107 protein-coding genes, 1 other RNA gene and 5 other annotated features (2 of these 113 running past the window's edge) are annotated in these 115,343 nt (G+C 41.2%); of the genes, 11 read left to right on the top strand and 97 right to left on the bottom strand.

The annotated features are described in order from the left end of the window. The 15 genes from AMD01_RS08905 to cymR form a co-directional block, all read right to left on the bottom strand. On the bottom strand, positions 1-274 hold the 5' portion of the coding sequence (locus AMD01_RS08905; protein WP_053401034.1) for a peptidase U32 family protein. It extends 656 nt beyond the left edge of the window; only the first 274 of its 930 coding nucleotides appear in the window; the start codon lies at positions 272-274; the stop codon falls past the left edge of the window. Next, positions 271-927: an O-methyltransferase gene (locus AMD01_RS08900; RefSeq protein ID WP_053401033.1), complete on the bottom strand. Its 657-nt coding sequence runs from the start codon at positions 925-927 to the stop codon at positions 271-273. The genes AMD01_RS08905 and AMD01_RS08900 overlap by 4 nt, the downstream gene beginning before the upstream one ends. A 282-nt stretch (positions 928-1,209) precedes the next feature. Beyond that, entirely contained in the window at positions 1,210-2,295 is a 1,086-nt protein-coding gene (gene mltG, locus AMD01_RS08895) for an endolytic transglycosylase MltG (RefSeq protein ID WP_053401060.1), read from the bottom strand. Positions 2,296-2,455: 160 nt separating this feature from the next. After that, positions 2,456-2,749, bottom strand: a complete 294-nt coding sequence (locus tag AMD01_RS08890) for a DUF1292 domain-containing protein (RefSeq protein ID WP_053401032.1) — start codon at positions 2,747-2,749, stop codon at positions 2,456-2,458. Between the two features lie 18 nt (positions 2,750-2,767). Next, the gene (gene ruvX, locus AMD01_RS08885) at positions 2,768-3,184 is read right to left on the bottom strand and encodes a Holliday junction resolvase RuvX (RefSeq protein ID WP_053401031.1); all 417 of its coding nucleotides are present in this window, start codon (positions 3,182-3,184) and stop codon (positions 2,768-2,770) included. Positions 3,185-3,187: 3 nt separating this feature from the next. Then, the gene (locus AMD01_RS08880) at positions 3,188-3,454 is read right to left on the bottom strand and encodes an IreB family regulatory phosphoprotein (protein WP_053401030.1); all 267 of its coding nucleotides are present in this window, start codon (positions 3,452-3,454) and stop codon (positions 3,188-3,190) included. 83 nt (positions 3,455-3,537) lie between these two features. Beyond that, a complete protein-coding gene (gene alaS, locus AMD01_RS08875) occupies positions 3,538-6,171 on the bottom strand; it encodes an alanine--tRNA ligase (protein WP_053401029.1) in 2,634 nt (877 codons plus the stop codon). A 57-nt stretch (positions 6,172-6,228) separates the two neighbouring features. Further along, positions 6,229-6,449: a binding site (T-box leader), on the bottom strand. A gap of 53 nt (positions 6,450-6,502) precedes the next feature. Further along, positions 6,503-7,564 (bottom strand): AI-2E family transporter, encoded by a 1,062-nt coding sequence (locus AMD01_RS08870; protein WP_053401028.1) that lies wholly within the window; start codon positions 7,562-7,564, stop codon positions 6,503-6,505. Between the two features lie 111 nt (positions 7,565-7,675). Further along, positions 7,676-7,810, bottom strand: coding sequence for a YrzQ family protein (locus tag AMD01_RS23480; RefSeq protein ID WP_083446484.1), 135 nt, complete (start codon positions 7,808-7,810; stop codon positions 7,676-7,678). A gap of 26 nt (positions 7,811-7,836) precedes the next feature. Next, a complete protein-coding gene (locus tag AMD01_RS08865; protein WP_053401027.1) occupies positions 7,837-8,028 on the bottom strand; it encodes a hypothetical protein in 192 nt (63 codons plus the stop codon). Between the two features lie 147 nt (positions 8,029-8,175). Then, positions 8,176-10,524, bottom strand: a complete 2,349-nt coding sequence (gene recD2, locus AMD01_RS08860) for an SF1B family DNA helicase RecD2 (RefSeq protein WP_053401026.1) — start codon at positions 10,522-10,524, stop codon at positions 8,176-8,178. A 35-nt stretch (positions 10,525-10,559) separates the two neighbouring features. Beyond that, positions 10,560-11,210 carry a tetratricopeptide repeat protein gene (locus AMD01_RS08855; RefSeq protein ID WP_053401025.1) on the bottom strand — a complete coding sequence of 217 codons (651 nt, stop codon included), beginning with the start codon at positions 11,208-11,210 and terminating at the stop codon, positions 10,560-10,562. A gap of 115 nt (positions 11,211-11,325) precedes the next feature. Then, on the bottom strand, positions 11,326-12,438 hold the full coding sequence (gene mnmA / locus AMD01_RS08850; RefSeq protein ID WP_053401024.1) for a tRNA 2-thiouridine(34) synthase MnmA: 1,113 nt from the start codon (positions 12,436-12,438) through the stop codon (positions 11,326-11,328). A 24-nt stretch (positions 12,439-12,462) separates the two neighbouring features. Next, positions 12,463-13,605 (bottom strand): cysteine desulfurase family protein, encoded by a 1,143-nt coding sequence (locus AMD01_RS08845; protein ID WP_053401023.1) that lies wholly within the window; start codon positions 13,603-13,605, stop codon positions 12,463-12,465. A 21-nt stretch (positions 13,606-13,626) separates the two neighbouring features. Further along, entirely contained in the window at positions 13,627-14,043 is a 417-nt protein-coding gene (gene cymR, locus AMD01_RS08840; protein ID WP_053401022.1) for a cysteine metabolism transcriptional regulator CymR, read from the bottom strand. Between the two features lie 258 nt (positions 14,044-14,301). On the opposite strand from cymR, the gene AMD01_RS08835 reads away from it, so the two are divergent. Continuing rightward, positions 14,302-15,567, top strand: a complete 1,266-nt coding sequence (locus AMD01_RS08835) for a replication-associated recombination protein A (protein ID WP_053401021.1) — start codon at positions 14,302-14,304, stop codon at positions 15,565-15,567. 34 nt (positions 15,568-15,601) lie between these two features. On the opposite strand, the gene AMD01_RS08830 is transcribed toward AMD01_RS08835, so the two are convergent. The 5 genes from AMD01_RS08830 to AMD01_RS23990 all read right to left on the bottom strand — a co-directional run bounded on the left by AMD01_RS08830 (position 15,602) and on the right by AMD01_RS23990 (position 20,508). Continuing rightward, positions 15,602-16,363, bottom strand: a complete 762-nt coding sequence (locus AMD01_RS08830; protein ID WP_053401020.1) for a tRNA threonylcarbamoyladenosine dehydratase — start codon at positions 16,361-16,363, stop codon at positions 15,602-15,604. A 232-nt stretch (positions 16,364-16,595) separates the two neighbouring features. Continuing rightward, positions 16,596-16,780, bottom strand: a non-coding RNA gene (gene ssrS / locus AMD01_RS23475) — 6S RNA. 50 nt (positions 16,781-16,830) lie between these two features. Further along, the gene (gene aspS / locus AMD01_RS08825) at positions 16,831-18,615 is read right to left on the bottom strand and encodes an aspartate--tRNA ligase (protein WP_053401019.1); all 1,785 of its coding nucleotides are present in this window, start codon (positions 18,613-18,615) and stop codon (positions 16,831-16,833) included. Between the two features lie 24 nt (positions 18,616-18,639). Further along, on the bottom strand, positions 18,640-19,905 hold the full coding sequence (gene hisS, locus AMD01_RS08820; RefSeq protein ID WP_053401059.1) for a histidine--tRNA ligase: 1,266 nt from the start codon (positions 19,903-19,905) through the stop codon (positions 18,640-18,642). Positions 19,906-19,979: 74 nt separating this feature from the next. Beyond that, positions 19,980-20,220, bottom strand: a binding site (T-box leader). Between the two features lie 117 nt (positions 20,221-20,337). Next, positions 20,338-20,508, bottom strand: a complete 171-nt coding sequence (locus AMD01_RS23990; RefSeq protein WP_157052668.1) for a hypothetical protein — start codon at positions 20,506-20,508, stop codon at positions 20,338-20,340. 185 nt (positions 20,509-20,693) lie between these two features. On the opposite strand from AMD01_RS23990, the gene AMD01_RS08815 reads away from it, so the two are divergent. Next, positions 20,694-21,572 (top strand): N-acetylmuramoyl-L-alanine amidase family protein, encoded by an 879-nt coding sequence (locus AMD01_RS08815; RefSeq protein WP_053401018.1) that lies wholly within the window; start codon positions 20,694-20,696, stop codon positions 21,570-21,572. A 41-nt stretch (positions 21,573-21,613) separates the two neighbouring features. Here the strand turns inward: AMD01_RS08815 and dtd are convergent, their stop codons facing one another. From dtd to AMD01_RS08785, 6 genes are all read right to left on the bottom strand, one after another. Beyond that, the gene (gene dtd, locus AMD01_RS08810) at positions 21,614-22,060 is read right to left on the bottom strand and encodes a D-aminoacyl-tRNA deacylase (protein ID WP_053401017.1); all 447 of its coding nucleotides are present in this window, start codon (positions 22,058-22,060) and stop codon (positions 21,614-21,616) included. A 15-nt stretch (positions 22,061-22,075) separates the two neighbouring features. Beyond that, positions 22,076-24,271, bottom strand: a complete 2,196-nt coding sequence (locus AMD01_RS08805) for a RelA/SpoT family protein (protein ID WP_053401016.1) — start codon at positions 24,269-24,271, stop codon at positions 22,076-22,078. Between the two features lie 145 nt (positions 24,272-24,416). After that, a complete protein-coding gene (locus AMD01_RS08800) occupies positions 24,417-24,929 on the bottom strand; it encodes an adenine phosphoribosyltransferase (RefSeq protein ID WP_053401015.1) in 513 nt (170 codons plus the stop codon). Then, complete coding sequence (gene recJ / locus AMD01_RS08795; RefSeq protein ID WP_053401014.1) at positions 24,929-27,289, bottom strand: single-stranded-DNA-specific exonuclease RecJ; 2,361 nt, start codon at positions 27,287-27,289, stop codon at positions 24,929-24,931. Before recJ ends, AMD01_RS08800 begins: the two co-directional genes overlap by 1 nt. Positions 27,290-27,547: 258 nt before the next feature. After that, positions 27,548-29,797 (bottom strand): protein translocase subunit SecDF, encoded by a 2,250-nt coding sequence (secDF, locus tag AMD01_RS08790; RefSeq protein ID WP_053401013.1) that lies wholly within the window; start codon positions 29,795-29,797, stop codon positions 27,548-27,550. Between the two features lie 130 nt (positions 29,798-29,927). Continuing rightward, positions 29,928-30,218, bottom strand: a complete 291-nt coding sequence (locus AMD01_RS08785) for a post-transcriptional regulator (RefSeq protein ID WP_053401012.1) — start codon at positions 30,216-30,218, stop codon at positions 29,928-29,930. A gap of 131 nt (positions 30,219-30,349) precedes the next feature. Between AMD01_RS08785 and spoVB the strand changes: the two genes are divergently transcribed. After that, the gene (spoVB, locus tag AMD01_RS08780; RefSeq protein ID WP_053401011.1) at positions 30,350-31,900 is read left to right on the top strand and encodes a stage V sporulation protein B; all 1,551 of its coding nucleotides are present in this window, start codon (positions 30,350-30,352) and stop codon (positions 31,898-31,900) included. A gap of 17 nt (positions 31,901-31,917) precedes the next feature. Here the strand turns inward: spoVB and AMD01_RS08775 are convergent, their stop codons facing one another. Then, positions 31,918-32,574: a DUF421 domain-containing protein gene (locus AMD01_RS08775; protein WP_053401010.1), complete on the bottom strand. Its 657-nt coding sequence runs from the start codon at positions 32,572-32,574 to the stop codon at positions 31,918-31,920. Positions 32,575-32,778: 204 nt separating this feature from the next. Here AMD01_RS08775 and AMD01_RS08770 point away from each other — a divergent pair, with 204 nt between their 5' ends. Beyond that, on the top strand, positions 32,779-33,165 hold the full coding sequence (locus AMD01_RS08770; protein WP_053401009.1) for a TIGR04086 family membrane protein: 387 nt from the start codon (positions 32,779-32,781) through the stop codon (positions 33,163-33,165). 36 nt (positions 33,166-33,201) lie between these two features. Here AMD01_RS08770 and yajC read toward each other — a convergent pair whose 3' ends face one another. The 13 genes from yajC to nadB all read right to left on the bottom strand — a co-directional run bounded on the left by yajC (position 33,202) and on the right by nadB (position 45,162). Then, entirely contained in the window at positions 33,202-33,462 is a 261-nt protein-coding gene (gene yajC / locus AMD01_RS08765) for a preprotein translocase subunit YajC (RefSeq protein WP_053401008.1), read from the bottom strand. Positions 33,463-33,568: 106 nt separating this feature from the next. Continuing rightward, entirely contained in the window at positions 33,569-34,708 is a 1,140-nt protein-coding gene (tgt, locus tag AMD01_RS08760) for a tRNA guanosine(34) transglycosylase Tgt (protein ID WP_053401058.1), read from the bottom strand. 64 nt (positions 34,709-34,772) lie between these two features. Then, on the bottom strand, positions 34,773-35,801 hold the full coding sequence (gene queA / locus AMD01_RS08755) for a tRNA preQ1(34) S-adenosylmethionine ribosyltransferase-isomerase QueA (RefSeq protein ID WP_053401007.1): 1,029 nt from the start codon (positions 35,799-35,801) through the stop codon (positions 34,773-34,775). Positions 35,802-35,830: 29 nt separating this feature from the next. Beyond that, complete coding sequence (locus AMD01_RS08750) at positions 35,831-36,031, bottom strand: DUF2905 domain-containing protein (RefSeq protein ID WP_053401006.1); 201 nt, start codon at positions 36,029-36,031, stop codon at positions 35,831-35,833. Beyond that, positions 36,028-37,029 carry a Holliday junction branch migration DNA helicase RuvB gene (gene ruvB, locus AMD01_RS08745; protein ID WP_053401005.1) on the bottom strand — a complete coding sequence of 334 codons (1,002 nt, stop codon included), beginning with the start codon at positions 37,027-37,029 and terminating at the stop codon, positions 36,028-36,030. The genes AMD01_RS08750 and ruvB overlap by 4 nt, the downstream gene beginning before the upstream one ends. 18 nt (positions 37,030-37,047) lie before the next feature. Then, a complete protein-coding gene (gene ruvA, locus AMD01_RS08740) occupies positions 37,048-37,659 on the bottom strand; it encodes a Holliday junction branch migration protein RuvA (RefSeq protein WP_053401004.1) in 612 nt (203 codons plus the stop codon). Positions 37,660-37,838: 179 nt separating this feature from the next. Further along, a complete protein-coding gene (locus tag AMD01_RS08735) occupies positions 37,839-38,336 on the bottom strand; it encodes a BofC C-terminal domain-containing protein (protein ID WP_083446483.1) in 498 nt (165 codons plus the stop codon). 120 nt (positions 38,337-38,456) lie between these two features. Beyond that, entirely contained in the window at positions 38,457-39,149 is a 693-nt protein-coding gene (locus AMD01_RS08730) for a YhcN/YlaJ family sporulation lipoprotein (RefSeq protein WP_053401003.1), read from the bottom strand. A 111-nt stretch (positions 39,150-39,260) separates the two neighbouring features. After that, positions 39,261-40,232, bottom strand: coding sequence for a phosphotransferase (locus tag AMD01_RS08725; RefSeq protein ID WP_053401002.1), 972 nt, complete (start codon positions 40,230-40,232; stop codon positions 39,261-39,263). Next, entirely contained in the window at positions 40,219-41,457 is a 1,239-nt protein-coding gene (gene safA / locus AMD01_RS08720) for a SafA/ExsA family spore coat assembly protein (protein WP_053401001.1), read from the bottom strand. The genes AMD01_RS08725 and safA overlap by 14 nt, the downstream gene beginning before the upstream one ends. 208 nt (positions 41,458-41,665) lie before the next feature. Then, positions 41,666-42,769: a quinolinate synthase NadA gene (nadA, locus tag AMD01_RS08715; RefSeq protein WP_053401000.1), complete on the bottom strand. Its 1,104-nt coding sequence runs from the start codon at positions 42,767-42,769 to the stop codon at positions 41,666-41,668. Positions 42,770-42,781: 12 nt separating this feature from the next. After that, positions 42,782-43,618 (bottom strand): carboxylating nicotinate-nucleotide diphosphorylase, encoded by an 837-nt coding sequence (gene nadC / locus AMD01_RS08710; protein WP_053401056.1) that lies wholly within the window; start codon positions 43,616-43,618, stop codon positions 42,782-42,784. Then, positions 43,618-45,162 carry an L-aspartate oxidase gene (gene nadB / locus AMD01_RS08705; protein WP_053400999.1) on the bottom strand — a complete coding sequence of 515 codons (1,545 nt, stop codon included), beginning with the start codon at positions 45,160-45,162 and terminating at the stop codon, positions 43,618-43,620. Before nadB ends, nadC begins: the two co-directional genes overlap by 1 nt. 93 nt (positions 45,163-45,255) lie before the next feature. Here nadB and AMD01_RS08700 point away from each other — a divergent pair, with 93 nt between their 5' ends. After that, a complete protein-coding gene (locus AMD01_RS08700; RefSeq protein ID WP_053400998.1) occupies positions 45,256-46,383 on the top strand; it encodes an IscS subfamily cysteine desulfurase in 1,128 nt (375 codons plus the stop codon). 42 nt (positions 46,384-46,425) lie between these two features. Beyond that, positions 46,426-46,968, top strand: a complete 543-nt coding sequence (locus tag AMD01_RS08695) for a transcription repressor NadR (RefSeq protein ID WP_053400997.1) — start codon at positions 46,426-46,428, stop codon at positions 46,966-46,968. A 387-nt stretch (positions 46,969-47,355) separates the two neighbouring features. Here AMD01_RS08695 and pheA read toward each other — a convergent pair whose 3' ends face one another. The 30 genes from pheA to AMD01_RS08545 all read right to left on the bottom strand — a co-directional run bounded on the left by pheA (position 47,356) and on the right by AMD01_RS08545 (position 74,775). Continuing rightward, positions 47,356-48,210, bottom strand: coding sequence for a prephenate dehydratase (pheA, locus tag AMD01_RS08690; RefSeq protein WP_053400996.1), 855 nt, complete (start codon positions 48,208-48,210; stop codon positions 47,356-47,358). A gap of 25 nt (positions 48,211-48,235) precedes the next feature. Further along, positions 48,236-48,685: an ACT domain-containing protein gene (locus AMD01_RS08685; protein WP_053400995.1), complete on the bottom strand. Its 450-nt coding sequence runs from the start codon at positions 48,683-48,685 to the stop codon at positions 48,236-48,238. 29 nt (positions 48,686-48,714) lie between these two features. Beyond that, positions 48,715-50,001, bottom strand: coding sequence for a GTPase ObgE (obgE, locus tag AMD01_RS08680; protein WP_053400994.1), 1,287 nt, complete (start codon positions 49,999-50,001; stop codon positions 48,715-48,717). 5 nt (positions 50,002-50,006) lie between these two features. Further along, positions 50,007-50,561 carry a Spo0B C-terminal domain-containing protein gene (locus AMD01_RS08675; RefSeq protein WP_053400993.1) on the bottom strand — a complete coding sequence of 185 codons (555 nt, stop codon included), beginning with the start codon at positions 50,559-50,561 and terminating at the stop codon, positions 50,007-50,009. Positions 50,562-50,873: 312 nt separating this feature from the next. After that, the gene (gene rpmA / locus AMD01_RS08670; protein WP_053400992.1) at positions 50,874-51,164 is read right to left on the bottom strand and encodes a 50S ribosomal protein L27; all 291 of its coding nucleotides are present in this window, start codon (positions 51,162-51,164) and stop codon (positions 50,874-50,876) included. A gap of 21 nt (positions 51,165-51,185) precedes the next feature. After that, the gene (locus AMD01_RS08665) at positions 51,186-51,512 is read right to left on the bottom strand and encodes a ribosomal-processing cysteine protease Prp (protein ID WP_053400991.1); all 327 of its coding nucleotides are present in this window, start codon (positions 51,510-51,512) and stop codon (positions 51,186-51,188) included. An 11-nt stretch (positions 51,513-51,523) separates the two neighbouring features. Next, the gene (gene rplU, locus AMD01_RS08660; RefSeq protein ID WP_053400990.1) at positions 51,524-51,832 is read right to left on the bottom strand and encodes a 50S ribosomal protein L21; all 309 of its coding nucleotides are present in this window, start codon (positions 51,830-51,832) and stop codon (positions 51,524-51,526) included. Positions 51,833-51,845: 13 nt separating this feature from the next. Further along, positions 51,846-51,918, bottom strand: a sequence feature (ribosomal protein L21 leader region). A 65-nt stretch (positions 51,919-51,983) separates the two neighbouring features. Beyond that, positions 51,984-53,420 (bottom strand): Rne/Rng family ribonuclease, encoded by a 1,437-nt coding sequence (locus AMD01_RS08655; protein WP_053400989.1) that lies wholly within the window; start codon positions 53,418-53,420, stop codon positions 51,984-51,986. 158 nt (positions 53,421-53,578) lie between these two features. Then, positions 53,579-54,445, bottom strand: coding sequence for a M50 family metallopeptidase (locus AMD01_RS08650; protein WP_053400988.1), 867 nt, complete (start codon positions 54,443-54,445; stop codon positions 53,579-53,581). Continuing rightward, a complete protein-coding gene (locus AMD01_RS08645; protein ID WP_053400987.1) occupies positions 54,438-55,205 on the bottom strand; it encodes a M23 family metallopeptidase in 768 nt (255 codons plus the stop codon). Before AMD01_RS08645 ends, AMD01_RS08650 begins: the two co-directional genes overlap by 8 nt. A gap of 160 nt (positions 55,206-55,365) precedes the next feature. After that, on the bottom strand, positions 55,366-56,166 hold the full coding sequence (gene minD / locus AMD01_RS08640) for a septum site-determining protein MinD (protein WP_053400986.1): 801 nt from the start codon (positions 56,164-56,166) through the stop codon (positions 55,366-55,368). Between the two features lie 2 nt (positions 56,167-56,168). After that, the gene (gene minC / locus AMD01_RS08635; protein WP_053400985.1) at positions 56,169-56,852 is read right to left on the bottom strand and encodes a septum site-determining protein MinC; all 684 of its coding nucleotides are present in this window, start codon (positions 56,850-56,852) and stop codon (positions 56,169-56,171) included. Positions 56,853-56,923: 71 nt separating this feature from the next. Continuing rightward, positions 56,924-57,445 (bottom strand): rod shape-determining protein MreD, encoded by a 522-nt coding sequence (gene mreD / locus AMD01_RS08630; protein ID WP_053400984.1) that lies wholly within the window; start codon positions 57,443-57,445, stop codon positions 56,924-56,926. Then, complete coding sequence (gene mreC / locus AMD01_RS08625) at positions 57,442-58,326, bottom strand: rod shape-determining protein MreC (RefSeq protein WP_053400983.1); 885 nt, start codon at positions 58,324-58,326, stop codon at positions 57,442-57,444. The genes mreD and mreC overlap by 4 nt, the downstream gene beginning before the upstream one ends. A 19-nt stretch (positions 58,327-58,345) precedes the next feature. Further along, on the bottom strand, positions 58,346-59,371 hold the full coding sequence (locus AMD01_RS08620; RefSeq protein ID WP_053400982.1) for a rod shape-determining protein: 1,026 nt from the start codon (positions 59,369-59,371) through the stop codon (positions 58,346-58,348). Positions 59,372-59,761: 390 nt separating this feature from the next. Beyond that, the gene (radC, locus tag AMD01_RS08615; RefSeq protein ID WP_053400981.1) at positions 59,762-60,451 is read right to left on the bottom strand and encodes a RadC family protein; all 690 of its coding nucleotides are present in this window, start codon (positions 60,449-60,451) and stop codon (positions 59,762-59,764) included. Between the two features lie 15 nt (positions 60,452-60,466). Then, positions 60,467-61,036 (bottom strand): Maf family protein, encoded by a 570-nt coding sequence (locus AMD01_RS08610; RefSeq protein WP_053400980.1) that lies wholly within the window; start codon positions 61,034-61,036, stop codon positions 60,467-60,469. 120 nt (positions 61,037-61,156) lie between these two features. Continuing rightward, positions 61,157-62,065: an SPOR domain-containing protein gene (locus AMD01_RS08605; protein ID WP_053400979.1), complete on the bottom strand. Its 909-nt coding sequence runs from the start codon at positions 62,063-62,065 to the stop codon at positions 61,157-61,159. Positions 62,066-62,242: 177 nt separating this feature from the next. Beyond that, complete coding sequence (locus tag AMD01_RS08600) at positions 62,243-62,704, bottom strand: type II secretion system protein (RefSeq protein WP_053400978.1); 462 nt, start codon at positions 62,702-62,704, stop codon at positions 62,243-62,245. 14 nt (positions 62,705-62,718) lie between these two features. Then, positions 62,719-63,576 carry a hypothetical protein gene (locus AMD01_RS08595; RefSeq protein ID WP_053400977.1) on the bottom strand — a complete coding sequence of 286 codons (858 nt, stop codon included), beginning with the start codon at positions 63,574-63,576 and terminating at the stop codon, positions 62,719-62,721. Further along, positions 63,573-64,214, bottom strand: a complete 642-nt coding sequence (locus AMD01_RS08590; RefSeq protein ID WP_053400976.1) for a PilN domain-containing protein — start codon at positions 64,212-64,214, stop codon at positions 63,573-63,575. The genes AMD01_RS08595 and AMD01_RS08590 overlap by 4 nt, the downstream gene beginning before the upstream one ends. Continuing rightward, on the bottom strand, positions 64,214-65,206 hold the full coding sequence (pilM, locus tag AMD01_RS08585) for a type IV pilus biogenesis protein PilM (RefSeq protein WP_053400975.1): 993 nt from the start codon (positions 65,204-65,206) through the stop codon (positions 64,214-64,216). Before pilM ends, AMD01_RS08590 begins: the two co-directional genes overlap by 1 nt. A gap of 23 nt (positions 65,207-65,229) precedes the next feature. Next, the gene (locus AMD01_RS08580) at positions 65,230-65,982 is read right to left on the bottom strand and encodes a prepilin peptidase (protein WP_053400974.1); all 753 of its coding nucleotides are present in this window, start codon (positions 65,980-65,982) and stop codon (positions 65,230-65,232) included. Positions 65,983-66,027: 45 nt separating this feature from the next. Next, positions 66,028-66,492, bottom strand: a complete 465-nt coding sequence (locus AMD01_RS08575) for a type IV pilin protein (RefSeq protein ID WP_053400973.1) — start codon at positions 66,490-66,492, stop codon at positions 66,028-66,030. A gap of 83 nt (positions 66,493-66,575) precedes the next feature. Then, positions 66,576-67,784 (bottom strand): type II secretion system F family protein, encoded by a 1,209-nt coding sequence (locus tag AMD01_RS08570; protein ID WP_053400972.1) that lies wholly within the window; start codon positions 67,782-67,784, stop codon positions 66,576-66,578. Continuing rightward, entirely contained in the window at positions 67,784-68,827 is a 1,044-nt protein-coding gene (locus AMD01_RS08565; RefSeq protein WP_053400971.1) for a type IV pilus twitching motility protein PilT, read from the bottom strand. The genes AMD01_RS08570 and AMD01_RS08565 overlap by 1 nt, the downstream gene beginning before the upstream one ends. An 11-nt stretch (positions 68,828-68,838) precedes the next feature. Next, a complete protein-coding gene (locus AMD01_RS08560; protein ID WP_053400970.1) occupies positions 68,839-70,503 on the bottom strand; it encodes a GspE/PulE family protein in 1,665 nt (554 codons plus the stop codon). Positions 70,504-70,561: 58 nt separating this feature from the next. Then, the gene (locus AMD01_RS08555) at positions 70,562-72,022 is read right to left on the bottom strand and encodes a hypothetical protein (protein WP_157052665.1); all 1,461 of its coding nucleotides are present in this window, start codon (positions 72,020-72,022) and stop codon (positions 70,562-70,564) included. Positions 72,023-72,040: 18 nt separating this feature from the next. Next, a complete protein-coding gene (locus tag AMD01_RS08550) occupies positions 72,041-72,853 on the bottom strand; it encodes a PRC-barrel domain-containing protein (protein WP_053400968.1) in 813 nt (270 codons plus the stop codon). A gap of 23 nt (positions 72,854-72,876) precedes the next feature. Further along, the gene (locus tag AMD01_RS08545; protein ID WP_053400967.1) at positions 72,877-74,775 is read right to left on the bottom strand and encodes a hypothetical protein; all 1,899 of its coding nucleotides are present in this window, start codon (positions 74,773-74,775) and stop codon (positions 72,877-72,879) included. A 102-nt stretch (positions 74,776-74,877) separates the two neighbouring features. On the opposite strand from AMD01_RS08545, the gene AMD01_RS08540 reads away from it, so the two are divergent. Genes AMD01_RS08540 through AMD01_RS08530 form a run of 3 tightly spaced genes read left to right on the top strand, consistent with a single transcriptional unit; the run spans position 74,878 to position 78,271 of the window. Beyond that, complete coding sequence (locus AMD01_RS08540) at positions 74,878-75,405, top strand: type IV pilus modification PilV family protein (protein ID WP_053400966.1); 528 nt, start codon at positions 74,878-74,880, stop codon at positions 75,403-75,405. Continuing rightward, a complete protein-coding gene (locus AMD01_RS08535) occupies positions 75,380-76,105 on the top strand; it encodes a PilW family protein (protein ID WP_053400965.1) in 726 nt (241 codons plus the stop codon). Before AMD01_RS08540 ends, AMD01_RS08535 begins: the two co-directional genes overlap by 26 nt. A gap of 9 nt (positions 76,106-76,114) precedes the next feature. Beyond that, complete coding sequence (locus tag AMD01_RS08530) at positions 76,115-78,271, top strand: PulJ/GspJ family protein (RefSeq protein WP_053400964.1); 2,157 nt, start codon at positions 76,115-76,117, stop codon at positions 78,269-78,271. A gap of 36 nt (positions 78,272-78,307) precedes the next feature. Here the strand turns inward: AMD01_RS08530 and AMD01_RS08525 are convergent, their stop codons facing one another. The 3 genes from AMD01_RS08525 to AMD01_RS08515 all read right to left on the bottom strand — a co-directional run bounded on the left by AMD01_RS08525 (position 78,308) and on the right by AMD01_RS08515 (position 85,303). After that, positions 78,308-81,163, bottom strand: a complete 2,856-nt coding sequence (locus AMD01_RS08525; RefSeq protein ID WP_053400963.1) for an Ig-like domain-containing protein — start codon at positions 81,161-81,163, stop codon at positions 78,308-78,310. 131 nt (positions 81,164-81,294) lie between these two features. After that, the gene (locus AMD01_RS08520) at positions 81,295-82,593 is read right to left on the bottom strand and encodes a bifunctional folylpolyglutamate synthase/dihydrofolate synthase (protein WP_053401055.1); all 1,299 of its coding nucleotides are present in this window, start codon (positions 82,591-82,593) and stop codon (positions 81,295-81,297) included. A gap of 64 nt (positions 82,594-82,657) precedes the next feature. Continuing rightward, the gene (locus AMD01_RS08515; RefSeq protein WP_053400962.1) at positions 82,658-85,303 is read right to left on the bottom strand and encodes a valine--tRNA ligase; all 2,646 of its coding nucleotides are present in this window, start codon (positions 85,301-85,303) and stop codon (positions 82,658-82,660) included. Positions 85,304-85,350: 47 nt separating this feature from the next. Continuing rightward, positions 85,351-85,591 (bottom strand) — a binding site (T-box leader). 182 nt (positions 85,592-85,773) lie between these two features. On the opposite strand from AMD01_RS08515, the gene AMD01_RS08510 reads away from it, so the two are divergent. Beyond that, entirely contained in the window at positions 85,774-85,971 is a 198-nt protein-coding gene (locus AMD01_RS08510; protein WP_053400961.1) for a hypothetical protein, read from the top strand. Here AMD01_RS08510 and ysxE read toward each other — a convergent pair. From ysxE to hemA, 8 genes are all read right to left on the bottom strand, one after another. After that, complete coding sequence (gene ysxE, locus AMD01_RS08505) at positions 85,968-87,017, bottom strand: spore coat protein YsxE (RefSeq protein WP_053400960.1); 1,050 nt, start codon at positions 87,015-87,017, stop codon at positions 85,968-85,970. The genes AMD01_RS08510 and ysxE overlap by 4 nt on opposite strands. A 68-nt stretch (positions 87,018-87,085) precedes the next feature. Continuing rightward, entirely contained in the window at positions 87,086-88,324 is a 1,239-nt protein-coding gene (spoVID, locus tag AMD01_RS08500) for a stage VI sporulation protein D (protein WP_053400959.1), read from the bottom strand. 142 nt (positions 88,325-88,466) lie between these two features. Continuing rightward, positions 88,467-89,756 carry a glutamate-1-semialdehyde 2,1-aminomutase gene (gene hemL, locus AMD01_RS08495; RefSeq protein WP_053400958.1) on the bottom strand — a complete coding sequence of 430 codons (1,290 nt, stop codon included), beginning with the start codon at positions 89,754-89,756 and terminating at the stop codon, positions 88,467-88,469. 186 nt (positions 89,757-89,942) lie between these two features. Continuing rightward, on the bottom strand, positions 89,943-90,920 hold the full coding sequence (gene hemB, locus AMD01_RS08490) for a porphobilinogen synthase (protein WP_053400957.1): 978 nt from the start codon (positions 90,918-90,920) through the stop codon (positions 89,943-89,945). A 14-nt stretch (positions 90,921-90,934) separates the two neighbouring features. Continuing rightward, the gene (locus AMD01_RS08485) at positions 90,935-91,729 is read right to left on the bottom strand and encodes a uroporphyrinogen-III synthase (protein WP_053400956.1); all 795 of its coding nucleotides are present in this window, start codon (positions 91,727-91,729) and stop codon (positions 90,935-90,937) included. After that, positions 91,729-92,661: a hydroxymethylbilane synthase gene (gene hemC / locus AMD01_RS08480; RefSeq protein ID WP_053400955.1), complete on the bottom strand. Its 933-nt coding sequence runs from the start codon at positions 92,659-92,661 to the stop codon at positions 91,729-91,731. Before hemC ends, AMD01_RS08485 begins: the two co-directional genes overlap by 1 nt. A 13-nt stretch (positions 92,662-92,674) precedes the next feature. Continuing rightward, a complete protein-coding gene (locus tag AMD01_RS08475) occupies positions 92,675-93,508 on the bottom strand; it encodes a cytochrome C assembly family protein (RefSeq protein WP_053400954.1) in 834 nt (277 codons plus the stop codon). 14 nt (positions 93,509-93,522) lie between these two features. Next, on the bottom strand, positions 93,523-94,866 hold the full coding sequence (hemA, locus tag AMD01_RS08470) for a glutamyl-tRNA reductase (protein ID WP_053400953.1): 1,344 nt from the start codon (positions 94,864-94,866) through the stop codon (positions 93,523-93,525). A 197-nt stretch (positions 94,867-95,063) separates the two neighbouring features. Here hemA and AMD01_RS08465 point away from each other — a divergent pair, with 197 nt between their 5' ends. Further along, positions 95,064-95,549 carry a LiaF transmembrane domain-containing protein gene (locus AMD01_RS08465; RefSeq protein ID WP_053400952.1) on the top strand — a complete coding sequence of 162 codons (486 nt, stop codon included), beginning with the start codon at positions 95,064-95,066 and terminating at the stop codon, positions 95,547-95,549. Between the two features lie 60 nt (positions 95,550-95,609). Here AMD01_RS08465 and yihA read toward each other — a convergent pair whose 3' ends face one another. The 16 genes from yihA to AMD01_RS08390 all read right to left on the bottom strand — a co-directional run. Continuing rightward, positions 95,610-96,191, bottom strand: a complete 582-nt coding sequence (yihA, locus tag AMD01_RS08460) for a ribosome biogenesis GTP-binding protein YihA/YsxC (protein ID WP_053400951.1) — start codon at positions 96,189-96,191, stop codon at positions 95,610-95,612. After that, entirely contained in the window at positions 96,191-98,512 is a 2,322-nt protein-coding gene (gene lon / locus AMD01_RS08455) for an endopeptidase La (protein WP_053400950.1), read from the bottom strand. Before lon ends, yihA begins: the two co-directional genes overlap by 1 nt. A 381-nt stretch (positions 98,513-98,893) precedes the next feature. Continuing rightward, the gene (lonB, locus tag AMD01_RS08450) at positions 98,894-100,561 is read right to left on the bottom strand and encodes an ATP-dependent protease LonB (protein ID WP_053400949.1); all 1,668 of its coding nucleotides are present in this window, start codon (positions 100,559-100,561) and stop codon (positions 98,894-98,896) included. A gap of 157 nt (positions 100,562-100,718) precedes the next feature. Further along, the gene (gene clpX, locus AMD01_RS08445; protein WP_053400948.1) at positions 100,719-101,984 is read right to left on the bottom strand and encodes an ATP-dependent protease ATP-binding subunit ClpX; all 1,266 of its coding nucleotides are present in this window, start codon (positions 101,982-101,984) and stop codon (positions 100,719-100,721) included. Between the two features lie 355 nt (positions 101,985-102,339). After that, entirely contained in the window at positions 102,340-103,629 is a 1,290-nt protein-coding gene (gene tig, locus AMD01_RS08440) for a trigger factor (RefSeq protein ID WP_053400947.1), read from the bottom strand. A gap of 210 nt (positions 103,630-103,839) precedes the next feature. Further along, the gene (locus tag AMD01_RS08435; protein ID WP_053400946.1) at positions 103,840-104,856 is read right to left on the bottom strand and encodes a DUF3196 family protein; all 1,017 of its coding nucleotides are present in this window, start codon (positions 104,854-104,856) and stop codon (positions 103,840-103,842) included. Between the two features lie 127 nt (positions 104,857-104,983). Further along, the gene (leuD, locus tag AMD01_RS08430; RefSeq protein WP_053400945.1) at positions 104,984-105,562 is read right to left on the bottom strand and encodes a 3-isopropylmalate dehydratase small subunit; all 579 of its coding nucleotides are present in this window, start codon (positions 105,560-105,562) and stop codon (positions 104,984-104,986) included. Positions 105,563-105,575: 13 nt separating this feature from the next. Continuing rightward, complete coding sequence (gene leuC, locus AMD01_RS08425) at positions 105,576-106,991, bottom strand: 3-isopropylmalate dehydratase large subunit (RefSeq protein ID WP_053400944.1); 1,416 nt, start codon at positions 106,989-106,991, stop codon at positions 105,576-105,578. A 109-nt stretch (positions 106,992-107,100) separates the two neighbouring features. Further along, positions 107,101-108,213 carry a 3-isopropylmalate dehydrogenase gene (gene leuB / locus AMD01_RS08420; RefSeq protein ID WP_053400943.1) on the bottom strand — a complete coding sequence of 371 codons (1,113 nt, stop codon included), beginning with the start codon at positions 108,211-108,213 and terminating at the stop codon, positions 107,101-107,103. 53 nt (positions 108,214-108,266) lie between these two features. After that, positions 108,267-109,799, bottom strand: a complete 1,533-nt coding sequence (locus AMD01_RS08415) for a 2-isopropylmalate synthase (protein ID WP_053400942.1) — start codon at positions 109,797-109,799, stop codon at positions 108,267-108,269. Continuing rightward, entirely contained in the window at positions 109,786-110,811 is a 1,026-nt protein-coding gene (ilvC, locus tag AMD01_RS08410; protein WP_053400941.1) for a ketol-acid reductoisomerase, read from the bottom strand. Before ilvC ends, AMD01_RS08415 begins: the two co-directional genes overlap by 14 nt. 58 nt (positions 110,812-110,869) lie before the next feature. Further along, entirely contained in the window at positions 110,870-111,388 is a 519-nt protein-coding gene (gene ilvN, locus AMD01_RS08405) for an acetolactate synthase small subunit (RefSeq protein ID WP_053400940.1), read from the bottom strand. Next, positions 111,385-113,091 carry an acetolactate synthase large subunit gene (gene ilvB, locus AMD01_RS08400; RefSeq protein WP_425415124.1) on the bottom strand — a complete coding sequence of 569 codons (1,707 nt, stop codon included), beginning with the start codon at positions 113,089-113,091 and terminating at the stop codon, positions 111,385-111,387. Before ilvB ends, ilvN begins: the two co-directional genes overlap by 4 nt. A 95-nt stretch (positions 113,092-113,186) precedes the next feature. Continuing rightward, positions 113,187-113,445: a binding site (T-box leader), on the bottom strand. Between the two features lie 323 nt (positions 113,446-113,768). Then, a complete protein-coding gene (locus AMD01_RS08395; protein WP_053400939.1) occupies positions 113,769-114,752 on the bottom strand; it encodes a nuclease-related domain-containing protein in 984 nt (327 codons plus the stop codon). Between the two features lie 370 nt (positions 114,753-115,122). Further along, a complete protein-coding gene (locus AMD01_RS23985; protein WP_157052663.1) occupies positions 115,123-115,263 on the bottom strand; it encodes a hypothetical protein in 141 nt (46 codons plus the stop codon). A gap of 60 nt (positions 115,264-115,323) precedes the next feature. Then, positions 115,324-115,343, bottom strand: partial view of a hypothetical protein gene (locus tag AMD01_RS08390; RefSeq protein ID WP_053400938.1) — the 3' portion only. It continues 202 nt past the right edge of the window; only the last 20 of its 222 coding nucleotides appear in the window; its start codon lies off the right edge, out of view — the gene reads right to left on this strand; the stop codon is at positions 115,324-115,326.

Below are 115,343 nucleotides of genomic sequence, written 5' to 3'. Positions count from 1 at the left end.
CCGCGTCTACCCCTGCGTCTTTTAAAAACAAAAGATAATTGCCTAGCTCGTCTACTTTGTCATTGTGGAAAATCCCGTTCATTGCCACATGCACTTTCGTATCTTTGCTATGAGCGATGTTCACTGCCTCTACGATATCTTCGCGTTTGAATTCACCTGCTAAACGAAGACCGTAGCGCTGTTCACCAATTAAAAATGCGGTTGCTCCTGCATCTGCGAGAAGCGCAATATCATTAACGCTAGTAGGCGTTACTAACAATTCCGGCTTTTTCATTTTTCTTCACCTCTTTTAAGACTAATAGCAATGCCATCGCCGATCGGGAGAATGACCGTTTCATATCCCTCATGAGCCATTAACCATTGATTATAAGCTTGAATCTTTTTCGTCAAACTGCGAATACGCTTCTTCTCAATCAATTCATGATCTTCCGCAACATAGCCCTTAAAAAGAACATTGTCTGAAATAATCATCCCTCGATCACTTAAAAACGGCTCATACGCCTCAAAGAAACGTTGATATTGACCTTTCGCAGCATCAATAAAAATCATGTCGTATGGTCCATGCTCTTCCATTTCCTTTTCAAACCCAAAAGCATCTCCAAATAACAGGTGAATACGTGACTGACAGCCCGCTTTTTCAATGTATTCGACGGCTTTTTCATAACGTTCCTCATCACGTTCAACCGTTACGATATGCGCGTTTGGTAGGGCAAAAGCCATTCGAAGAGCAGAGTAGCCAATGGCCGTTCCAATTTCAAGAATTCTCTTTGGTTGATGAAGACGAAGCAACTGAAGCAGCGCCTCAATGCCAATCAGCTCCATAATTGGAACACCATGTTCTTGTGCATACTCTTCCATTTCACTTAACAATTCGTTTCGCTTGGGAACTAATGACTCCACATAATCGGTTACCTCTTTTGAAAGCAACTCTTTTTCCTCCGATCTAACGTAGGCTTTTTATTACACTTGTTTCTTCATCCTACTTTTCATTCTCTCTATTAAAAATGAGCTTATTTCGGCTCATTTTTTACGTACATTAGGTTCTCTATTTTTGATCAAAACGCTATTTTTACGCAAAAAAAAGCCTGTACAAAAATAGAGCACAACTCGTTTATTATATAGGTTTTCTCTTAATGCGTAAACCCGATATATTTTAACATAAATAAAGAGGGATTGCGAAACTTTCGCATCCCCCTTTTGAATTGTTTGTTATTTTTTATTCGTAATGTGAATCGCTTTTTGTTTATTATGCTCTTGAAGCGTTGTTGAAAAGATTACATCGCCACTTGGTGTTGCCAAAAAGTATAAATACTTTGTTGTAGCCGGATGAAGAGCTGCTTTAATCGACATTTCTCCTGCATTTGAGATTGGCCCAGGAGGCAATCCTTTTACCTTATAGGTATTGTAAGGAGAATCTACTTCTAAATGCTTGTACAACACACGTTTTTTATGCTCTCCTAGTGCATACAACACGGTCGGATCTGTTTGAAGCGGCATTTTATCGTGAAGACGATTGTAAAAGACGCTAGCGATTTTCTCACGCTCTGTTTTATTCGTTGCTTCCTCTTCAACCAAAGAAGACATTGTTAACACTTTGTGAGCAGAATAATTCTTCTTCTTCATATCATCTTGATATTTTTGAAGCGTGTTGTCTGTTCTGTTGATCATTTTATCCAAAATGTCGTGAAGCGAAACCTTTTCATCATAAAATTGATACGTAGCTGGATAAAAATATCCTTCAAGTGGATATTTTACATCTTTGTTCAGCACTTCTTTTGTAACTAACTTTGGATATTTTTTCATTAATCCGTTAATGAACGACGAACTATTTGCGAGCGCAAGCACATCTGTTTCTTTATACTGCGTATGCTTAGCGATAATAGCAGCAATTTGTGTAAGCTGTGTTCCTTCTGGAATGGCAAGTTTAATTTTCGCATTTTTCGATACGTCACCTTTTGTCATCATGTTGATCATTTGATCAATGTCCATTGCTTTTGAAAAAGAATATGTACCTGCCTGAAAATTGCCTTTGTCGTTAAATTTTACGTAATAACGAAAAATGGTTCCGTTTTTAATGACCCCTTGCTTTTCTAATTCCTGACTAATAGCAGAAACGCTAGAACCAGGTGGAATCGTTACTTCAACGGACTTTTTACTTTGCTCATTTACGGGTTGCAAAGCGGAATGTATATAGAGAAAAAGACCTGCTAGTACAAGGACAATGACCCCTACTATACTGGATAAAATGATCCACATGCGCCTTTTGCGCTTGTTTGGCGGCTGTCCGTTCCACATTGCAGGCATTGAATTGGGCTTTTGCTCATCTGACACGATACATCCTCCTTTCCTGCGGTACTTATTATACTACATTATGGATAAACTTAGTATTATCACACATAGAAAAAAGTGCCGCTGAAGCATGAATCGCTTCAACGGCACTTTTGGAATGAAGATTTTACTGTTCGTTTTCTTCTTCTTCGTCTAAGAAAGCTCCTAGCATTTCTTCAATTAGATCCCATTCTTCTTCAGATTCGATTGGCTGTAATTCGCCTTCTTGACCTTCTGGGCCTTCATTGAAAGCTGAAGCATGAATTTCGATTTCTTCTTCGTCATCTTCACTTGCACTTACTGGGTAATAAAGTACATATGATTTTTTGAATTCGTCAGATGCAAATGTGAAAAGAACCTCACATAATTGCTCGTTGCCATTTTCGTCTACTACTGTAATTTGTTTTTCACCATGTTCCATTATTGTATACACCTCAATTTATTGTTTGCTATCTAAATAGCCTTGTAATATCATGACTGCTGCCATTTTATCAATTACTTTTTTTCGTTTTTTTCTGCTGACATCTGCAGACAATAGGACTCGCTCCGCTGCTACTGTTGATAAACGCTCGTCCCACATAGTAACCTCCATCTGCAACTCTTCTTTTAGAAGGTCTGCAAATTCAATACAGGCTTCCCCACGTGGACCGATCGTTCCGTTCATGTTTTTCGGCAACCCGACTACTAACGCTTCAACACTATACTCTTGAATTAGCTCCTGGAGTCTTGGAATACTTACGTGAACCTTTTCATTAGGGACTTTAATCGTTTCAATTCCTTGAGCCGTCCATCCCATTTCATCGCTCACTGCCACTCCGATTGTCTTCGTGCCTACATCTAATCCAAGTACGCGCATTTACTAACCCTCTCGATGCTGTTTTAAGTACGATTTCACTAATTCTTCAATTAGCTCGTCTCGCTCTAACTTACGAATGATGTTACGTGCATCCTTATGGCGGGGAATATAAGCTGGATCACCAGACAATAAGTATCCCACAATCTGGTTTATGGAATTATAGCCTTTCTCTTCTAGCGCATCATGAACCGTAAACAATACTTCATGAACATTCGTTTCTGAAGAGTCATCATGAAAATTGAATTTCATGGTTTGATCAAAAGAGCTCATACTGACACCTCACTCTCATTCCTTGTGGATGTACTCACAAAATGTTAGTTCTTGTTTCTATTGTACACTAATGTTTGTCGTAATCAAACGGATTTTACCCATTCTTCTACAAAGCTTAATGCACTCTCGATTTTCGAAGCGTCTTTACCACCCGCTTGTGCCATATCAGGACGACCACCGCCGCCTCCGCCACAACGTGTTGCCACTTCTTTTACAATCTTCCCAGCATGATAACCGGAGTCAATTAAATCTTTCGTTACACCCGCAACGATGTTCACTTTCTCACCTTGTGCCGATGCAAGTACGATTACAGCAGATCCTAACTTTTGTTTAAGGTCATCTACCATACCGCGTAAGCCGTTCATGTCTGATGCATTCACTTTCTTCGCTAATACTTTTACACCGTTAATTTCTTGTACTTGATCCACAAGACTACCTGCTTCAATATTACCCAGTTTTGTAGATAAAGATTCGTTTTCACGCTGAATTTCTTTCATTTCGTCTAATAAACCGTCGATACGCGTTAAAATATCACGTGGATTTGCTTTTAGTTTACTAGCCGCTTCTTTTAGCGTGTTTACTTGGTTATTCATTAGTTGATAAGCATGTTGACCTGTTACAGCTTCAATACGACGTGTTCCTGCTCCAATTCCAGATTCAGAAACAATTTTAAATAAGCCAATAACAGATGTGTTCGGTACGTGACACCCACCGCAAAGTTCAAGGCTATAGTCGCCTACTTGCACGACACGTACAACGTTGCCATACTTCTCGCCGAATAATGCCATTGCACCTTTTTCTTTTGCTTCGTTAATGCCCATGCTTTCGATGACAACCGGAATACTCTTCCAGATTTTTTCATTTACGATTTGCTCGATTTTCTCTAATTCTTCTGCCGTTACTTGACCGAAGTGTGAGAAGTCAAAGCGTAGGCGCTCACTTGTTACTAATGATCCAGCTTGGTTTACATGACCGCCAAGCGTGTCTTTTAGTGCTTGGTGCAGTAAGTGAGTTGCCGTATGGTTTTTAATGACGTGACCACGGTTTTCTTCATCCACTGTTGCTGTGTATGTTTCACCGTTTGCTAACGTTCCTTCTACGACATGTACCGTATGAAGGTTTTGACCGTTCGGTGCTTTTTGAACATCTTTTACGATGATTTTAGACGTTGCGTTTGTTAATGTTCCTGTATCGGCAATTTGTCCACCGCTCTCTGCGTAGAAAGGCGTCTCTTTTAGAATAAGCTGTGCATCTTGTCCTGCCTCAGCTACTTCAGCAAGCTGACCGTTCACAAGAATAACTTGTGGAGATGTTTCAATCGTTAAGTTGCTGTACCCAACAAATGTGCTTTCTGCTTTAATTTCTCCAAGAATACCGTCTTGAACTTGCATCGAATCAACATCTTGACGGGCTGCACGAGCACGTTCACGCTGTGCTTCCATTTCACGTTCAAATCCTTCGTGATCGACTTTCATGTTCTCATCTTCAGCGTACTCTTCCGTTAGTTCAACAGGGAAACCGTACGTATCATAAAGGCGGAACACATCTGTACCAGCAATTATGTCGCTACCTTTTTCTTTTTCCTGCTTCATAACTGTTGCTAAAATAGCAAGGCCGTCATTTAACGTCTCATGGAAACGTTCTTCTTCGTTTTTCACGACGCGTTGAATGAACTCTACTTTTTCCTTCACGCCTGGATAGAAGTCCACCATAATTTCAGCAACTACCGGCACAAGCTCGTACATGAACGGACGATTAATATTGATTGACTTCGCATAACGAACCGCACGACGAAGCAAACGACGTAATACGTAGCCGCGACCTTCATTTGATGGAAGCGCTCCGTCTCCAACTGCAAATGTTACTGTACGAATATGGTCAGCAATGACTTTAAATGCCACATCGTCTTCTTTGTTTTGACGGTATTTACGACCAGAAATAGCTTCTGTTGCTTCAATAATTGGCATAAATAGATCTGTATCAAAGTTTGTTGGTACGTCTTGAATAACTGATACCATACGCTCTAGACCCATTCCTGTATCAATGTTTTTCTTTGGAAGCGGCGTATACGTTCCGTCTGGATTGTGGTTAAATTGTGAAAACACAAGGTTCCATACTTCTAAATAACGTTCGTTCTCGCCACCTGGGTATAGTTCAGGATCACTTTCATCATTCCCGTACGCTTCACCACGGTCATAGAAAATCTCCGTATTTGGACCACTTGGGCCTTCACCGATATCCCAGAAGTTTCCTTCTAAACGAATAATACGTTCTTCTGGAACGCCAATTTTGTTTTTCCAGTGATCATACGCTTCCGTGTCTTCTGGGTGAATTGTAACGGAAAGCTTGTCAGCATCAAAGCCAACCCACTTGTCGCTTGTTAAGAACTCCCATGCCCACTCGATTGCTTCTTCTTTGAAATAATCGCCGATGGAGAAGTTTCCAAGCATTTCAAAAAACGTATGATGGCGTGCCGTTTTCCCTACGTTTTCAATATCGTTTGTACGAATTGATTTTTGCGCGTTACAAATACGTGGATTTGCTGGAATTACGCGACCATCAAAATATTTTTTAAGTGTTGCTACACCGCTGTTAATCCAAAGTAAAGATGGGTCCTCATGAGGAACAAGAGGAGCACTTGGTTCTACGCTATGACCTTTTTCTTTGAAAAAATCTAAATACATTTGACGTACTTGTGCAGATGTTAACTTTTTCATCTTCATATCCTCCTTAAAATGGTTGTTTGATGACATAAAAAAACTCCCATCCCTAAAAGCAGGGACGAGAGTTATACTCGCGGTACCACCCTGATTATGAGCTACAATTAGCTCATCACCTCAGAAGCACTAACGTAGCTTTCACGGCAGAGTTTATCTACACTCCAGATTAGCTTTCTGCTACCCTTCATTTAAAGCTCCTCTCAGCCTTGAGAGCTTCTCTCTGATCCTAACGGAATAAATGGGCTGTAGCATACTTGATCCTTCATTGCTTTTGTCGTTATGTATGACAATGTTTATGGCGATATTATGACAAATTGCACTTTATTTGTCAATGCTTGAAGCTATACGTACGCAAATGAATGAGTGAAATTTTCACTACGGCAAGAATAGGTACGGCAAGAATCAATCCAATAATTCCTCCAAGTTCTCCTCCGAGCAGGAGAGCAAACATAATGAAAAGAGGATGAATGTGCAAGCTTTTTCCAACAATGAGTGGAGACAAAATATTTCCTTCCAAAAACTGAAGAAAGAAAATGAGAACGAGCACGATAATTACAAGCTTCACAGAAATAGTCGCGGCAATGACCGCAGCTGGTATAGCTCCAATAATTGGGCCGAAATAAGGAATCACGTTGGTGAGACCAATAATGATGCCCAGCAGCAAAGGATACGGAATATGAAAAATCCATAAACCAATCGTGGCAACAGCACCAATAATCACACAAACAAAAAATTGCCCACGGATGTAATCTCCTAGCGACTCATTCACATCGTGCAAAAAACGTTTCCCAGGTTCATGCCACTTTTTAGGAGTCAAAAAGGCCACTGCTTTTCGAATAAGACCGAAGTCTTTTAACATATAGAAGACAATGAACGGAATAATGATGATCACTAAAAAAGCACCGATCAATCCTTTTACTCCGTTCATGATTCGCTCCATCCAACTCCCAAGAGAAGCTTCCATGTCATCAAGAGCTTGTTCAATTCGTTCATGTACACCGTTTGGTAAGGATTCAGTATGATGATGAACGGATGAGATCCAATCACGGTACGTATTGGTCACCTGTGGAAGCTGCTCATTCAAATCACGTAGCTGAATGATAAAAACCGGAATTCCTTTATAAATCGCATATCCTACCCCACCAAAAAACAACAAATAAATAATTAAAATGGCGAGCGGTCTTGGAAGTGATTGTTGATGAAGCTTTTCAATAAGCGGGTGAAGAAGATATGTAATAAACCCTGCAATTAAAAACGGAACAAGGGCCTTAAAAATCATAAACAAAATCGGTAGCCATAAAAACTTAATTTTAAAGAAGACAAATATACAAAGGAGTAGTAATAAAATCACTCCTATTCTGTAAAACCACTTTACGGGTACTTCTCTCACGTTGCATCCCTCCTGCTATTGTTAGTCTGAATGATTTACGAGAGAATATACGCTCCGTTCAAAAAAGAACCAACAAAAAAGAGAACCTCGATGGGTTCTCTTTGATCTGTTTTACGAAAATGATTTCATTACGCGTTTGCGCATTTTTTTCATGTTTCGTCTTGAAAACATTTGACGGTCATCTGCAGCTTTATATGCATAAGCTCCAAGACCAAATACGACGGCTGACGTTAAAAAACGGTTCATGATGCATCCCCCTCTAAAGAGTAACGTTACAAATTAATCGTTCTCTCATCGTCTGAAAATAAATCATCAAGTGAGCTCAACGATCCGTCTTCCTCAACTTGATGTAAATTTGCTTTTCCTTTTGAAATGGTTAGTTCAATGAAACATCCCCAGCAGTAATATTGATTTACACCAATTTTCCCAACATCAATGCTATTACAGTTTGGACATCTTAACACAATGGACACCTCAATTTTCTCGACTATTAGTAGTAGAGCAGTGTGCCCATTTTTTGTTAAAAATATACGCCAAAGATGATCATACCGAACCAAAAAAGAAAAACGATAGCCACACCTTTTGATGGGCTATCGTTATGTTTTGATATTTTACATAAAATCATACGGCGTAACGTTTTCCATGCCAATATTTGCATCCGCCATAAATGGGACCTCATTCGGATCATGAGGAACATCCTCACTTTGCAGTAAAGAAAGCAGGGTTGTTTGCCTCATACCATCATCGTTCCGCTTAATTCCGAGGTTCAGCGCGTCTTCTTCACCGCACAAAATTAAAAAGTTTTTACTTCGTGTCACGGCCGTATAAATTAAATTACGACGCAGCATACGATAATAACTTTTTACAACCGGCAAAATCACGATAGAAAATTCGCTTCCCTGCGATTTATGAATGGAGCAGCAGTACGCGTGAGTAATTTGATTAAAATCCTGCTTTGTATAAGTGACCTCATTGCCATCAAATGAAATGACCAGCATATCCTGCTTCTCCGTGTTCTCCTTCGCATAAAAAACGGAGACGATCTCTCCCATATCGCCGTTAAATACATGACTCTCAGGCTGATTGACAAGCTGCAGAACTTTGTCACCGACTCGGTACACGACGTCTCCATGCTTCACTTCTCTGCGCTGCTGAGAAGGCGGATTAAACAGCTCTTGCAGAATAACGTTCATTTGATCAATGCCCGCAGGTCCTCGATACATCGGTGCAAGCACTTGAATATCCTTCACCTGATAGCCCTTTTTAAACGCATTGGCAGAAACCTTTTGCACGACCTCGCTAATTTGCGCCGTCGTGCATTTAATAAACGAACGGTCTGGCTGTGGCTGTCTAATATCAGGAGGAAGCTCGCCTTTTTTGATGGCGTGGGCCAAATCAATAATGGAAGATCCGTGTTCTTGGCGATAAATATCCGTTAGCCTAACCGTTGGAATGACATTCGCTTGCAATAGGTCGCGAAGAACTTGTCCTGGTCCAACAGATGGAAGCTGATCTTCATCTCCTACGAAGATGACTTGAATATGTACAGGTAGAGACTTCATCAGCTGGTGAGCAAGCCACGTGTCCACCATCGACATTTCATCGACGATCAACAGCTTTCCTTCAATCGGCTGATCCTCGTTGTGCTCAAATCCCTCTTGTCCGTTCCATTTTAAAAGACGATGAATGGTGACCGCCGGTAAACCAGTGGACTCGCTCATTCGTTTTGCGGCTCGTCCTGTTGGAGCGACGAGGAGAACTGGGAACGTTTCATCCTTTTTGTATTCACCCGGATCTAGCGAGCAGCCGTGCAGTTCTGCATAGAGCTCAACGATTCCTTTAATAACGGTCGTTTTCCCCGTACCAGGACCTCCTGTTAACAGCATCATCGGAGACATAAGGGCGGTTTGAATGGCCTCACGCTGTGAAGGCGCATATTGAACGCTCAAACGCTCTTCCAACTCCCCGAGAGCCAGCAAAAATTCCGATTCGGGAAATTGATCGGTATATTCGGTTTGCTCAAGAACTCGCTTAATGGCCGTCGCAACGCCTTTTTCAGCGTAGTAAAGAGGTGGAATATATGCCTTGTCATCCGCTAGCACGAGCTTTTTGTCATCTTTCAACCGCTCCATCTCGTCCATCACATCATCAAAGGTAATCCCATCTTGATGATTTTTTTGTAGAAGTTCGATGGTTTGCTGCTGTAGCTGCTGGAATGTTAAGTACACGTGACCAATTTGATTGCACTCCTGTTCGAGCACGTATAAAATCCCCGCTCGAATTCGATCTGGATGATTTCCTTCCATTCCGAGCTTACGGCCAAGCTCATCCGCACGATTAAAACCAATTCCCTGAACGTCTTCTACAAGCTGATACGGATTGCGTCTAATAACGTCTAGTGCCTCGTTTTTGTACGCTTGGAAAATCTTCATCGACAGCTGAGGGCCAAAACCATAGTCCGTCAGCTTAATCATGACTTCTTCTAATCCTTGATGCTCACGAAGCTGTTCGACTAGCGTAATTGCCTTTTCACCGGATAGCTTCGGTACTTTCTTTAAAACGTTTGGGTCTTTTATGATTTTATAAATCGCTCGTTCACCAAGCGTATCAACAATGCTCTCAGCGGTCTTTTTACCGATTCCATGAAACAAATCGCTCGATAAATACTGAATGACGCCTTGCTTTGACTGCGGAAGCTCTTTCTTAAACCGCTCTACGTTAAACTGCAGGCCGAATTTTGGATGTTCTTTGAAATGCCCATAAAACGTATAATATTCGTCCTCATGAAGGCGAGGGAAATACCCTGTCACGACCGCTTCCTTATCCTCTAACGTTAAATTCGTTTCTTTTACTCGAATGCGAGCAACGTTGTACAAGTTTTCTTCATTATGAAAAATCGTGACAATGGCCGTTCCCTTAATGAAGCGTTCCTCGACCGCAGTCGTTTGTTCATCAGACATGTTCTCCCTCCTTTCTGACTCAGAAAACGAAATGGTTATTGATTAATGAGCTGTTTGGCTTCAAATGCCATCGCATGATCAGGTTGAATAGCTAATGCTTTGTCCATCATTTCTAACGCTTTTTCACGATTTTCTTCATACACGTAGGCTATGCCTAAATTGTAGTACCCATCCGCATGCTCTGGGTCCTGCTCAACCACTTTCTCAAACTGTGCTTTCGCTTCCTCAATCACACCCTGCTGTGCAAGACAAAGTCCATATTGAAAGCGCGCTTCTACATCTTCACCGTTTAGCTCCACTGCACGCTGCAGGTAAGGAAGCGCTAAACGATCCTGCTCCGTATACAGCAAGCTTAAGCCAAGCATAAAGTACACATCTGATGTATTTAATCCTTTTTGAATCGCTGTCTCAAATTGTTTTTGTGCTTTTTCGAACTGCTCAGCGTTAAAATAAATCGTTCCAATGCCATAATAAGCTGTTGCCATTGTGTCATCAATTTCTAATGCACGTTCAAAAAACTTCATAGCACGATCAGAGTCTCCAACCGCCCCTAATAAGTTGCCAAAGTTCACGTACGTAATTCCATCCTCTGGATTTTGTTCAATTGCTTCTGTAAATGCTTTAGCCGCTTCTTCGTATTTTCCTTCTTGCATATATTGAATGCCTAATTGATTATGATCTGTCATTTTCTTTCCTCCAACTATTTATCGTTATCTTAAAGTATAGCATACAAAAGAAGGTGATTCGTCAAGCAATATCTGCTCACAAATCACCCTTAAAGAGAGTCACATTCGAACGTACTTACACGTACCAGATTTGCTCTCCGTTTTTATATACGTCATCAATGGTGCCTCCACCTAGACACTCGTCACCATTATAAAAAACAACGGCTTGTCCAGGAGTAATCGCACGAATTGGCTCGTCAAAAACGACGCGGACATTTCCGTCTGGTAACTTCTCAACGGTTACCTTATTATCTGGCTGACGGTAGCGGAATTTCGCTGTGCAACGCATTGGCTCATCCCACTCTTTATCACTTACCCAGCTAACATTCGTCGCAATAAGAGACTCTGAATAAAGAAGCTCATTATCAAAACCTTGCGCAACATATAAAATATTCTTCTCAAGGTCTTTTCCAACCGCAAACCAAGGATCTCCGCTTCCACCAATTCCAAGACCGTGGCGTTGACCAATTGTGTGATACATTAATCCTTCGTGATGACCTTTTACTTCACCATCAAGTGTTTGCATCACACCAGGTTGTGCAGGTAAGTATTGACTTAAGAACTCTTTGAAGTTGCGTTCACCGATAAAACAAATGCCCGTGCTATCTTTTTTCGTTGCCGTCGCAAGACCTGCTTCTTTGGCGATTTCACGTACTTTCGGCTTGTCAATATTCCCAATCGGGAACATTACTTTTGATAGTTGATCTTGACCAAGCTGATTTAAGAAATACGTTTGGTCTTTGTTTTCATCAAGGCCACGAAGCATTTTGTATTCGCCGTCACGGTATTCAACCTGTGCGTAATGACCTGTTGCTAGGTAGTCTGCACCAAGCGTCATCGCATGCTCTAGGAATGCTTTGAACTTGATTTCTTTGTTACACATAACGTCCGGATTTGGCGTACGTCCTGCTTTATATTCATCTAGGAAATAAGTAAACACTTTATCCCAGTATTGTTTTTCAAAGTTGACTGCATAATAAGGAATGCCAATTTGGTTACATACGCGAATTACGTCTTCATAATCTTCTGTCGCTGTACATACGCCATTTTCATCGGTATCATCCCAGTTTTTCATAAAAATTCCGATTACGTCATAGCCTTGTTGTTTTAGTAAAAGAGCAGCTACAGAAGAGTCTACTCCTCCACTCATCCCAACAACTACGCGCGTATCTTTTGGTGCTTTTGTCAACTCATGTCACCTCCACTAAATCTATCATGTTGTTAATCGTTTTACGATTTTAGCCGTTTCAAAAGCAGCACGTTCAATCTGCTCTTTCTGATTTCCTAATCCGAAGCTAAAACGCACGGATGAGGCCAAGCGATCTGATTCCTTGCCGAACATTGATACAAGAACATGTGATGGATCAATAGAACCTGCTGTACAAGCAGAACCGCTTGAAACGGAGATCCCTGCGATATCAAGATTCACAAGCAGTGACTCCACGTTTGTTCCAGGGAAATATAAGTTCAGTACGTGAGGCAATGAATGCTCAAGGCTTCCATTGATCTCAAAGCGCACGTCCTCATTTATTAGAACGTCAATCATGACTTGCTTTAACTCTTGATAAGCGTTTCTTTTCTCCGCCATCGTTTCTTTTGCAAGCTTAACCGCTTCTGCAAATCCAACAATGTTCACTACGTTCTCTGTTCCTGCTCTGCGCTTACGCTCCTGCTCGCCTCCGAATAAAAGAGGTGAGATGGTTACGTTTGGCGCCATGTATAAGAAACCAATGCCCTTTGGACCATTGATTTTATGTGACGAAACCGAAAGAAGATCAACGCCTAATTCTTGCACATTTAGCTCTGCAAGTCCATAAGCTTGCACTGCATCCGTATGGAAATAAGCACCATGATCACGGAGCACATCACCAATCTCCTTAATAGGCTGAATCGTTCCTACTTCATTATTACCGTACATAATTGAGACGATAAGCGTTTCCTCACGAAGCGCATCTTCTACGTCCTTGACCGCTACTCGACCCGTTTCATCAACAGGTAAATACGTAATCTCAAATCCCTGTTTTTCAAGCATTTCGCACGTATGAAGCACGGCATGATGCTCAATTTCAGTCGTAATAATATGGTTGCCACGGTGACGGTTTGCAAGGGCGACACCAGTTAGCGCCATGTTATCCGCTTCTGTCCCGCCACTCGTGAACACGATATCCGTTACGTTCGCACCGATGCTTGCTGCGATTACTTCACGCGCTTCATCTAAATAACGGCGGCTTTCTCTCCCATAGTAATGAATACTTGACGGGTTGCCAAACGTTTCGCTCATAACCGTTGTCATTTTATCAATGACGGCTGGATGAACGGGCGACGTAGCTGCGTGATCCATGTAAATCCGTTCCAAATCAAACACTCCTTCAACACATTAAATATAAAACATATATGAATCTTCGTTACCATCTGTATGGTTCGCTAAGTCTTCTAATGTTGTGCTATCTAATACTTCTTTTACAGCATCGCGAATTCGAATCCATAGTTCACGTTTTGCTGGTTCTTCATCTTCTAATACTTCTACAGGGCTAATAGGTCCCTCTAAAACTGAAATGACATCGCCTGCTGTAATTCGAACAGGCTCGTCCGCTAAAATATAGCCTCCGTATGCACCGCGAATACTTTTCACAAGACGTGCATTTCGCAGCGGAGAAATTAACTGCTCTAAATAATGTTCAGACAGATTATGCGTTTGTGCAATCGTTTTAAGGGAGATCGGACCTTCCCCGTATTTCTTCGCTAACTCGATCATAATTGTTAATCCGTAACGTCCTTTTGTTGAAATTTTCATTTCTACTAGCACCCCTTCTATATAAATTCAGTTCATCTATATCAAATTTTATCTACTTTATTTTATTACATGAAGATCGCATCAATTTTTCGTTTTATTCTTTATTGTGGTCATTTCTAAAAAAACTAGACCTAAGATATTATAGCATATTATGAAGCACTATAAGGCGAATTTGCTATGATAGAGGGTAAAGCGTTTTGGAATCTAGCATTGTCATAGTACAATTAAAGATACGATAACAAAAGGAGATGGTACGTTATGAAACAGCCCCTGGCGTTTCGGATGCGTCCTACACATTTAGACGATGTGATTGGCCAACAGCACCTAGTGGGGGAAGGGAAAATCATTCGACGCATGGTCAAAGCAAACCATATTAGCTCCATGATTTTATACGGCCCTCCCGGAACAGGTAAAACAACGATGGCAACCGCTATTGCCAAAAGCACAAACACAGCCTTTCGGCAATTGAATGCCGTTGTAAACAATAAAAAAGACATGGAAATTGTCGCAGAAGAAGCAAAAATGTCTGGAAAAGTGATTCTACTTCTAGATGAGGTACACCGTCTAGATAAAGCAAAACAAGACTTTTTACTTCCATACCTCGAAAATGGAAAAATCATCTTGATTGGTGCGACAACGAGTAATCCGTATCACGCCATCAATCCTGCGATTCGAAGTCGGTGCCAAATCTTCGAACTCAAATCCTTGTTACCAGAAGAGGTTAAGGTAGCGATTGTACGTGCCATTGAAGACGAAGAGACGGGATACGGCAAACAGCACGTCACAGTTGACGATGATGCACTCGAACATTTTGCGACTGCTTGTAACGGTGACGTTCGGGCGGCGCTCGGAGCGCTCGAGCTTGCTATTTTATCGACAGACCCAAGTAAGGACGGAAGCATTCGTATTACTTTACCGATCGCGGAAGAATGTCTGCAGAAAAAATACTTCTCGCACGACAAAAACGGTGATGCGCATTATGACGTTCTTTCGGCTTTTCAAAAGTCCATCCGTGGCAGTGACGTCAACGCGGCTCTTCACTACCTGGCACGGCTAATTGAAGCAGGAGACCTAGTGAGCATTAGCAGAAGGTTACTTGTGATTGCGTACGAAGATATTGGACTTGCAAGCCCTCAGGCACCTCAGCGTGTACTTGCGGCGGTGGAAACAGCGGAGCGATTAGGTTTTCCTGAAGCTCGAATTCCTCTTGCAAATGCGGTCATTGAACTATGCTTGTCACCAAAATCGAATTCGGCTTACAAAGCGCTTGATGAGGCTCTTGCAGACATTCGAAGCGGAAAAAGTGGTGAAGTGCCGACTCACTTAAAGGATTCTCACTACAAAGGCGCGAGCTCATTAGGTAGAGGCGTTGAATACCTCTATCCTCATGACTATGAAAGCGGCTGGGTAAAACAGCAGTACCTGCCAGATCGAATTAAAAATAAGCGCTACTACGATCCAAAGCAAACGGGTAAATTTGAGCAGGCCCTCTCGCAAATTTATCGCAACCTGCAGAAAAAGTGAGAAAAGGAGAAGACGTTGCGTCTTCTCCTTTTTCTTATTGACCTACTCGTTTGATTTCAACGTCTTTTAGTAAATCATTGATCACGTGCCCAGCAGCAATAAGTCCTGCTACAGACGGAACAAACGCATTGGATGATGGTGGCATTTTCGCTTTACGAATTTCTGCTTCGTCATTTCCAACCGTTTTACGGATATCTTCACGAATAACAATTGGACTCTCATCTGAGAATACGACGTTAATTCCTTTATGAATGCCTTCTTTACGAAGACGAACACGAATTACTTTTGCCATTGGATCCGTGTGTGTTTTGGAAATATCAGCTACACGGAAGCGCGTTGGGTCCATCTTATTTGCTGCTCCCATACTTGAGATCATTGGGATTTTACGCTTTAAGCATTCTTTCATTAAGTGAATTTTATACGAGATCGTATCAGACGCATCGATGACATAATCAAGTCCATAGCTGAAGAACTCTTCGTACGTTTCTTCTGTATAAAACATTTTTAGTGAAATGACTTCACAGTCCGGGTTAATATCGGCAATGCGCTGTTTCATTAGATCGGCTTTCGGCTGACCTACTGTTGAAAGCAACGCGTGGATTTGACGATTAACGTTTGTGATATCGACATCGTCTTTGTCGACTAATACAAGACGACCTACGCCAGAACGTGCAAGAGCTTCAGCCGCAAACGATCCGACACCGCCGATTCCAAGAACCGCTACTGTACTATTTTTTAATGTATTAATTCCTTCTTTTCCGACCGCTAACTCATTGCGAGAAAATTGATGTAACATTTGGTTCACACTCCATCTTTGTTTGGTTCTCTATTGTAAATTTCATTAGATGAACGATTCTACTTTTTCGTAACATTAGTAATTCTAGTGGATTTAAGGGATTTTTGCAATTTCGTTTTGTATTTTCACAGGAAAAGTACCATTGTCTATTTGCATGCATACTCAAAACTTCCCTTTGCAAACAAAATAAAACCTCCACGTCGTTAGACGCAGAGGTTATATGTGTATTAGTGATGGTCCCAATTATGCCGTCCGAACCGCCCCATGTTTTGAACCCGCTCTCAGCAGGTGGGTGCTCTGTACGACCTATTGCAAGTCCTTAAAAAAGGCATGTGCGCAAGGTTGCAACTCCGAGCTCCCGTTTATGGAAATGTTCGGTCAAAACAACAGGTAATAAGACGAACACATCAGGACCTTTTATTAGTCATTATCCTATCATAAGATATCTGAATTTTCAAGCGATATACTTATGAATTTTGTTCTACTTTTTGCTTCGTAACAGCAAGGCTTAATTCTTCTAGCTGAGCCTCACTTACTTCACCTGGTGCATTCGTTAGCAGACAGCTTGCGCTAGCTGTTTTCGGGAATGCAATTGTATCACGTAGGTTTGTACGTCCTGATAATAGCATAACCAAACGGTCAAGACCCAATGCAATACCTCCATGTGGTGGCGTACCGTATTCGAATGCCTCAAGCAAGAAACCAAACTGCTCCTGTGCTTGCTCTGGTGTAAAGCCAAGCGTTTTGAACATTTTTTCTTGAACGTCGCGCTCGTAAATACGAAGAGATCCTCCGCCAAGCTCATATCCATTCAATACTAAGTCGTATGCCTCTGCACGAACGCTTCCTGGATCTGTTTCTAGACGTTCTAGATCTTCACGAACAGGCATTGTGAACGGATGATGCGCTGCGTAATAGCGACCTTCTTCTTCTGCGTATTCAAGAAGTGGCCAATCTGTTACCCATAGGAAGTTGAATTTTGATTCGTCGATTAAACCAAGATCCTTCCCAAGTTTGTTGCGAAGTGCACCAAGTGCATCAGCAACTACTGATTTTTTATCTGCTACAAATAATAACAAATCTCCAGCTGTTGCTTCAAGCGTTGTGATGAAGGCTTGCTGTTCTTCTTCACCAAAGAATTTAGCGATCGGTCCTTTTAAACCATCTTCTTCTACTTTTAACCATGCAAGACCTTTTGCACCGTAGCGTGAAACGAACTCTGTTAAAGCATCAATGTCTTTGCGAGAATAGTTAGCAGCGGCACCTTTTACGTTGATCGCTTTCACCTGTCCACCGTTTTCAACTGCTGCGCTAAATACTTTGAATCCACAGTTTCCAACAAGCCCTGAAAGATCAACAAGCTCCATCGCAAAGCGTGTATCTGGTTTATCCGATCCGTAGCGTCCCATTGCATCATCGTATGTCATACGAGGGAATGGAGTCGTTACATCAACGCCTTTTACTTCCTTCATTACTTTCGACATCATCGCTTCTGTTAATTCCACAATTTCCTCTTGCGTTAGGAATGACATCTCAATGTCAATTTGCGTGAATTCTGGCTGACGGTCTGCACGCAAGTCCTCATCGCGGAAACAGCGAGCAATTTGATAGTAACGCTCGAATCCGCCTACCATTAACAGCTGTTTGAAAATTTGCGGTGATTGTGGAAGAGCATAAAATTCACCTGGATGTACGCGGCTTGGTACAAGATAGTCACGTGCGCCCTCTGGTGTGCTTTTCGTTAAGATTGGCGTTTCAACGTCTAAGAACCCATTGTCATCTAAGAATGAACGCATCGTCTTTGTAATGTTATGACGCATTTTAAACGTATCAAACATCACTTGACGACGAAGATCTAAATAGCGGTATTTTAAACGAACATCTTCTGATACTTCAGCTTGATCTGTAATAGCAAAAGGTGGTGTTTTAGCTTTGTTTAAAACGACTACGCTTGATGCGTGAACTTCGATTGTTCCTGTAGAAAGATTTTTGTTAATCGTTCCTTCTTGACGTGATACGACTGTACCTTCTACTTGAAGAACATATTCTGAACGAACGCCTTCAGCTACTGCTAGTGCTTCAGGTGAAACCTCTGGATTTACTACGACTTGAACAAGCCCTGTTCGGTCACGAAGGTCAATAAAGATTAACCCTCCTAAATCACGACGTTTTTGAACCCACCCTTTTAAAGTAATCGTTTCGCTAATTGAGCTTTCTGGTACTTCACCGCAATAATAAGTTCGCACTGACATCTTGTTTCCTCCTCTGAAAGTTGTTTATAAGTTCGTTAAATAGTGAACAAGTTCGGTAATAGCAACTTCATTTTGATCACCTTTTTGCATATCTTTCACGTTGACCACGCCTTTTTCAAGCTCGTCTTCCCCTAATACAACAACGTACTTCGCTTCTAGGCGGTCAGCCGCTTTAAACTGTGCTTTCATTTTTTTATCTAGGTAGTCTTTTTCCGTTACAAACCCTGCTTGACGGAGGTCGTTGACGATCGAGACAACTTTATCTTTTGCTGCATCTCCTAATGACACAACGTAGCAATCAACGCCTGTATCAACAGGAAGTTCAACACCTTCTGCTTCTAATGCCGAAAGCAGACGCTCAATGCTAAGACCAAAGCCAATACCTGGTGTTTCAGGTCCACCTAAGTCCTGAACAAGACCGTTGTAGCGTCCACCACCGCAAAGCGTTGTAATCGCTCCGAATCCTTCCGCTTCACTCATAATTTCAAAAGCCGTGTGGTTATAGTAATCTAACCCACGAACAAGGTTTGGATCGACAACAAACTCAATGTTTAAATCCGTTAAGTATTGCTGAACTTTTTCGAAATACTCTCTTGAATAGTCATTTAAGTAATCCGTAATCGCTGGTGCAGTTTTCATTAGTTCGTGATCACGATCTTTTTTACAATCAAGAATACGAAGTGGATTTTTCTCTAGACGGTTTTGACAGTCTGAGCAAAACTCTCCGATTCTTGGTTTAAAATGATCGATCAGCGCTTGACGATGTGCTTGACGGCTTTCTGCATCTCCAAGACTGTTCACTACGAGGCGAAGACTCTTTAGCCCCAGTGACTGATAAAATTGCATCGCTAGTGCTAATACTTCTGCATCAATGGACGGATCGTTGCTTCCTAAAGCTTCTACACCGAACTGTACGAATTGACGGAAACGCCCTGCCTGTGGACGCTCATAGCGAAACATCGGTCCAATGTAGTAAAGCTTCGTTGGTTGATTCGGACTTCCGAACATTTTATGTGTTACAAATGAACGAACAACACCAGCCGTTCCTTCTGGACGAAGTGTTAAGCTACGGTCGCCTCTGTCCGTAAAAGTGTACATCTCTTTTTGAACGATGTCCGTTGTCTCTCCAACTCCGCGTTGGAAAAGCTCGGTGTGTTCAAACATTGGGGTACGAACTTCTTTGTAGTTAAATGCTCGACAAATCTCTCTTGCCTTTTGTTCAATATACTGCCAGTACTCAACGGTACCAGGTAAAATGTCTTGGGTTCCTCTTGGAATTTGAATAGACATGATTCGCATTCATCCTCCTGCTCTTATCGTTTGAAAATACAAAAAGCTCTCATCCCTACTGTTACCATCGTAACAGTAGGGACGAGAGCTTGAAATCTCGTGGTGCCACCCTAATTGAAGCTACTATTGTCTAGCTTCCACTCAAATCGTTAACGTACGATCACGTTCAGCTCCTACTGCGATGATTCATCGGTTCAGAGAGAAACCTCCAGAGTGTTCTTTCAGTAAGTCATCATGTAGAAATGCTTTCAGCCACGGCATCTCTTCTCTTTTTCATGTGTACTCCTACCTACTCTGCTCTTTCACTGGTTATACCTATATGGATTATCTTTTATAAGATAATAGTTCTTCTGTTAAAAGAACTCGTATGTATTTAGTGATTGTCTATTATATTACGAATGAAATGAGTGATTGTCAAGAACCTTTCCCAATTTATGAGCGATTTAAATATCTTCTTAGCTTTTGCATTTCTTGTTGCTGATAGCCGTTGCTCATCGTTGCCTTTTCTGCTTCTGCTTCATCTTGAACGTTTTCTCGAAAGGAAACGCCTAAAAGACTAGCTGATTGTAAAAAAGATTGTTCACCTTTTGAACTAAATTTCATCTGTCATTCCTCTTTTCGTTTACTACGCCTATTTACTGTCAATACTGTATGAACATAAAAGTTTCTTTATCTATTTTTTCACTACATAAAGGAAATTATTCTTTCGTAGAGAATATATTTTTGTTCACACTTTAGACGAGGAGCAGATCGCTCAATTTAAACTAGTAGGAGGCATAAAAAGATACATGAACAAGAGAAAACAACTGGTGATTTGTCTGTTCTTTTGTATCATCACTCTATTTTTGACTTCTTATGACCGACAAGACGTACCTGTGTTGGAAAGTGGTAGCGTGACGGCAGACGTTCTCAATATGAGAAAAGGGCCTGGATTGTCATTTCCCATTGTCAGAAAGCTACATCATGGCAAAGAGGTAGCCATTTTAGTTGAACAAGGAGAGTGGCGCTACGTTCGTTTGCAGGATGGAGCTGAAGGTTGGGTTTCATCTCGCTTCGTACGCACAACCGCCAATCAAGCACTTCCTGTTCAAGCTGCCGTTCAACAAAACAGCAACGGAGAAAAACTGAATGGAAAAGTCATTGTCATTGACCCTGGTCACGGAGGAAAAGACAAAGGTGCAACTGGAACTCAAGGTACCTTTGAAAAGGATTTGACGCTTCGCACGGCAACACAGCTAAAAGAACAGCTTGAACAAACCGGAGCAACTGTTTTGTTAACGAGAACGTCAGATACGAAAATATCCTTGTCATCGCGCGTGCAATACGCAAGGGACCACCGGGCTGACGTATTTATTAGTATCCATTACAACAGTGTCAAAGACGAGAGTGCTCACGGAATTATGACTTATTTTTATCAAGAGAAAAAGGACCGCTCTCTTGCACAAAGTATTCAACAACAACTCGCTCATACATCAAAATTAAAAAACAAATATGATAAATTTGGTAACTTCTATGTTCTGCGAGAAAATCCTCAGCCGTCTGTATTAGTTGAGCTCGGTTTTTTAAGCAACAGAGAAGAAGAACAGTATATTAATTCGATTGCCTTTCAGCGTGATGTCGTTGGTGGCATCACACAAGGCATTACACAGTATCTTTTACAAAAATAAAAAAGCCCGCCAGCTCTCACAAAGCTGACGGGCCATTTTTTTTACTTTTCTTTGCTTTCTACAATTAACGTGACAGGTCCATCGTTGGTGAAGGACACGTCCATCATGGCACCAAATTTCCCTGTCTCCACGTTCGTTCCTAACGCACGAAGCTGCTCATTAAAATGCTCATAAATGGCATTCGCATAATCCGGTTTAGCAGCGCTCATAAAGTTAGGTCGTCTTCCTTTACGACAATCACCATACAGCGTAAACTGTGATACGGATAATACGTCACCCTTTACGTCTAACAAGGAGAAATTCATTTTCTCTGATTCATCTTCAAAAATGCGAAGGTTGGCGATTTTTTCTGCTACGTACTCTGCATCTTCTTTTGTATCGGTATGAGTGACTCCTACAAGAAGCATCAACCCGTGGTCAATCGCTCCGACTGTTTCGCCATCTACCGTTACGGCTGCGTTTTTTGCTCGTTGTACCACTACGCGCATTTTTTCAAATCCCTTCTACTGCATAATTCGACGTACTGAATAGATGTCACGAATTTGCTTAATTCGTTCGACGACTTTGTGTAAATGGCTAATGTTATGAATGGAAATAGACATGTTAATCGTGGCCATCTTATTACGGTCAGATCGACCCGATACGGCGGAAATGTTCGTCTTCGTTTCATTCACAGCTTGAAGAACCTCATTCAACAGCCCACGACGATCAAATCCTGAAATTTCAATTTCCACATTGAATTCTTTGCCTTGCTTAATCTGAGATTCCCACTCGACAGGAATGAGGCGTGATTCTGCGTCTTCCGTGTGCACGTTCGGACAATCAGCACGGTGAACGGATACACCTCTCCCCTTTGTGATAAATCCGACAATATCGTCACCTGGAACAGGACTACAGCATTTCGATAATCGAATAAGCAAGTTATCAATGCCTTGAACAATGACGCCAGAATCTCTGCGCTTCGTCGTATTCACGCGCTTCACTTCACGGATGTTTTCTTGTAAGGAAGCTTCCTGCTCTTGATCACGCTTTTTACGCCATTTTTCAGTCAGGCGATTCGCTACTTGTAACGGCGTAATTCCATTGTAACCAACGGCAGCATACATGTCTTCATCATTGCTAAAGTTGAACTTCTCCGCAACGCGTTTGATGTTGTCAGCTGTTAAAATTTCCTTCACGTCAAATTCCATTTGACGCACTTCTTTTTCAACGAGCTCTTTGCCCTTTTCAATGTTCTCATCACGACGCTGTTTTTTGAAAAACTGACGAATTTTATTTTTAGCCTGGGATGTTTGCGCAAGCTTCAACCAATCTGGGCTCGGCCCATACGAATGTTTGGACGTCAAAATCTCAATAATATCGCCCGTCTTTAATTTGTAGTCGAGCGTAACCATCTTTCCGTTTACCTTCGCACCGATGGTTTTATTACCGATCTCTGAATGAATACGATACGAAAAATCGATCGGTACAGAACCTGATGGAAGCTCAATTACGTCACCTTTAGGCGTAAAGACGTACACCATATCAGAAAAGAGATCAATCTTTAACGATTCCATAAACTCTTCTGCATTCGTTGCATCATTTTGGAACTCTAGAATTTCGCGGAACCACGTCATTTTTTCTTCAAAGGACGATTGCTCCGTTAACGTTTTTCCTTCTTTGTATGCCCAGTGAGCAGCAATCCCGAATTCAGCAATTTGATGCATATCTGCTGTACGGATCTGCACTTCTAACGGCTCTCCTTTTGGACCAATGACAGTCGTATGAAGCGACTGATACATATTGGCCTTCGGCATAGCAATATAATCTTTGAAACGTCCAGGCATTGGCTTCCAACACGTGTGAATAATCCCTAAAACGGCATAGCAATCTTTGATGCTATTGACGATAATTCGTACAGCAAGCAAATCGTAAATCTCATTAAACTGCTTGTTTTGTAACGCCATTTTACGGTAAATGGAATAGATGTGCTTTGGACGACCCGAAAGTTCAACTTTAATTGACACTTCGTTCACACGTTCACGCACTTCTCCAATAACCTGATCCAGGTATTCCTCACGTTCTGCACGCTTCTTCTTCATTAAATTCACAATACGATAGTATTGCTGCGGGTTTAAGTAGCGAAGAGCTGTATCTTCTAGCTCCCATTTAATCGCAGAAATCCCTAAACGATGCGCAAGAGGTGCAAAAATTTCCAGCGTTTCATTGGAAATTCGTCGTTGTTTTTCCTGCGGTAAATGTTTAAGCGTACGCATATTATGAAGGCGGTCTGCAAGCTTGACGAGAATAACACGAATATCCTGTGCCATCGCAACGAACATTTTGCGATGATTTTCTGCCTGCTGCTCTTCTTTTGATTTGTACTTAATTTTACCGAGCTTTGTTACACCATCTACTAGCATAGCTACTTCTTTGTTGAAGCTGTCACTAATCTGTTCTAGCGTCACTTCTGTATCTTCTACTACATCATGTAAAAAACCAGTTGCTATTGTATCAGGGTCCATCTCTAAGTCCACTAATATGCCAGCTACTTGAATCGGATGTATAATATAAGGCTCACCAGATTTTCGATACTGTTCTTTGTGAGCATCCTTTGCAAATTCATATGCTCGCTGGACAAATGCGACATCTCTTTCTGACAAATAGGTTTTAGCCTGGTCAATCACTTGTTCAGCTGTTAGCACTTGCTCGTTTGCCATGAAATCACCTTTTATAAGCATTTTGTAAATCCATATTGTATCTATTATCTTGAAAATTTTCAAAGATGTAAAGACCTTCTCAGGAAAAACTATCAATCGGTACAAAAAAAGCACCTCATGAGGTGCTTTTCTTACAGAAATGTGCTTAGTATTGCATTAACGTTAAAACATCATAGTTGTCTAATTTTTCGCGGCCATCTAAATACGTAAGCTCGATTAAGAATGCAATACCCGCTACAACACCGCCAAGATCTTCGACAAGTTTGATTGTCGCTTCAATTGTACCACCTGTTGCAAGAAGGTCATCCGTAATTAATACACGTTGTCCTGGTTTGATTGCATCCTTGTGGATTGTTAGAACATCTTTCCCGTATTCTAAGCCGTAATCCACTTTGATTACTTCGCGTGGAAGCTTTCCTTCTTTACGTACAGGAGCAAAGCCTACTCCAAGTGCGTAAGCAACTGGACAACCGATAATAAATCCACGTGCTTCTGGTCCAACGATTAGATCAACTGATTTGTCTTTTGCATAAGCCATAATTTGATCTGTTGCATAACGGTATGCATCACCGTTGTCCATCAGCGTAGTGATATCTTTAAATCTAATCCCTGGTTTTGGCCAGTCTTCTACAATTGTTACATATTGCTTTAAATCCATTATTTTGTTGCCTCCTCATTAATTGACGCACGCTTAAAAACCTGTTCAAACACACTTTTCAAATGTGCATATGATGTATAAAGAAAGTTTTTTTCAATTTGAATGTGCTCTTGTTTGTGACGAAAAGTCACAGATTCTATTAAATCACGTTTTGGACTATTTTTCATCAATGAAATCAGACCATTTTCTATTGTAACAAATTCTAGCTCAAAAAACACCTGTGACATGAAGTCGATCGTATCTTTTGTCCAGCCTTTGTAAATAGCAAGCTCTTCTTTATAACGTTTTAGATCGAATGGACTCTTTTTTGTTAGAAACGCGTAATACCATTTAAAATGCTCACGCGTTGGAATCGTATCAAAGAAATGATTCTCAGCCGTAAAGAAAATCGCATAGATACGGGCCGGCACACGACCTGCAAACAAGCCTTCGATCAGTTCAGAAGACGTTGGCAGATCTAGTAGCACGATCGTCTCATCCTCTACAGATACTTGCTTCGCTTCGTCTACGCTTTGAACAAGCACAATTTGATCACGATAGGCTTGAAGGGCTGCGTGTGTCAGCGTCTCCTCTGAGAACGCAAGTAGCGTCATCTTCTCGTGATACGTGGAATGGAAGAATCGTGCAGGGTCGCGTAGACCGCGAAGATCAAACAACTGCCAATCATTAACAGCCATATCCTCGATCATAAGCTGTGGCTTACGAATATTATTCCACTCATTAATATTTAATTCCCCAATTAATGAGATTTCTGCAAGTGGTGAAATATCTTCATATAAATAACCAAAACCAAAGCCAATCGCATCAAGCGCTTGTCCATTGTCTTCAATTACAAGCTTCATATGTGTTTGGTCCGCGCCAATTTTTCGAATCGATTGGATCGCTGACGGTGCAATCGCTACTTTCGGTTTTGGATTGTTCATCCCAAACGGAGCCATGAGCTGAAGCTGTTCAATCGCTTCAATTGTCACGTCTTCTACTTTACATGAAACATCAATCGACGTAACGGGAATAAAATCTTCATCACTTAACACTTCTTTTGCCAGTTGATTTAGACGTTCGCGAAGCTCCGCTATGTCTTCAAGTTTCAACGTCATCCCTGCTGCCATTGGATGTCCACCGAAGTGAGGCAAAATCTCACGACAGGTTGATAAGTTCGCAAATAGATCAAACCCAGCGATACTCCGTGCCGAGCCTTTTGCCACGCCCTTTTCATGATCCTCGCTCAGAACGATGGTCGGACGATAAAAGCGATCAACCAAACGAGAGGCGACAATTCCGATTACACCTGCGTTCCAGCCCTCACCTGTAATGACGAGAACAGCATTTTCAGAAGGTGGGTAAATCTCTTCCACTTTTCGAATGGCTTCTTCTGTAATTTCATTCACTAACGCTTGACGTTCCTTATTTAAGCGATCAATTTCCTCCGCTAAAAGAAAGGCCTCTTCTTCATTTTGGGACATGATCAGTTCAACAGCAGGATCAGCATCTTGAAGACGACCGACCGCATTAATACGTGGTGCGAGTGCAAAACCAATGGAATCCTCCGTCAGCTCTTGTTGCTTCACGTTACATACTTTAAAAAGAGCCTTCAGTCCAGGTCGCTGTGAATACGCTAGACGCTTTAAGCCTTTTTTTGCAATCAAACGATTCTCACCCGTTAGCGGTACCAAGTCGGCGATTGTCCCAATAACTGCGAGCTCTAATAAATGCTCCGGTACTTCACCAAGTAACGCATGAGCAAGTTTAAAGGCAACCCCCACCCCTGCTAGATGACCAAAAGGATAATGACTGCCAGGCTTCTTCGGATGTAAAATTGCATAGCAGGAAGGCAAAATAGGGCCTGGTTCATGGTGGTCCGTAATAATGAGATCAAACGCAAGCCCCTCTGCTACCTGTGCCTCGTGAACAGCGGAAATCCCTGTATCAACCGTAATGACTAGCGTGTAGCCCTGCTCGTCAATAAAACGAAAAGCCTCTTCATTCGGACCATATCCTTCCGAAAAGCGGTTGGGGATGTAAAAATCCACATCCGCTCCAAGCTGTTGCAACGCCGTCAACATAACCGATGTACTTGTTACCCCATCAGCATCGTAATCTCCGTAAATCATAATCTTTTCGTTGTTTTCAATCGCTTTATGAATACGTTCTACAGCGCGATCCATTCCGTCTAATAGAAACGGATCGTGAAAAGATTGATTCTCTATATTTAAGAACTGTGAGGCAGATTCTTTTGTCGTCATGCCACGGTTAATCAGCAACGAGGCGATTAAAGGTGGAATATTTAAATCCTTTGCTAAGTTTTCTACTGCTTCGTTATTTGGTTGTTGGATGTTCCAACGCCTTTTTGATTTTAGCATGCTTTCACCTCTTTTTCTGTCAGTTCCCGAGCAATAAGAACCCCACTTCACTCACGCAAAGTGGGGAACGGTGCTCGAGAATTCCCGGTCCATTGCTTCACTATTAGATCCTTTTTATCTCTAATAGAAGTTACACCTCATTATACTAAAGGGATTTAACTTGAGCAATCGCAAGCACCTCTGCAGAAAAAGGAGCCCCTTCATAAAAAGCTTCCATAAAAAAGAGGACCCACTTAAACGTGAATCCTCTCGTGACGCTTATTTTTTCTTTTCAATTGGTTTTAAAAGCTCTGTTCCATTTCCGAAAAGCTGCTTTTTCTTCCAAACTAACCAAAGCTGAGCGGCAATAAATAATGATGAATATGCCCCCATGATAAGCCCTACTAATAAGGCGATAGAGAAGTTTGTTAGTGAGCTGCTTCCGAATAAAAGGAGCGCTACAACCGTGATGATAACGGTTAATACCGTATTAATCGAACGCGTAAATGTTTCACGCAGGCTTCGGTTTACGATATACGTTAAGTCATCTGGTGTTCTAATTGGATCGTTCTTCATATGCTCACGAATACGGTCAAAGCTTACGATCGTATCGTTAATCGAGTAACCGATAATCGTAAGAACGGCGGCAATGAAGTTCAGATCTACTTCCAACCTTGTTAAACTAAAGAATGTGACGATCAAGAACGCATCATGCAATAAGGCAATGACGGCTGCAAGCGCCATGTAGAACTCAAAGCGGAACGTTACATAAATGATGATCCCGATTGACGCAATGATAACCGCTAAGATGGCATTACGTGCAAGCTCTTTACCAACGGCTGGTGATACGGTACTGATACTTGGCTCTGAACCATATTTTTTATCAAAATAATCTTTCACATCCGCCACTTTGTCTTTCGGGAATGCTCCGATAAAACGAGCACGAGCGCCTTTGCTGTCTTTACCTGCTAACACCACGTCATCAGTTTCTAAACCAAGCGATTTAAAATCATCCTTCAATACTTCTGCTGTCAGTGGTTTATTGCTTTCTACTTGCACGAGCGTCCCACTCGTAAAGTCAACGGCTAGATTTAGCTTGAGCGTCAGTAACAGTACAATTCCTGCTACTGTTAAAAGTCCTGAGAAGATAAAGAATGCTTTACGGAATTTCACAAAATCAATAAAGTCCCAACGAGTTGGAATGCGAAGATTTCCGTTGTCTTTCCCAAGGTCTTGGATGTCTGATTTTCGAACACCAAAATAACCTGGCTTTTTATTAAGCGCACGGCTATTCACCCATAGTGCTAATAAGAAACGTGTTCCATAAACAGCTGTGATAAATGTAGCTAAAATACTGATGATCAGCATTGTTGCAAATCCTTTTACCGAGCTGTTTCCGTATACGAACATAACGATCGCTGCTAAAATCGTCGTTAAGTTAGCATCTAAGATTGTCGCGAAAGAGCGACGGTTCCCCGCACGGAACGCTGACATAACAGACTTACCAGATTTCAGCTCGTCCTTAATCCGCTCGTACGAAATAATGTTGGCATCAACAGCCATCCCGACCCCTAGGATAAGGGCTGCAATTCCTGGAAGTGTTAAGACTGCATTCATCCAGTCAAACACAACAAGAATCAAATAAATGTATGCACTTAATGTAATAACGGCAATTAATCCTGGTAGACGGTAGAAGAATAGCATGAATAAGAAAATAACGGCTACCCCAATAAGTCCTGCTAAAATCGTATCATGCATCGCCTCTTGACCGAATTTCGCGCCAACAGATGTTGAATAAATCTCATCTAATTGTACAGGCAAAGCACCTGCGTTTAATAGCTTCGCTAGCTGAGTTGCACTTGAAACCGTGAACCCACCTCCGCTAATGCTTACATCGTTTGTATCTAATACTTGGCTAACAGAAGCCGCCGATAGATACTTTGGATTCGGTTTCACAGCTTCTTTTTGATAGGAATCTTTTCCTTGTTCAAAGTCTAACCAAATCACAAGCAGGTTTTTACCCTGACCCATGTTTAAAATTTGCTGTGTTACTTTTTTGAATTTCTTTGCATCTTTTAGCTTTAGTGCGACGCTTGGACGATTATTTTGATCGTATGAAAGCTTTGCACCATTTTGAGCCAAATCTGTTCCATCCATTAACACTTTGTCATTTACATCACGAAATGTTAACTTAGCTTGTGTAGATAAAATATCACGTGCTTTTTGCTGATTCTTAACACCAGCTAATTGAACACGAATGCGATCCTTACCTTCAATTTGAATGTTTGGTTCGCTAACCCCTAACACGTTGACACGTTGTTCTAAGGCTTGTACTGTACTTTTTAGTGCATTGTCGTTGATGACGTCACCCTTTTTGGCTGGCTTTACTTTGTACAGAACCTCAAAGCCACCCTGAAGGTCGAGACCCAACTTAATATCCTTCGTGATGTTAGAGACTGTTGCCCCTATAAGTCCAAATAAGACTATAGTTATGAGAAAAAAAGCAACAATCCGTCCTTTTTTTACCATCAGAAAAAGTTCCTCCTTCATTATGTAAGCAAAAAAATGCTAAAATACCTGAGACTAAAAAAACAGAAAAGTGCATTAACATTCCTATTATCATGGATAAGCAAGGCTCTGTCAAATAAAGGTCAAAGCTTTAAGAAAATAAATCGCTCAAGTCACCCAAGTCGCTCATCTTAGTGCTAGCACTGCTTTTAAATGACTCCATCGTCATGTAATTCATAACATCGCTTATTTTGGTAGATAGTACGTCATTAACAGCTTGGTAAAGCGGTGGAACAGCCTTTTCTTTCTTCCACTTTTTATTACACAAAAACGACCAAATCTCCTCAAATTCTACGTGACCATACCCAAACAGCTTAAATTCCTCTACCTTACTTTGAATGACCGGCAAAAGCCGTTTGTAATCTTCTTCGTACATCGGCATCCTTATTCACACCTCATTATTTTTATTATTCAAAAAATACATCCTGTGATAACTTGTCATGCTTGGTCATACTTGGTGCATATAAGTATTGTATAAAATAATTTTTTGTTTGAGAAGGCAGGAATGATGCCATGTCTAAATTTTTACAGGGAACTATTGTATTAATCGTTGCAGGTCTTATTACGCGAGTACTTGGTTTTATTAACCGAGTTGTCCTTGCACGGGTCGTCGGAGAAGAAGGCGTAGGTCTTTATATGATGGTGATGCCTACTCTCTTTTTAGTCATGACCCTCACGCAGCTTGGCCTTCCTGTTGCGATTTCAAAACTCGTTGCAGAGGCAGAAGCTATTGGAGATCGGTCGAAAATCAAAAAAATTATCGTCGTCTCCTTGAGCATTACTTCGATACTTAGCGGCATTTTTACCGTCGCGCTGCTCATGTCTGCTTCTTTTATTTCACACAACCTTTTTACAGATGAACGAACGTATTATCCTCTTCTCGCCATTACCCCTGTTATTCCAATCATTGCGATCTCATCGGTTATTAGAGGATACTTCCAAGGTCTGCAGCAAATGAAGCCTGCTGCTTATTCACAAGTAATTGAGCAAGTCATTCGGATCACTTTAATTGCCGTTTGTACAAAAGCCTTTCTTCCGTACGGAGTTGAGTATGCAGCAGCAGGAGCAATGATCTCTGCCGTCATTGGTGAACTCGCTTCGCTCATTTACATGCTCTCGATGTTTAAGCTTAAGAAGAAAATTCGCATTCGTCGCCAGTTTCTCTCATCTGTTAAAGCAGGAAAAAACACGTTTCAAGACTTGATGAGAATTGCCCTGCCGACAACAGGGAGTCGCGCTATCGGATCGGTCGCCTGGTTTTTAGAACCAATCGTTGTTGCACAGAGCTTAGCTATTGCAGGAGTAACGGCAAGCATCGCTACAAAACAATATGGTGAGCTCACAGGTCTTGCGCTTCCCCTTCTAATGCTTCCATCATTTGTAACTGTCTCACTGTCCACATCGCTCGTTCCAGCAATTAGTGAGGCGTTAGCACAGAACAAACAAAAGCAGATTGAATACCAACTACATCAAGCTCTTCGCCTTTCATTCGTGACAGGTGGACTATCCGTCGTCGTTCTTTATGTATTCGCGGAACCGCTCATGACGCTTATGTATGGAAATGCAAATGCCGCGGTGTTCGTAAAAGTGATGGCACCCTTTTTTATTTTTTATTATTTTCAAGGACCGCTGCAAGCCGTTCTACAAGCTCTTGATTTGGCAAGGGCTGCGATGATTAACAGCTTTGTCGGCGCATTTATTAAAACTGGCTTGATTTTTCTACTAGCCACTCGTCCTTCCTTTGGCATTATGGGTGCCGCACTCGCCATTGTAGTTGGGATTCTTCTTGTTACCTTGCTTCACTTAGCAACTGTCGTAAAGCGAATTTCGTATACATTTTATGTAAGAGATTATGTGAAGAGTTTTTTGGTGATGTTTGCCTCAGGGTATGCCGGACACTTTTCCTACATGCATTTCTTTCATACTCAACCGCTCTCTGTACGCACACTAGCAAGCATCGTCTTCACTTCCCTTCTCTATTTGCTACTCCTAGTGTGCTTGAAGCTCGTAACAAAAGAAGAGCTCAAACGCTTTAACGTTTTTCGACGCTTCATCAAAAGATGAGGACTAGGGGAATCCCCCTAGTCCTCATCTTTTGTATCAATATAAAAGGTTCCTTGGTCAAAGCTACAGTATGAAATACTTGATAAGCTGAAGTAACCTCTTTGCGCTAATTCTTTTTGCAACCATTCAACGGTTCGATGTTCTCTCTCTAGATGATGATGCTGAACTTCCCCGTCTAAAATAAAGGGCAAATTCAACGACGGCGTTTTCTTTTTCGATTGCTTCGTATCTTTTTTGAACACCGAGAGCTTTCCAGAAGGTTCTAATATGGCAAATTCAACGTCCGCCATATTTTTAATATCTTTTTCTCTGAGCTGGGTCATCAAATCATTAAAATTATAGCGCTGTTTTTTCATTTCTTTTTCGTTAATTTTGCCGTTATCAACAATGATGGTTGGCTTTCCGTCCACCCATTCTCGAACGCGCTGACTGCGAAGAGAAATAATCGCTAATACGATTTGAATAATCAGCAAAATCACCATTGGTAAAATCGTATGAAAGATGGGATCATCCGTATTTTCAATGGCCATGACGGCCATTTCTGCAATCATAATAAACACCACTAAATCAAGAATACTTAGCTCACCAATTTCTCTTTTTCCCATTAAGCGAAAAATAATGACGATGGCAATATATAAAATCACAGTTCGAATTGAAATACTGAGAAGTTCCATGGTGACCTCCTAGACGCACATTTTCATTGCCTTTTATTTTGTGCAATGTGTCTAAAAACATGACTTGAAAATTTTGCTTCTATTTTTGTCCATTTGGGAATATGCTCGTACTAGTAGAGATATAAAGTGTCCTCTAAAACGTAACGTCTCTCATATGTTCTATACACCGAACGTCACATCTAGAGGATAAAGGGGGAGCTTATTATGGAAGCCAAACGGTTACTAATGGCTATTGTTGTAGGTGTGACTACAATCTTCGCAATTGCAGTTCTGACGAGTCTTATTTTGTCTCTCATTTTAAAATTTACTTCTCTTGAAGAGTCTTCCATGAAATGGGCAATTTTGATTATTTCATTTTTATCTGTGTTCATTGGGGGATTTGTTGCAGGAGGCAAAGGAAAAGCAAAAGGTTGGCTTTTAGGAGCTGTCACAGGTTTTCTTTATTCATTTGTCGTATTTTTGATTCAATTTCTTGGCTACAGCCAGTCATTCTCATCCAAACAAATGCTGTTTCATCTTGGTTTTTTAGGAATCGCTGTGCTAGGTGGCATGATGGGAGTCAACTTAACGTCTTCACGGCAATCGGCATAAAAAAAAGCAGCGGTTTTCATGATCCGCTGCTTTTTCTTATGCTTCTGTACGTTTCTCACGAATCGCAGGACGATCGAATGTTAGCATAGTGTTACCTGCTTTAATGACAACTTTGCTTTCGTCGATTGATTCGATAATGCCGTGAAGGCCACCGATTGTCACAATCTTGTCCCCTTTTTGAAGGCTAGATTGCATGTTTTGAACGTTCTTTTGTCTTTTTTGCTGCGGACGGATTAGCAAGAAATAGAAAATAACAACCATTGCTAAAATCGGCCATAACTGAAGTAAGTTTTGCATATGTTACTCCTCCTTTTTCGTATGTATTGAATATAAATAAACGGCTGCCCGGTGCACAGAGTCTCCGAGCAACCATTCAGATATAAATATTCACATCATTACATGCTTAGAAATTCTTCGCATTCGGCTTATTGAAGCCATATTTCTCGAAAAACTCTTCGCGGAAATCACCTAAACGATCTTCACGAATCGCTTCACGCACTTGCTCCATTAAGTTTAACAGAAAATATAAATTATGGTAAGACGTTAGACGAATACCAAACGTTTCATCACAACGAATTAAGTGACGAATGTACGCTCTAGAATAATTACGGCACGTATAGCAGTCGCAATTTTCATCTAACGGACGGAAGTCTTCTGCGTATTTCGCATTTTTCACGACTAAACGTCCTTCGCTTGTCATGAGTGTACCGTTGCGTCCAATTCTCGTTGGAAGCACGCAGTCAAACATATCAATCCCGCGAATTGCACCATCGATCAATGAATCTGGTGTCCCTACGCCCATTAAGTAACGAGGCTTATTCGTTGGAAGGAATGGCGTTGTGAATTCAAGAACGCGGTTCATCACGTCTTTCGGTTCACCTACTGATAGTCCCCCTACTGCATACCCTGGGAAATCAAGTGAAACAAGGTCTGACGCACTTTGTCTACGTAAGTCCTCATACTCTCCACCTTGAACAATTCCAAATAACCCTTGATCTTCCGGACGACCGTGTGCTTTTAAGCAACGTTCTGCCCAGCGGCTCGTGCGCTCAACAGATGATTTCATGTAATCATATTCCGCTGGATATGGTGGACATTCATCGAACGCCATCATGATATCGGAACCGAGCGCATTTTGAATTTCCATTGCTTTTTCAGGCGATAAGAAAAGCTTGTCTCCGTTTAAATGATTACGGAAGTGCACGCCTTCTTCTTCAATACGACGGAAATCGCTTAGGCTGAACACTTGGAAGCCGCCAGAATCCGTTAAAATCGGACGATCCCAGTTCATGAACTTGTGCAGACCGCCAGCCTGTTTCACAATATCATGCCCCGGACGAAGCCACAAGTGATACGTGTTGCTTAAGATGATTTTTGCGCCCATTTGCTTTAGCTCTTCCGGAGACATTGTCTTTACCGTTGCAAGCGTACCAACTGGCATAAATGTTGGTGTTTCAAATGAACCGTGAGGAGTGTGAACAATCCCAAGACGAGCTCCGGTTTGTTTACACGTTTTAATAAGTTCATATCTAATTGCTGTCATAAACATGGATTCCTTTCCTGCTACCTAAAATTCGAATGAGCTCTTAAAGAGCCCGTACTCATCGTTAAATGATTAACATCGCATCGCCAAAGCTAAAGAAGCGATAGCGTTCCTCTACGGCTGTGTTGTACGCATGTAGAATGTTTTCTCTGCCCGCTAAGGCGCTCACAAGCATCACAAGCGTTGATTTTGGAAGGTGGAAGTTTGTAATCATTCCACTAATTCCTTTAAACTCATAGCCAGGGAAAATAAAAATGCTTGTCCAGCCAGAGGACGCTACAAACTTGCCGTCATGTGCCGTTGCGATCGTTTCAAGCGTACGAGTGGACGTCGTTCCGACAGAGACGATACGACCGCCTTCTTCTTTCACTTTATTTAAAAGTGCGGCTGTTCCTTCACTCATTTGATAAAACTCCGCGTGCATGTCATGATCTTCAATCGTATCCGCACTTACTGGTCGGAACGTTCCAAGCCCTACATGAAGGGTAATGAATGCAACGTGTACACCTTTTTGCTTAATTTTTTCAAGAAGTTCTTCTGTAAAATGAAGACCTGCCGTTGGAGCGGCTGCAGAGCCTTCCTCACGCGCATATACCGTTTGATAACGTTCACGGTCATCTAGACGCTCTTTAATGTAAGGAGGTAGCGGCATTTCCCCTAGCTGCTCTAGAATTTCATAGAAAATACCTTCGTATTTGAACTCCAGATGACGACCGCCCTGGTTGCCTTCTCGCGTACAAACGGCAGTCAAACGACCGTCACCAAATGTAATCGTTGTTCCTACTTTAATACGGCGAGCTGGTTTGACAAGTGTCTCCCACTCATTTCCTTCTTCTTGCTTCAGCAATAAAACTTCAACATTCGCACCTGTTTCATCCTTTGTACCGAACAAACGGGCTGGAAGAACACGCGTATCGTTTAACACAAGACAATCGCCTTCATTTAAGTGCTCAATAATATTATGAAAGTGCTCATGATGAAGTTCGCCTGTTTCTTTATTTACAACCATAAGTCTTGATGCATCACGCTTTTCTAGCGGTGTTTGCGCAATTAACTCTTCTGGAAGATTGAAATCAAATAAATCTATTTTCATTTTGCTTCACCTGTTTCTAATATGCTAAATTACTTAAAACGATTAATCACGTAAAAAATCAATGATAAGACAATACTAATTACAATCGAGGTGACAATCGGAAAATAAAAGGTCGTATTGCCCTTTTTGATTAAAATATCACCCGGAAGCTTTCCAATAAAGTGGAGAAGAAAACCAATCACAAGAAGCAGGGCACCTAGTCCCATCAACAGCTTTGGCAGCTCACTCACACTTCTGGCACCTCCATTTTAAAATGTTCATAGACAAGCGGCGTCACCATACGTCCACGCGGCGTACGCTGTAAGAAGCCAATTTGGAGCAGATACGGTTCATACACATCCTCGATGGTATGAGACTCTTCCCCAATCGTGGCCGAAATAGTATCTAATCCTACCGGACCACCTCGGAATTTTTCAATAATCCCTCTTAATAATTTATGGTCAATATGATCAAGACCTAAACGGTCTACCTGTAAAAGATCTAATGCTTCACTCGCTAACGAAAGGGTAATCGAACCGTCTCCCTTTACTTGGGCAAAGTCACGAACTCTTCGTAAAATACGATTGGCGATCCTTGGCGTTCCCCTCGCACGTCTAGCAATTTCAAATGCCGCCGGCTTTTCAATCTCAACTTGGAGAATGGAAGACGTACGCTCGACAATCGAGGCAAGCTCAGATGCCTCGTAATACTCCAAGCGACTAAGTACACCGAATCGGTCTCTCAGTGGAGAAGATAAAAGTCCTGCTCTTGTCGTCGCTCCTACCAATGTAAAAGGTGGCAAATCTAAACGAACAGAGCGAGCACTTGGGCCTTTTCCGATCACGATATCGAGACAAAAATCCTCCATCGCAGGATAAAGGACCTCCTCAACCGTGCGAGGAAGTCGGTGGATTTCATCGATAAACAGCACATCACCTGGCTCTAGGCTTGTTAAAATAGCTGCCAAGTCTCCAGGGCGCTCAATTGCAGGTCCTGACGTTGTCCGGAGCTGTACCCCCATCTCATTTGCAATAACCGCTGCAAGCGTCGTTTTCCCAAGTCCTGGAGGTCCATAGAGCAACACATGATCGAGCGTTTCTTCACGAAGCTTCGCGGCTTTAATAAAGATGTCTAAATGGGACTTCACCTTTTCTTGGCCTAGATATTGATGAAGCGTTTGTGGTCGAAGCGTTTGCTCTAACAGCTCTTCCTCTTGAAGGGCATCACCAGTTACGATTCGATCATCCATCTCATCACCCCTTTTGGGTTATTTTAACAACTTCTGTAAAGCTGCTTTGATATATTGATCTGTCGTTAATGATTGTTTCTCAAGATCTGGCATAATCTTTTTAATTTCTTTTTCGGCATAGCCAAGTACTTTTAACGCCTCAACCGCTTCATCAAGAGCTTCTGGCGCCTTTGCTACAGCCTCTTGCTGATCAAAATCAGCGAATAGCCCTGACATCACATCTGGCACAACATCATGAAGCTTGCCTTTTAAATCAAGAATCATCTGACGAGCCGTTTTCTTTCCTACACCTGGAAACTTCACTAAAAACTTTTCGTCTTCTTCTTCAATCGCCTGCACAACTTGTCCTGGATCACCTGAAGCTAAAATAGCTAACGCGCCTTTTGGACCAATACCAGAAACGCTTAATAATTTATTAAAAAGACCTTTTTCTTCACGAGAGCGGAAGCCGTATAAAGCCATCGCATCTTCGCGAACATAGTGATGTGTATAAACCGTTTTTTTCTCCGTATCACTCACATGAAACGCGTACGGATTAGGCGTAAACACCTGATAGCCTATCTCATGGCTTTCTACTACTATATATTCCGGATTCACATATGTAATGATACCTTTTATATAATCGAACAACCGTTTCCTCTCCCTTAACAATGCTGATTACTATTTTAACATAATCAAGACAGAGAAAACATTACGATTCTATCATAAATAAGGAGAAAATGAGAACGGAAAGCATTTTGTAGGCGAACGCCGTATCTTTTCTCATGCAAAAAGGAGGGCGCTGAAATTCCCTCCCTTACGTTTTATGGTCAATGTGAATACGGCTTGTAGAAATTTAGCAACGCAAGATACTGATCCTTTGAATGAATACGAATACCATTCTGAAGTTGCTCATGCTGGCGGCTTTCGAGCTTATTGATATCCAACTGAAAAAATGACTGAATCACCTTTTGCTGTTGACTTGTCGGAACCCCTTCGTACACGGATAAAATCCCCTCTCCAGAAACGCCAAAATAGCCATTTGTCTTCAATAATGGAGAAATATCATCCACATGTGTTCGAAATATAAGCTCATCGTCAAATTCTGCTACTAAGCGCCATTCCTTGTATTCACTTACTGCAGTCTCTTTCGTTATATTCTTCTGCTCAATTTCCTCCTCTCCGACTATTCCATCTAAATAAACGCGCTCTAGAAGAATGGTCGTTCGGTGCGGTTTTTCGTTTTCAGCTCCGTATACTGGATGACTAAAACCCATTAGAAAACTAATACATACGATTGTAAACATCCGATGAATGATTATCGCCACTCATCATCACCTCTTTATAAGATAATATCAATTGTAGTTTCACCTTATTTAGAAATTCTATCCATCCTAAGAAAATGCAAAAAAGCCGGCTAGATCACTTACTAGCCGGCTGTCAATTATTTATCGATGTCCATTTCCATTGACGTTTTGGTCAATGGATTCAAATAGTCCATTCATATTCGTATGAATGACATTATCTCGAAGACCTTTTTTCATATCTTGCTTCATTTGCTTCGCTTCATTATAAATGCGATCGTCTGCTTTTACGACAACCTGATACGGTTTGGTCATTGGGGCAATCGCATTTTTAACGTTTTTCTCGACGTTTGTTCGGTTCGTCTCATTTGTTTTAATAGCTACAAGGAGGCGATTTCCATTAAAAATAGCATGGGCATTTTTAACGCCCTTCACCTGTTCAGCTTTATTCTCAATTTGGCGGGCAGCTTTTCGCTCATCTGTTTTTGTTACAGGTGCTTTTACCACACTATCGTCAGAGGTATTAAGCGGACCTCTGTATTCTACATCCCTTGCTTTGTTGCTGTACGGATAGCCGTACGGACGGCTTTCGTTGGTAATCGTATCATGGTTACGATTATCATTTCCGTCATTTGCATATTCCACGTATTCCGCTACAGGCCCTTGTTTATGATCCACCAGACGCCCGTTTCCATCACGATCATTTTTTTCATTCGAATATACGCCGATTGGACTTGTGCGGTCACTGTAACGCTGTTCAGCGTTGTTTTGTGAATTACAAGCACTAAACCCAAGCATACATACCGCAGTTAATGATGTTATCACATACTTATTCAACGGTCATTCCCCCTATTCTGTTGAACGCACGGTGCGCTCCTTTATAGGGTGATATCTAGCAAGTCAGATTATTCTCTGCTCTACCGGTAACTTCTAAAAGATGAGGGAATGTTATGAAGAAGCAAGATGATATAACAGATCTTCCGCTAGGTTTAATCGATAATACACCTCCCATTTCGTATGAGCTTGTAGGGCTTGAATACGAGCAGGTGTATACTCTCCGGCTGAAATTTGATTCCACTCCCTAAGCAAATCCGTTGGAAATAGAAGGGCCGCTACGTAAAATGGATTCGTTTTCCATGAAGGAAAATGATCAAAAATTGAATCCAACGACCAGTCCACATAGCGTAAAAATCGGTGAGCAAGCTGCAGTTCATCGTAATCGCTCGATGAGATGAGAGCCAAATCAAAATCAATCAAACACATTTTTCCCTCGTTGATACGTAAAAAATTGTGTGAGGCTACGTCACCGTGCACAATCGTAAGCGTTTTGTTTTGATGCGTTTGATAATTTTCCATTAAATATAGCGATTGCTCAGACCAATGACAGAGCTGGTGCAATTCTTTAGGGGACAAAAATAATCTCAAGTGGGAAACCGAACGCTGAAATTGCAAAAAACGCTTGCTCCATTTATCCATAATGAATTGGGTAGGCAGCACGTCTTGAAATTCACTATGTAACGTTCCTCCTACGTGATGAAACGCGTTCAAAAGATGCGTCACGTCTCTTCGGTCTTTTAAAGACTTGTACATAATAGGACATGATGGATAATACGGCATCATCATCCAACAATACTTTTCACACGCTATTGTAGTCGCCTTATTCGGAAACTGTTCAAAATAAGCAAGCGACGAAAATCCTTCTTGATGGATACGCTCTAATACGTTAAAGAGGACATGTGCTTTTTGCTGTAGCTCGTATCCCTTCAACACTTTATACCCCATTGTTGTTTCGATAATATACACATTTTCTTTTATTCGTTTGTACGCCCTTGGTTCAATACCAGCTTGCTGCAAAGAAAATAAGAGGAGACGATTTTGAATCAAATCCTCTCCCTGGTCAAACAATTTAATCTTCGTCATCCTCGTACTCTGGGAATCCAAACAGTGCTGCTTCGTCTTCTCGCTGCGGGAAGTTTGGAACTCCCTGCTGCGGATAAGGCATGCCCTGCGGTGCATATGGAGCCCCTTGGTGTGGAAATGCTTGTGGGAATCCATATCCTTGCTGTGGATAAGCTGGTACGCCATATTGCGGTGCTGCATATGGCACTTGGAACGGTGCATACGGCTGTGGGCCTCCACATCCGCAGTCTGGTTGTTGCATAGGGTAACCTTGATAGCCATACTGTGGCTGTTGCTCTTGCCCACTATATGCTCCCATTACCTGAGGCTGAGGTGCATATGGCATCCCGTATGCTGGATAAGGCTGATGATACATTGGCGCTACTCCGTAAGGCTGATGATGATGATGTGCTCCGTGCATATGCTGCATCATTTTATGATACGCTTCTGAGCTTTCTGAGCTAGAGCTTTCTGATGACTCAACGTGATGCTCTGGATGGAAGCCTGCAGGCATGACAGCCGGCATCATTGGTGGATACATATACATCGGCGGTGCGCACGGGAAGCATGGGAAATAGTTAAATCCGCACCCTGGCAACACCGGACTTACCGGAAAACAAGGCTGAACAGGTGGCATCATGATTGGTTGCTCCACGCTCTCTGGGCTTTCCTTTTTTGGCGGCGGTGGTGGAGCTGGTGCTGCGTGCTGATCAATCTCCATGTTAACCGTATAATAATTATTAATATCAATTTCTGGATAAATCGGCTGAAGCTTTGGAAGCTTCGGCATTAAGTATTGCACAGGCGCTTCTTTTTTAGGTGCCTCTTTCACAGGCTGCTCCTTTTTAGGAGGCTGCTGGACAGGCATTTCTTTTTTAGGCATTTGATACGTTGGTGCCTGTGGAACCGGCTGTTCTTTTGGCTGTTGGTACGTTGGTTGCTGATACATGGGCTGTTGAGGTATTGGCTGTTGATACATAGGCTGTTCTTTCGGTGCAGACGGCGTGTGATCCATTTCAGTAGTAGGGTACGTTTTTGTTGTTTGATTATTATAAGGATGATCGTAAAGTGGCTTTTCTTTCTTCACGCTTACGTTTCCGGTTGGAACTTTAATTTTCATCCCCGGCATAATCATATCTGGATTACTCAATTGTGAGTTAGACTTTTTCAGCTCTTCAAAATCTACACCATACTTTTGCGCAATTTTCCAAAGGGTATCCCCTTTTTGAACGATATGGATTTTCAAGTCTTTTCCCTCCCGACTAGAAAGAATTACTAGACACTGTATGTCTACGTAATGGAATTGTTACTATTGGTTCATCACAACATATGCTTGGAAACTGAACTTTATTCATTGATAACCACCACTTCAAAAAAACAAGTTGCATCCTTCAACACATGCCACTTCTAATAAAAAAGATGATACCGCATCGTATCATCTTTTTTATTTATTATTAAATATGCTGAAGCATTCGTTCTAATGCACGAATTGCTTCATGACTTGTTTTTTTGTCGACGGTAATTTGATTTGTAATTTTTCCTTGTTCCACGTTTTCCAATGCCCATAACAAATGAGGAAGATCGATTCGATTCATTGTTAAGCACGGACACATGTGAGGGTTTAGTGACAAAATCGTTTTATCGGGATGATTTTGTTTAATCCTGTTCACTAAGTTCATTTCCGTACCGATGGCCCACGCTGTTCCCGGGTCTGCCTTGTTAATTGTATCAATAATATATTTTGTTGATCCCGCATAGTCAGAGATGGCTACAACCTCGTGATGACATTCTGGATGAACGATCACATTCATCTCTGGATCAGTCTTTCGAATATCATGAACGTTTTGCAACGTAAAATTTTCATGTACGGAACAGTGGCCCTTCCATAAAATAACCTTGATATCTTCAAGTGGACAGAGCGCTTCAAGCTTATGACCAATTGGGTCCCATATTGCCATTTGTGTCAACGGAATGCCTAAATCGTAGGCCGTATTCCGCCCTAGGTGCTGATCAGGTAAAAATAAAATGCGCTCCTTTTGCTCGAATGCCCACTGAACCATCTTCTTTGCATTCGAAGACGTCACCGTTACTCCCGCGTGTTCACCTACGAATGCTTTAATATCTGCGGTTGAATTCACATAGGTTAACGGAATGATTGTGTCGCCAAATAGATGCATGAGTTCTGTCCATGCCCTTCTTGTTTGCTCCATATTTGCCATATCAGCCATTGAACAACCTGCTCTCATATCTGGCAAGATCACGACCTGGTCCTTTTCTGTTAAAATATCTGCGGTTTCGGCCATAAAATGAACGCCGCAAAATACAATCGTCTCTGCTTTCCGATTTTTAGCCGCAATTTGGGCAAGTTCCAATGAATCTCCGGCAAAGTCGGCAAATTGATACACTTCTTCTTTTTGATAATGATGACCTAAAATAAGAAGCTTTTCCCCCATGCTTTCTTTGATTTCTCGCACTCGCTGCTCCATGTCGTTCACGTTCATCGTTTTGTATTGCTCCGGTAGTGTCTCGTTGCGAGACCACGTATCTAAAATACTCATTCCATCTCCCCCTTATCGTTGCGTTACATCCAACGAGATATCTAGTGCCTTGCTAGAATGCGTAAGCGCTCCGAGTGAAATATAATCGACGTTTGTATCCTGATACTGCACCAAGTCTTGAATTTTAATTCCACCTGATACCTCTGTCTTAATATGAGAGGGAACGAGATGAAGATGTTCCTTCAAAAAATCTGGGCTACAATTATCAAACATAATAACATCTACTTCTGCTTCAATCGCCTGTAGAAGCTGCTCATAATTCTCAATCTCTACCTCCACTTTCACCATATGACCAAGCTCACTTCTCACTTTCTCCACGCACGTCTGAATGGATCCCATATGCGCAATATGATTATCCTTAATCATGACCCCGTCATATAATCCAAAGCGATGATTGTATCCGCCTCCACAGCGCACCGCATGCTTTTCAAACATACGAAGCCCAGGGGTTGTTTTTCTTGTATCACAAATTCTTGTATGTGAACTATTTAATCGAGAAACAGCATGGTGTGTTAACGTAGCGATCCCACTCATTCGCTGAATGACGTTCAACATTACGCGCTCTCCTGTGAGAATCGCTCGAATTGGCCCCGTCACCTTTGCAATTACTTCCCCGCTTTTTATTTGCTGTCCATCTTTTACATGCAACTCGCACGTCACTCGTGAATCAACGCAGCGAAACCCTTCAACTAGCACAAGCTCTCCTGAGAACACTCCGTCTTCTTTCGCTCGAAATATCCCTTCGCCCTGCTCATCGTCAGCGAAAATGGCCGTGCTCGTCACATCCCGATCGCCAATATCCTCTATTAAAAACGCCTGTAATTGCTGTGATAGCTTTAATCGATTTATCATAAACTCCCCGCCCCGCTAACTTGTTTACGTTGGTGACTGATCCGTTTGTTTTTCCACTTTTTATCGTGTTCAACGGGAAAATCGGTGCGATAATGTGCACCTCGACTTTCCTCTCGTTTTAATGCCGCTTCCGCCATTAAAAGGACAACCGTCAGCATATTAATTTTCATCACATCCTCATTGGTATGAGAGGAAAGTTGGTTCTGTTGAATATTTTCATTGAACGGTTGAATTCGCTCAATCACTCGTTCTAATTCTTCTTTTCTCCGAACGATTCCAAGCGTCTTTGTTGCCCACTGCTGAATCGTCTCTTTGTCTGGAAGATCTACTGAGACGCTTTGGGCGATCGTCGTTTGATGATCGACTTCTTGAAATAGGTAATGATTTTGGCGAATGTGCTGTGCGGCAAGATTGCCAAATACAAGACATTCTAACAGTGAATTGCTTGCTAGTCGGTTCGCACCATGTACGCCTGTACAAGCTACTTCACCGACTGCGTATAGACCCTTTATGGACGTTTCTCCGTACTTATTTACTTTTACTCCACCCATTAAAAAGTGAGCACCAGGCACAACCGGAATCCGTTCATCAATAGAAATATGATGACGCCTGCACAAATTGGTCAAGCCAGGAAATTTATTTGAGAAATCCTTCACATGTTTGACCGACAAATAAATAGGCTCTCCCTTTTTGATTCGTTTGTCGATCTCGCGCGCAACAATATCCCTCGGTGCTAAACTACCAAGTGGATGAACCTCATTCATAAACGGCACGCCTTCATCTGTGACTAAAACTGCTCCCTCTCCTCTTACAGCTTCTGATACAAGGCCGACAGCACGACTGCCAACACGTAAGAGCGTAGGATGAAACTGCATAAATTCCAAATCAATTAGCTCTGCTCCTGCCCGATACGCCACTGCCAGTCCGTCACCAGTAACAGATGCATCGTTCGTTGTTGCTGTGAACAAAGCCCCGCATCCACCCGTTGCCAAAACGACAGCAGGCGCATAGTAATAACAAAGCTGTCCGTCGTTTCTACGACTAACAACTCCTCTGCATACTCCTTCTTCAACGATGACATCTTGAATCATTTCATACTCATGCAAACGAATATGTGGAAGAACTCGACGTGAGAAAAAACTCATAAGCGTCTCACCAGTTTGATCACCACCGGCATGAACAATTCTTCTTTTTCTATGACCACCTTCTCGTCCAAGCTCTAGCTGTCCATTTGGTCCACAATCAAACTGTATTCCTCTGTTTATGAGCTGCTGTATGTATAATGGACCTTCTTTTACTAAAAGCTTTGTGTGCTCCTCATGATTATGGAATCTTCCTGCAAGAAGCGTATCGTTATAATGTTGTTCTCCATAGTCATGTTCGAATAGTGCGGCGGCAACCCCACCTTGAGCACGAATGGAATTACTATGAAGATGGTGCTGTTTGGATAGCATTAACACTCGTTTGTGTAGACATAGCTTCTCAGCGACTGCAAAAGCGGCTAGACCACTTCCAATGATAATGACATCTGCAGCGATCATTTTATCCCTCTTTCTTTTACAAGTGTCTTGACACATATATTTACACATTATTAAACTAAATACAAGATCTTTTTTAAAGGGAGAGGGAAAACGATGATTTATCTTGACTATGCGGCCACAACACCTATGAGAACGGAAGCCATTGATGTATACAGGCAGGTTGCAACGAATATTTACGGAAACACTCACAGTCTTCATGACGTTGGTACAACCGCTCATTCCTTAATAGAGGCGTGTAAAGAAAAGCTTGCTGAGCTAGTTAACGGTGATAAAAACGGGGTCTTTTTTACAAGCGGAGGGACAGAAGCAAATGAGTACGGCATACGCGCTCTTTTAGCATCCGCACAAAACGGAAAGCATATTATTACGACTAAAATGGAGCATGCGTCCATTCTACATACGTGTGGGGAGCTTGAGAAAGAAGGCTATGAGATTACTTATCTTGCCGTTGAAAAGAACGGCAGAGTGTGTGTAGAAGAACTGCGGTTGGCCATTCGTGAGGATACGGTGCTATTTATTTTTCAGCACGTAAATCATGAAATGGGGGCGATTCAGCCCATTGAGGAGATTACTTTGCTTGCAGAGGAGCGCGGCATTTTTGTTCACTGTGATGTTGTTCAATCTTTTGGCAAGCTTCCGATTGATCTAAAAAGATGGCACGTTCATAGCCTCGCTGCATCCAGTCACAAAATTTATGGTCCAAAGGGCTGTGGTCTGCTTTATTTACATCCATCGATCAGTACATACACGCAAAAAGGCACGGTAGATACTCCTTCCATTGCAGCATTCACGACTGCTAGTGAACTTGCTTATAAAGAGATGGACAATACCCGTATCGGACATACGCAGCTACGGAAACATCTTCAGGCCCTCCTTTCTTTCTATCACCTTCCTGTCACTGTTGAGGGAGATGGCGAAGTATTGCCATCAATCGTTGGAATAAGCGTCCACTGGCTTCAAGGACAATATATTATGCTACAATGTAATCGGTACAACATAGCTATTTCAACAGGGAGCGCTTGTCAGGTAGGACATCAGCACCCCTCCTACTCTATGCTTGCTCTTGGGAAAACAGCAGCTGAGGCAAAGCAATTTGTGCGTGTATCGTTTGGACGTCACACAACGACTGATCATATTCGATCTTTCGTCGACGTTCTTAAACGAACCTTTGCAGAAAATCCTAACCCAAATGAAAAGACTTTATCACCTAAAACTGTGTAAAATAAGAAATAAATTCATTGATTTAGTAGGGAGCGTTAAAACATGACAGAAGCAAACAAAAAAATTCTCGGTGAACAGCGCCGAACTCTTATTTTAGAATGGTTGCAAACAGAAGGCGTACCGCTAACAGGAAGTGAGCTGTCAAAACGCACAAACGTAAGCAGACAGGTTATTGTTCAGGATATTTCATTGTTGAAGGCAAAAAATGAGCCTATCATTGCGACAAGTCAAGGTTACCTCTACATGCAAACACCTGATCAAAAGGGACGCTATGAACAAATTATCGCTTGTCAGCACGGACCTGAAACAGCTGATCGTGAACTCTTTTTACTTGTTGATCACGGCGTTCGCGTTCGTGATGTAATCGTTGAGCATCCAATTTACGGTGAACTAACGGCTTCCATCATGGTGAGTACGCGCAAAGAAGTGGAAACATTTCTCGAACACGTAAAAAACACAAACGCCTCTTACTTATCACAGCTCACAGATGGAACGCACCTTCATACGATCGAAGCTGATACACCGAAAAAGTTACAAGAAGCTTGCGCAGCATTGCGAAAAGAGGGCTTTTTAATTGAATCATAAAAAAGAAGGAGCCCGTGAAAGGCCGCCACTGAAAAAGTCCGTAAAGGATTGCGTTCATAACGGAGTCGGTTGATTTCCACTACAGGTTGCTTCGCTTTCCGCGGGGCGTGCGGTGAGCCTCCTCGCTGCTCTGCGGGGTCTCACCTGTCACGCTAATCCCGCAGGAGTCTCGCCACCTTACGTTCCAAACAACCTAGAGCGACTGCATCAGGTAGAACGGCCAAGTTTCCATTTCGAAAGGAACTTGGCCGTTTTTTGCTTTATAATAGAGAAAAAGCTGGATCCATTCCAAAGAACGGAATGGATCCAGCTTTTTTGTCTTACGTTCTACTGATCATCTAAAAAACCCGAAGTTTTTTAGTGGCCTCAGCGAAAGGCTCTCTCTTTTCATTCCATGACTTGATATGCATATGTACCAAGTATTGAAACGGTACATCCGAGAGCCTCAAGTTCAGAAATAGCTCCTGGAATGAGTACGTCATCTAGCTTTTGTTCAATATCAATGATGAAGAAATAATTGCCAAGTCCTGTTTTCATCGGGCGAGATTCAATCTTTGATAGATTTAGCCTGCGCCATGCAAAAGCAGATAACACTTGATGTAAAGATCCGGATTGATCATCAGCAGGAAGCTGAACGAGCAGCGTCGTTTTTTCTCCATCCTCTTTTGAGAACGGAACAAATGCATCTGACTCTTTATGCAACACTACAAAGCGCGTATGATTATGGCTATAATCATGAATATCGCCTTTGGCAATCGTTAGACCATACTCTGCAGCTGCTAGTTCATTTGCAATCGCAGCAATTTTGCGCTCTGGATATTCCTGAACGTATTGTGCTGCCCATGCAGTAGAGCTTGTCTCATGAATATCAGCGTGCGATAAATACTGATACAAAAATTTATGGCATTGAGCAATGGCATGGGGATGAGAGTAAACGGCTTCTAAACGCTCGTTAATCCCCTCATTTTGCGGATGCACCATTAAATGTTGGCGTATAGGCAACACAACCTCACCAACAATCGGCATTCTCGTTTCGTGAATCAAATAGTTTAAGGTTAGATTAACCGATCCCTCAAGCGTATTTTCAAGCGGAACTACTCCGTATGATACGTCCCCTTTTGCCACTGCATCAATGCAGGCTGGAATCGTTTTATACGGAATATAGTCCTCATTAGGAAATACCGATTGAACGGCTTGATGTGTAAAGGTTGCTTTTGGTCCTAAGTATCCGATTTTCCCCATGAAACTCTCTCCTTATGACGTTCTCTTATGCCCCTGAACCTAAAATATCTACTTTTTCTACAAATTCAAGGCTTCGTAAATGTCTTAATAATTCATTCAGTTCAATTCGTATTGCGGATGTATCAAGTGAGAGCGTAACGTTCGCACGCCCCTGAAGAGGGATCGTTTGATGAATCGTTAGTACGTTACAACCACTTGACGCAACAACAGACAATAAATGTGAGAGCGTTCCTGAACGATCTTCTAAATGGAAAAAGAGGGAGATAATCCGTTCTTTAACCACTGTATGAAAAGGAAACACCGTATCACGATATTTATAATACGCACTTCTGCTTAAATCAACCATCTGAACGGCATCTGCCACAGAGTCTGCTTTTCCTCGTTCAATTAAAAGCTTTGCTTCAAGGGTTTTACGCATCGCTTCAGGCAAAACGTCTTCGCGAATTAAGTAAAATTGTTGATCTTGATTAGACAAACAAAGCTCCTCCCCTTTTTGTCGACTTATTAGTCAATAAATTCAAATTCATATTCCATTAACTTAATAATATCTCCATCTTCGGCACCGCGCTTACGCAATTCTTCATCGACACCCATACCACGAAGCTGACGAGAGAATCTACGTACAGATTCGTCGCGTGAGAAGTCTGTCATCTTGAAGAGCTTTTCAATCTTATCGCCAGAAAGGACAAACTTGCCGTCACTTTCTCTCGTAATATCAAAGCCAGCATCTTCTTTTTCAAACTTGTAAAGAACGCGATGAGTTGATAGATCCTCTTCTTCTTCCATTGGGAAGTCTGGTGTCGTCTCAACTTTATTTACAATCGCAAACAGTAGGTCACGAAGGCCTTTTCGCGTTACAGCAGAAATTGCGAAGATTTCTACGTCATCTTCAATCTTCTCTTTAAATGCTTTTAAATTTTCTTCCGCACCTGGCATGTCCATTTTGTTCGCAACCACAATTTGCGGACGCTCTGTTAGACGAAGATTATATTCCTTTAGTTCAGCGTTAATCGTTTGATAATCCTCAAACGGATCGCGCCCTTCCATTCCAGACATATCGATCACATGCACAATTACGCGCGTACGTTCAATATGACGTAAGAACTGATGTCCTAGTCCGACACCTTGGTGTGCGCCTTCAATTAATCCAGGTAAATCTGCCATTACGAAACTTCTGTTATCTTCTGTTTCCACCATTCCAAGGTTTGGAACGATCGTTGTGAAATGATATTCAGCAATTTTCGGTCTAGCTGCAGACACAACGGATAATAGAGTGGACTTCCCTACGCTTGGGAATCCAACAAGACCTACATCTGCAAGAAGTTTTAATTCAAGAACGATATCACGCTCTTGTCCTGGCTCACCGTTTTCAGCGATTTGAGGTGCAGGATTTGCTGGTGATGCAAAACGCGTGTTACCACGGCCACCGCGACCACCTTTTGCAATAACTGCTTGCTGACCGTGCTCGGTTAAATCCGCAATAACTTCCTTCGTTTGTTCATCTGTTACAACCGTTCCTGGTGGCACTTTAATTACCATTGGCTGTGAGTTGCGACCGTGCTGTCCTTTTGACATTCCGTGCTCACCGCGTGTTGCCTTAAAGTGGCGCTGATAGCGGAAATCCATTAACGTACGAAGACCTTCTTCCACTTCGAAAATAACGTCTGCACCGTTACCACCGTCTCCGCCTGCTGGTCCACCTTTTGGAACATATTTTTCACGACGAAAGGCAACCATTCCGTTACCTCCGTCGCCACCTTTTACGTATATCTTTACCTGATCTACAAACATTGTTTTCACTCCGTTCTGTCGCCTAAGCCCTTAAGCTCTACGACAACACTTATCTCTTCTTTTGATGTAGTTTGTTCTTTTATATGAAATGAACTGTTGTTCTTTTGATTAAGCCATAGATGGATGAGGTCTTCTTGTTCTAGTATCCCACTAAAATCAAAAAAGAAACGAGTCTGATCTTTCTCCACTAGCAAAGACATACTCAAATGATTTTGCGTGCGAATATCAACGGCGCTCTCAAGCAAGGAAATGAACTGCTTGCACCATGCCGTAATAGCCTCATCATACATAGATAAATCCTTAATCTCTCCAAGAACTTCGATTTCAAGCTCTATCGGGTGACTGCACCATTGGTAAGTCATAATAAATTCTGTTAACATATGCAGCCGCGTATTTGTTAAATTTGACTCATGTTTTGCTTGGGTGATGATTTCATTAATAATTTCATCTACTCGATCTAGGCGATTTAATGCAAGATTTCCTTTAATAAGCTGTAGCCTATTTAACCAATCATGTCGAGCATAACGAAGTACTTCTACGACATTCCAATCTTTATCCATTTGAGCACTCCTAACCTTTCACGAGCATACTTGTACACATACTGTTAATTATAACAAATTCTACGATAAAGGGGGTAGAGAATCTTCGTATCCTAATTAGAGAAGCAGTAACCTCTTTTTACAGACTCTATTGCTTTTGAACCCCTTTTTCAATATGACTTTCCGAGCCGTCTGTTCTTCACTGCCCCTGTTGAAAATTACTGCCTTTGCAGCAAGGTAAGTGCAAGACTTACGAGAGGTTCAAAAACAAAAGGCGATCATTAAATAAAGAAAACTCTAACCCACATTAGGTTAGAGTTTTCTTTTCACGGCTTATGCTTCTTGAGCAACTGGGTATACACTTACTTGTTTGCGGTCACGACCAAGGCGCTCGAATTTTACGATGCCGTCGATTTTCGCATAAAGAGTGTCATCTCCACCACGACCTACGTTAGCACCTGGATAGATTTTAGTACCGCGTTGACGGTATAAAATTGAACCACCAGATACGAATTGGCCGTCAGCACGTTTAGCACCTAGACGTTTCGAGATTGAATCACGACCATTCTTAGTACTACCTACACCTTTTTTAGAAGCGAAGAACTGAAGGTCTAATCTTAACATGACATCCACCTCCTACTGTCTTTAGTTTATTTTTATATAACTTTGATAATCACGTTCGATTGATTCGAGTGACACAATCATACCTTCAAGAAGTAGCTGAATGCGTTCAAATGTAGAAGGTTCTACATCTGCTGGAATCTCACAATAGAGATAACCGCCTTCTCCACCCTGTTCAATAATAGGTGTCACATCGCAAAGAGCAATGATTGAATTTACGGCACCGATGGTAACCGCTGATACTCCTGCACAAACGATATCAGAACCGTACTCTGCAAAGTCAGCATGTCCGCTCACTTCAAAAGCTTGAATTTGATTCGCTGTATCACGAGTAATGTCGATTTTAATCATGTCATTACACCTTAAGCGTTGATTTTTTCAATCACAACTTTAGTGTAAGGTTGACGATGACCTTGTTTACGACGGTAGTTTTTCTTAGCTTTGTATTTGAAGACAAGGATCTTTTTAGCGCGACCTTGTTTCTCAACTTTAGCTGTAACAGTTGCACCTTCAACGAATGGAGCACCAACTTTAACGTTGTCACCACCAACAAATAATACTTTGTCAAAAGTAACTGTTGCGTCTTGGTCAGCAGCAAGCTTTTCAATGTAGATAGCTTGACCTTCCTCAACTTTGATTTGTTTACCACCAGTTTCGATAATTGCGTACATAATTGCACCTCCTCAATAGACTCAGACTCGCCATCACAGGTGTTCATCATGAACTTAAAACCCGTTCTGCGCGGTTGTAGCACGGGTGCTACAAACTAACATATAAAATAATACTATAATTGGATTCCCTCTGTCAATGTAAAATCATGAATTAGGATAGACGATTTTCAATGTCTTGAATCGTACCGACGTGACGAATTTCATAAGTCACATTACTTTTAGGAGAAACCGTCATAAAAAGCTTCAGCTTCAGCATTCCCTCTAGGTGAGCTAAAAATCCGTCTTGCTTCATCAGTTCACAAACATCCGCTTTCGTTTCCACCCAAATGGCTTCTGCTTCGGTATGTCGTTGCTCCCACAAAGCACGCTCAAGCTGATACGCAATCGTTTCATCGCTTAATACTTTCCCGGTCCCACTACAGGTTTGACAAGAAATCATCAGCGCTTCTTCTATGCTTTCCTTTGTTTTTTTACGCGTGAGCTGTAAGATGCCAAGCTCCGTAAATCCGACGATCGTCGTACGCACGTCATCTTCCTGTAGCGCCTCTTTCGTCACTTGTTCAATGCGCTTACGATGAGAAGGATTCTTCATATTAATAAAATCAATCAGAATAATACCACCGAGATTTCGCAGTCTTATTTGCCTTGCTACTTCTTGTGCCGCAAGCAAATTGGTCTCAAGAGCCGTTTCTTCAAATGAATGTTTCCCAGAAAATTTTCCCGTATTTACGTCCACGACGGTCATCGCCTCTGTTTGATCCACAACCAGATACGCTCCATTTTTCAGCCAGACGACTCTCTTTTGAAGACGTTCAAGCTCTGCCTCTACATCATACTGATAGAAGATTCCTTCGTTCTCACGATAGTAGTGAACAGGTAGGCTCTGACCGCTTAATTGCTGATAGAGGTCAAAATCATCTATTACAATCTCATCGACGCCTCGCTTTTGAACAGCTTCTAAGGTTGATTGAACAAAATCATAATTTTCCCAAAGTAGATTGGGTGCTTTCTTCAAAGCGCTCCTTTGTTTCATAAGCGCGTACTTCTGTCGTAAAGCACTAAGCTCACCTTCTAGTGCTGAGCGCTCGGCATCCTGTGCCGTCGTTCGGATTACGAGACCTTCCGCGTCACGACAAATGTCCTGTCCGATCTTCCGCAGATTCTCTCGTACACTTTCATCTGGGATTTTTTTCGATACCGCTACATAGTTTCCGTGCGGCAAATAGACCATGCTCTGACCCGAAAATTCAATAATGGCCGTAAGCTTCGGTCCTTTTCCACCGATGCCTTCTTTCGCAATCTGCACAACAACGGCTTCTCCCTCTGTCAGCAGGGACGTGATGTCACGATCTTTCTCACTGCCATCATTTGGTACATCCTTACAATGCAAATAGCCGTTCTTATCTAAACCAATGTCTACAAAAGCCGCCTGCATTCCTTTTTGAATCTTCACGACTTTTCCTATGTAAATATTCCCTACATTATTTTGTTGACCCTGTTGCTCTAAATAAAGCGCATCTAGCCTGTTGTCATTCATAACGGCGATACGTTTTGACGTATTCGCGACGTTTATTACACACGTTCTCATCTCTTGCTCCCTTTCTATATAAAGCCTGTCTGTGTTCTACCCTATCAATAATTGGTCACCTTGTACACCGAGACGTTTTACATTCTTTCTCCCTATAGTATCACCTGTATCAAGCATTTTGAACAAAAAAAAGAACAGGAAATTCCCTGTTCAGTCATTCAATAAAACGGTACTAGTTCATTAATTGGTGAATGAATTCGTTTTTCAGTAAAATAGGCGTGGAGAATTTCATTTTCATCCACCTGCTGATGAGTTGATTCTTTTCCTTCGACAATTACAATGTGCTTACACCCGCGCTGGAATCTTTGCAAAATGGTGTGAAGCGGCTCTTCTGGCGGAACTGTGAGCGGACGCAATGAACTAATCTCTAGCTTTCTACCTTGATAGCGTTCTAGCAGAAAGCGAATGTACACATAGTAGCGATCTTTCCATTCTTTATATAACGAGATGATTAAAAAGCTAATGATGACCCAAAGATGAAACTGCTGAAAATAGAGAAAGCTTGAAATTAAAATTAAAATAGCAAGAGACACTGTTGAAATATAAAGAGCCTGCTTATGGGCTTCAATGAACGGCTTCGTATGACTAAGCATAATGAACAAAACTTTCCCGCCGTCTAGTGGCCAAATAGGGAGAAGATTGAATAGTAGAATCGTAACGTTTTGAATCATAAACAGGTGAAACAAATCAGCTGAAAGAACGTCTGCTGTATACAGTCCGTAACCAGCAAGCGCCATCCAAACATGCTGAAGAGGACCGCTTAATACAACAATGAGTTCCTCATGAAGCGGTCGGTTACCGTGCTCATCCATCTCAGCCACTCCACCGAACGGAAGCAGCAAAATGCTTTTAATTCGCCATGAAAAAAGATGGGCCGCAACGGCGTGACCCAGTTCGTGAATAAAAACGATCAAAAACAGAACGATGAGTTGCTTAAAGCTTGCTGTCAAAATCCCAATACCTAGCACAAACCAAAAGACCGGATGAATGTGGATTTTGAATAGAAGAGAAATCCAGTTACTCAAAGTTAATCACCTTGCTTGGATCAATAAATTTTTCTCCTTTTTTGATCGCAAATGAATACGTTCCCTTTTTCCCATCATCTAAGCTTGAGACAGACCCAACTTTTTTCTTTTTATCGACAAAGTCATAGAGGTTAACGTCGACCTTATCTAAGTTTCCATACCATGCTTCGGTTCCATCTGCGTGCTGAATGACTACTGTTTTCCCAAACCCCTGCTTTTGCCCAATAAACGACACAAACCCTTCACTCATTGCTTCCACGACAGATTTACTGCCCGTTTCTACAATGATGCCGTGCCCCGTCTTCTTAAAACTTTGTAAAACGTGACCAGATGCAGGGACCGCGTAGTCAGATGTAATCGTTTCTCCTTGCTTTTTATCATCGAGAGGGAGAATTGACAAAGGCTTTCCAAACGCCTTTTCATACCATGAGGAAACGGCGGCAAACTGAAATTCCTTTTCCATATACCCATTTACAAAGTGACGTGCTTCCGTAAAATGCGGAGACGGATTTTTAAACAAAATCGCTATCACTAATACAAGACAAGCTGAAGCCAAAAATTTGAACAGAAATACTTCTTTTCGAAATAACGGATGTCCTTTTTCTTTCGTAGGCGTGTACTCATACATCGTGACATCATCTACTGAATACTGTTCCTCTTGAACTGGGAAGACCACTGGTTTAGTCGGTTTCTCACTTCCGCTTAGCTGCTTCTTTCTTTCTGCAATACGTCGCTTAACTTCATTAACACGTCGATTCATACGCCACCATTCCCCTTACAAGCTTGTTTCTAACAATGTATGACTTGTCCTCGGGACTTATGACTAAACAACTTTTTTTGAACATCATCCATAAAAAAAAGGATAACCACACCGTTGCGCCGGTTTGGTTATCCTGATCATAAAGAGAAAAATAATTCGTTTATCGAACGCCGAAAAATTGCTTAATACGAGCAAAAAGCCCTTTTTGCTCTTCGTCTAGAGACTGTAACGGAACAGATTCCCCTAAAATACGACGCGCAATATTTCGATATGCAATCGATGCTTTGCTTGAAGGATCTAAAGCAATTGGTTCACCGCTATTAGAAGCCTTAATAACGTTATCATCGTCCGCTACGATTCCAATCAAGTCAATCGCTAAAAGCTGAACGATTTCATCCACATTTAACATATCCCCATTTAGCACTAAATGATTACGAATACGGTTAATAATGAGTTTAGGAGGTTCAATTCCCTCTTCTTGCTCTAATAAGCCGATAATTCGATCCGCATCACGCACTGCGGAAACTTCAGGAGTCGTGACAACTAGCGCTCGATCAGCACCAGCTACAGCATTTTTGTACCCTTGTTCAATACCGGCAGGACAATCAATTAGTATGTAATCAAATTCCTGTTTCAGTTCAGTCACAAGCTCTCTCATTTGCTCAGGAGTTACAGCTGTCTTATCACTTGTTTGTGCAGCAGGGAGTAGATATAAGCATTCAAAGCGTTTGTCTTTGATTAAGGCTTTTTGAGGTTTGCAACGACCCTCAACGACGTCTACAAGATCGTAAATGATACGATTTTCTAGTCCCATAACAACATCTAAATTTCTCAAGCCAATATCTGTATCCATCAGGCACACTCGTTTGCCAGCTAAAGCTAACGAGGTTCCTAAATTAGCAGATGTCGTGGTTTTCCCAACGCCACCTTTACCAGACGTAATTACAATCGCCTCTCCCACTGTTAACTTCTCCTTTCTAACCTTGTCAAATTAGGTCTGAGATGCATCAAGCTTTGTACACGCTCTACTAAAATCTCGTCGCTCTCATTGACATAAGCGCATTCCATCTCTCCACCATCTTCATGTTCTCCGCGATCAGATCCTCTTGAATAGACCTCACTAATGCGAAGCTGTGAAGGCTTCATAAGCGACGCAGCCACTACAGCCTGTCGATTACCATCATAACCCGCATGGGCAATTCCACGCAGTGCACCTACCACAAAAATACTGCCTGCAGCAATCACTGTTCCTCCTGGATTTACATCCCCTAATAGAAGTAAATCACCTTCTACTTGTAGAATTTGTCCAGAGCGTACAATACGAGCTACAGAGATAATTTCATTTTTCTTTTGTTGCTGAATTGCTTCTTCTTTTGTTATGACGTTACATTCAATTTCATCAACAATCAGATATTTTTTCTTCCTGATTAGCGCCTTTATTTGCTCTTCTTGTTCAGAAGCTACGTAACGATTACCTGCATTCACTTTAACATGGACAAGTTGTTGATCGTCTCCGTACTGATTCGTTGATAATTTGAGCTCTAACTCATCTAATAGTTCCTTAAATGAGCAGGTATCACTGAGATGTAACGTTAGCCCTTCTTTAGTCCCTTTTATAGTTACATTTGGCTGTTTCTGCCTATTCACAACGCTCACCTCAACGAAAATATAATTTCGACAGAGACGTACAAAAATCCTCTTTTATTTCTGCGTCAAAATCATTCCATATACTCAATTGAAAGCTTTTGAAAACGCTTTTGCATTGGGAACGCAAAAATGATAATAAAAATAGCATTTAAAATCATTGTTGGATAAAAACGAATGTGTAAAAAGTCTGTCATTCCCATATGCGTCAAATGAACTGTTAAATTAATACTATATACATAGAATTCCAGTAACGCAACAGCTAGTAAGCTAATAAATGATACCACAATAATATTGTTTTGTAATATTTTAAGAAACTTCGTCATGATAAAACAAATTACCGGAAAACCAAACATATACACGCCTAGTACGTCCGTAAAGGCAATATCATAAAGCATTCCAAAAATAATCCCGTAAATCATCCCTTGCTTTAAATTAATGTACGACACCATAAAAACAAGAATGATGAGTAAAAATCTTGGTGATAAAATCCATTCTTGCAACGACGGCAAGACGGCAATAAAGTTCGTAAATAAACTTTCTAAAATAAATACGACGGACACAAGAATCGGAAGAAATAAACGAGTTAAGTTCAATTTCCTCCCTCCTGCCCATCAATGTTTGTCTTCTCATCTGGGATAACAGCGCTTCTCTTCGCAACCATTACATGATCTAGATCATAAAGATCTGTTGAAGGTTTTACATATGCTTTTTGTGTCAGTCCATACTGATCCGGTTCAAATTTCGTCACTTTCCCTACTAATAAACCGCGTGGGAAAATTCCACCTAAGCCAGAAGAGATAACTTTTTGACCTACTTTTAGCTTTTCAGTGTTCGGAATACGACGAACGATTAAGTCTTTCGTATCGGGATCATACCCTTCTACAACACCGTACGCGTTTTTACCGCCGGATTGCACGATAACAGAAATACGGTTTACTCGCTCAGATGAGCTCAGCAGTTGAACAGTAGACGTGAAGGCTGAAGCATTTTTCACCTTCCCGATAAGTCCTGCTGATGTAATGACAGCCATATCTTTTTGAATGCCATTGTTTGTTCCTTTGTCAATTACAATTACATCGTCCCAACGATCTGGGTTACGTGCAATCACGGTAGCTTGTACTGGGTCATAGTCATCGAGTGATGTCTTTTTCTTTAAGATCGTTCGTAGTTTTTTGTTTTCATCTTCCAATTTACTTACGTTCGCTTCTAATTGCATGTACTGACTTAAACGACTTTTTAGCGTTTCATTTTCTTTGTATGTACCTTTTAAGTCATCAAGATTCTGAAAGAAACCCGCTACAAATTGTGCGGGTTCATGGAATGTAGCCTGTACTAAGCCAACCGTATCTTTCGTAAATTGTTCGGGCCATGTTACATCTTTACGACCACTTAAAGAAAAGCCAATCAATGCCACCAATACAATAATACTTACTAATAGAATAACTAAACGCTTATTTAGAAAAAACTGTGGCATTTCTTACACCTCTTATATTTTATCGGTAGGAGTCTCCAGCACGATTTTTAAATAGATCAATATGTTCAAGAGCTTTACCAGTACCAATGGCAACACAATCTAGTGGATCTTCTGCGATAACGACCGGCATGTTTGTTTCTTCACTAATCACCTTGTCCAAGTTGCGAAGCAATGCTCCACCACCTGTTAAAACAATTCCGCGATCCATAATATCTGCAGCAAGTTCAGGAGGAGTTTGTTCTAGTGTAGATTTTACTGAGTCCACAATAGCAGATACCGTATCTCTTAAGGCTTCAGCTACTTCTTCAGCAGAAATTTCAATCGTTTTTGGAAGTCCAGTTAATAAATCACGACCGCGAATCTCCATGTTTTCGATACCTTCTGGTGTCCCAGCTGAACCAATTTCTACTTTCAGCGCTTCAGATGTACGCTCACCAATCATTAAATTGTAATTTTTACGAATATACTGAATGATTGCTTCATCCATCTCGTCACCTGCGATACGAATGGATTGACATGTAACGATTCCGCCTAGAGAAATGATCGCAACTTCTGTTGTACCTCCACCGATATCAACAACCATACTACCTGTTGGTTCCCAAACTGGAAGGTTTGCCCCAATCGCAGCAGCAAATGGCTCTTCAATCGTATAAGCATCACGTGCACCAGCTTGTCTTGTTGCATCAATAACCGCACGCTTTTCAACTGCTGTAATTCCTGATGGCACACATACCATTACATACGGTTTTCCAGCAAACACGCTTTTCGATTTTTGGGCTTGTTTAATATAATATTTCATCATCGTAGCTGTTGTATCGTAATCGGCAATTACTCCGTCTTTCATCGGGCGAAGTGCCACGACGTTTCCTGGTGTACGACCAATCATATTTTTTGCGTCGTTACCAACTGCAACGATTTGCTTTGTGTCTGTTTGTAGTGCCACAACTGATGGCTCTCTTACAACAATTCCTTTACCTTTTACATACACGAGTGTATTTGCAGTACCTAAATCTATTCCAAGGTCTCTTGTACCAATACCAAACATGTCCGTATCTCCCTTTCTATCCACGAAATGCAAAGATATGACCAAAAGGTGCTAAAAGTGACATCGCCGCTCTTAGAAACCCTTCGCTGCCATCGTCCTGATTTTATTTTTTATTATAATGGGGTTTCAATCATAAGGACGTTTTGCTTTTTCTATTATTTACTTGTTTTGCTACTAAAACCCATTATTTTAATTTCAATATCCATCAAAAAACTGACAATCTTTATTGTCTCTACTTCTATCAAAGATGTCAACGCCAAATATTGTATGAAATAAAAATGTAATAAAACTCAATATTTTTTAATTTTCTCACAAAAATCAATACCGTTCGAATTATTACGTAAAATGCACGAGTATTATTATAGCGTACATGTCGAAAAATGCCTAGTATTACACATAGCCTTTTTCTTTCAAACTGATGTATTTCCGGTCACCAATTATTAGGTGATCCAACAAATCAATTCCAATTATTCTTCCGCACTCTTTTAAACGCTTCGTTACTTCAATATCTTCTCTGCTGGGAGTAGGATCACCGGAAGGATGGTTATGCACACAAATAATCGAGGCCGCCGATCGCCGGAAGGCTTCCTTGAATACTTCACGTGGATGAACAATAGAGGAATTCAGGCTTCCAATAAAAATAGTCTGCTTATGAAGGACCTGATTTTTCGTATTCAAATATAAACAAACGAAATGCTCCTGTGACAAAATGCGAAGCTCTTCCATTAAATAATTGGCTCCGTCCTCTGGACTTCGAATTACGTATCGATCCTCAGAGCGAAGCTGCCCGATGCGTCTTCCTAATTCAATCGCCGCCATAATATGGACAGCCTTTGCAGTTCCAATTCCTTTAATATGAGTAATTTCTTCAATCGAGGCGTCTTGAAGGAGTTTAAGACCATCAAAGTGCTGAAGGATTCGGTTTGATAATTGGAGGACAGATTCTTCCTTTGTTCCTGTGCGAAGAAGAATTCCTAACAGTTCGTGGTTTGACAGACTTTTCGCCCCGTAAAGCATTAAGCGTTCACGGGGACGTTCATCTTGTGGAAAATCTTTAATTAAGAGCGTTTCCTGACTCATGTACTTCCTCCTTTATTAAAAGGAGAAGCCAATGGATCGCAGTTCGCGAATCGTTCGTGCTAACGGAAGACCTACAACAGAAAAATAATCTCCGTGTATTTCTTTTACAAAAGCTGCGCCTAGTCCTTGAATACCGTAAGAGCCTGCCTTATCCATTGGCTCTCCGCTTTTTACATAGCGTTCAATTTCCGACTGCGTTAACTCCCAAAACGTCACGTCTGTCCGTTCATAAAAGTTGACGATGTTTGTTCCGAAGATGATGGCAACCCCTGTCATCACCTGATGAGTCTTTCCTGATAGTGATTGAAGGGTAGAAATCGCATCCTGTTCGTCCACAGGTTTTCCGAGAATACGTCCCTCACTAACTACTACCGTGTCTGCTCCTAACACATAGGAAGAAAAATGGTTTTTTGCCACCTCCTGTGCCTTCTGTAGGGCAAGTGACATCACAATATTCTCTGGCGAGTCCTGCTCATTAAACGTTTCTTCAAGATCGCTTACTTGAATAGAAAAAGGAAGATGTAATTGTTGAAGAAGTTCTTTGCGACGAGGAGAACCTGAGGCAAGTATTAGCTTAGCTGTCATATTTATCACCTTTGTCATTTAGTATAGAAAGAGAGATACAAGCATATTTTAGCAATTATTAGGTCTTTTGGCAATGGTCGCATCTCATACAAAAAACTGCAGAAAAACCCTGCAGTTTCTTTACGACGTATGATCAGATAGGACGTTCAACAAAAGCTCCTGTGCCTTCGTTGCATCCTCTGCTTTTTTATCTTCACGATAAGAGCCTAACAGCTGACACACTTCACGTAGCTTTTTCACTTCAGACGTTTCCTTCATGTTCGTCAACTTCTTTTCTGCATCGCTTACAGAGTCAATGTCCTGACCTAGTGCGGCTTGCATCGACTGTCCTGCTAGCTTTTCATAAATCGGCTTCACTTTTTGATCAAGAGATTGGATCGTATAAGATTTAGCAAACGAGTCTACGCCGTTACCTTTATAAGTTCCCGCAAGAGACTTAGCGTCCGATTGATTCATTCCAACGCCAATAAACAATAAATACGTTTCGTCATTTTTCACTAACGAAGCGGCATAGCCTTTTTTCTGCAACCCCTCTTTTCCTTCTTTTGCCGCCTTTTCTGTGGAAAAGACGCCTGCTTGCACCGTGAACACGTCGAGGTTCTCACTTTGAGAAGTAGGAAGGGGCTTTGTTGTTTCCGTTTTGGTAGGCTGCTGAGCTGTGACAATCGAACTAGAAGGCGTCTCTGCTTCAAGGTTATTCGCTGTTAGCAAACGAAGGCTAACCATTCCAAGGCCTGTTCCAATAACGGCTGCCAGTATGCCGATCATGAGCGCTTTTTTAAATGGCGTTCCGCTGTACACAGCTTTTTTCTTTGCTAGTTTTACGTTTTTCTTTTTGATATCACGCAAATCCTCTATATAGACGACTTTATCAGCAACATTCGCATCGTGTTCAATGTTCGGTATTCCCCACTCTTCTTCCTCGGTAGTCGCCGCCTGCTCTTGTTCATCATGCTGCATTATTTCCTCGGAAAATGTCTTTTCCTGTCCGTTAATTTTAACGGTGATCCCCTTTGTCTGCTTGTCCATTCGCTCACCATCCTCAATAACCTTATGTGCGGTTCATTACGCCGTATCCTACTAGCATTTTATGCCCTGTTTTCTTAAAATAGTCCCACTTTTCGTCCTCTAGTGGATTTATCCTATCATAGAAAACAAAAAAAAGAACAAGACATTTGTCGTCTCGTTCAGAAAGTTTTCGACATATTATTTACTAGGCAATAATTGATCCACTGAAAGGTCTGTAGAGAGAATCCCTTTCCCGTCTGGACCACAAAGTGACTTTGTAGCTCCGTTTAGACAAACATAGTATTTTACTCTTCCATCTTCAAAGCGTAAGTCCACAAAGGATTTTTGATCGTCCTTTTTCGCCGTCCATTCTTCTTTTGTAAAAGGATCGAGGATCGTATCGATGTATCCTCCCTGCAAAAGCTCCTCATATGTCAGCTTTTCTTTTACCGAATCAGTCACGACTTCATACGATCGTTTGTGAAGGGTAGCTGCTTCTTTCATGGCTACTGCATTCGCTACAAACGCCTGATCTTTCGACTTTTCAATAATATTTCCGACCAAAGGAATCGCGATGGCAGCGACAATTCCTAAAATAACGATGACAGCGAGCAATTCCATTAACGTCATGCCTCGCTGCTGTTTCAGTAATCTTCCCATATCATTCTCCACTGTTAATTAGTGAGTTCATGCAACGGATCTTCTTTTTCAGCTGGTGGTGGTGGGTCTATGGTTGGAAGATCCTTCTGCAAGTCAACGAGCGCCGGATAATAAAACACGGTAACGCCAAGCTGATATTTTAGAGGGTTTACTTTATCCTCTAAGTTCAGTACTTCCTGTGCACCCGTAATAGCAATGCTCGTTATTTGCGCAGCACGCTGTTCATGCTCAATCGTTTTAATAAACGTTAGTAAGTCTTCATACGTTTTCGCTTCCACAGAAAGGCTTGCCGTTACGGTTTTTATCCCAGGTGGAACAGGTAAAACAACAGGCTTTTGCTGTGGTTGCTGATTTTGTTGTGCGGTGTTTGCTTCAGTACTGCTTCCACTACCAGTCGTTTGGTTATTCGTCGCTGTATTGTTTGAGTTCGTCGTGGAGTCATTTGAATTTGTTGTTGGATTGTTTGTTGAGTTATCCGTTACGGTCGTACCAAGCGGAGTCGTCGTTGTATTAGCTTCCCCTACCGCCACATCTCCATCATCTGTAAAGCTGATGCCAAGAATGACGCTATTTGATATAACCTCCGCCTTTTCAAGTTCAAGCATAAATTGCTCGGTAAAGGGCTTTACGGGAACCACTTTTTGCAACTCCACAGCGCTTTTTAAAATCGTTTCGGAAAAAGTAGACACAGACGTTTGATTGTTTAACGTTTTTGTTGCTTCTTGCTCTGCAGATAGTGCATCACTAGCTACGTCTACATCACGTTGAAGGGGCACAACGTACTGAAAGTAAGCAAAGGCGAATAAGCCGGCAAAAACGAGAAAAGAGATAATCGTGATGAGCGTGTATGTTTTACTCCATCGTATCGTCATGGCCCTTCCTCCGTCTCGGCTGCTTTTTTAACTTCGTCTTTATTAATGGTTACCTCATAGGTTGCTTTATACCTCGGAACTTGATTGGTATCTGTTGCGTTGACGTTATCGTTATCATCTGTCGTGTGACTCGTTGAACCATCTATATACTTTTCAACGATCGTGTTTGCTTGAACTGTTAAAATACGAGCGTCCGTAATGAGCTTCGAGCTTTCAAGCTGACTCAAATAAAAAGCGGCATCGCGATTCGTATCGAACTGAATCGTAAGAGCAACTTTGCCATCGCTTGTGTATGTAAACTGCTCCAAAAATCCTCGCTCAGGCAACAGCTTCGCAATTTCTTTTAATACGGGCATTGTCTCCACAGGATACTGCTTGACCCAATCTACCGTTGTTTGCAGCTGCTGCACCGATTTATTTTCAGCAGATACCGTCTTGGTCGTCTGTTTCGTTGCTCGGTCCGCCTGCAAAGCCTCTGTTTGACGGTCCAGTTCGTTCACTGACTCTTGAAGGGTTGACTGCTTCCATACTAAAAACATGCTACCCGCTGCAACAATAATGAGAATAAGAGCTAAAACAAAAATAAGCGCAACGTTTTTCGCCTGCTTTTTCGGGAGTAGGTTAATTTCAACTAACATCACAGCACCCCCTTCAAGCCTAGACCAAGCGGTACATAATACCGAGGCTGCACATACGTATCGATTTGACTTCTACTCGCACTGAGTGAAAATGTATCGACTGGAATCGTTAACCTCTCTTCAACATGGGACGCAATCTCTTCTAAAAACGGATGCTCACCTGTTAAAAGGATGTCGTTAATTAGCTTTTCACCGTCCTGATACGAGAAGCGGTAAAAGTCTAAAATACGCTTAAACTCTTGGTAGACATCCTCTAGTCCAAAGAGGTATTGTTCTTTTCCTTCTGAATAGTGAAAGTCCGTTTCCTCATCGTTTACGTTAATTGACCAATCGCTTTTCACAAAATCAAGCGGAATGCTGCGGGCGAATAGCGGCTGATGCTGATGGAAGATGCTTACATTTACTGAAAACAGATCAAATTGAACAAGCATTTGGTGAGCGTCAGGCTTCACGCGATCTTCGTAAAAACAAAGTCGATAAAGTGATAGTGCCGCAATATCAGCGGCAATAGGCTTTAGCTTGGACTTCTCTAAAACCTCTACATACTCCTGGATCAACAGCTCCGGTGCCGCAAACAGAATAATCTCTGTTTCTTCTTCAGTTTGACTCTTGACCACAAAGTCAAAGGATGCATTCTCAAACGGTAAATGAATACTAGAACCCATCTCTAAATATAAATAACTACGAATCTCATCTTCTGCTAGCGCTCTCTCTAGCTTTTGTGTTCGCACGACGACAACTGAATTCGGTACGATAAAACGAACCTTCGTCCCCTTTATCCCCCAATCTGAGATGCACTCATCTAAAATAAGTGATAGACTCGCAGGATCAATAATACGACCTTCTTCAACTAAACCTGCAGGTAAATAATGCTCTTTCTTTTTTGATACGACCATCGGATTAGTCTGTTTTAATTCAACATAACGGATTACGTGGTCCTCAATAACTAGATTTCCAACTTTATTTTTTGCTGACAGTAATGACAAAACCATATCCAACCACCCTGTTAAATGTGCTAAAGTACAAACGACCAATACCAGTTTAATATTCTTGTCCCATAAAAATAAGCAAGTAGCGTTCCCATTACAATAAACGGTCCAAATGGCATCGGCTTTCCTCGTTTTACTTTACCGCCGATCATTCCAACACCACCAATAATGGCTCCAAACAGCGTTGCTAGGAAAAAGGAAAGAAGCGTTACCTTCCAGCCAAGTACAATCCCTAACACTCCGTAGAGCTTAATATCACCGCCGCCCATTCCCCCCCGGCTAACGAGCGCAATGATAAATAAAAGACCGAACCCTGCAACCGCACCAACTGCAGAATCCCACCACGGCGCAAGCGGCATCCAAATCCGTTCTGCGACAAACAGAACGAGAAACACAACAAGCACCTTATCAGGGATAATCATGTAGGCCAAATCGGACACGGTAATAATGATACAAAGTGATACAAGGGTACATGCGACGATTGTTTCTGCACTCCACCCAAATACATGAAAAGACAGGACAAATAATGCTCCTGTCAGAAACTCTACTATAGGATAAATTGGGGATATTTTACTACGACAATTCTTACACTTTCCCCCCTGCATCATGTAAGAAAGGACCGGCACCAGCTCTAAAGCCGTCAGCTCATGCTGACAGCCCGGACAAGCTGAGTGCGGTCGAACAATGGACTTCCCTTCCGGTACCCGGAGACCCACGACGTTATAAAACGAGCCGAGGGTAATTCCGAGTAGGAAGATGTATGTGTTTAGGATTAGCATGTAGTTCACCTAACTATGGATAGCTAAAATTTAATAATTAGTGTTTTATTTCGTTTCTGTAGTTTTTGTTGCATCGATTGTTCTCTTTTTACCAGTATGATCCTTATCAGCCTTAATGCTTGTAATAGTGGCCCCGTTGAACGTAATAACTGTATCTCCTGCTTTACCTGAAGCGTTAATAGTATAAACATTATCAGAGTCAACTGACACTGTGAAACCATCTTTAGTAACGTCAGCTTCACTTTTTAAAGAAACACTGTCTACATATTTATTTAAATCTGTACTTGTAATTGCTGCTCCTCCATCTGGAACACCATTAGCAGAAACATATGTCTTAGCTGCACTAATAACTTGTAATGCATCAGCCTTCACTGCATCCTCTTTAGATTTCTGAATAATGCTACCAATACTAGGAATCGCAATCGCAGCAATAATTCCTAAGATAACAACAACAGCAAGTAACTCAATTAGCGTTAAACCTTTTTGATTTTTAAGTACTTTTTTAAACACTGTTTTTCTCTCCCCTTAAATAAATTCATAGTTTAGTAATTACTTTTTCATTTTACAACATTATCCAAAATAAGAAAATAGTATTATTGAACATGGTTATAAATATCAAACATTGGAACCATAATTGAGATTACAATAGTTCCAACGACACTGGCGAGCACCAAAATCATGATCGGCTCAATCAGTGATTTTAGACGATCAGTCGCGATCTCGACCTCTGATTCATAGAAGTCTGCTACTTTTGTTAGCATCGCATCGAGTGAACCAGTTTGCTCTCCTATCGCAATCATGTGCGACACAAGTGGCGGAATAGCCCAGTGATTTTCCATTGGCATCGTAAGCGGTAGTCCTTCTTCTAGTGAATCACGGGATTGCTTTAGCACTCGTGCTAAAATTTCATTTCCAACAATTGTTTCAACGATTGTGAGCGCCCTTAAAATTGGAACTGAGCTACTAAACAAGGAACCTAGCGTTCTCGTCATACGGGCAATCGCTGCTTTTTGAACAATCGAGCCGAACACAGGCATTTTTAGTAAAATAAGATCAAGATAATAGCGCGTTTTTGAATCTTTGTATAAAACAAACAAGACGCCTACAAAGAGAAGAAGTAGTAGCACAATGAGCCACCAAAACCTCTGCATAAATTCACTTGAATTTAATACGAATACAGTAATCGCTGGAAGCTGAGCACCAAAATCTTTGAACATATCAACAAATGTCGGAACGACCGCTACAAGAAGGAAGATGACAACCGCAATCGCCACCACCGTAATAACGGCTGGATAAGCAAGTGCTCCTTTGATTTTTTGTCGCGTGCGGTGCTGTTTTTCAAAGTACGTAGCCAAACGATCAAGCGTCTCGTCCAAATTACCGGCAATTTCACCAGCACGAACCATGTTGATAAACATAATCGGAAACAAATTTTTGTGCTTAAGCGTTGCTTCTGATAGCGGATTTCCGTTTCGAAGATCCTCTTCAATTGATATAAGAGCTCGCTGTAGCGTTTTACTCTGCGTTTGGTTCGCAAGAATTCGCGTAGAGTCAACAACCGTAACTCCGGCTTTTAACAGTGTTGCAAACTGGCGCAGATAAATGACAAAGTCATGTAACTTAACTCGACTTCCAAACGATAGCTCTTTATTTAACAGCGTCTCGGGAATTTCCTGAATTTCTTCGACACGAATCCCCTTTTGCTTGAGTTTTAGCGTCGCTTCCCTCTTTGACGTGCTAAATAACTTGCCGTTTTTATTCCGCCCACTCTGATCACGACCAAGATATTTGTACTGCGGCACTAAGCATCCCTCGCTTGTAGATAAGGTTGAGCAGCTGCTTCTGTAATACGTCCTGATTTCACCAGATCTTGAATCGATGTCTCTAACGTGTGCATTCCAGAAGCTCGATTCGTCTGCATCACACTCGGTATTTGATGGACCTTTTCATTACGAATAAGGTTGGCGATTGCCGAATTATTCACCAAAATCTCTGTTGCACAGACCCGCCCTTTTTTATCTGCCGTTGGGAACAAACGCTGTGAAATGATTCCTTCTAATACAGATGCAAGCTGAATCCGAATTTGGATTTGCTGATTCGGTGGGAACACGTCTAGTACACGGTTAATTGTTGAAGGTGCACTTGATGTATGTAGGGTCCCGAGCACTAAGTGACCCGTTTCAGCTGCGGTAATCGCCGTATGAATCGTTTCCAAGTCACGAAGCTCTCCCACTAAAATAACGTCAGGATCTTGTCGAAGGGACGCTCGCAGACCATTCGCAAAGCTTTGCGTATCAAACCCTACTTCACGCTGGTCAATGATACTTGTTCCGTGGCGATGCAAGTACTCAATCGGATCTTCAAGGGTGATGATGTGCCGTTTCATTGTCGTGTTCATGTGATGAATCATAGAAGCAAGCGTAGTTGATTTCCCACTTCCCGTAGGTCCTGTCACAAGCACAAGACCTTGAGGTTTTGCTGCTATTGTTTTTAATATCGGCGGCATTTTTAAATCTTCAAGTGTTGGAACAATAGTTGGAATAATTCGAATCGCTAACGACTTTGACCCCCGCTGATGATAAGCATTAACACGAAACCTCGAAACGTCTGGAAGACCGTATGAAAAGTCTAGCTCACCTTTATCACAAAATGTATCCCAATGCGTTTCAGGCACGATATCCTTCGTCATTCCTTCCAAGTCTTGAGGCTTTAAAGCTTCCTTTCCGTATCGTTTCAGCTCACCGTTAATTCGCAAAATAGGTGGCACTCCGACGGTTAAATGGAGATCAGATGCTTTATAATTAAACGCCACCCTCATTAGTTCTTGAATTTGTGTATTGATCATTTTCTATCACCCTAGTCAATATTTACGACACGAAGAACTTCTTCTGTCGCTGTTAATCCTTGCTTCACTTTAATTAATCCATCATCGAGTAAGAAAATCATCTTGTTTTTCACGGCAAGCTCTCGCAGCACGCTGCTCGGCTTTTTATCCAAAATCGCTCGCTTCATTTCTTCGTTTAGCACCATAAGCTCATGAACAGCGATACGCCCTTTAAACCCGGTCATATTGCAATTTCCACAGCCTTTTCCGCGAATAAGCTTCTCAATGGTAATACCACGCCTCGCAAAAATATCTCGTTCACTTTTAGACGGTTCGTATTCTTCCTGGCAGTCACGACATAATCGTCGAACTAGTCGTTGTGCAACGACACCTGCTAAGCTCGTTGCTACCAAAAAGGGCTCCACACCCATATCTGTTAGACGTGTTACGGTGCCTACCGCATCATTTGTATGTAGCGTGCTAAGCACGAGATGTCCTGTGAGGGAAGCTCGAACCGCTACGTCAGCCGTTTCCTTATCGCGAATCTCTCCCACCATGATGATATTAGGATCCTGACGTAAAATTGAGCGAAGTCCTGATGCAAAGGTCAATCCAACATTTGTGTTTACTTGAATTTGATTAATTCCTTCAAGCTGATATTCAACCGGGTCCTCAACCGTAATAATGTTCACTTCTTCGCTATTTAAATAATTTAGCGCTGCATATAGCGTAGAGGATTTCCCAGACCCCGTCGGTCCTGTGATAAGGACAATACCGTTTGGTTGCTCAATTAATTTCAAAAAACGTTGAAGATTCAAACGATTAAAGCCAATTTTTTTCACATCATTAAGCGTGCTTCCGAGGTCTAAAATCCGCATAACGATTTTTTCCCCAAACACGGTCGGCAATACGGAAATCCGCAAATCAATTGGATTAAACTCTCGCGAAATTTTTATGCGTCCATCTTGAGGAACTCGATGTTCCGTAATATCGAGGTTCGCCATAATTTTAATCCGCGTTGTTAAAATACTTTGTACTTGCTTTGGTAACGTACGCTCCGTTTTTAAAAGACCATCTACACGGTAGCGAACCGTTACTTTTGTTTCCTGTGGATCGATATGAATATCACTCGCTTTTTGCTGAACGGCGTTTGCAATGAGCTGATTGACGAGTCGAACGATAGGGGCTTCATCTTCTGCCTCTTTTACAACGACTGAATTCGTCTTTTCTTCCTGAAATGAAAACTCTTGGATTTCGTCGTCCATCTCATAATATTTTGTAATAGCACGGAGAATATCTTCTTTTGAGGCAATGGCTCGTTCGATTTGAAAACCGGTCGACAATCTCAGATCATCAATCGCAAAAAAATCCATCGGATCTGCCATTGCTACAAACAATCGATTACCTTCTTTTTTTAACGGTATTAAATAGTTACGCTTCGCAAACTCCTTTGAAATTAAGCTCGTTAACGTCACATCAAACGGATAGCGGTATAAGCTGACGTGAGGAATACCGAGCTGAAATTCTAATACTTCAATTAGCTGTTGCTCGGTGATTGCTCCTCGCTGAAGAAGCGCATCTCCGAGCTTTTGCCCTTTTTTACGGTTGGCTAATGCATCATTCAGTTGTTCTTCAGAGATTAATCCTGACTCAATTAATAAATCTCCGAGTCGTTTCCGTTGCTGCATTTCCATCATCCTCTTTTTGTAATGAGCTCTGTTTTATCACGTGGTCAATTCAACAAATGGGGTATGTTTATTTGGATACAGGTTGCTCTGATTCTTTTGGTCCTTCAGATGAATCAATTGAATTAGAAGACTCGCTTTTAGTCGATTCATCGTCCTTTTTGTTATCGGTCGTATCATCTGTCTTTTCAGTAGACGTGGTCGTTTGATCTCCAATAGCGTTTTGAGTAGCATCCGTATTTTGATTTTCTTCTAATGAAGCATCCGTTTCACCGCTATTGTTCGCCGGATTTGAATCCTCCGTAGCTGGATCACTCTCTGTTGCTGAATCATTGCTTTCAGAACCGGACATGTCATCACTGCTCGGTAAGTTTTCCTCTGATATTGGGAATGCTCTTAGCTCTACCCTATGAACAGGCGGATAAAAATCTTCCCCTAGCAGAATTGATTTCACACTTTGCCCCTGCCATCTGACTTCACGGAACACCTTGACTAACTGCCCGTTTTCACCAGACTCAATCATTTGACCAGTACCTGGAAGTAGCGAAGTTGCATACTGTACCACAATTTTCGGCTTAAATTGCTGAGGGTCCTTTACTTCAGAGGCATACGTATATAGAAATGGTTCTCCTTTTAAAGAAGCATGTAGTTCATTATTTTTCATCTCAAGCGTAACGTCATACGACAAATAGTTTGGATTGAAAACCACTAAATCTAATTTTTTATTTAAAATTCGCGCCTCATACCCAAGATGTGCCCATTTTGGTAGCTCTCTACTCGTATGACGCTCAAGAATTTCAAAATCTGTATTTGTAAACATCTCATATAAAACTGATCCAAGTAAGCTCAAAGAATCATCTGAAAAATCGACTAAATCGTTTGCTTTTGCATTCTCAAGCAATGAAAATTGCGTGTTGCCTTTAATCGTAAGCTTTTTCTGTTTCGTTAACCATGTGCTCAGGTCAGCTATCTGTTCGTCACTCAGCTTTAGAGATGCTTGGCTGACTGTCTGCCTTTTCTGTAGTTTCTTAGGTACATAGGCCTCTAGGTGTAAAGTACCACTCGAAGAATTCAACGAAGCGGCCGTGTTGGTAAGATCGCGTCTCAGGTTTTTAACTGATATACGACTTAATTCCTCTCCTCCAACAAAGTTCGTTAAGAATTGATTTAATTTGCTATAGTTTACGTTTACAGCGGCACTGCTTTGAGATTCATTTTGAGCCTCATCCATCGTTTTCTCTAGATCAAACTCAAATATATCCATCGGCAATGCTTCTTTTCTTTCTTTATACGAAATAAAAAAAGAAGACGTATTTTGCCAGTTGGCAAGACCTGTTTGAACAGATAATTTTGCTTCAGCCTTCTCCATCTTAGACACGTCTATTCCTGCTATAGTCGTCCCTGTAGCGTACGAATCCTCTTTTGTAAAAAAGGCTTCGTACGCAAAGACGCTTAAGTGTGAGAAACTAAAAAGATACACAATGCATATAATTGAAAACAAAAATACTCGTAAAAATTTTACATCTCTCACCACTTAAAGCCCCCTTATTTATTCAGAAACGTTCATTGATAGTTCTACAAACACACTTTGACCTTCTTCTTGTGCCTGTTTAATATCTTCTTCTGTTAAAACCGTGCCGGTACGGATTAATAAATCTCCGCTATTTCCATAAATATTTGTGGTGGCTTTTTTGCCGACAAGTAGTTCAATTTGCTTTTTACGTAAGTTCTCACGCTTTTCACTTGGATTTTCTTTTGGCTCTTCTTCACGCTGAACAGGTTCGTCTATAACAGGTTGAGACTGTGATACAGGTTCTTCTTGAACAATCTCATCATCGCTATACGTTCCGTCCCCATCGCTTTGCGTTAGCTGTTCGGCCTTTTGTAAAAATGCATCTTTTGCATGCTCATTTACGATAATTAAATCTTTTCCTAACGTAATCACGTGATCAATTGAAATAACCACTTCACGGTTTGGAAGCTTGACGAGCAGTCCCATCAAATCGCCCGTGTCTTCATTTAAGAAATACTCTAATACTTGTCCAAGCATTTCTCCCTTACGTGTCATAACACGTGCCTCAATTAGCGTAATCTTTTTATTTAACAGCTGATTGGCAATCGGAATTTCATTTAAATCAATGGTAGCGCCTTCATGTTCAACGGTTACAGCGTATTCCCCCACACCAATTACTTTTTTGAAGGGAATTGCCTTCACGCTAACCTGCCAGTCTTCTTGCTCAATCGTCAGAAAGTCAATTGAGTTTTTATCTGGGTTAATAATTAAGCTTTTAACCGTCCCAATCTGATTTCCCTCTGAAATACTAATGATTGGCAAATTTGTTACTTCAGTACTTTTCTTCATCTTTTACCACACCCACTTATTTCTTAGTTGTTTGCCTCAATAAATTCTAGTTCCGCTACTAGTACTGGATAAGTTTCATACCTCACGCGCAAGTCTGCAAATAGTTGTTCAAACGAAGTTGTTTGATTCGTATTTTTATAGTGTTCTAGTAACATTTTAGCCACAACATAATACTCATTATTTGGAAGACCGTCATAAAGCGTGCTCTGTAACTGCGCTTCATAAGATGTTTCGTCCAAAACATCTCGTGCAAGCTCTAGGTCTTGAATGAACATATAACTGATACGTTGCTTTAATTTTAAATTTTCCTTTATTTCCTCATTGTTGTAAATAGGAATTTCATTATTTTCTGTTGTTTTTTCATCTTCTACTGACGTTTCTTCCATTAAAATCTCTTCTTCTTCGTCAGAACCTGTTGAAATTGTCTCTATTTCTGTAGCTACCTTCGCTTCTGTTTCAGGAACTTCACTAAGCAAATCGACTAAATCAGCGATATTCGTTTCATCAAATACATCGTCTAATTGATCGATTTCTGAAGCTTCGTTCATTTGAGGCACCGTTCCTCCTACTAACTCCGCTTCTTCGCTGCGCTCATTGTGTAGGCCCTCTTCATCTAAATTAACGAGAAGATCTTCAAGGTTCAGGTCTTTCTCCTCTTTCACTACATCTTCCATTGCAACGAGTTCTACGGAATGAGTATCTTCAATTGCTTCTTCTAAAACTTCCTCTTTGTTATAGTAAGTGACAGGAAGAACGTCTGACTCCTGATCTGTTTGTAAGAACTGGTCGTCCAACAAATCCTCTAGGTCTTGTGATACAGGTAATTCATCAGTCAAAGGTTTCTCCCCTTCTTCCTCTGCTACTACGCGTTCTTCAAGAACATCTTCTAGGTCTTCAATTACTGGAAGCTCACTAACATTCTCTTCATCTAACGAAACAATGTCAGGGGCAGATTCTTCTTCTAATAAGTCTTCTAGGTCCATTACCGCCAAAGGCTCGTCATGATGCTCGTCCATTGCTTCTTGAACCTCTTCTTCCTCTATCACATTTTCTAAGTCGTCGATCACTGGTAGTTCGTCTGTAACTACTAGGTCAGGAGACTCTCCCTGCAGATCAGACTTTTCTATCAATAGATCTTCTAGAAGATTTTCTTGCTGCACATCTTCAAACTCGGGAATATCCTCTAATTCAATTAAAAGATGATCATTTACATCTTCTGTATCAAGAATGTGCTCTACTACTTTCGTATTCTCATCTTCTGCTTCTGTTATTACTGGTACGATCTCGTCCTCTATGTTTTCGTGAGCGAGATTATCTTCTACGCTCACCTCGTCTGTTACATGATCTAACCAGCTTTCTGACTCTATCTCCCCTTCTTCCTTTTTGACCAGGGAAATGTTTGTTTCCTGTGTGGGTTGTGTGTTTTGGTTATCTGTTGAAGTTTCATCAAACTGAGGGTCTACATCAATGTAGTCCAACTCCTGCAAATCATATTCCTCTTTATTTTTCGCAGGAGAAACGTTTTGATGTTCTGCTGCATATTGAAGATCAATGGTGTCATCTTCGATTAAATAATCGTCTGAATCCACGTGGGCTTGTTTCGATGGTTGCGAAGCAATGGCTGTTTCGGTTTTAAACAAATTGAAACCAGTTGCAGCTTCTAATTGTTCGTCTTCGTTTGCCACTAATAAAAGATCATTTTTCTTAGCAAGAAAATATGCCAAAAGACCTCCTAACAAAATAAAACAGAGCGTTGCTTGCCAAAGAGGCATCACCTGCTGAGCAACTGCGCTAACCCCCACGACTAATAATGAAAGGGCCACTACAATTAGTTTGCCGATAAGCGTTATATTTTTAGGAACAAAATAAAGTACCGGAATGATTAAAAGAGCGCCGATCAAAGATGCTAAAAAAATGAGCATTTTTCCACCACTTCCTATTTAAACAATAATTTACAAAAAATCACTAAATCAGTTCTGTCTTATTGTATAATAATCTTAGCAAATTTGAAAGAAGGGAACGGCATGAAACGTTATAAAAAATTGCTAGATCAGCAAGGAATGACAATTATCGAGCTTCTCGTTTCACTCGTCATTTTAACGATTTTATTCACTGGTGCTATGCAATTCTTCCCGCAATCATTTTCATACACGCGAGATAATCAGTCGAAGACCATTGGCATTAATGTTGCAAGAAATGCCTTACACTATATGCAAGGCCAAAGTTTTTTAAAAATTAAGAAGGAAATAAAGGATTCCAAAAAGGTATTATCGTTATACATTTGTGAACGGAAAGAAAATAATGAGACCGTTAAGTTCTATTCCTATCAAGATAGTAAACTACCTATTCCTACAGACTGCAAAAATATTGAAATAAATAGCCTGAGTTATGAAGTCACGATGGAGGAAAATAATGATGACAAGGGTACAGATACCTATAAATCTTCCATTATTCCTATTACGGTTACCGTAAAGTGGAAAGGAAAAGATTCAGATGTAAGTACCATTGTTAAAGGAGATATTGTCAGTGAAGATCTTCACGAAACGAATTAAGAATAATAGAGGAATGACGCTTGTTGAGCTTTTAGCAACCTTTGCTATTGCAAGTATTGTGCTGGCGATCGTATATGCCGTTTTTATCAATGGGCTTAAGACGTCTAATAAAGTAGAAGCAAAAAATGCACTGCGTGATGACGGAGACTATGTTATTTCTACGATCATGAATGAACTTCAAGGAATCTCTGCTGATAGCATAAATTATTGCACACCTAGTACAGGAAACCTTCAGTGCATTAAGTTAATTGATAACAAAAGTATCCAAGTGTCTCAAAACAGTGATACTCCAAGCGATTTTTATAATGTCGAGAAAAAGCAAAAAAATACGGCAAATGAAGCGGTTAATGAAGTGACCATCGAGTACGGTCTAAAGGATAAAACAAATCCAACAAGCCCACAGCCTCCAACTCCAGATAATAGAATGTATACCTTCTTTATTAATGGAAAACCCATCGATATTGATAACAACTTACAACACTCTACAATTAATTTTAGCTGTTCTTCGAAAGATGATAATAATCAATGTACAAATGCCGTTTTTGATCTTACGCTCTTTGTTTCTACTACATCAAGGGTAGCTAAATTTGACGCTTCTCTTGACAAGTACATTCAAGAGAAAAAAGATGGTAAGCAGCCACAAGTAACAGATAGCGGAGATCAAGGATGGGTTGAATTAGAAAGTCAATTTGGATTCTAAGGTGATAAGATGAAAAAAATTTTAACGAATCAACAAGGGTATAATTTAATGGTAGTAATTTTAGTTTCAACCATTTTTTTAGTTGTAGGCTTATCTATTGTGACAATGTCACTACAAGGTTCAATTCGTACTTCTATTCGTGAAACGGATGTAAAAGCAACAGCTGAAGCTAGACAGCTAATGGATGAAATTATTGCAGAGCTTCAACAAAATGTATCGATCGATCAATCAAGCCTTCCAATTACTTCATTGTATAAATTGGATTTGCAGAAAACAGCAGATAATTTTGTACCTGCCTCCTTTAATATTAATTTACAGAAGATCATTGACGATAAGATTTATGGAAAATTTGATCCAACTCACCTTTCTTATGTAGAGAAACTAAATATTTCGGAGCTAACCGAAAAGGCTCCTTACAGCATTCGTCGTGCAGAGGCATTTACGAGAGTATATAAAATTTCGCTTGTTGTTAAAAATAAGAAAGGGCAATCAGAGTCTCTCATTAAACGCAGATTAGAGAGAACGGTTATTCTATCACCAACGCCAAGCTTCTTACAATATGCAGTAGGTTCATTTGATTCTACCCAGCAATCTGGATTGAATCTAAATGGTTCTCCTACTATTAATGGAAACATCTTTGCAAATGAATTAGCTATTAGTGACCTGGCAAACTTTTATACGAATGAATCAACATCTAGAGCTCTTACAATCAGTGCACCTCTTCCAGAAATTAATGGAGATATTTATACAACCAATACGAGTTTGCTTTCATTAGAGAACTCTAAATATTTTTATAAAGGAAAAGTTCCTAAATTTAAAAACCAAAGTGCCTTCATTGACATGAACCTTGATCAAACAATTGCTGAACGAAAAACGGCATTTTTAAAATCCCACCAAATCTCGGATGAAGTTGGTGATGGTAGTAAACCAGAGGTTATTCAAACTTATATTGACAAGGTTCTAAACGGCTCCTTGTTAAAACCTCTTTCCAGCTTATTTAAAATTATTTCACTACCAGGTGGAAAACAAGAAACTTATCTACCAGATTTAGGATCACTTATTGCTACTACAACTGATAAAGTATTATCTATCGATGCCCCACAAGGCGTAACGTTATCAAATAATACAGCAAATTTACTTATTAACCGATTAAATATAAAAGGAAATTTAACTCTTAACACTAAAAACTTATTAACTATCTCAGATGGAATTTATGTTGATGGAAAAGTAACCATTAATAACTTTGACCAACTAAATATTAAAAATATTGTTGCAACAAAAGGAATTGAAATTGTTAATGGGACTGATCAGCTAACCATTGGTTGCCTATTGAATAAAGATGGGACTGGAAATACCTTCTGCAATAAACAAGGGACCATTATTTCTAAAGGAAGTATTGATATTACCAACTACAGTAGCAAAGGCCTTTCAATTGAAGGAAAGGTTTCCACAGAATCATTGACTGTTAATAATGAAGAAGGAAATCTCACCATTAATGCACCGATTCTATCAACTGGGAAGGTCTTCATTAAAGCTCTACAGCCTGTCAAAATGAATGCTGAAAGTTTAATAGGAGGAGATTTAGAATTAAACCCTGTAAAAACATCCATCTCTATTTTAAATAATCTTACTGTAGATGGTAATTTAAATATTTACGGAATTGCTGAAGACAATTCCTCCAAAGAAAACGATAATGCAATCTTTGACTCCGTCATGTATGTCGGAAAAACAAGTTCGATTACAAATGTAAATATTAAAGGGGATAACTCAACAAATGAACGAAAACGGCTTGTCCTATTATCCAAAGGGGACTTAGAGTTATTTCGAATTAACGAATTTAGTACATCAACAAATGTAACACCATTAGCCGGATATTTCTACACAGATCATAATGCAGAGTTATATGGAGTTGGGTCAATTTTCCATATTAACGGTGGCTTATTCGCACATGACAAATTAACCATTAATGGTATTCGTGGGGAAGCTTCAAGTCAAGACGAACTTATCCAGTTTTCAGGTGCTGGGTCAGCTCCTATGGATGCTCAAAAGGATAAAAACCCACGCTTTAAAGTAGATTATGATCCAATGGTACTTTTCCGTCGATTAGATGCACTTCCAAAAGTGAATTCACTCCAAGTGATACCAGATGTAACAACTATTAAGTAAAAAAACCGTCGTAGCATGCGCTACGACGGTTTTCATTTACCATTTACCATTCGGTTTTCCACCTGAGTTATTCGTTGCTTTTTGCGTTACCATAATGCTAGTAGAAGCACTGATCTCACTGCCGTCACTTCGTGTAGATTTTGCTGTTGCAGCAAGGTCTGTTGTCCCTCTCTTTTTACCGGTGATAATCCATTTCCCATCTTGTTGCTTCACTTCTAAAACCTGTGAATTACTCGCAATGACCTGTTTGAGCGTTTTGTTTCGAGCCGTAAGTGGTTCGTAAATGAGCATATCTTCTACCGTCAGAGACTCTCCTACTTCAATAGAGTAAATAGTCTGCTTAAATTTTATATTTTTTAATGTAGAAACTTCTACAATAGCCGTCCCTTCTATTCCGCCTCCATCCTTAGCCGTAGCGGTAATTGTTACTTCACCAGGTAATGCCCCTTGTACCTTACCTGTTACAGGGTCAATACTAGCGACTAAAGGATTCGAACTTGACCACACAACCTCTTTATTGTCTGCGTCAGCAGGCTCAACTTTTGCGGTTAAAGTGGTAGACTCTAGAATTTCTAAGGATACTTGACTAGGATCAACCGTAATTTTTGTTACTAGTATCTTCACTTTGACTGTTTGAGAAACCACTACACCGGCCTTTGCAAAACCACCTTGTGCTCTCATCTCAACGATCAACGTTCCTTTTTTATTAAAATTGATCTCTTCGTTCGGCTGAATTGTAGTCCAGCTACCTATTCCATCTTTATCTGTAATTCGATACTGATATGTGACCTTATCTCCTGGAATAAGATCGGTAAGTGCAAATTTCACGTCTTTTGTGGTTTCTCCGTTGTTTGGTACAACTTTGTTCGTTTCTTGCTCTTTAATAACAAATTGTGGAACAAGAGCGAGCGTTTTAGTCGTTCCATTGCTATACGTTACTTGAACAACATTTTTTGTGCCATCCGTAAAAATCATTGACTTAATTGGTAGAGTTAAATCCTTGCCATCATCTTGTAATTTCGTTCGACCAACTAATTGGCTTGTTTCTTTAATGAGTTTATCAATATTTCCAGAATAATCGCCTTCATAACGATCACTTCCGTCTTCTAACACCACTTTTGCTATTATTTGTTCTGATGGTGCAGTTAAAATTGCTTTTTGATCATCGAAATTGTTTAGCACTTGCGTACTAACCGCATCGTAGGTCAACGTTGGATTTTGTAAACGCTGACTTAATGCCCAATTCGCCTGCATCTTAACATCAATACTATACGAAGAAGGTAAAAAACCTCCCGCACTTGTGTAGAGCACCTCCGGGATGCTCATGACCAGATTATTTCCAACCACTTGGTATGAAACAGCAGCAGGAATTCCTAGAGGACCAGATGTTGCAACAAGGCTTTCAGGAGTAATGCCATCTGGTAACGGTTGTACGAGCTTAATATTTTTTAGCGTTCCTAAGTCGCCAGTTTCTAATTTGGACGTCGGTGTAAGGCTATAATTCACTGTAAACTGATTTGACGCACCGTTTTGATTACCATACTTAATTAATTTCCCCACACCACCAGGGTCCTTGAACGTAATTTTCGAATCAAAAGTAGGGGCTACCTTATCCTTTACTACGACCTTCAAATCAGCATGTGATTTTGTAATTTCTTTTCCATCCAAGTCTTTGTACACGAGCTGAATATCTTTAAACGTATAAGTTCCAGATGTACTAAAAGTCAATGGAAGCTTACTTGATAAAGCTGAAGGCGTTGAATTCAATAAGTATGGAATATTGGTAAAGTTAACAACTGCATACTTACCTTCTTTATACGCATCCGCACCAGTCTGTATGTTTACTGCTCCTGGAAAACTGTTCACTGTGTTATCATCAATATTTACTTTTACTTTAATATTTGAAATAGATTGCTGTCCAATATCCGTTGTAATTTTACGGAACAACTCATTAAGGTTATCTTTGCTTGCTTGATAAGCTACCGATCCTGTTTTATTGGAAAGACTACTTAAATAAGTCATATCAACTTCTGTATTTGTACCAAACCCTATTGAGTATAGTTTAATATTTTTATTACCTAAACTTTCTGCCTGCTCAATGCCATGATTTTTAACAGCTTGAGCAATTGTTGTATCAGTTACCGGGTAGTTATACTCATAAAGACCATATGAAAATACTGCTGAATGGTACCTAGGATCGTTATTGGAATTATAATACACATTTACCGGTCCTTTAATGGTTGTATTACAAAACCACAAACAGTTTTTTGCTCTAAAGCTTCCATCTACGTTTTGTATATGTTGAGAGTTCGTAGGTTGACCATCCGTTAAAAAGATGACGTACTTATCACGATTAGCACTTGCTGAAGTACTTAACAACTCATTTGCTTTTTGAAGTGATTGCGTATAGTTTGTTCCACCTTGCGCAGGTGCTGCATCTACACCAGCTTGAATGGATGCGAGGCTGTCTGTCAGCGGAATGACTGTTTGTATATCAGAATCAAAGGTAACTAATCCATAACGGTCTGTACCTACCTTGGAACCATTCTCTTTAAAGACCGTTAATGCTTCTTTAATTGCTAAACGCGCCTGCCCAATTTTATTTCCATCTGCCATCGAACCTGATTTATCAAATACGAACACTACATCAACCGGCTTACGGAATTTACTAGGATCGAGTGTCCCTTTAGGGTTGACGTCTATATTCAATTCACCCATTGCCCACGCGTTCTTTGGTTTCAAAAACTCTTTCTGCGAAGGTGCCACGCTAAAATCAAGAGAGGGTGGCTCTATAGTTGCCGCTTGAACAATTGCTTGATTTAGTGAGAGAAATAGCGTAGCTGCTAATGTGAAAAACAGTAAAAAAGTAACGAATATTTTCGTTTTTTTCATCAAAATTATCCACCCCTGGATTTTTAAGTAAATTTTTCTAATGCTATTATACTATAAAAGTCTAAAACTACTCGCACATTTAAAAAATATTTTTCGCCTAAAAAAAGAACGCTACAGATGTAGCGTTCTTTTTAACGTTTTACATACTTTCTTACTTCCCCAATAAAATACAACGACCCCGTAATAATCAAAATGTCGTCTTCGTCCTTTAGTCGTTCTTTACAGCTCGCAATTGCCTGCTTCCAATCCTCATTCATGTATTTGTTTGGAGATGCGGCATGATTGTAAAGAGTGCTTGCTTTTTCAGCTCGTGGAAAGTCGAAGCTCGTAAAGGTAATGGTATCTGCATCTTCTTCAAGGCTTCGAATCATACCTGTTGATTCCTTATCATTTAAGCATGTGAAGAGAATATGAATACGCTTCGTTTCATAGTGAAGACGTAGCGTATCCACTAAGCTTTTTACTCCTTCTTCGTTATGGGCACCATCAATAATAATCGTCGGGTTGGTACGTACCTTTTCAAAACGAGCCATCCACTGTGACTTTTGCAATCCTTGACGAATATGATCGTCGGTAATGGAAAAGTCCCCGTGATCCTTCATATATAATGCGCCCACTGCTGCAAGCGATGCATTTTTCACTTGATGATAGCCCATCATTGAAAGCTGTAGCTTCTCTAACTTGCCGAATGGTGTACGAAGGCTAAATTGTTCGCCGTTCTCTAGCGCTTGATAGTCGTCAAAAGTGAAGTCCTTTTCAAACCAGTAGCTCGGCGCTTGTTTCGCACGTACTTCTTGCTCAATAACTTTCTTTGCTTCATCTTGCTCTACGGTCGTAATCAGCGGCACTTCATGCTTAATAATTCCTGCTTTTTCACCCGCGATTTGTTCGACCGTGCTACCTAAAATCGCCATATGATCGAACCCAATATTCGTAATCATCGTCAGGATAGGTGAAACAACATTCGTTGAGTCATAGCGCCCACCAAGTCCCGTCTCAAAAATGACTAAATCTAACGGGCGGATTTTTCCAAAATATAAAAAGGCCATCACGGTAATTACTTCAAATTCAGTTGCGGGGCCTAAATCTTCTCCTTCAAGCTTTTCGACGACAGGCTTGACCTCATTTACGAGCTTCACCATCTCAGCATCGCTAATCGGCTCACCGTTAATACTAATACGCTCGTTAAAGCTTTCAATATAAGGAGATGTAAACGTCCCAACCTCATATCCTGCCGCTTCGACCATATTTCGAAGATACGTAACGGTTGATCCTTTTCCATTCGTCCCTGCAATATGAACAGCCGTAATCGCTCGTTCAGGATTTCCTAACTCCTTCAGCATCCACCTCATACGGATCAGCCCTGGCTTTACACCAAAGCGCAGGCGTCCATGGATCCAGCTTAACGCTTCTTCATATGTACGAATCATTTTTTTCACCTCATCACGATATGCGAAAGACGAACCAACATGTGGTTCGCCTTCCTTTTTATTATTACCCTTTAAGTTCATTAATACGAGCTTGAACAGCTTCACGTTTTTCAACGTAATCTGCTTCTTTTTTGCGCTCTTCTTCAATTACTTGTTCAGGTGCTTTGGCAATAAATCCTTGATTGCTTAATTTCTTCTGTACGCGCTCAACTTCTTTTGTAAGCTTATCAAGTTCTTTTTCAAGACGCTTAATTTCTTCATCTAAGTTGATTAATCCTTCAAGTGGAAGAATTAACTCCGCTCCTGTTACGATGGATGTCATCGCTTTTTCAGGAATCGTTACGCTTGTTGAAATTTCAAGCTCGCTTGGATTACAGAAACGTACGATATACGCCTCGTTTTTCGCTAGCTTCGCTTCAATGTCCGCATCTTTCGCTTTAATATAAAGCTTAATTTGCTTGCTCATTGGCGTATTTACTTCCGCACGGATGTTACGAACGGAGCGAATGATGTCTACAAGCAAACGCATTTCTTCTGCCGCTGTATCATCCGTGAACTCAGTGCGAACTTCTGGCCACTTCGCTGCAGCGATTGATTCGCCTTTATGCGGCAAGTTCTGCCAAATTTCCTCGGTAATAAACGGCATGAACGGATGTAAAAGTCGCATTGTGTTGTCTAATACGTAAGCAAGTACGGAGCGAGTTGTTTTCTTCGCTGCTTCGTCCTCACCGTATAATGGCAGCTTCGCCATTTCAATGTACCAGTCACAGAAGTCATCCCAGATGAAGTTATAAAGAACACGACCTACTTCACCGAACTCATATTTATCTGCAAGCTTCGTTACGTTTTCAATCGTTTCATTTAAACGAGTTAAAATCCATTTGTCTGCTACTGATTTTTCACCGCTTAAGTCGATTTCTTCAAACGTTAAGCCGTCCATGTTCATGAGCGCAAAACGTGAAGCATTCCAGATCTTGTTAGCAAAGTTCCATGTTGCTTCTACTTTTTCTGTGCTGTAGCGTAAATCTTGACCTGGTGAACTTCCCGTTGATAAGAAGAAACGAAGCGAGTCGGCACCGTATTGATCGATCACTTCCATTGGATCAACACCGTTACCTAATGATTTACTCATCTTACGACCTTCAGAATCACGAACAAGACCATGAATCAGTACATCTTTGAAAGGACGTTGTTCCGTAAACTCAATACCTTGGAAAATCATGCGTGATACCCAGAAGAAGATAATGTCGTAACCTGTTACAAGAGCCGCTGTTGGGTAGAAACGCTGATAGTCAAGAGAAGCCGTTTCAGGCCAGCCTAATGTAGAGAACGGCCATAGCGCTGAGCTGAACCATGTATCAAGTACGTCTGTATCTTGTTCCCAGTTTTCAACGTCTGCTGGCGGTTCGTGGTCTACGTGAACTTCACCTGTTTCTTTGTGGTACCAAGCCGGAATACGATGACCCCACCAAAGCTGACGAGAAATACACCAGTCGCGGATATTTTCCATCCAGCGTAGGTATGTTTTTTCAAAGCGATCCGGTACAAACGTTACTTTTTCGTCTTCTTTTTCTTGAAGCTTGATTGCTTCGTCTGCTAGTGGCTGCATTTTTACGAACCATTGTGTAGAAAGGTACGGTTCAACAACGGCCCCACTGCGCTCACTGTGACCAACAGAGTGCATGTGTTCTTCGATCTTGAACAATACGCCTGCTTCTTGCATATCTTTTACAAGTTGCTTACGGCACTCGAAGCGATCCATTCCTTCATACTTACCAGCTTTTTCGTTCATCGTTCCGTCTGAATTCATAACTAGAATACGCTCTAGATCGTGGCGATTTCCAACTTCAAAATCGTTCGGGTCATGTGCTGGCGTAATTTTAACCGCACCAGAACCAAATTCCATATCTACGTAGTCATCACCAACGATTGGGATTTCACGGTTTACGATCGGAAGCATCACCTTTTTACCGATTAAATGCTTATAGCGCTCATCTTCAGGGTGAACGGCTACTGCTGTATCTCCAAGCATTGTTTCTGGACGCGTTGTCGCAATTTCAATATGTCCGCTTCCATCTGTAAGTGGATAACGCATATGATAAAATGCACCTTGAACGTCTTGGTGAATAACTTCGATATCAGAAAGTGCTGTTTTTGTAGCAGGGTCCCAGTTGATGATATACTCACCGCGGTAAATAAGACCTTTTTTGTATAGTGAAACAAATACTTCGTTAACTGCTTTTGACAACCCTTCATCAAGCGTGAAGCGCTCGCGTGAATAGTCTAGTCCTAAACCAAGCTTTGCCCACTGCTGACGAATGTGCTCAGCGTACTCTTCTTTCCACTTCCACGTTTCTTCAACGAATTTTTCACGTCCAAGATCATAGCGTGATTTCCCTTCACTGCGAAGCTTTTGCTCTACCTTCGCTTGTGTCGCGATTCCCGCATGGTCCATACCAGGTAACCAAAGTACATCGTATCCTTGCATACGCTTCATACGCGTTAAAATATCTTGTAGCGTTGTATCCCATGCATGACCTAAATGCAGCTTACCTGTTACGTTCGGTGGTGGAATAACGATTGTATATGGTTCCTTTTCAGGGTCGTTTGTTGCTTCAAAAAATTTGCCATCTAACCAATATTGATAGCGGTTAGCTTCAATAGCTTTCGGATCGTATTTCGTTGAAAGATTGATCTCTTGTTCAGCCATTTTGTTCCCTCCTAAATTGTTTTGGAAAATAAAAAAACCCCTCTCATCAAAAGGACGAAAGGAGTGAGTTCGCGGTACCACCTTTTTTTATAGACACTAAAATGAACTACACGTGTCGTGTCTATACACTTGATTCGATAACGGTTCGACCGGCTTTCCCTACTAAATCGTTCAAGAAAGCTACTCATGGGCGACCTTCTGGCGCTACCTTCCTAAGAAATCTTTCAGCAGTTGATTTCTCTCTCTAAAGGGGTAGAATACCGTACTCTTCCCAATCGTGGTATTTTCCTATGTAAGTATACTACATATAGTATATGAAAAATCTATAAGTCGTCAATAAGCTTAACCATTTTTTTAGTATGCTATTCACTTTGTCTCTTTATGTGCTCGTTAGTTCTCTGTGGTGAACCATTTTCTCTTTCCAACATATAGTAGTATAGGCAAATACACAGGATAAAGGAGCAGGTTCCATGAAACGAAAGTTTAATTTTAATTCCATGCAAGCACAGAAATGGTTAAAAACGATCGGAGCAGGGTGCGCTCAGTTTATTATTCCATTGACCATTTTTCAAGCGGTACGCACCCTGTTCTTCCCATCGATTTTAGATGTGTTTCTCCTCATTCTCTTCGTGCTGCTTTCACTCGCCATTTATTTAGAATGGATTTAACTTTGTGACTGAGCTGCTGCTTCTTCAGCCAGCTTTTTTTGTTGTTCTGCAGACACAATTTGAATGTTGAGCTGTTCAATATTTTTCAGCTGCCAAAACGCGTATAGAATACTGCGTACGTGTCCGACTTCATCTCGCTCGCTTCTTCTCGTATTATAGTTCGAAATAGCTCGGTACACGCTCTCTGGAAAAGCTAAATAGCTGTGTAAAAGGAGCATTTCATCACCCGTTAGCTTAAAATGCTGCTGATAGGTCGTAAACCAATCATAGCTTTCCATACTTGGAATGGGATACGTTCGGTTTGACCTTGAATAAAAGGACACCAAATCGTAAATCGGGGAAGCAGCTTTTGATTTTTCGAGGTTAATAAAATAGCCGTTCCCGTTGTTGTCATACACAAAATGCTTCGGTGATAGCTTCCCATGGATCGTCACTAGGCGCATTTTTTCTTTTTCTTTCACTTGCTCATACCAATCGTCAAGCTTGCCACGACCGAAATCAATTGCTTTTACGGCATCCTGGTAAAACGTACAAAAGCTCAGCTCAAACGGTGACATATAAATTCTTTTCTCGCATTCCCCAATAAAATTCTCAAGCTCCTCTTTGCGCTGATCCCAAGCAGTCGTGAGCTGGTCGTAATGCTTTTTGATGTCATCTTCTGTCACCTTTACTTCATGAGAAGATAAGGCGTGCATATTCGCAAGCTCTTGAAACAGCTTATGATAACGAATATCTCGTTCTTCCTTTTGATCGTTCACAAGCCATGGCATCAGATAAAAGGTTTGCGAACCATTTTGAACCGTATATTGGCCGTCAACTGTTCGATAAACAGGAACCATCTGCATAAATCCCTTTTGATAAAGGCGCTGAATACTTTGGATGAACGACAGGCTGCGCAACGTCGGATCATCTAGTTCCTTTAGTGCATATACTCCTCGGTCTGTATAAATCTTTTTCACTTTTCCGTAATCCTCAATAAAATTGACCTGCAGCTGATACGCTTGTAAAAGCGGCCCGTAGTCAATTGGCGGTGATTGATTTATCATATAGGGCTCACTCCTAAACGAAAAGAAAACAGCTGATAGACAAGCTTCAACTGTTTTCTTCGACTTTTTTATTGTTTATAAGTAGGAATATTAATGAGTTGGCCTTCCTTTAGTCGCTCATCTTCTTCTATGCTATTCACGCGTAAAATTTGCTGCACGTTTAGGCTGTAGCGATGAGCAATTTGCTCGAGTGATTCGCCTTCTTGAACAATGCACACTTTTAAGCGAGTAAAGTCCTCTTCTGCATTTTTTGAAAAGAGCTTTGTAAGGTATAACGCATTTTCCTTCCTTTTTTCGCCGCTTTCCTGCTTTTCCTGACGAATATCAATCACCATTTGTTCCGCTGGTTCGCTCTTTTTATTTGTCTCTTCAAACTCAGCTACATACGGTTTGTAAGCAGTGTGTCGAATGACTTCCTCGACTGGCTCAGGTTCGGAATAGACGACTGGTTCTTCCTCTTGCCACTCTGCTGTTTCTCTTTCCTGCTGCGCTACCTCTTTTTCCTGCTCTTGTTCTACCGTTCTGGCATAGGAAACAGGCTCTTCCTCGAAGGTTTTTTTCACTTCTACTGTGAAAGGTTCATTAAACTCATCGTCCGCTTCAAACGTTGGCTCTGGTGTGAGCGGACGTTGACTGAATGAAGCAAAGTAATCTTTTACCTCTTCGTACTCAACCTCCTGCTCTTGCTCCGCTTCGGCTGTTGATGAGCGATACAAAGCGTCAACTTCTTCTTCGGTTACTTCTACCTGCTGATACTCCTCATAAGAAGAAATTGGCTGGTCGCGATCAAATGTAACTTCTTGAAACTCTCCATACGGCTCTTCTTGTACCTCTTCTTCTTGAAGCGTATAATCTGATTCTCTTGCAGTGCTTTGTTGCTCACCGTATAATCCTGCAATCGATAAATCTGCTACCACCTGTAAGCAATCTGCAGACGGTAAGTCGTAATCAAACGACTCAATCGCAACAAACACTTGATCGACGCTTTGGATTCGGTTACGTGGAATGGTAATATCGACTGGAAAGTAATACGTAAATTCATTTGTTCCGTCCTCACGAGTATGAACGTCTTCTACCTGTTTTCCATGTGTATATTCACGCAAAGATGCTTCGAAGTCTTCATCATATTTTTCATATTCCCCGGTTAAAGTTAATGCTCCACGGATGGAAACATATTGCTCATATTCATGAATAGCGATTTCTGGATCAAGTGAGACAGACATAAGCTGCGCCACTTCCTGTCCTTTTTGAAACCATACAGATTCTTCAACAGAAAAATGCAAAGACGATTGATTATCTTGTGACAATGTATGCTCCTCCTTTCAAAAACACATCGACAAATAGCGGTGTCATTAAAGATGTATGAAAAAAGAAGGGCATTTATTACTTTCTTTTAAAAATAAGCAGGTAAAATAACAAAAGCACCGCAGTCGCTGCGATGCTTTTGTCTTATCCGCGGATAACCGCGAACGCTTTTTCGGCTGCTTGAATGGTTTTCTCAATATCTTCATCACTATGTGAAGTAGATAAGAATAATCCTTCAAATTGAGATGGTGGCAAGAACACGCCGTTATAAGCCATTTCACCATAGTACGTCGCAAAATACTCAAGGTTTGACGTTTTCGCTTTTTCGTAGTTCACAACGTCTTCATTTGTGAAGAAGAAGCCAATCATTGAACCCGCACGATTAATCGTGTGCGGAATGTCATATTTTTCAGCCGCTGCTTTGAAGCCTTCTTCTAAACGATCTGCTTTACGTCCGAACTCTTCATATGATTGAGGTGTAAGCTGACTTAACGTTTCGTACCCCGCTGTCATTGCTAACGGATTTCCTGAAAGAGTTCCAGCTTGGTAAATCGGACCGCTTGGCGCGATTTGTTGCATGATTTCTGCTTTTCCGCCGTAAGCGCCTACCGGTAGACCTCCACCGATTACTTTTCCAAGACATGTTAAGTCTGGTGTCACACCGAAATAACCTTGTGCACATGTATAATCCACACGGAATCCCGTCATCACTTCATCAAAAATAAGTAATGATTGATAATTGGTTGTAATTTCACGAAGTCCTTCTAGGAAACCAGGCTGTGGCGGAACAACACCCATGTTTCCAGCAACAGGCTCAACAATTACGCCTGCAATGTCCGTACCGAACTGTTCAAATGCGTATTGAACGCTTTCTAAATCATTGTACGGAACGGTAATCGTATTGCTTGCGATTCCTTCTGGAACACCAGGGCTATCTGGAAGTCCTAACGTTGCTACTCCGGAACCGGCTTTAATTAATAACGAATCGCCGTGCCCATGATAGCACCCTTCAAATTTTAAAATCTTGTTGCGGCCTGTATACCCGCGTGCAAGACGCAGAGCACTCATTGTCGCTTCTGTTCCTGAGTTGACCATACGCACCACTTCAATAGACGGAACGCGTTCAATAACGAGCTTTGCTAGTTTATTTTCGATTAGAGTCGGTGCACCAAAGCTTGTCCCAAGCTCTGTTACCTTTTTCAGTGACTCGACAACCCGATCATTAGCGTGACCATGAATTAACGGTCCCCATGAAAGAACATAGTCGATGTATTCATTTCCATCGATATCATAAATTTTAGAACCTTTCCCACGCTCCATAAAGATTGGATCAATATCCACTGATTTAAAGGCACGAACAGGGCTATTTACTCCACCTGGCATTAATTGCTGTGCTTCTAGAAAAGCTGCTTTTGATTTTTCGTAGCTTGGCATTGTCATGCTCCTTCCAAATTCGCTTTTTTCTACTTATTAGTTTATCGTTATTTCCATTACTTCCACAAGTTTCAAGAGATACTTTGCGCTTAAAGCGCTGACTTAAGCAGATCGTGCTGCTTTTAGTACGATCTGCTTAAGCCTAGAAAGCTAGAGAGTACCCTACCCTCCAGCTCTCTAAGTTTGTTATCTCGTTAACCAACGAGCAGCATCTTTCGCATGATACGTAATGATAATATCTGCACCTGCACGCTTCATTCCAGTTAATGTTTCAAGTACAATTTGTTCCTCGTTAATCCAGCCTCTTTCAGCTGCCGCTTTAATCATGGAATACTCACCGCTGACATTATAAGCAACAACCGGCAAGTTAAAGTTGTTTTTCACGTCGCGCATAATATCTAAATAAGAAAGAGCCGGCTTCACGATTAAGAAGTCTGCACCCTCTTCTACGTCAGATTCTGCTTCTCGTAGAGCTTCTAGGCGGTTTGCTGGGTCCATTTGATATGTTTTGCGATCGCCAAATTGTGGTGTAGAATTCGCCGCATCACGGAACGGACCATAATAAGCGGAAGAATATTTCACTGCATAAGACATGATTGGAATATCTTCATATCCAGCGTTATCTAAGCCCTCACGAATGGCAGCTACAAAACCGTCCATCATATTTGATGGGGCAATAATATCTGCACCCGCTTTTACTTGGCTAACCGCTGTACGAGCTAGTAAATCAAGTGACGGATCGTTGAGGATTTTTCCGTTCTCCACTACGCCACAGTGACCGTGATCCGTATACTCACACAGACACGTATCTGCAATAATTAAAAGCTCTGGGAACTTTTCTTTAATAACGCGAATCGCTTCTTGTGTAATTCCATGGTCATGATACGCACCGGTACCGACAGCGTCTTTTTCATCAGGAACCCCGAATACCATCACAGATTGAATGCCAAGATCCACAACTTCTTGAATTTCTTCGTGAATACGATCAAGTGAAAATTGGTATACGCCTGGCATAGATGCTACAGCGTTCTTTTTGTTCTCTCCTTCTACGACAAACACAGGATACACAAAGTCTTCTACGTGTAGATGTGTTTCACGTACCATCGAGCGAAGTGCTGATGAGTTACGTAATCGACGATGACGCTTAAACTGTAAGTCTTTCATAAGTATTGCCTCCTCTAAAACGGTTCATTCGAAAGCTGTTCCACTAACGCGTGAATCATGCCTTCTGTCGTATATTCCTGAGGTGTCAAACACCTCGTAAATCCTACTTTTTTTGCGGTCCTTTCTGTAATAGGACCGATACAAACAATGATACACCTCTTAGATTGTTCCTTCCAATCAACTGCTTGAAGGAGCTCTGTAAAGAAACGAACGCTTGATGAGCTTGTAAACGTAACGGCATCAATCTCGCCGCTTTTCATCACCGCTACTAGCTCCTCTTTTACTTCTTCATTTGGAACCGTCTCATACACAACAAGATCACATGTCTCTATTTTATGCTCCTTTAAACCATTTAAAAGAACAGGACGAGATAAATTCCCTCTTATGAGTAAAACCTTATCGGACGTTGTAAGCGTTGATACAAGTTCAGCTAGTAATTTTTCAGCGACAAACTCCGTTGGAACTAAAGTTGGTGTAAATCCATACTTCGTAAGTAAGCGCTTTGTTTTTTCTCCAACTACCGCTATTTTTTGGTGCTTTATTGACTCTTTATCAATCTTAAACGCGTCCAAAAAATCAAAGAAAAACTTCACGCCGTTCTGACTCGTAAACACGAGCCACGTGTATTGCATCAGGTTTTGTAACACATTATGTATATGTTCAGTATGCTGAACGGGCTTTTGAAGCTTTAAGAGCGGAATCGTGACCGGAACGCCTCCGAATTCCTCGATGCTTGCCGCCATTTCTTTTGCTTGTCGGGCTCCTCTTGTAATTAAGATTTTTTTAGAGAAAAGAGGAGCATGATTCATCACTTTTCAAGCTCCTCTTTCACACGATCAATTAACTCTTTTCCACCGCTCGCTGCAATGCGCTCTGCAGCGTCATATCCAAGTTGAACCGGATCTGTGCCAATCAGCTTCTCCTTGTAGATAATCGTCCCATCTGGAGATCCAACAAGCGCCGTAAGCTCAATCTGATCATTCTCTACTACGCGAGCATGTCCTGCAATTGGAACCTGACAGCCGCCTTCCATTTTATTTAAAAAGGCACGTTCTGCTTGGACCATACGATTCGTATGATCATCATTTAACTTTGCAAGTGCCTCTAATACTTCCGTGTCGTCATTACGACATTCAATGCCAAGTGCACCTTGTCCGACAGCTGAGACGCTAACATCTGCTTCTAGATACTCGGTCACAATCTCTCTTGACCAGCCCATACGAGCAAGACCTGCTGCCGCTAAAATAATGGCATCATAATTCTCATTTTTCAGCTTATCAAGTCGTGTATCAATATTGCCACGAATCCATTTAATCTCTAAATCTGGTCGTTTCGCTAGTAGCTGTGCACTTCTGCGCAAACTGCTCGTTCCGATGACAGCTCCTGCCGGCAGTTCCTCTAACGTTTGACCGGTTTTTGAAATAAGAACATCTCTGTGGTCTTCTCTTACCGGCACACAGCCAATCGTTAAGCCTTCTAGAAGCTCTGCTGGCATGTCTTTCATGCTGTGCACGGCTAGATCGATTTCCTTATCAAAAAGCGCTTGTTCGATCTCTTTTACGAATAAGCCCTTTCCTCCTACTTTTGAAAGCGTAACATCTAAAATTTTGTCGCCTTTTGTGACGATCTCTTTAATTTCAAACTCATAAGGAACTCCAAGCTCCTTCAACTGGTTAATAACCCAGTTGGTTTGTGTCAGAGCTAACTTACTTCTGCGTGAGCCTACGATAATTTTACGCATGTTATCCTCCTGATCAAGAATCCCAAAAATGAAAGTTTGACAAACTTCCAAATAAGAAAAAGTTTATTAGTACTAGTAAAAAAAGTGCGACATTCCATATAGCAATAGACTTTCCATAAATCTCCTTCTTCACTCTAACATACATGTACACACTATAGAAAATGAGAACTAAAAAGGACCCAATAACCTTCGTATCATACCAGTAGAAATCGGGGATTTTAATGTTCGCCCAGATTAACCCGAGCAATAGTGACAGTAGTAAGAGCGGTATGCCAATTACGTTAAGTACAAAAGAAAGTGAGTCGAGCTTTGATAAATCTTCTATTCGCAGCAGACGTTTGCCCCACTTTTTCTTTTTTAGTAAATTGTATTGAATTAAGTATAAACTCGACAAAACAAATGAAATGGAAAACGCTCCGTACGATAAAATGGCCATCGTAATATGAATCACCAAAAGCTCTGAGACAAGCTTCTCTGCTTCAATACTTGACGTTGCTTGTATCGGTGTAAACGTATGCAATGACATAATGAAAAAGCCAATAACATTCGTAAAGAACGCAATAAACTCCACTCTAAACAAGCGGTAAATAAGTAATGATAACGAAATAAGTACCCATGAATAAAAATATAATCCTTCAAAAATCGTTAAAATCGGGAATCTTCCTGTTTCAATCATTTTGGCGAGCAAGAAAATCGTTTGCAAAAGCCATACAATAGAAAGTAACCAGAAGGCAGCTGTTCTGACCTTCCGGTTATGAATAAGGAAATCTGTAAAATATAATAAAACGCTGAACGCGTACAGGATAATGATGAGTTCATACACCCTTGTTAAGCTAATATCAATCATCGAACTCCACCTGCTTATGATTGATAAACGGGATCATGAGTGCTCACTGGTTGATATTCATTTTGGGTTGAGTGATTATCCTGCTCCTGTACCGCTTCTTCAATGTTAAAAATCTTCTTAAATAAATCCAATGACTCTATAGCATTGGGTTCTCCTGCTAGCTCTTTCGCATGAAGAATTGGGTCTCGTAGCAACTGATTAATAATGCTCTTTGTGTGCTTGTTTAACACTTTTTTGTCACGCTCTGATAAGTGAGGAAGCTTCCGTTCAATGCTTTGCATCGTCTCACCTTGAATCGTTAGCGCTTTTTGACGAAGTGCAGAAATAACTGGCACAACACCAAGCGTATTCAGCCATTGTTTAAATTCAACAATTTCTGCTTCAATCATCAATTCAACTTTTTCCGCTGCCTGCTGACGTTCTTGAAGGTTCGCTTCTACAATCCCCTCTAAATCGTCAATATCGTATAAAAAGACGCTCTCTAATTCATCAATCGCTGGATCAAGATCGCGCGGAACCGCAATGTCTACCATAAACATCGGACGGCCTTTTCGTACTTTTTCCGCTTCTTTCATAGCGGCTTTTGTGACCATGTAATCTTTGGCTCCAGTGGAGCTAATTAAAATATCAGCCTCTTCTAAGGCTTCTTGTAAATTTTCGATCGGCTTCGCACTTCCTGCAAACTTCGCTGCTAACAGCTGCGCTTTCGCAAACGTGCGGTTCACGACCGTAATTTTTTGCGCACCGCCGCCGTATAAATTTTGGGCTGCCAAATCGCCCATTTTACCGGCCCCTAAAATAACGACATGCTTGGACGACAAGTCTCCGAAGATTTTCTTCGCTAGCTCTACTGCTGCATAGCTGACAGAAACGGCATGTGCGCCAATTTCTGTTTCATGATGTCCACGCTTTGCTAATGTGACCGCTTGTTTAAATAGCTGATTAAATACCGTCCCAATCGTTCCATACTCTTGAGCCGTCAAAAAGCTCGAACGCACTTGTCCGAGGATTTGCGTCTCACCTAGAACCATTGAATCTAATCCACAAGCGACACGATATAAATGTTCGATCGCACTATCGTCTTCATAAATCGTTAAAAACGGAGAGAATTCTTCTTTGTCAATATGAAACCAGTCGGCTAAAAATGCCTTTACATAATAACGACCTGTATGAAGCTGATCGACGACTGCATAAATTTCTGTTCGGTTACACGTTGATACGATAATATTTTCAAGTACACTCTTTTGTGTACGTAACACTCCCATTGCAGACGCTAATTCTGATTCATCAAAGCTTAGCTTCTCACGTATTTCAACAGGGGCGGTACGGTGATTAATACCTACTGCGATAATATGCATGTTTGCATACCCCCTCGTAAAGAACTATAGATTTTTTTCCTTCATCTATTATAACATGTTGAAAGAGCACTTTAATAAAAAAAATGTGAACAGTATATGAAATCCTGTGATAAGATAATTGTTATCTGTCCATTCGTAAAAATAACAGAATCGATCTTATTACTCAAGTTTCCTGTTTGAAGCTTTTGGAGGTACATATGAAAAAACAATCTGTATTTTTTGGCACACTTTTAGTTGGGTTTGGTCTGATTTTCTTCGCTAAAGAGTTTCACCTAGCCATTGGAAATGCACTCAATAGCTGGCCTAGCTTACTCATCATTGTTGGGATTGCGCTTTTGGCACAGTCACAAAAAACAAATGACAATACATATACACTGACAGGATCAGTCTTAATTTTTCTTGGCGCTCACTTTCACGCCGTGCATTATCTCCCATTTTGGCCGGATCAAAATGCGATGGTTTTACTTATGATCGGTATCGGTTTTGTTGCAAGCTACCGACAAATAAAGATCGCCTTGTTCCAAGGCACAGTGCTCATTGTAGTAGCTCTCATCCAAATGTTTTGGGAGAAAATCCTTACATGGTCAGAAGTGTTCAAAACACAATTTACATCTTTCGGGAAATTTTGGCCCCTCCTTTTACTAGTTATTGGTTTGTATTTATTATTTTTCAAAAAGAAGTAAAGTATGTAAAAAAGGTGGAACAGTTAACTGTTCCACCTTTTTTACATAGAAACACATTTTTTACATAAAGCTCTCGATCGCTGCCCACGCCTCTTCTTTTCCAAGACCTGTTTCAGATGAGAATAGTACTACTTTATCTCCCTCTTCTACTTGAAGAGCAGAGTAGACGATCTTCATGTGCTTTTGCCATTTCCCTTTTGGAATTTTATCGGCTTTCGTCGCGATCAATATCACGGGAATTTCGTAATGCTTTAAAAAGTCATACATCATAATATCGTCCTTGGACGGCGGATGACGTAGGTCAACGATTTGTACAACAGCCTTTAACGGATCGCGGTCCGTTAAGTACGTTTCAATCATTTTCCCCCACGCTTCTCGTTCCTTTTTGGACACTTTCGCAAATCCATAACCTGGAACGTCGACAAACATTAATTTTTGATCCAAATCATAAAAATTAAGTGTTTGTGTTTTCCCTGGCTTTGATGAGATACGAGCTAGTCCTTTACGACCAAGCATCTTATTAATAAAAGATGACTTTCCTACATTTGAACGCCCTGCCAAAGCAAACTCCGGAAGTCCACCTTCTGGATATTGCTCTGGGCGCACGGCGCTTATAACAATTTCTGAATGATTAATCTTCATTACTTCTCTCCTACTAGCGCATGCTTTAGTACCTCATCTAAATGAGAGACCAGCACAATTTCGATTCGTTCACGAACACTGTCCGGAATATCCTCGATGTCCTTTTCATTATCATACGGAATTAAAATTTTCGTCAACCCCGCACGGTGAGCACTTAGTGATTTTTCTTTTAATCCACCGATTGGCAATACGCGGCCACGCAGCGTAATTTCACCTGTCATCCCTACTTCTTTGCGAATCGGTTTGCCTGTTAACGCTGAAATGAGCGCCGTTGCAATCGTAATACCAGCAGATGGACCATCTTTTGGAACGGCTCCTTCTGGTACGTGAATGTGTATATCATATTTTTCGTAGAAATTTTCTTCAATGCCTAATTCCTTCGCCTTAGAACGAACGTAGCTAAACGCAGTTTGAGCGGATTCTTTCATCACGTCGCCAAGCTTACCTGTTAAAACAAGCTTTCCTTTTCCTGATGAAAGACTGACTTCAATCGCTAGCGTATCACCGCCAGCAGCTGTATAAGCTAGACCAGTCGCAACCCCTACTTGATCTTCAAGTTCAGCTTGACCGTAGCGGAAACGTGGTTTACCTAAAAATTCTTCTAGGCTTTTTTCTGTCACGACCACTCGCTTTTTCTCTTCGCTTACAATTAATCTCGCTGCTTTACGACAGATTGAGGCGATTTCACGCTCAAGGCTACGTACTCCAGCCTCACGCGTATACAGACGAATCAATGCCATCAACGCATCATCACGGATTTGGAGCTGCGACTTTTGTAGACCATGATCTGCTAGCTGACGAGGAGCTAGATGGCGTTTCGCAATTTCAAGCTTTTCTAACTCTGTATAACCTGCAATATTAATGATTTCCATACGATCACGTAAAGGACCAGGAATCGTAGCTAGGTTATTTGCTGTCGCAATAAACATAACGTTCGATAAGTCGTATGGCTCTTCAATATAGTGATCGCTGAAATTATGGTTTTGTTCTGGATCTAACACCTCAAGTAAAGCAGAAGATGGATCTCCTCTGAAATCATTGGACATTTTATCAATTTCATCCAATAAGAAGACTGGGTTAATTGTCCCTGCTTTTTTCATGCTCTGAATAATTCGGCCTGGCATTGCTCCTACATATGTACGACGATGACCACGAATTTCAGATTCATCGCGTACACCACCAAGAGATGCACGTACAAAATTACGATTCATTGAAGTCGCAATGGATCTTGCTAGGGATGTTTTCCCTACGCCAGGAGGTCCTGATAGGCACAAAATAGGCCCCTTCAGTGATTTCGTTAATTGCTGAACGGCTAAATACTCAAGAACACGTTCTTTTACTTTTTCAAGGCCATAATGCTCATCATCCAGTACTTTTTCTGCACGCTTGATATTTAAAATATCTTCCGTTGCTTCTGTCCAAGGGATGGTTACGAGCCAATCAATGTAATTGCGGATAACAGAGCTTTCTGCAGAACTTGCTGGGATTTTTTCGTAGCGATCTAGTTCACGTAGCGCAACGGCTTTCGCAGACTCTGACATACCCGCTGCTTCAATTTTTTCACGCAGTGTCGCTACTTCTCCCGTTTTTCCTTCTTTGTCTCCAAGCTCTTTTTGAATGGCCTTCATTTGCTCGCGAAGGTAATACTCTTTTTGAGTACGCTCCATGGATTTCTTTACGCGCTGACCAATTTTTTTCTCTAGCTGAAGCACTTCTTTTTCATTTTGAATGAAGGAAATGACTTTATTCAAACGCTCTTTCACATCAAGCGTTTCTAAAATGTCTTGCTTACCAGGAATTTTAAGTGGTAAATGCGATGCAATAATATCAGCCAATCGCCCAGGCTCTTCAATATCAGAAACCGTTGAGAACGTTTCGGCTGACACTTTCTTAGAAATTTTTATGTATTGATCAAAATACTCAAGAAGCGTTCTCATTAAGGCACGATCTTCTAGGTCACCTTTGTACGCCTCATCATACGTATCAATTTTCACTAAGAAAGAGTCATCAACTTCGTCAAAAGACTGAATGAATCCGCGTTGAAGTCCTTCAACTAACACCCTCATCGTTCCATTTGGCAACTTAAGCATTTGCTTAATTTTCGCCAATGTCCCCATTTCAAACAAATCATTTTGGGAAGGGTCATCAATTCCCATATCCTTTTGGGCTACTAAAAAAATTAAATTATCGTCCACCATGGCTTTTTCAAGCGCTTGGACCGATTTATCACGACCTACATCTAAATGCAGGACCATTGTTGGATAAACTAATAAACCTCGCAGTGGCAGGAGGGGAACCAGCATTTCTTCACCGTTTGCCATCAAATGAACACCTCCAGATGTTTGATAAATGATTATGTATCATGTGAAATCTTTTACCAATTCTATCTTATTTGTATACACATGTCTAATCATAGTAATTACTTATTTTATCATACTTTAATTCGCAATTCTGCTTTTTGATTCGTGGAAATGTGCAAGATGAGCATTTCATGAAAAGGAGTCCTTTTCTAATCTATTCCTCATTTATCGTAAAATTCTCATATGCCCTATTCTTATAGTGCGCTTTGTTTTCTTTTTTAACAATACTCAGCTGCAAAAAACTTTTTCTTTGGTACTTATAACTGATCTTCTCTCAAATAAAAAAGCAAAGCAGTTCTTCTGTTCAGACAGAACCGCTTCACTTTCATCGTTTTCCTATACTTACATAGATTCGGTTTTCGGGAATCCTTTTTGTTCTTTAAATTGTACAAGATGATCATCCAGTTGTTGAAAGGCAATCGCAAACACTTCATCCAAGTGCTTTACAGGTGTCACCTCAATGTTCTTCAGCTCATTGACCATGCTGTTCATGTTCTCGTATGGAATAATCACGTTTTGAACGCCCGCTTGTCTTGCTGCTTTGATTTTTGGAATGACGCCGCCAATTGGCTTCACTTTTCCATGAAGACTAATTTCTCCCGTCATAGCAACCGTATTTTTGATCGGAATTTCATAGATAGCTGAATAAATCCCTGTCGCCATCGCAATCCCAGCTGACGGTCCGTCGATCGGCACGCCGCCTGGGAAATTCACGTGAATATCATATTCATCAGCGGGAACGTTCATCGATCGTAAAACCGTCACTACATTTTCAATCGAGCTTTTTGCCATACTTTTTCTTCGTACTGACTTACCTTGTCCACCAATACTTTCTTCTTCTACGATTCCAGTAATATTAATCGTACCTTTTTCTTTTACCTTCATGGCCGTCACTTCAATTTCTAACAGAGACCCTGAATTAGGTCCATGAACAGCTAAACCATTCACAACGCCAATTTGCTCTTTATCATGGATTTTCGGATCATGGCGAGGGCTTAATTGACTAGAGTGAACCACCCACTCAAGGTCCTCATCTTTAATGTGCTGGCGCTCTTCGGAAATCGCTAATCCCGCACCGATTTGAACCATATTTACCGCTTCACGGCCGTTTCGTGCATATGTAGACAATACTGTTAGTCCTTGATCACTCATCGTCATATGGACTTTGTTTGCAGCTTTTTGGGCTACTTCCTTCACTTCATCACGCTCTAACTCACGGAAAAATACTTCTAAGCAACGTGAACGAATCGCCGGTGGAATTTCGTTAGGTGTTCGAGTCGTTGCCCCGATTAATCGAAAATCGGCCGGTAGACCATTTTGAAAAATATCATGAATATGCGTTGGAATTTGCGGGTTTTCCTCACTGTAATAGGCACTTTCCATAAATACTTTTCGGTCTTCAAGCACTTTCAGTAGCTTGTTCATCTGAATCGGATGAAGTTCCCCAATTTCATCAATGAACAATACGCCTCCATGCGCGTTTGTTACTGCTCCCTGCTTAGGCTGAGGAATTCCAGCTTGCCCCATTGCTCCAGCACCTTGGTAAATTGGGTCATGTACAGAACCGATCAAAGGGTCAGCGATGCCGCGCTCATCAAATCTTGCTGTCGTTGCATCAAGCTCAACAAATACGGCGCTCTGCTTGAATGGCGATTTTTGATTCTTTTTCGCTTCTTCTAGTACAAGTCGTGCCGCAGCTGTTTTTCCAACTCCAGGCGGTCCATAAATAATGACGTGCTGAGGGTTTGGTCCACAAATTGCTGCTTTTAAAGACTTAATCCCATCTTCTTGTCCCACAATATCTTTAAAAGTAGAAGGACGTACCTTTTCTGCTAACGGCTCAGTGAGTGAAATAGAACGCATTTTTCGAAGCTGATCCATTTCTTTACGTGATTCTCGATCAATTGAGACCTTTTGTGTACGCTGATTACGTAACAAGTTCCAAAAATACAATCCAATTACGATTCCGAAGAATAATTGGACGATTAACGCGATGTTAGTCCAGTTCATACGTAACCTCCTGCAAGCAATAATGTTTCATAATTATTGCTAGTATCTCCCTGCATGGATATGAATAAACCGACTTCCATAATATTTTCAAAAATAACGAATTTCTGTGCAACAAAAAAGAGGCTGATTAAAATCAGCCTCTCTCCTATTGCATCATTTATGCAGATGTTTTACTGCCTTCTTCAACTGTTGAACCGTCTTCTAGTACTAATTTAGGCATTGCTTGGTTTCGAACCGTATCGCCTGTAATAATACATTTTACGATATCCTCACGAGAAGGTAATTCAAACATAATTTCTTGTGTAATTCCTTCAATGATTGAACGTAAACCACGTGCACCTGTTTTGCGCTCAATTGCCTTTTTCGCAATTTCTTCTAATGCTTCTGGTTCAAACTCTAGCTCTACGCTATCAAGTTCAAGCATTTTTTGATATTGCTTTACAAGTGCGTTTTTCGGTTTTGTTAAAATCTCAATTAGAGCTTCTTCATCTAACTGTTCAAGGTTAGCAATTACCGGTAAACGACCGATGAACTCAGGAATTAATCCAAATTTCAACAAGTCTTCAGGTAATACTTTTGAAAGAAGTTCTTTATCTTCGATTTCAGCTTGTTTCGCTTCAGAACCGAATCCAATTACTTTTTTACCTAGACGGCGTTTAATAATTGGTTCAATCCCATCAAATGCCCCGCCGCAAATGAACAAGATATTTGTTGTATCGATTTGGATGAACTCTTGATGAGGATGCTTTCTTCCACCTTGTGGCGGTACGCTTGCAACAGTACCTTCTAAGATTTTAAGAAGCGCTTGCTGAACCCCTTCACCTGATACATCACGTGTAATAGATGGGTTTTCAGATTTACGTGCTACCTTATCAATTTCATCGATATAAATGATTCCTTTTTCAGCTTTTTCAACGTCATAATCAGCCGCTTGGATTAGTTTTAGAAGGATATTTTCAACATCTTCCCCTACATAACCAGCTTCTGTTAGAGACGTTGCGTCCGCAATCGCAAATGGTACATTAAGAATACGAGCTAAAGTTTGAGCAAGTAATGTTTTACCGCTACCAGTTGGCCCGATCATCGCAATGTTACTTTTCGCTAATTCAACATCATCAATCTTGCTGTTTGAATTGATGCGTTTGTAATGATTATATACGGCAACAGAAAGAGCACGCTTCGCTGCATCCTGTCCAATTACGTATTCATCTAGGATTTCACAAATCTCTTTTGGTTTTGGAACATCCTTGAATTCTACTTCTTCTTCTGAACCAAGTTCTTCTTCGACGATTTCCGTACAAAGCTCAATGCACTCGTCACAGATATATACCCCTGGACCTGCTACTAGCTTGCGAACTTGGTCTTGCGTTTTTCCACAGAAAGAGCATTTTAACTGCCCTTTTTCATCGTTAAACTTAAACATAATTTCACCCCTTATGGATTTTGTAACATGCTTTAAGTAAATTCCCATCCATTTCATGAGCCGGTAGAATGAATGTACTATTTTCAAATGCAAAATGCATGATCGTACTGACGGGGATACACATTTGTACTGCATTTTAACATAAAAAAAATAGCATGGGTACTAAAAGGTCTTCTATGTATTTAACAAATTCAATAGTGCTTTTGTAAAACAGTGGTTATGTAAATTCATTCTAATACCTAGCCCTTCATGAAACAAGAAAATACTGATGTATCAATGAAAATCTTTCGAAAACATTGTTGTAATGGTATAAAACAAGGCCCGATCGCATCGCGCCTTGTTTTACTATTTATTATTATGCAACAGTTTTGCTGTTTTCTACAAGAAATTCGATTGCTTTGCGGATTTTTAGGTCCTCTTTAAGAGAATCTAGGTTTCCACCAAGCATGCTCTTTAATTGTTCGACAGATACGTTGTACATTCCTGCCATGTTTTCTAATTCTTTGCTTAGCTCGCTGTCATCCACAACAAGGTTTTCAGCTTGAGCGATTGCGTCTAATGTTAAGTTCATTTTCACGCGTTGCTCAGCGTCTGGCTTCATTTGCTCACGAAGAGCTGCTTCATCTTGACCAGAGAACTGGAAGTAAAGCTCAAGGTTTAGACCTTGCATTTGAAGACGTTGTTCGAATTCTTGAAGCATACGGTTAACTTCGCTTTCGAACATTACTTCTGGGATTTCAACTTCAGCGTTTTCAGCTGCTTTTTCAACTAAAGCGTCGCGAAGAGCTGTGTCAGCTTCGTTTGTTTTTTCTGTTTCTAGTCTTTCTTTTGTTTTCGCTTTTAATGCATCAAGAGTTTCAACTTCTTCGTCTACATCTTTTGCGAACTCGTCATCTAAAGCTGGAAGTTCTTTTGATTTGATTTCGTGAACTTTTACTTTGAATGTAGCTTTTTTACCAGCTAATTCTTCAGCATGATACTCTTCTGGGAATGTTACTTCAACTTCTGTATCAACTCCAGCTTCAGTACCAACTAATTGCTCTTCGAAACCAGGGATGAATGTGCCAGAACCTACTTCTAATGAGTAGTTTTCGCCTTTTCCGCCTTCGAATGCTTCGCCATCAACGAAACCTTCGAAATCGATTACAGCTGTATCGCCATCTTCAACTTTTCCGTTTTCTTTTACAACTAGTTCAGCGTGACGCTCTTGAAGAGTTTTTAGTTCGTTCTCTACATCTTCGTCAGTTACTGCTGCATCTAATTTTTCTACTTCAAGGTTTTTGTATTCGCCTAATTTAACTTCAGGCTTTACTGTTACTTTTGCAGTGAATACAAGTGTTTTTCCTTGTTCGATTTGTTCTACATCGATTTCTGGACGATCAACTGGCTCAATTCCAGTTTCATCGATTGCAGCACCGTATGCATCAGGTAATACGAAATCTAATGCATCTTGGTATAATGATTCTACACCGAAACGTTTTTCAAATAATGAACGTGGCATTTTCCCTTTACGGAAACCTGGAACGTTAATTTGTTTAACCACTTTGTTAAAAGCTTTATCTAGCGCAGCGTCGAATTGAGCCGCTTCTACTTCTACTGTTAAGACACCTTGGTTGCCTTCTTGTTTTTCCCATTTAGCAGACATGTATGTTTCCCTCCAAAATTCAAGTTTTAAAATTAGTTACAGATATCGAAAATAGCTCGTCCTAGCGGGACAAGCCATCATCTATCTAATTTCCTACTGTAAAACAGATAGGAAGAGACTGTAAAGAAATAAATTACTTTACGATAGACAGCTGTACAGTTTACAACCACTATATTATACCATACAAGGTCGATGTTTCAACCAATCTTATTACATTTCAATGGATGAAATTTCTTCAATTTTTTTAATGTCATCGATTACTTGTTGCAGCGCGGATAAACGCAAATTGTACTGAGAAGCCACGTCCTCCATTTCACCTTCCTGTCCTTGCATTTCAAGTGCTGCGTAGTGGACGGCCGCCACCCAGACGTTTTGCTCTCCCTGTTGAGGATAGAAAGGAAAGAGTAGGAACAAATATCGTTGCCAAATCTCAAGCGCAAATGACAGAAGCGTTGGATCATTACTTTCCAACTGCTCTTCAAGTCGTGATTGAACGTGAGCTGAAAAGGCATCTAACTCACTCATATCCATCTTAGAAGGGTTGAACGTAGCCTTATATGTAAATTTACACACTTCTATATTTGCATCAATTTGCTGCTCTGCTAAAAGCTTAAACAGCATCGTTTTTACGATTGGATGCACGCTCTCTTCCTTGAGCATTTTTTCAAAGAGCTGGAGATGTTTGTTCACATCAACTTGATACAGTGCTTGCACAACGTCTAACTGCTGATTCACATTTCCGTTTTCTAACATGAGACGAAGCTCTTCATCTTGGTCATGTTCATCAGCTGGTTCTGGCATGTCAGGTAATTCTTCTACTCGTGTTTGACAAAATTGAAGAAGATTATGTAAATGGCTCGCATGTTCAAAAGGTACCTGCTGTTCATCAAACACCGCCTGTAGCAGCGTAGCTCCTTCCTCATAATCACCATTTTGCACCAAAATCATGAGATGAATTTGCAGTACTTGATAGTAATCGCCAATTCCCTCCTGAAGCATACGCTTGCTGTGATGTTTTGCCGTTTTTATATCACCGAGCTCAAAGGAACAGATAACAAGACCTAGTGCACCTTCGTGATGTTCTGGGTCTAGTTCATGAACTTGTTGAAGCAATGGCAACGCTTCTCGATAATCTTTTTCTTTCATTAACATCGTCGCTTTTTCGACTAGCCTTTCCTTTAAATGAGGAAAGGCGATAATGTTTTCTGTTTCTCTTTCCTTGCTCATGACTTCTCCCCGCTTCACTGCATTTGCTTAACAGTGTAGCAAGGAATATGAGCAATTACAAGAATTCACATTTCTAAGCAGGAAAAAGGTCATAGAAAAAAGGTGACAAACGCTGCCACCTTTCTTTTTACGTTGCCTCATAAGCGACAATATCTTCATCGAATGAGAGCGTATAGCCAATCTCATCTAGTCCCTCGAGGAGCATTCGTTTCCAGTGTGGATCCACTTTGAACGTACGAACAAATTCTGCACCGTCCGTGATGATTTGTTTCGCTAAATCAACGGTTATTGTAAAGTCCTCTTGCTCTGCCTTTTTCAGTAGCACCGTTACATCTTCATCTGATAAGGCGATTGGAAGCATCCCATTTTTTAAGCAATTTTGATGAAAAATATCCGCAAACGAAGGAGCAATAATGACCTCAAAGCCATAATCCAACAAAGCCCAAGGTGCGTGCTCTCTTGAAGACCCACAGCCAAAATTTTCTCTCGCTACTAAAATGCTTGCACCTTGATTAACAGGCTGATTTAGTTCAAACTCTTCGTTCTGCGCGCCATCAGCTCTGTAGCGCCAATCATAGAATAAAAATTGTCCGAATCCTGTTCGTTCAATACGCTTTAAAAACTGTTTTGGAATGATTTGATCTGTATCGACATTTGCACGGTCTAGACCGGCAACTTTTCCTGTATGAACGATAAATGGTTTCATCTCGGTCTCCTCCTTATGCTAGTACAGCTTCCTCTAATTTTCGAACGTCAACAAAGTGACCGTACAAGGCCGCTGCTGCTGCCATTGCCGGACTAACAAGGTGTGTTCGCGCTCCTTTTCCTTGACGACCTTCAAAGTTTCTGTTTGATGTTGATGCGCAGTGTTCTCCCTCTGGTACGAGATCAGAGTTCATTCCTAGGCACATACTACACCCTGAATCACGCCACTGAAATCCAGCATCCGTAAACACTTCCGCTAGGCCTTCTTGTTCAGCCAATTGCTTAATGCGCTGTGATCCGGGAACAACAATGGCCGTTACCGTTGGCGCAACTTTTTTCCCTTTAATAACCTGTGCCGCATCGCGTAAATCAGAAAGACGAGCATTTGTACAAGATCCGATGAAAACGTGCTGAACCGGAATATCTGTTACATCCATCCCCGCAGTTAAGCCCATATATTCTAAAGCGCTCGCGACCGATCGGCGCTCACTATCAGTTGAACATTCTTCTAGTGTAGGAAGCTTACCATCCACCGCTGCACTCATGCCAGGGTTTGTCCCCCACGTTACGACAGGACTTAGTTCGCTAATGTCTATTTCTAACGTTTCGTCATAGGCAGCTCCTTCGTCCGTCGCAAGAGCCTTCCACTCTTCAACAGCACGATCGAACGCTTCGCCCTTTGGTGCATGAGGACGACCTTTTATATATTCGAAAGTTGTCTCATCCGGGCTGATCAATCCTGCCTTCGCACCTGCTTCAATGGACATATTGCAAATAGTCATACGCTCTTCCATTGATAAAGAACGAATCGCTTCGCCTGTAAATTCCATAATATAACCCGTTCCGAAACGAACGCCGTATTTTTGAATAACGGCCAGAATAATATCTTTTGCAAAAAAACCTTTTGGCTTTTGGCCATTAATTTTGATTTGAAGCGTTTTGGGTCTACTTTGCCATAACGTTTGTGTGGCAAGGACATGCTCGACCTCGCTCGTTCCAATCCCAAACGCAATCGCACCAAACGCTCCGTGTGTTGATGTGTGACTATCCCCACAAACAATCGTCTTCCCAGGCTGAGTTAGACCAAGCTCTGGACCAATAATATGTACGATTCCTTGTTCCTCACTATTCAAATCTAAAAGCTCTACACCAAACTCGCGACAATTACCGGCTAGCGTTTCGATTTGCTTCTTTGCAATCGGATCTTCAATTACAAACCGATTGACTGTTGGTACGTTGTGATCCATTGTAGCGAAGGTTAAATCTGGACGTCTTACCTTTCGATTTGCTTGACGAAGTCCCGAAAATGCCTGTGGAGACGTTACCTCATGAATAAGGTGCAAATCAATATATAACAAATCCGGCTTTCCTTCCTCTCGATGTACAACATGCTTTTCCCATACTTTTTCAATAATGTTTTTTGCCGTCATCACGATCCACCTCCTGCATTTTTAAAAACAGGATGTCTGAACGTCTATGTTCAAACACCCCTACGTACTCGTATGAATCTCCGCTTTTCTACTATATTAATAGAGTGAATTAAATATAAGCTGTCATAATGTTAGAAATTGCCGAGTCATCAATGATGGCATCAACGATTTCCTGCGTCATTTTACTCGTCGAAATAACGGATTGACCTTCCGCATATAAGTCAGCCGTGCGGTATCCTGCACCAAGGGCTTGCTCCACCGCTTTTTCGATTACTGCGGCCTCTTCTTTCAAGCCAAAGGAATGGCGAAGCAGCATGGCTGCTGATAGAATTGCAGCAATTGGGTTCGCTTTTCCTTGCCCCGCAATGTCAGGCGCAGATCCATGAGCAGGTTCGTACAGAGACGGTCCTTTTACCGATAAGCTTGCAGATGGAAGCATTCCTAAAGATCCTGTTATCATAGACGCTTCATCGCTTAAAATGTCTCCAAACATATTTTCCGTCACCATGACGTCAAAGCGCTTTGGACAGCGAATTAACTCCATGGCAGCTGCGTCCACAAGCATGTGCTCAAGCTCCACTTCTGGATACTCTTTCGCTACTTCTTCTGCTACTTCACGCCATACTCGGCTAGACTCTAGTACATTAGCTTTATCAACAGACGTTACTTTTTTTCGTCTCAGTAAGGCAATATCAAACGCGGTTTTAATAATGCGCTTCATTTCAGCTCTTGTATAATGAAGCGTATCGACTACTGTTTGCTCACCGTTTTCTTCTCTTCGCTCACTTGGTGTACCAAAATAAAGGCCACCTGTCAGCTCACGAACGATGACAAAATCCACGTCCGTTACGTATTCTTTCTTTAAAGGAGATGCATCCGCTAGAGGGGCGTGCACAGAAATGGGGCGCAGATTTGCATAAACATCTAAAGCCTTTCGCAATTGTAGCAGTCCTTTTTCGGGGCGGACGCTAGGAGGAACATGATCCCATTTCGGACCACCAACAGCACCCATTAGTACAGCATCGGAGTCTTTGCAAATCGTAAGCGTTTCAGCAGGTAGAGGAACCCCGTATTGATCAATCGCTTCTCCACCCATAGAAGAATAGACGAATTCAAATTGATGATTAAAACAGTTTGCAACAGCTTTTAAAACCTCCACAGCTCCCTGAGTTACTTCTTTTCCAATTCCATCTCCCGGCAACACTGCAATGACTTTTTTCATCCGTCTCTCTCCTCTCATTTTTAGAATACAAGGGGAGACCATCCCCTCGTATCTTAGACTACCTCTTGCTTTGCCTTTGTTTCTTCGATCGCAACCATTCGATTGACGGAGTTAATATAGGCCTTGGCAGACGCTTCAAGCACATCATGTGCTACACCGCGCCCTGTCGCTTCTCCTGATTCACTTGCAATTTTTACGTATACTTCTGCAAGTGCATCTGGGCCACCGTTGATTGACTGAATGCGATAATCAACAAGGTTTAATTCACGATCTAGGCATCGTTCCAGTGTGTTGTAAATCGCTTCTACGCTTCCGGCACCTGTTGCAGCTTCCTGAATAATTTCTTCACCGCGACGCAGCGTAACGGTTGCGGTTGGAATGTTGTTCATTCCGTATTGAACTTGAAGTCCATCTAATTTATACACTTCTTCATCACCAATTTGCTTTTGAAGAACAAGTGCGAATAAATCATCGTCTGTGATTTCTTTCTTTTTATCTGCCAAATCTTTGAACTTAGCAAACAAGCTATCTAGCTGCTGATCTCCCGTAGCAAACCCTAACTCGACCAGGCGTGTGCGGAACGCATGGCGGCCTGAATGTTTTCCTAATACAATTGGGTTTTGTTTGACACCCACTAGCTCCGGCGAAATAATTTCATAGGTTGTGGGTTCTTTTAACACACCGTCCTGGTGAATGCCTGACTCATGTGCAAAAGCATTGCGCCCAACGACCGCTTTATTCGGTGCAATGACCATGCCAGTAAGTTTGCTCACTAAATCACTTGTACGTTTAGTCTCAGGAAGCGTTAGACCTGTTTCAGCCTGATAAAAGTCTTTTCGAATGTGAAGAGCAACCGCAATTTCCTCAAGAGATGCATTACCCGCTCGTTCCCCAATTCCGTTAATGGTTCCTTCAATTTGCGTAGCACCGTGACGAATCGCTGCTAGTGAATTAGCCGTTGCCATCCCAAGGTCATCATGGCAATGGGCAGATAAGTCAACGCGATGAATGTTTGGCACGTTTTCCTTTAAATAAGTAAAAATATCTCCGTATTCCTCTGGTGTGATATATCCCACTGTATCAGGGATATTAATGACTTTTGCACCCGCCTCAATCACTTCGGTTATGATACGCGCAAGGAACGGCAAATCACTGCGGCATGCATCTTCAGCAGACCACTGAACAACTGGAAAACGCTTTGTTGCGTATCGAACCATTTCGACAGCTGTTTCAACCACTTGATCAGGCGTTTTTTTCAGCTTATATTGCATATGAATCGGTGAAGTAGCAAGAAACACATGAAGCCTTGGCTCCTCGCTATGTTTCAACGCCTCCCATGCAACGTCAATGTCCTTCGTAACAGACCGCGCAAGGCCTGTTACGGAAGAACCACGTACAATTGACGCAATTTCTTTTACAGATTGAAAATCTCCTTTTGAAGCAGCAGGGAATCCTGCTTCAATGATATCGATGCCTAAGCGCTCTAACTGTCTTGCAATCTCTAACTTTTCTTGAAAATTAAGATTGACTCCCGGTGACTGTTCTCCATCTCTTAGCGTCGTATCAAATAGCTTAATTTTTTGCACTCGCGACCACCGCTTCTTTCTTATTTTTTTTGACAAATGGCATCATTTCACGCAGCTTCGCTCCTACCTCTTCAATTAAATGACTGTTTTCACGCTGATTCACTGCGTTAAACACTGGACGATTTGCTTGGTTCTCTAAAATCCAGCCTTTTGCGAATTGACCCGTTTGGATATCCGTTAACACGTTTTTCATTTCTGCTTTTACAGCATCGTTTACAATGCGAGGTCCTGTTACGAAGTCACCCCACTGAGCCGTATCGGAAATCGAATATCTCATTCCAGCCATTCCACCTTCGTACATGAGATCTACAATTAATTTCAACTCGTGTAAACACTCAAAATAAGCGACCTCTGGCTGATAACCAGCTTCAACTAACGTCTCAAATCCAGCTTTTACAAGTGCAGTAAGACCACCACAAAGCACCGCTTGCTCACCGAATAAATCCGTCTCTGTTTCTTCTTGGAACGTTGTTTCTAGTACGCCTGCACGTGCTGATCCAATTCCTTTCGCATATGCTAGCGCCACGTCACGAGCTTCACCCGATACATCTTGGTAAACGGCGAATAATGCAGGCACACCAGCGCTTTCTTCATACGTACGTCTTACTAAATGTCCTGGACCTTTTGGAGCCACTAAAAACACATCCACAAATTCTGGCGGTACGATTTGGTTAAAATGAATGTTAAATCCGTGTGCAAATACTAATGAATGACCTGGTTTTAGCTCGGGCTCAATTTCCTCTTTGTATACCTTTGGCTGATGCTCGTCTGGAAGTAATACCATGACAACCTCCGCCTGTTGCGTAGCTTCGCTCACTGATAGAACAGTAAATCCGTCTTGCTCTGCTTGGTTCCACGATTTCCCTTTTCGAAGACCGACCACTACGTTAATACCACTATCACGTAAGTTCTGAGCGTGTGCATGACCTTGAGAGCCGTACCCCACGATTGCTACTGTTTTCCCCGATAAAACTTGATCATTTGCATCTCCATTGTAATAAACCTTTGCCATGTATAACCTCTCCTTTTTAACTTTTCTGTATATTTTGTTTTTTAAAAAGCTCACATTATTAGATGATCGTTGTTACTTTTGGATTGGCGGATAATTTTTGATTACCGCGTGGGAACGCCACTGTTCCTGTTCTTACAACTTCTTTCAGGCCATATGGCTGAAGCAAGTCAATGATCGCTTCAATTTTATTCGATTCCCCTGTGACTTGAATAATGACGCTGTCTCGACTTACATCAATAATTGTTGCTCGGAACGGCTCAATTAACGAATAAAGCTCATTTCGATGAGTTGGCACAGAAGCAACTTTTATGAGCGCCAGCTCCCTTGCGACGATTGCTTGATCGGTGATGTCTTGAACTTTTAAAACATCAATTTGTTTATTCAATTGCTTAATGACCTGCTCAGCTGAGTTATCATCCTTAACATTGACCACGAACGTCATGCGTGAATTTCCTTCTGACTCGGTGTGACCTACTGAAATGCTCTCAATATTGAAATCTCTTTTCGTAAATAATCCTGTGATTCGATTTAGTACTCCTGGTCTGTTAATAACCGTAGCTGTAATGATTCGTTTCAAGGTTTCACCCCCACCATTTCATGCAATCCTTTTCCTGGGGCTACCATTGGGTAGACGTTTTCTTTTGGCGCAACGTAGAAGTTCATTAACACCGGTCCATCTGTTGAGAATGCTTCTTCAATGACTTGTTTCGCTTCCTCCTCTGTAGATGCTTGTAGGCCTTTAATTCCATAAGCTTCTGCTAGCTTCATTAAATTTGGCTGATTTGGGATCAACGAGTGAGAATAGCGTTCCTCATAAAAGATCTCCTGCCATTGTCGCACCATTCCGAGCGATTGATTGTTTAAGATGACGACCTTAACGGGTAAATTGAGTTCATGGATTACGCCTAGTTCTTGAAGCGTCATTTGGAATCCACCGTCACCAACGATTGCGACTACTACGCCTTTTGGATTAGCAAGCTGTGCGCCAATCGCAGATGGAAGACCAAATCCCATCGTTCCTAACCCGCCCGATGTTACCCAGCGATTTGGTTCATTGAATTGATAAAACTGTGCCACCCACATCTGATGCTGACCGACGTCTGTTGCAACAATCGCCTCACCGTTTGTGCGTTTGTGAATCATTTCAATGACATGCTGTGGCTTTAATAAGTCATCTGACCGTTCATACCAAAGCGGATATTCAGCTTTCCATTCATTTAAGCGTGCGTGCCATGTTTGATAGTCACCCATTCGATCCGTTTGGACAGCCAGCTGTTGAAGCGCTTCTTTTGCGTCTCCTACAATTGGAATCTGAGTTGGGACGTTTTTCCCAATTTCAGCCGGATCAATATCGATGTGTGCGACAACGGCATTTGGTGCAAAATGCTGCAGATTTCCTGTAACGCGATCATCAAAGCGTGCACCTACGCTTATTAATAAGTCACTTTCGTAAATCGCCATGTTTGCCGTATACGTTCCGTGCATTCCTGCCATCCCTAAATGCAATGGATGATTTGCTGGAAAGCCACCTAATCCTAAAAGTGTATTAACTACGGGTATTTGCTGCTGTTCCGCATACTGCAATAGCTCATTTGCAGCCCCTGCATGTAGCACTCCTGCCCCTGCCAAGATGACGGGCTTTTTCGCAATTGCTACGGCTTCTGCTAGCTTTTTGACCTGAAGTAAATTTGGAAAATGCGTTGGTTGATAGCCTGGTAGATTCACATCGCCTTCATAGCTAAACTCTCCAACCCCAACGGCCATATCCTTTGGAATATCAATTAAAACTGGTCCTGGTCTTCCTGTGGTCGCAATATGAAACGCTTCTTTAATGATCTTAGGTATGTCGGAAATGTTACGAACTTGGTAGCTGTATTTTGTGATTGGCATGGTGATACCTAAAATGTCGGCTTCCTGAAAGGCATCAGAGCCAATGACATTTGAAGCAACTTGCCCTGTAAATACTACGAGTGGTAGTGAGTCAATCATCGCATCTGCTAATCCTGTTACGATGTTCGTCGCTCCTGGTCCGCTTGTTGCAATAACTACACCAGGTTTACCTGAAATTCTCGCATAGCCCTCCGCAGCATGAATGCCGCCTTGTTCGTGTCGTGTTAATACATGAAACATGCCTGAACCATATAACTTGTCATAAATCGGAAGAACGGCTCCTCCCGGATAACCGAAAATGACATCGACGCTTTCTTTTCTTAATGACTCAATAAGCATTTCTGCTCCCGTCATACTTGAACTCACACTAGCATTTACAGGATCTTCCATTTGCGTATTTGCTCCCACTATTCCCATCCTTTCTGACACTTTTATAAAAAATAAAAAAGCCTTTCCTCCCCAAATTAGACCTTCTATACGTTGGTCAAAGGGGTGAAAAGACTTTGTCATTTCACGGTACCACCCTTCTTCGTAATCATGATGATTACCTCAGGAATGCAGGCTTGCATTCTTGTTTTAATAACGAGTGCGATTGTGAATGACACCCGACCAGCTCTAATCCTACTGTTTCAAGCTGATACTCGGAGGCGAGTTCGTCTTAAGAAAGAATTATCGGTTCCCAGCAATACCGATTCTCTGGAAATTCTTCAGCTTAAGAGTACTTATCCTCTTCTTCGTTTTTTCATATCGTGTTTAATAACCATTTTCATGTTTTGACAACCTCTGCTCCTTTTTGACAAGAGCCGTCGCAATAGTATTTCTCATTGGAATAAGATTTCTTTTTATTTAGAAAACTTATATTTGAGGACTATCATACGCCCAAAAATAAGCCTCGTCAACCACTTTTCTCTAAATTTTTTGACTATTCTAATTTGAAAGATAATTTGGAATCGCTTTCATTATTGATACGATGGGACTGAGCGTATTTCAAAAAAGTTTTCACTTAAAATACATTTGTCTTTTACAGGAATACAAAATTCAAAACAAAAAAGCCTGCAAGCAGACTTTTACATTTCGATGCTGTCACGTATATAGTGAATGTGCTCTAAATTTTCTTTTATTTTTCTTAAATCTTCTCTGCTATATAGCATAGGTCGATCGAACTGTTCTTCTAATAGGGAAAACAATTCCTTTTCATGTCCTACACGAATAACCGATGAATCCTTTGAAAGATCAATCACACCTTCACTGCTATGGTCTTGATGTTGATGATTAAAATACAGGATTGGTGTGACATCGTTTATAATGGCCCCCATCTTGGACACTAAAAATCTCGACACCATTTTTGCCGTATTCCATGCTTCTTTTGCAGGATCTGCATACGCTTTTACATACAGAAGCCCTAAAGAATCATCCTGCCCTTCTACCGTACTGGCTGATGAAAAAACGAGTGTTTGTTCATACACCTGAATGAACGGCTTCGCTTGTACCATATCTAATAAGAATGAAAACTCTTTTGCATTTTTATCGGTTAAGCCGTGAATGATTTTCCCCTTCCAATGCTTTTCCTCAATGCTGTAAATACCGGTGGGTAGTAAAATTAGGTGATCCACACGACACGTTTTAATTCGATCTTCCGTATAGAAAGGAATAAACACATTAGGCATGATAATCATATCTTCAGCTAAAATTTTATTTTCGTCTATCCATCTTTGCTTTAATTGATACAGTGCTTGATAGGTTGATACGTTGCTGCTTTTTTTAGCATATGATTGTACATCATCAATATATCGATTTAACTGACTAACAGACTGTCGAAAAAACGCAGTCTCACGGTCATGATTCTCTTTGATCTCCATCACTTCTCGATGAAACTCTTCTTCGATCGTTAGTTGCTGATCGCGGTATTTTTCAATCGTTGCTGCCATTTCATGCTGATACTTTTCCGTCAGCATTTTCTTTTGCAAATCAATTTTCTTTGATTGTCGATAAATCATGTAAATCGTTGCGATAAGCACCACTGCCAATACGCCAATAATTGCGTACATCATGTTTCATTACAGCCTCCTTTTTCCATCATTTTCTTACAGTATACAACGTTATTCCTTTCCGACAAATGTTTTTAGTCACTATATAGCCGTTTTTTTCTGTTTTCGAAACATTATGTCATCCGTTCGCTAACTAATGAGATTTTGTCATCTATTTTCTATCCAAAGCGATTCGTACAACGTAATACTCTAGTGTCTCATTCGCCAATGCATAGTAATGAAAGCAAGTGCTGTTCACGATTTTTTCATCTATCATCCTTTCTAAACTAACGATATAGCGTTACCACCCACTTTTTTGTTACAAAAAAAAACGTTACCCCACGAATGAAGGTAACGTTTTAAACGTTTAGTACAGGTTCTTTTACACGATGATTTAGACCCCTAGTTTTCTAAATCGAAAAATGACAGCGGGTGGAATCTCCAGCCAATCAAAGCGATGTTCGTCTTTTTCTTTTTTAAAACTAGGCTCTTCCATACCATCTAACATAAAACCTGCCTCAAAAAAGATATTCATATAATAAGATAAAGAACGGTGAAACCGATCGATGCGTATTTCTTATTCTGTCTATTCGTTTTAGTCTTCCTCTGGGTATC

This window comes from Priestia koreensis (genome assembly GCF_001274935.1).
Classification (GTDB): domain Bacteria; phylum Bacillota; class Bacilli; order Bacillales; family Bacillaceae_H; genus Bacillus_AG; species Bacillus_AG koreensis.
This window is presented reverse-complemented; position numbering and strand designations above follow the sequence as displayed.

Bases quoted from the DNA above. Each gene is read 5' to 3' on its own strand.
- AMD01_RS08775 (WP_053401010.1), bottom strand. From the start codon at position 32,574: ATGGAACTTCTCAGTATTTCAATTCGAACTGTGATTTTATATATTGCC.
- queA (WP_053401007.1), bottom strand. From the start codon at position 35,801: ATGAAAATAGATTTATTTGATTTCAATCTTCCAGAAGAGTTAATTGCG.
- ysxE (WP_053400960.1), bottom strand. From the start codon at position 87,017: ATGATAAATCAATCACCGCCAATTGACTACGGGCCGCTTTTACAAGCG.
- recD2 (WP_053401026.1), bottom strand. From the start codon at position 10,524: ATGTCTGATGAACAAACGACTGCGGTCGAGGAACGCTTCATTAAGGGA.
- yihA (WP_053400951.1), bottom strand. From the start codon at position 96,191: ATGAAGATTAATCATTCAGAAATTGTTATAAGCGCCGTGCGCCCAGAG.
- AMD01_RS08395 (WP_053400939.1), bottom strand. From the start codon at position 114,752: ATGATGTACGCAATTATTGGCGTATTGGCAGTGGTGCTTATCGCAACG.
- AMD01_RS08435 (WP_053400946.1), bottom strand. From the start codon at position 104,856: ATGAGCAAGGAAAGAGAAACAGAAAACATTATCGCCTTTCCTCATTTA.
- AMD01_RS08510 (WP_053400961.1), top strand. From the start codon at position 85,774: ATGAAACGAAAGTTTAATTTTAATTCCATGCAAGCACAGAAATGGTTA.
- obgE (WP_053400994.1), bottom strand. From the start codon at position 50,001: ATGTTTGTAGATCAGGTAAAGATATACGTAAAAGGTGGCGACGGAGGT.
- AMD01_RS08725 (WP_053401002.1), bottom strand. From the start codon at position 40,232: ATGACGAAGATTAAATTGTTTGACCAGGGAGAGGATTTGATTCAAAAT.
- leuB (WP_053400943.1), bottom strand. From the start codon at position 108,213: ATGAAAAAAGTCATTGCAGTGTTGCCGGGAGATGGAATTGGAAAAGAA.
- AMD01_RS08675 (WP_053400993.1), bottom strand. From the start codon at position 50,561: ATGGATAAAGATTGGAATGTCGTAGAAGTACTTCGTTATGCTCGACAT.
- AMD01_RS08525 (WP_053400963.1), bottom strand. From the start codon at position 81,163: ATGAAAAAAACGAAAATATTCGTTACTTTTTTACTGTTTTTCACATTA.
- AMD01_RS08665 (WP_053400991.1), bottom strand. From the start codon at position 51,512: ATGATTAAAATCGACATTACTCGTGATACAGCGAATCAAATTCAAGCT.
- hemA (WP_053400953.1), bottom strand. From the start codon at position 94,866: ATGCATATTATCGCAGTAGGTATTAATCACCGTACCGCCCCTGTTGAA.
- AMD01_RS08645 (WP_053400987.1), bottom strand. From the start codon at position 55,205: ATGAATCGACGTGTTAATGAAGTTAAGCGACGTATTGCAGAAAGAAAG.
- AMD01_RS08600 (WP_053400978.1), bottom strand. From the start codon at position 62,704: ATGGGAAGATTACTGAAACAGCAGCGAGGCATGACGTTAATGGAATTG.
- leuD (WP_053400945.1), bottom strand. From the start codon at position 105,562: ATGAAACCATTTATCGTTCATACAGGAAAAGTTGCCGGTCTAGACCGT.
- dtd (WP_053401017.1), bottom strand. From the start codon at position 22,060: ATGCGCGTAGTGGTACAACGAGCAAAAAACGCAGCCGTAACGGTAGAT.
- AMD01_RS08565 (WP_053400971.1), bottom strand. From the start codon at position 68,827: ATGATCAATACACAAATTCAAGAACTAATGAGGGTGGCGTTTAATTAT.
- AMD01_RS08880 (WP_053401030.1), bottom strand. From the start codon at position 3,454: ATGAGCTCTTTTGATCAAACCATGAAATTCAATTTTCATGATGACTCT.
- AMD01_RS08530 (WP_053400964.1), top strand. From the start codon at position 76,115: ATGAAAAAAATTTTAACGAATCAACAAGGGTATAATTTAATGGTAGTA.
- spoVB (WP_053401011.1), top strand. From the start codon at position 30,350: ATGTCTAAATTTTTACAGGGAACTATTGTATTAATCGTTGCAGGTCTT.
- leuC (WP_053400944.1), bottom strand. From the start codon at position 106,991: ATGACGGCAAAAAACATTATTGAAAAAGTATGGGAAAAGCATGTTGTA.
- AMD01_RS08805 (WP_053401016.1), bottom strand. From the start codon at position 24,271: ATGGCAAACGAGCAAGTGCTAACAGCTGAACAAGTGATTGACCAGGCT.
- lon (WP_053400950.1), bottom strand. From the start codon at position 98,512: ATGGCAAACGGTGAAGAAATGCTGGTTCCCCTCCTGCCACTGCGAGGT.
- AMD01_RS23990 (WP_157052668.1), bottom strand. From the start codon at position 20,508: ATGAAATTTAGTTCAAAAGGTGAACAATCTTTTTTACAATCAGCTAGT.
- tig (WP_053400947.1), bottom strand. From the start codon at position 103,629: ATGTCTGCTAAATGGGAAAAACAAGAAGGCAACCAAGGTGTCTTAACA.
- hemC (WP_053400955.1), bottom strand. From the start codon at position 92,661: ATGCGTAAAATTATCGTAGGCTCACGCAGAAGTAAGTTAGCTCTGACA.
- mreC (WP_053400983.1), bottom strand. From the start codon at position 58,326: ATGCCACAGTTTTTTCTAAATAAGCGTTTAGTTATTCTATTAGTAAGT.
- AMD01_RS08590 (WP_053400976.1), bottom strand. From the start codon at position 64,214: ATGTTAGTTGAAATTAACCTACTCCCGAAAAAGCAGGCGAAAAACGTT.
- pheA (WP_053400996.1), bottom strand. From the start codon at position 48,210: ATGGGGAAAATCGGATACTTAGGACCAAAAGCAACCTTTACACATCAA.
- mltG (WP_053401060.1), bottom strand. From the start codon at position 2,295: ATGTGGAACGGACAGCCGCCAAACAAGCGCAAAAGGCGCATGTGGATC.
- ilvC (WP_053400941.1), bottom strand. From the start codon at position 110,811: ATGGCAAAGGTTTATTACAATGGAGATGCAAATGATCAAGTTTTATCG.
- AMD01_RS08545 (WP_053400967.1), bottom strand. From the start codon at position 74,775: ATGCTCATTTTTTTAGCATCTTTGATCGGCGCTCTTTTAATCATTCCG.
- hisS (WP_053401059.1), bottom strand. From the start codon at position 19,905: ATGTCTATTCAAATTCCAAGAGGAACCCAAGACATTTTACCTGGTACC.
- AMD01_RS08695 (WP_053400997.1), top strand. From the start codon at position 46,426: ATGACAGAAGCAAACAAAAAAATTCTCGGTGAACAGCGCCGAACTCTT.
- nadA (WP_053401000.1), bottom strand. From the start codon at position 42,769: ATGAGTATTTTAGATACGTGGTCTCGCAACGAGACACTACCGGAGCAA.
- nadB (WP_053400999.1), bottom strand. From the start codon at position 45,162: ATGATCGCTGCAGATGTCATTATCATTGGAAGTGGTCTAGCCGCTTTT.
- cymR (WP_053401022.1), bottom strand. From the start codon at position 14,043: ATGAAAATTTCAACAAAAGGACGTTACGGATTAACAATTATGATCGAG.
- AMD01_RS08465 (WP_053400952.1), top strand. From the start codon at position 95,064: ATGAAAAAACAATCTGTATTTTTTGGCACACTTTTAGTTGGGTTTGGT.
- AMD01_RS08770 (WP_053401009.1), top strand. From the start codon at position 32,779: ATGGAAGCCAAACGGTTACTAATGGCTATTGTTGTAGGTGTGACTACA.
- AMD01_RS08550 (WP_053400968.1), bottom strand. From the start codon at position 72,853: ATGAAGAAAAGTACTGAAGTAACAAATTTGCCAATCATTAGTATTTCA.
- AMD01_RS08520 (WP_053401055.1), bottom strand. From the start codon at position 82,593: ATGATTCGTACATATGAAGAAGCGTTAAGCTGGATCCATGGACGCCTG.
- AMD01_RS08700 (WP_053400998.1), top strand. From the start codon at position 45,256: ATGATTTATCTTGACTATGCGGCCACAACACCTATGAGAACGGAAGCC.
- AMD01_RS08560 (WP_053400970.1), bottom strand. From the start codon at position 70,503: ATGATGGAAATGCAGCAACGGAAACGACTCGGAGATTTATTAATTGAG.
- AMD01_RS08605 (WP_053400979.1), bottom strand. From the start codon at position 62,065: ATGGACAAGCAGACAAAGGGGATCACCGTTAAAATTAACGGACAGGAA.
- hemL (WP_053400958.1), bottom strand. From the start codon at position 89,756: ATGCCAAGCTACGAAAAATCAAAAGCAGCTTTTCTAGAAGCACAGCAA.
- AMD01_RS08610 (WP_053400980.1), bottom strand. From the start codon at position 61,036: ATGACAGCTAAGCTAATACTTGCCTCAGGTTCTCCTCGTCGCAAAGAA.
- AMD01_RS08475 (WP_053400954.1), bottom strand. From the start codon at position 93,508: ATGATTGATATTAGCTTAACAAGGGTGTATGAACTCATCATTATCCTG.
- AMD01_RS08515 (WP_053400962.1), bottom strand. From the start codon at position 85,303: ATGGCTGAACAAGAGATCAATCTTTCAACGAAATACGATCCGAAAGCT.
- AMD01_RS08890 (WP_053401032.1), bottom strand. From the start codon at position 2,749: ATGGAACATGGTGAAAAACAAATTACAGTAGTAGACGAAAATGGCAAC.
- ruvX (WP_053401031.1), bottom strand. From the start codon at position 3,184: ATGCGCGTACTTGGATTAGATGTAGGCACGAAGACAATCGGAGTGGCA.
- AMD01_RS08815 (WP_053401018.1), top strand. From the start codon at position 20,694: ATGAACAAGAGAAAACAACTGGTGATTTGTCTGTTCTTTTGTATCATC.
- AMD01_RS08540 (WP_053400966.1), top strand. From the start codon at position 74,878: ATGAAACGTTATAAAAAATTGCTAGATCAGCAAGGAATGACAATTATC.
- AMD01_RS08485 (WP_053400956.1), bottom strand. From the start codon at position 91,729: ATGAATCATGCTCCTCTTTTCTCTAAAAAAATCTTAATTACAAGAGGA.
- AMD01_RS08580 (WP_053400974.1), bottom strand. From the start codon at position 65,982: ATGCTAATCCTAAACACATACATCTTCCTACTCGGAATTACCCTCGGC.
- recJ (WP_053401014.1), bottom strand. From the start codon at position 27,289: ATGCTAAAATCAAAAAGGCGTTGGAACATCCAACAACCAAATAACGAA.
- alaS (WP_053401029.1), bottom strand. From the start codon at position 6,171: ATGAAAAAGTTAACATCTGCACAAGTACGTCAAATGTATTTAGATTTT.
- clpX (WP_053400948.1), bottom strand. From the start codon at position 101,984: ATGTTTAAGTTTAACGATGAAAAAGGGCAGTTAAAATGCTCTTTCTGT.
- AMD01_RS08655 (WP_053400989.1), bottom strand. From the start codon at position 53,420: ATGAGAACGTGTGTAATAAACGTCGCGAATACGTCAAAACGTATCGCC.
- tgt (WP_053401058.1), bottom strand. From the start codon at position 34,708: ATGACAGCAATTAGATATGAACTTATTAAAACGTGTAAACAAACCGGA.
- pilM (WP_053400975.1), bottom strand. From the start codon at position 65,206: ATGGTTTTGTCATTACTGTCAGCAAAAAATAAAGTTGGAAATCTAGTT.
- yajC (WP_053401008.1), bottom strand. From the start codon at position 33,462: ATGCAAAACTTACTTCAGTTATGGCCGATTTTAGCAATGGTTGTTATT.
- ruvB (WP_053401005.1), bottom strand. From the start codon at position 37,029: ATGGATGATCGAATCGTAACTGGTGATGCCCTTCAAGAGGAAGAGCTG.
- rpmA (WP_053400992.1), bottom strand. From the start codon at position 51,164: ATGTTAAGATTAGACCTTCAGTTCTTCGCTTCTAAAAAAGGTGTAGGT.
- hemB (WP_053400957.1), bottom strand. From the start codon at position 90,920: ATGAAAGACTTACAGTTTAAGCGTCATCGTCGATTACGTAACTCATCA.
- AMD01_RS08785 (WP_053401012.1), bottom strand. From the start codon at position 30,218: ATGCCGATGTACGAAGAAGATTACAAACGGCTTTTGCCGGTCATTCAA.
- AMD01_RS08800 (WP_053401015.1), bottom strand. From the start codon at position 24,929: ATGGATTTAAAGCAATATGTAACAATTGTAGAAGACTGGCCAAAACCA.
- AMD01_RS23985 (WP_157052663.1), bottom strand. From the start codon at position 115,263: ATGAATATCTTTTTTGAGGCAGGTTTTATGTTAGATGGTATGGAAGAG.
- ilvB (WP_425415124.1), bottom strand. From the start codon at position 113,091: ATGGAAGATCCTGTAAATGCTAGTGTGAGTTCAAGTATGACGGGAGCA.
- AMD01_RS08835 (WP_053401021.1), top strand. From the start codon at position 14,302: ATGAAACAGCCCCTGGCGTTTCGGATGCGTCCTACACATTTAGACGAT.
- rplU (WP_053400990.1), bottom strand. From the start codon at position 51,832: ATGTACGCAATTATCGAAACTGGTGGTAAACAAATCAAAGTTGAGGAA.
- AMD01_RS08830 (WP_053401020.1), bottom strand. From the start codon at position 16,363: ATGTTACATCAATTTTCTCGCAATGAGTTAGCGGTCGGAAAAGAAGGA.
- AMD01_RS08595 (WP_053400977.1), bottom strand. From the start codon at position 63,576: ATGACGATACGATGGAGTAAAACATACACGCTCATCACGATTATCTCT.
- radC (WP_053400981.1), bottom strand. From the start codon at position 60,451: ATGAGTCAGGAAACGCTCTTAATTAAAGATTTTCCACAAGATGAACGT.
- aspS (WP_053401019.1), bottom strand. From the start codon at position 18,615: ATGTCAGTGCGAACTTATTATTGCGGTGAAGTACCAGAAAGCTCAATT.
- lonB (WP_053400949.1), bottom strand. From the start codon at position 100,561: ATGAACTGGACTAACATCGCGTTAATCGTCCAATTATTCTTCGGAATC.
- AMD01_RS23480 (WP_083446484.1), bottom strand. From the start codon at position 7,810: ATGAACCGTTTTTTAACGTCAGCCGTCGTATTTGGTCTTGGAGCTTAT.
- AMD01_RS08855 (WP_053401025.1), bottom strand. From the start codon at position 11,210: ATGACAGATCATAATCAATTAGGCATTCAATATATGCAAGAAGGAAAA.
- secDF (WP_053401013.1), bottom strand. From the start codon at position 29,797: ATGGTAAAAAAAGGACGGATTGTTGCTTTTTTTCTCATAACTATAGTC.
- AMD01_RS08620 (WP_053400982.1), bottom strand. From the start codon at position 59,371: ATGTTTGGTATTGGTACAAGAGACCTTGGAATAGATTTAGGTACTGCA.